Source organism: Haloferax denitrificans ATCC 35960 (genome assembly GCF_000337795.1).
In the GTDB taxonomy this organism is placed as follows: domain Archaea; phylum Halobacteriota; class Halobacteria; order Halobacteriales; family Haloferacaceae; genus Haloferax; species Haloferax denitrificans.
The window spans coordinates 55,681-168,043 of the sequence record NZ_AOLP01000004.1 but is presented as its reverse complement, the minus strand read 5'-3'; the positions used below and the strand labels follow the sequence as shown (position 1 = coordinate 168,043).

The following is a 112,363-nucleotide window of genomic DNA, read 5'->3' as shown; positions in this document are numbered from 1 at the left end:
GAGACGCTCCGTCAGTACGACGTTTCGATTTCCGCGGATTCGACGCCGAAATCGGCCGATTGGGTGTGGGTTCGGTTCGCCGTGACCGCGCTCTTTTTCGGGGCGATTCCGCTCGGCACGGTCGTCGTCTGGCCCGCCGGTTCGGTTCCCTTCCTGCTGGCCGTGTTCGGGCACGCCGCCTTCGTACTGCGGCAAGGCTGGTGACGCCGTGGGTCGTTCAGAGTCGGTCGAGCCGGGGGCGAACTCAGGGGAGAAGCGACAGCAAATCGAGGAGCGCCTGTTTCAACCGCTCGTTCGAGACCGCGTAGCCGACCGCGAACATGAGACTGACCACGCCCCCGGCCGCCACCGACGCGAGGACGCCAGCGTCGGCCGGGCCGAACACGTAGACCACTCCCGCCGCGACGATACCGCTCAGGACGACGAACAGCCAGCTTTGCCGTGGCGTCAACCGACTCGTCTCCATGTCGACTACCCTGTCGGCTGTCACGAACAAAACCGTTGTCACTGAGCGGTCGACGCGGAACCGGACCCTCGCCGTCTCGTGAGTCCCGCCGACTCGCGGCCGGTCATTCGACAACGGTCCCGACTCCCGAGCCCGGTGACACCGACGTCACCTGCTTTCGGTCACGTCGCCGAGAAGGTATATAGATTCGACGCGTAGGTGCGCACGTAATGAAAGTCGGCTCCGAGACGAAGCTCTACAAGGCGGAGCGAACCGACGTCTCCCAGAATCAGGGGAAGTTCCGGACCTACTTCAACTTCCCCGGCCGCGCCCTCCCGGACCACGCGGACCACGGCTACGGCCCGCTCGCGACCATCGTCGAGTCGTTCATGGACCCCGACACGCACATCGCGATGCACCCCCACCGCGACGAGGAGATCATCTCGTGGGTGCCAGCCGGCGTGATGCGCCACGGCGACCAAGACGGCAACGACCTCGTCACCGACGCCGACCACCTGATGGTGATGAACGCGGGCGAGACGTTCTGGCACGAGGAGTTCACCCGCGCGGACGACCCGCCGCTCCGCATGCTCCAGATGTTCGTCCGGCCACACAGCCTCGGGCTGGAGCCGAACGTCCAACACGAACCCATCGACGCCCCCGTCGAGGGCGAGTGGCGGCATCTGTTCGGCCCCGAGGGGTCCGACGCGCCGCTTTTCGTCCGCAACGAAGTGGACCTCTTCGACCTCCGCCTCGACGCCGGGTCGAGCGCCGACCTCCCCGAAATCGAAGGTCGGGACGCGTACTTCTACGTGTTCGACGGCGTCGTCGACGCCGCGGGCACGCGCTTCGGGAAGACCGAAAGCGGCCTGCTCGTCGACGACGCCGGCCTGACGCTCACCGCCGACGAGGACGCCACCGTGGTCGCGTTCCTGATAGACCCCGACGCGCCCGTCACCCGACAGGGGACCATCGGTCGCTGACGCGACATCGCCGCCACCGACACGCCTCCGCCGCCGAACCATCCCGCCGCACCCGCCCATCGTTCAAACAGACACGCCCAACTCGATGCTCACAGACACCGCCGGAATCCACCACGTCACGGGAATCGTCCGCGACGCGCAGGCGAACGTCGACTTCTACGCGACGACGCTCGGCCTGCGCCTCGTCAAGCAGACGGTGAACTTCAACGAGAAATTCACGCGCCACCTGTTTTACGGCGACGAGACCGGGTCGCCCGGGACGGCCCTGACGTTCTTCCCGTACCCCGCCGAGGAGCCGGGACGTCCCGGGACGCCGCAGATTCGGACCGCATCGCTGGTGATTCCGCCCGACGCCGTCGACTACTGGGCCGACCGCCTCGCCGACCACGGCGTCCAAGTCGACGGCCCGTTCGAGCGGTTCGACGAAACGGCCATCCGGTTTTCCGACCCCGACGGGACCGACCTCGAACTCGTCACCGGCGAGTCGTCGGTCGACCCGTGGGGCGACGGTCCGGTCCCCGCCGAGCGCGCGATTCGCGGCATTCACGGGGTCACGCTCCACTCGACGAACCCCTTCGTGACCGCCAGCGTGCTCGACACGCTCGGGTTCGACCTCGTCGCACAGGAGGGCGACCGCGTCCGCTACCGAGCGCCGGGCGACCGGGCGACCGTCGTCGACCTCCTCGACCGGGACGGCGAGTTCGGCCGCGAGGGCGCGGGGAGCATCCACCACGTCGCGGTCCGCGTCGACGACGAATCCCAGTTGTACGAGTGGCACGACCTGTTCCGCGAGCGCGGCTACGACGTGTCGCGGGTGAAAGACAGACACGTGTTTCACTCGCTGTACGTCCGCGAACCGGGCGGCATCCTGTTCGAACTCGCGACCGACGGTCCCGGGCTCACCTTCGACGTGGACGTGGAGACGCTCGGGGAGTCGCTGTACCTGCCGCCGTGGTTGGAGGAGGACCGCGAGATGATAGAGAGCCAACTGCGTCCGCTGGACCTGCCGGCTGGCGTCGAGAGTGGGGACGAGGACGGAGCAAATAGAGACAACGGGTCGAACTGATGTCACCCCGCCCGACTGCGCCCGCGTCCGCGACCGACCCCCACGAGGGACAGGAGATTGCGACGGCCGGCGCGCCGCCGCAGGTCGCCGACGCGGCCGTCGTCATGCTCCACGGTCGCGGGTCGAAAGCGCGGCACGTCCTCACGCTCGTCGACGAGTTCCTCCACCGCGGCGCGATGTACCTCGCGCCGCAGGCCGCCGGGAGTTCGTGGTATCCGGCCCCGGCCGCCAGTCCCATCGAGCGAAACGAACCGTGGCTCACCTCCGCGCTCGGCCGGGTGTCGGCCGCGCTCGACATCGCCGCAGACGCCGGGGTTCCCCCCGAACGAGTCGTCTTCTTCGGGTTCTCGCAGGGCGCGTGCCTCGCCGCCGAGTTCGCGCTTCGAAACCCCCGCCGATACGGCGGCCTCGTTTCCCTCTCGGGGAGTCTTCTCGGACCCGACCTCGGGACTCGAACCGACGGTCGCGTCGGCAACGACGGCGACGACAGCGATGGCGACCACGACGGTCACGTCAGCGACGGCGACCTCGACGGCACACCGGTCTTCTTCGGAGGCGGCCGCGACGACCCCCGCGTCGATGCCGACCGAGTCGAGGCGTCGGCCCGAGCCTTCTCGGCGCTCGGGGCCGACGCGACGAGTCGGCTGTACGAGGGACTTGGCCACGCTATCAACGACGACGAAATCCGGGTTATCGACTCGTTCATCGAGCGACTCGACTGACCGGACAGACGGGTCTCGGGGGGGCGGCGACGAAAAAACGAGCGTGCGTGGTCGCGGTCGAGACGCGACCGGATGCGTGGATTAGACCTCGTCGACGAGCGAGCCGAAGGTGGACTCGGCGTCGGCGGGCACGTCGAAGTCGTGGTAGTGTTCGCCCTTCTCGGTCGAGAGGATGTTGAGGGCGGCGGCCGCGCCGTCGCCGGCGGAGATGACGGCCTGCCACTCCTCGGCGCGGACCATCGCGCCCGTGGCGTAGGCGCCTTCGACGCTCGTCTCCATCGTCACGTCCACGTCGACGAGGTCGTCGTCGAACGCACAGCCGAGCGCCTCGGCGAGGTCGCGGTTCGCGCCCGTGGCGAGCACGACGTAGTCGGCCTCGTACTCGTCGTCGTCGGTCGTGACCACGAACCCGTCGTCGCTGTCGCTCACGTCGGTGACTTCCTCGCCCTGATGGCGTTCCGCGGCGAAGTGGTCGACCTGCGTGCGGAGCGTCTCCATGTAGTCCGTGCCGTCGATGGAGCCGATTCCGGGGTAGTTGAACAGATGCGCCTTGTGCATCCACGTCTTGTCGGTGTCGAAGACCGTCGTGGAGAGACCGTTCTTGGCGGTGAAGAGGGCGGTTGTCAGACCAGCGGGACCGCCGCCGATGACGATTACGTCTGCCATGTCTCATGTACTAGCGCACTCGATAAAGAACCTCGGCAAAGCGGATATTTTGTATTCCTCTGGATTACGTGCGGCCGGGTGGCACGACGCTCGGCGCGCCCCGCGGCGTCGCCTCGCCGCAGTCGATTCCGGATTCCCCTCGCTCTTAGTGTCTCGGTTCGTGTGCCTCGGCGATGGACCGCGACCGACTCCTCGCCGCCGCTCCCCTCCTCGCGGCGGGCATCTGGGGCGGAATGTACGTCGTCAGCAAGTGGGGATTCCGGTCGATTCCGCCGCTGACGCTCGCCTTCCTGCGCGTCGCACTCGGCGCGGGCGTCCTCTACGTCGCCGTGCGAGCGACCACGCCCGCCCGGTCGTTCGACCGAAACGAGTGGCGACGGTTCGCGGCGCTCGCCGTCTGGCTGACCGCGGCGCTTTCGACCCAGTTCGTGGGCACCGACCTGACGAACGCGAGTCAGGGCTCGCTTTTGACCGTCCTGACGCCGGTGTTCATGCTCGCGCTGGGGGTGACGGCGCTCGGCGAACCCCTCACGCGCCGGAAGTCGGTCGGGACGGCGCTGGCGACGCTCGGGACGCTCGTCGTCCTCTCGGGGCAGTACGACGCGGCCGCGCTCGCCGGCGGGAGCGTCTCGGGCGTCGCGTTGCTCCTGTTCTCGTCGCTCTGTTTCGCCGCCTTTTCGGTGTTCGCGAAGCCGCTCATCCGGCGGTACTCGGCGCTCGAAACCGCGACCTACGCGACGGTGCTGTCGGTGCCCCTGTTCGGGGCGCTGGTCCCGGTGGAGTTCTATCTCGACCCGGCGGCGTTCGACTCGATTTCGCCCTCGCTTCCGGTCGTGGGCGCGGTGCTCTACCTCGGTCTCCTGAGCACCGCGGCCGCGTGGTACTGCTGGTACAAAGGCATGGAGTACGCGGACGCGAGCGCCGTCGGCGTCTTCTTTTTCGCCCAGCCGGTCGTCGGCATCCTGCTCGGCGCCGTCGTCTTGAGCGAGCCGGTCGGCCTCGAACTCCTCGGCGGGGGCACTGTTCTCGCTGTCGGCGTCTTCCTCGTGAACGCCGACTGACGTGGTGGGCGTCGTCGCGTTGACCGGGCCCGGAACCGACCGACGTGACGGCGTTCGACGTCTACTCCTCCAGTTTCGACTCGGCGAACGAGACGGCGAACTGGTCGCGCATCTCGCGGCGGAGCATCTCGCTCATCACCTCGTAGACGACCGGCTGTGGATATTCCTCCAGTAGCGAGGCGAGTTCGACGGCGCATTCGGACTTCAGCGCGGCGAATTCGGCGGTCCACGGTGGGTTGCTCATAACCCGGACATTCGCTTCCGAGTAGTTATGAACTTTGATTGAAACAAAGTGGGTTTTCGAGCGCGCCCGGTCGCACCCGGTCGCACCCAATCGCACCGCTCGCCGGGAGATACGTCGGACGTTCGGCAGAAGGGTGCCGGTCAGGCGGGGTGAACCCACCCCACCAGATGCCCTCGGTGGGGCACCCGTTTACGGTAACCTGTGGTGGTCGCGCGGGAAGCGCGTCGTTCGTCTGCGCTACGCGGCGTTACTCGAAGAGTTCGACGGCCTGGTCGTAGCGGGCCGACGGTTCTTCCCAGTCGACGACCTCGAAGAACGCGGAGACGAAGTCGCCGCGGGCCGGGCCGTAGTCGTGGTAGTACGAGTGCTCCCAGACGTCCAGCGCGAGAATCGGGTGAGAGCCCCAGAGCGCGCCCTGGTCGTGCTTGTCGACGACGACGTTCCGAAGCTGGTTCGAGAACGAGTCGTACACCAAGAGCGCCCAGCCGCCGGCCGCGCCGGCCGCCGCTTCGAATTCGCCCTTCCACGCCTCGTAGGAGCCGAAGTCCTCCGCGATGCGCTCTGCGAGCGCGCCCTCGGGCTCGTCGCCGCCTTCCGGCGACATGTTCTGCCAGAACAGGTCGTGCAGAATGTGTCCCGAGCCGTTGTGGGTGACGTTGCGGAGCGCGCCGGCGGACGAGCCGAACTCGCCTGCTTCGCGGTTGTCAGCGAGAGTCTCCTCGGCCGCGTTCCAGCCGTTGACGTAGCCCTGATGGTGGGTGTCGTGATGCCACGTCAGCACCTGCTCGGAGATGTGGGGTTCAAGGGCGTCGTACTCGTACGGGAGGGGGTCAAGTTCGTAGTCTGACATTGGTGTTCGCAGTTAGACCGAGGGACCGAACACATATGTACGTTCGCTGAACGCGATTTACGTAGTGGATATGATATTTCGTGGTCCGGCTCCGTTCACAAATTCACCGACTCACGGAGAGACGGTGCGAACAGACAGTTCCGAGGCGCTCGTCCGGCTCGGAACTGAGGACACACCTCAAAAGCCGGACGACTGCGTGACCCTTCGGGGCTCTTGTTATTGTTTAACAGCCAACAATTTATTATAGTAGACCGTCGTCACGAACTGACGTGATGGGAGACGTACACGATTCGTCAGTACGCGCTGACGAAGCCGAGCCCTCCACCGATACCGAAGCGACCGTCCTCTCCGTATCGGACCTCCACAAGCAGTACGAGGGGAGCGACGGGTCGGTTACGGCGGTCGAGCGAGTCGACTTCGACATCGAGCGAGGCACTGCCGTCGGGCTACTCGGACCCAACGGGGCCGGGAAGACGACCACGATTAAATCGGTACTCGGGCTCATCGTCCCCACGGGCGGTACCGTCCGGGTTCACGGAACCGACATCCACGACGAACCGGAGCGCGCGTATCGACATATCGGGGCGATGTTAGAGGGCGCACGGAACGTCTACTGGCGGCTGACGGTGCGGGAGAACATGCGGTTTTTCGCGGCGCTCGCCGGAGAATCGACGCGGCGAACGGAGCGGCGACAACGGGAGTTACTCGATAAGTTCGGGCTCACGGACAAAGCCGATTCGACCGTCAGAGAACTCTCGCGGGGCGAAAAACAGAAAGTCTCGCTCGCGTGTACGCTCGCGAGGGACGCCGATGTCGTCCTTCTGGACGAGCCGACGCTCGGACTCGACGTCGAGAGTTCGCTCGAACTGCGCGAGGAGCTTCGACGCCTCGTCACGGACCGAGGGACGACGCTCCTCCTGTCGAGCCACGACATGGACGTCATCGAGGACATCTGCGACCGGGTCGTGGTGATGAACGACGGCGAAGTCGTCACCGACCGGAGCGTCTCGAACCTCCTCGACGTGTTCGACATTCAGTCGTATCGAATCGTGGTCGACGGAACGCTCCCACAGGAGATCCGCCGGCGTCTCTCGGCTCAGTTCGACGCGGATTCGTTCGAGACGAGGGGCGGTTCGACCCAGTTTTCGGTCCGCGTCGGCGGCGACGAGTTTTACCGTCTCGTCGACGGCCTGCGCGAGGCCGGGTGCGACGTCGAGTCGTTCACCTCGGTAGAACCCGACCTCGAGGAGGTATTCATCCAACTGACGAACGAGCCTTCCGAGGGCCCGCTCGAGTCCGACCGTTCACAGCGGATGGACACGCAGACATGAGTTCGGAGACAGCGCATTCGACCAGTCCCGGTAGCGAGACCACGCTTGCTGGCTTCGGCCGACTCCTCTGGGAGATCGTCAGAAAGCAGTTCACCGTGATGCTCCGGTACCGAGTGAACTTCGCCATCAACGTGGCGACGATGTACGTGTTCTTCGCCATCGTCTTCTTCGGCGGACAAGCGGTCGTCGGCGGAATCGGCGGGTCTCCACAATCGCTCGATTCGACACTCAATGGCGTCATCGTCGGCTGGTTCCTCTGGACGATGGCACAGGGCGCCTACTCCGGTCTCTCCGGGAACGTCACGCAGGAGTCCCAGTGGGGAACCCTCGAACAGCTGTATATGTCCCCGTTCGGGTTCGGGCGTATCATGCTCCTGAAAGCGGCCTCCAACGTGATTCAGAGCATGGCCATCGGGGGGCTCATCCTCGTTCTCATGCTGGTGACCACGGGCCGAACGCTCTCGGTCGACCTGCTCACTATCGTCCCCGTCGTACTCGCGGCGCTACTTTCGGTCGTCGGAATCGGGTTCGTGTTCGCGGGGCTCGCGCTCATCTACAAGCGAATCGGGGCGGTTTCGAACCTCATGCAGTTCGCGATGGTCGGCCTCGTTGGGGCACCGACGGCGGACGTGCCGCTCCTTCGGTTGCTGCCGCTCGTTCAGGGCTCTGCGCTCCTCCAGCAATCGATGCGCCGGGGGGTTCGGCTGTGGGAGTTCTCGGCCGGGGAACTGTCCGTGCTCCTCGGAGTCGGCGTCGGTTATCTCGTCTGCGGATACGTCGTTTTCAAGTACTGCTCGCGAGTCGCTCGGCGCCGGGGCGTCATGGGACACTACTGAGCGGTCGTCCACCGTTCGGGGTGCCGTCCCGCTCTCCCCAGCGACAGCACGAGCTGAATTTATAACCAATTGCCATTAGATTTATAACAAGTCGGCCAGATATACATTTTGATGTCAGTAGCATTGGACATCAATATTGCACGTACTGTTGACAAATCGCACTACGACGGCCTCTTCGGGTCGATCATCTCAGACAAGTTCGAGATGTCCCACGACAGCACCGGGACGGCGTCGTGCTACCTCCCGTGTCACACGGCCTCGAAGCTCCCCTGCTGCGACACCACCAACTGAGGTGTCTCCGAGCCTTCTCCGCGCCGCTCGACCGCGGAGAGGGACATCGGTTTTTTCCGACGGCCTGCAGATGCTCTCCGATTCACCCCGTAGCGTACCGATTCACACCTACTATGACGACATCGACAGCTGACGAGATGGTGTTCACACAACGACAACGTCGCGAAATCGCCGGTCGCGCCCGGACGCTCCACGAGCGTCTCGACGGGCCACCGAACGACCCCGGTCCCGACCCCGAGATATCTCCGAACGCGGTTCTGGACGAGTGGGAGGGCCTCTTCGCCGACGAGGAACAGTTCGCTGAGCGGCTGGCGGCCGACGGAATCCGGCGGGCGGACGTCGAAACGCAATCCGCGGCCACGTTGTGGCCGAGCGACGAGCCGCTCCCGGCGTGGCTCGAGACGGTCGAAGAGCTAATCGAGTATCTCCGAGCTTCCGACCCGACACGCTACTCAAGCACGCCGGACGATGTTCCGTTCCGTGAGCTTTTGACCGGGTTCAGCGAGTTCGCGCGGAGCCGGCTCGGCACGCTCTCCGTTCCGGACAAGTCGTTGGAACCGTTGGTCGAGGGACTAACCAGGCGGTTTCACGCGCTCTGCGTCCGGCCGCTGTACGTCGAGTTCAAGAGCTTCGTAGAGCACTTCGACCCCGAACTCGCCGCTGCCGACCCCGACGAGTTCGACGACCCACCGACGGAGTACTACGAGGAGTTCATCGACGCGATGTTCGCACACGGGGTGTCCAACCTCTGCGTCGAGTACCCCGTTCTCGCCCGACAAATCGCCGTCATCATCGACAACTGGGGCGACGCGGTCTCCGAACTCTGCCGGCGGATTCGCGACGACACCCCCGCGCTCAGAGAGCGGTTCGGTATCGACGGCTCGGTGACCGCGCTCGAACCGCTCTCGACGGACGCGCACGCGAGGGGCCGAATCCCCGTCCGCGTCTCGTTCGGGTCGGCCGACGTCATCTACAAACCGAGAGGCGTCGGCGGCGGCGTGGCCCTGTACGAGGTGCTCGAACGAGTGAGCGACCACACGTCGGTCGCGACCTTTCGGCCGCCGGAGTACCTTCCCAGAGACGGCTACGGGTGGATGGAACCGATAGCGTACGACGACTTGGCCGACGAGGACGCGGTTCGGCGGTACTACGAGCAGGCGGGCGTCCTCACCTGCGTCGCGTACGCGCTCAACGTGACCGACTGCCAGTACGAGAACCTCCTCGTGGACGGCGAGAGTCCGATGGTCGTTGACGGCGAGACGGTCTTCCACCCCCACGTTGACCCGGCGGCCATGCCGACACCGACGGAAGTGTCCACGGTCGCCCACAGCACGGTACTCGCGACGCTGTTGGCACCGTGGTCGGTCGGCGATCCGCGCACCCCGAGCGACGACGACGCCGGCGTTCCGCACGCCGGGTTCGGTAGTTCGAGCGAACGGGGGTTCAAAGACGTCTCCAAACCCGGTATCGAAGCGGCGAACACGGACGTCATGACGGTAACGGAGGTTCGACCGGAAGTCAACCTGACCACGAACACCGCGAGCACCGCGGAGCGCGACCACCCGCCGGTTTCGTACACCGAGCCGCTCGTCGAGGGGTTTACCGAAGCCTACGACGCCATCCGCTCGTTGCGCGAAGACGGCGCGTTCTTCGGCGACGTGTTGCCTTGCGACCTCGTCGATGGTATCGAAAACCGGTTGGTGTACCGGGCGACGGCCCGGTACGGCTCGATTCTCCGGTCGGCGGCCGCGCGCGACCCGCTTCGAGACGGGGCTCGCCTCTCGGTCGAGTACGAAAAGCTCGCCGTGCCCTTCTTCGACGGCCGAATCGACGCCGACGAGTACTGGCCGCTGTATGCGGCCGAACGGCGGGCGCTCCGCCGCCGTGACTTCCCGCGGTTCGCCTCGTCGCCGACGAGCGGCACGGTCGTCCACGACGGGGACGAACTCCCCGTTGAGGTCGATACCCCCGGGTACGACCGATGCCGACAGCGGGTCGACTCGATGAGCGACGACGACCGCGACCGCCAAGCGTGGCTACTGCAGTACGCCTTCGGGCCGCAGGTTCCGGGTCCGGCACCGGAGCCCGACATATCGGCCGACGCGTTCGATTCGACCGCGAGGGCGTTGTTCGAGGAGGTTCTGGACGCCGGTATCGAGACGCCGGACGGCGACGCCTGGGTATCTATCTCGCCGACGAAGACGGGCATCGACCTCTACCCGACGGACTTCTCGCTGTACCACGGACGCGGCGGCATCGCCCTCGCGGCCGCGGCGCTCTTCGAAACCACGGGCGAGGCGCGCTATCGAACCGTGGCGGAGGAGGTCTTATCGCCCGTGCTCTCCGCCATCGGAGACGGCGGCCCGCCGCCGAACTTGGGCGGGATGCTCGGGGTCGGGTCGGTCGTCTACACGCTCACGGTCGTCTCGGAACTCCTCGACGCCGACGAGTACCGCCGCGCCGCGCGCTCGGCAGCGGAGACCGTCACGGAGTCCCACGTGGCGAACGACGAGACGTTCGACGTGCTGGAGGGTTCCGCCGGGACGCTGCTCGGCCTCCTCGCGTACTACGAGCGGCACGGCGACGAGTCCGTCCTCGACCGAGCGGTCGCGTGCGGGGAGCGCCTCCTCGATGGCCGCGCGCTCGAAAACGGCTACCGAGTGTGGCGGACTGCCGACGACGACCCGCCGCTCACGGGGTTTTCACACGGTGCGTCCGGAATCGGCTACGCGCTCGCTCGACTCGCCGAGGCGACGGGGGACGGGCGGTTCTCGGACGCGGCGCGCGAGGCGCTCGCCTTCGAATCGTCGCTGTACGACCCGAGCCGGAACAACTGGGCGAAATCCCACGATGACCGGAGTTACGACGATAAGTGGTGCCACGGGCGGTCGGGAATGGCGCTCGCCCGGCTCGGCATCGCGGACACGCTCGACGACCGCGACCTCCGCGACACCGCGATTGACGCGCTCTCGGAGACCGCCCGTGCCGAACCGTCGAACATGGACCACCTCTGTTGCGGAAACTTCGGGCGGGTCGAGTCGCTCCTCGTCGGCGCGCGCCGCGGCCCCCTCGACGAGTCGCACGCGACTGAACTGGCCCGTCGGAGCCTCACCCGGAGGGCCGCTCACGGCGAGCTTTCGATGACCGGACACACCGAAACCTTCGCGAACCCGATGTTCTTCCACGGTCTCTCCGGCGTCGTCTACTCGCTGTTACGACTGGACAGCCCCGACCGCCTCCCCTCGGTTCTGCTCTTGGAGTGAGCGGGCCTCCACTCACCCGTCATCGCCGGCCCGAGCGTCGTCGAGTTCGGCCTGCACCGCGCCCCACGACACCGGCGGTTCGAACGCGGCGAGCGTCTCCTCGAACGACTCGATTCGCGCCCCGTACTCGTCGGTCCACGGGGGTCGGGCGAGTTCGTCGAGGCGCTCGCGGAGTCGCTGTACGCGGGCGTCGAGGTCGTCGAGGTCGGCGGCGGCATCGTCGAGACCGTCGGTCTCCGCGTCAGACTCGGGAGCCAGTTCCCGGAGGTCGGCGAGTTCGGCCCGCACGTCCTCGACCAATAGGGCGGAGACGCGGACCCGGAGCGCGGCGTTGCACCACTCGGTCGCGCGGTCGCCGTCAGCGTCCTCGGCGGCGTCGGCGCCGTCGTCGGACCTCTCCGCGTCGGCGACGGCCTCGACCCGGTCGGCGAGTCCGTCGAGCGACTGTTCGAGCGCCGCCACGTCGCCGTCGAGCCCGCGCACGCGAACGTCGTGGTTCGAGAGCCACCGTTCGAACTCCTCGATGTCGAGTTGTATGTCGTCCGCGTGCGCGGTGAGCGCCTGCGACTCGGAGGCGACCTCGCGGAGTCCGAGCACGATGTCGTAGACGGACCGGGGGTCGTCGCGCCAGTCGGAGAGCCCCTGTAGCTCCTCGCCGAGCGACGCGACCCGCTCGCTCGCGTTCGTAACCGTCGCCTCGAACACGTCGAGACGGGACCGCACGGCACCGACGGCCGCGTCGTCGCCGGCGGCCTCGCGGGCGTCGTCGAGGTCGATGGACGCGAGTTCGACGCGCGTCTCCGCGGTCGACAGAATCATCGACGTGTCCGTGACCGCCGAGTCGACGCCGTCGGCCGTCACCGCGCCGTCTTCGGTCACGTGACTGAGCACCGCCCGAACGGTGTCGGGGTCTCGGGACTCGTCCGCGTCCACGACGCGGTCGGCCGCGTCGGATTTCGACAGACCGATGATACGTTCGGAGCCTGTGGTTCCGTCCTTCTGAGCCATCGTCCGTACGTATCTCGGGACCCGTTATATTTTCTGTCGTCTCGATTACGTTCGGGTATATAGTCCTCGGTACTGATGTGTGCGCTAATATCGAACTATTTCGTCTCTTAGTGTTACGTTGAACTCTGATAGAACTAAAGTGGTATTATAAACGCATTTTATTTAAAACCGGGTCTGACCACGTGATGGCGCAAGATTCCAAGAAGTTGGCAGGCAGCGTATCACGTCGGCAGTTCCTCGTCGCGTCGAGTGCGGCGGGCGTCGCGGGGCTCGCGGGTTGTTCGGGACAGTCGAACTCCGAGACCGACGCGCCGGCGACCGAAGACGAGGGGACTGACGCTCCGGAGACCACGACGTCGACCCCCGAGGAGACGAGCGAATCGAGCGCGCCGCAGATGCTCACCGCCGAGGGCTCGTCGACGGTGTATCCCATCGCGAACAAAGGGAGCTCCTACTGGAACTCCAACGCGCCGCCGAGCGACGGCGAGTACTGGGGTTCGAGCGACGAATCTACCGTCCCCGGCTGGGACGAACTCGGCGCACCGGACATGCGCCTGGCCGACTACTTCGCGTCCCTCTACGGCTTCGAGCCGACCGAGACGCAGGCGAACCCCGCGTTCGCAACGTCCATCGGCCTGAGCCACTCCGGGACGGGCTGTAAGTCCGTCCGCGACGGTCTCGTCGACATCGGTAACTCGTCGGGTCCGATTACGGCCGAACTCGGCATCAGCGAAGACGAGCGCGACGCGAACTACGTGGACCACGTCCTCGGCCGCGACGGCCAGCCCGTCGTCGTCTCGAAGGACGTCCACGACGCGGGTGTCACGGAGCTCACCGGCGAGGAAGTCCGCCAAATCTACCAGAACGAGATTACCAACTGGAGCGAAGTCGGCGGTCACGACCAGGAGATCTACGTGGTCGGCCGCGCGGAAGGCTCCGGGACGGACACCTCGTTCCGCCTCAACATGCTCGGGAGCGCCGACGCCTCGATGGAGGGCGTCGACACCCGCAAGGGTCAGAACCAGCAGGTCGCGACCGTCGTCCAGCAGAACGACGGTGCCATCGCGTACATGGCACTCGCGTTCACCGGTCCGGAAGTCATCCCCGTCGGTATCGACTTCGAGGGCACGCTCTACGCGCCGGACAAGAGCGCGGAGCACACTATCTTCGACAGCGACTACCCGCTGAACCGCGACCTCCACCAGTACACGACCATCACGGAGGACACCCCGAGCGGGACGGACATGCGCGAGGCCGCGTTCATGAACATGTTCCTGACCACGTTCGGTCAGAAGCTGTTCGTCGAGGACAACAACTACATCCCACTGCCTGACAAGGACCTTCAGGCCGAGAAGGACAAGCTCCCGAGCCAAGCGTAACGCGACTCGGACGCGGTAGCGGTTCCTGAACCTCGTTCTTTCCATTCATCGACGCTCCAATCATGAACGTACTTCCAAACTCCGACGGTGCCGGCCTCCGAGCGGCGGCTCGGCGAGGGCTCCGGCGCGGTCGCGACTTCGTCGACGAGACGCCGCCGGACGCGCTCGTCACGGTCACGGTCGCGGCGGTGTCGCTCCTCGCGGCGTTCGCGGGCTTTCTGGCCGTCTCGTCGCTGACGGCCGTCCCGTTCGCGGTGTTCCTCGTCGCGACGGGCTACGGCTGGCTCAGACACCAAGAATTGACAGCGCGCGTGCTCACGCTGACGACGACGGTCTCGACCATCCTCGTCCTCGGGCTCATCCTCGTCTTCATCTTCGCGGAGGCGTGGCCGACCGTGCAGTACGCGACCGTGAACGTCTTCGGCATCCCGATTCCGGGCCTGCGGCTCTTCATCGAGACGCGCTGGAGTCCGGTGACGCCGCCGATTCGGTACTCGCTCGTCCCGATGATTCACGGGACGGTGCTCGTCACTATCATCGCGACGGCCGTCGCCGCCCCGCTGGGCGTGGCCGCGGCGCTCTTCCTCAGCGAAATCGCGCCGAAGACCGTCCGCGAGGTCGTCAAGCCGGGCGTCGAGATTCTGGCGGGCATCCCCTCCATCGTCTACGGCTTCATCGGCTTCACCATCCTCAGCCCGTGGGCGGCCGACCAGTTCGACATCGTCGGGCAGGGCACGTACCTCTTCGTCGGTATCGTCGTCGGGCTGATGGCGCTCCCGACGGTCGTCTCGGTCGCCGAAGACGCGCTCAACAGCGTCCCCGAATCGATGAAAAGCGGCTCGCTCGCCCTCGGCACGACCGACTGGCAGACGATGACCTCCATCACCCTGCCGGCGGCCTTTTCGGGCGTCTCGGCCGCGGTCCTCCTCGGCGTGGGCCGCGCCATCGGCGAGACGATGGCCGCGACCGTGATGCTCCGCGGCAGTCCGGGCCTCACGAAGCCGCTGTACAACGTCTTTTACGGTAACGACACGCTCACGTCGCTCATCGCGGCGAACTACGGCGACGCCGACGGCCTCCAGCTCTCCGCGCTGTTCGTCGCGGGCGTCATCCTGTTCGTCACGGTGCTGTTCCTCAGCATCGGGTCGCAGTACATCGAGGCGCGCATGCGCCAGAAGCTCGGAGGTGCCGAATAATGGCGGGCGCGACCGAATCCACGCTCGTCAGCGAAGACACCACCGAGACCGAGGCGGTCGCCGCCGGCGCGGTGGGGCTTGCGGCGGTGCTTTTCGCCCTCTCGCTCGCGGCGATGTTCGAACTCGTGACCATCACCGACCCCATCGCGGGCGTGCCGATGGTCGCGCTCCTCGGCGGGCTGTTAGTCCTCCTCGGCCTCGCCGTCGTCGGCTTCGGCGTCGGCTCTCGACTCGGCTACGTCGCCACCGACCCCAGACCGACCGCCGGACTGGTCGCCTCGGGCGCGTTCGCGCTCGTCTGGTTCGTCGTCGGCGGACTGGTCGCCTCGCAGACGCTCGGGCTCGGGACGGCCGGGTGGGTCGTCGCGTCGCTCGTCACCGGTGGAGCCGCGTTCGCGATGAGCGCGCTCCCCCGCGAAGACATCGGCTCGACGCTCCCCGCGGGCGCGCTCGCCGCGTTCGCCGGCATCGTCTTCCTCACCGGCGTCATCGGCCCGTCGTGGGTGTGGGACCTCGGGTGGGAACAGCAGGCGTCGTTCAACGCCGAGTTCACGATTCCCGTCCTGACGGGATTCTGTTCCCTGCTCGTCGGCTGGGCCGCCGCGAAGGCCTACGGCGGGTTCGGCGCGCGCGGCCGCCACATCGGCGCGTACGTCCTCGTCTATCTGAACGCCCTCTCCATCATCGCGGTGCTGTTCCTCCTCGTCGCGTTCACGGTCCTGAAGGGTCTGCCGGGGCTGTTCAACGGTCTCGCGTTCGGCGCGGGTGCGGGCCCCGAAGTGACGCTCGTCGGCGTGACGTTCTCGCTTCCACTCTCGTGGCCGTTCGTGATGAACGGCGTCGCGCTCCTCAACGACGTGAACGGCGTCCTCCCGGCCATCGCGGGCACGATTTGGCTCGTCATCGGGGCGGTGCTGTTCGCCGTCCCGCTGGGCGTCGGCGCGGCCGTCTTCATCACCGAGTACGCCGACCGCGGGCGCTTCACGCAGGTCGTCGAAGTCGCCACCAACGGCCTGTGGAGCACGCCCAGCATCGTCTTCGGGCTGTTCGGACTGGCGTTCCTCGTCCCCCGGCTCGGCAACCAGAAGTCGCTTCTCGCGGGGATGCTCACGCTCGGCTTCATGCTCCTCCCGCTCGTCGTCATCACGAGCCGGGAGTCGATGCTGGCGGTCCCCGACGAGTACCGCGACGCGAGCGCCGCCCTCGGCGTCACGAAGTGGCAGACGATTCGGAGCATCGTCCTCCCGGCGGCGCTTCCGGGCATCGTCACGGGTATCATCCTCGGCGTCGGCCGCATCGCGGGCGAGACCGCCCCGATTCTCCTGACGATGTCGGGGAGCGTCGCCCCGCCGGGCAGTCAGACGGTCGACGTGGTCGGCGGCTTCCAGTTCTCGCTTGCCCCGCCGTTCGTGACCAACCCCGAACTGATGCGGGCGACGTCGGCGCTTCCCTACCAGCTTTACTCGCTTATCACCGCGGGCGTCGGGCAGTCGTCGAACATCGGCGCTATCGACGAGTTCCGGTGGGCGACGGCGCTCATCCTGCTCGTGGTCGTCTTGGGCTTCTACGCAATCGGCATCGCGACGCGGTACTACTTCCGGAGTAAACTACAGCACGAGTAACCATGAGTGAAACCAGACAGACGGCGGACGACGGACAGACGACGACGGACAGCGAACCCGACGGCGTGAGCGCCGGCACCGACCAGCCGCTCGAAGTCACGAGCGGCGAGACGCGCGAGCGGACCCGCGACGCGTGGGTCGAACACGAGTTCGAGGGCGACGCGAAGCTCTCGGTGTCCGACCTCGACGTGTACTACGGCGACGACCACGCGCTGAAGGGCGTCTCCATGGAGATTCCCGAGAACAGCGTCACGGCGCTCATCGGCCCCTCGGGCTGTGGGAAATCGACGTTCCTCCGGTGTCTCAACCGGATGAACGACCGCATCAAGGCCGCGAGCATCGACGGCTCGGTCCGGCTCGAAGGCGAGGAAATCTACCAGGAGGGCGTCAACCTCGTGGAACTTCGCAAGCGCGTCGGCATGGTGTTCCAGTCGCCGAACCCGTTCCCGAAGAGCATCGCCGACAACATCTCCTACGGGCCGCGGAAGCACGGCGACCTCGACACCGGCCTGCTCGCCAACCTGCTCGGCCGGAGCGACGACGACGCGGTCGACGAACTCGTCGAGCGCTCCCTCCGACAGGCGGCGCTGTGGGACGAGGTGCAGGACCGACTCGACGACAACGCCCTCGGCCTCTCCGGCGGCCAGCAACAGCGGCTCTGCATCGCCCGCGCACTGGCGACCGACCCCGAGGTGCTCCTCATGGACGAGCCGGCGTCGGCGCTCGACCCCATCGCGACCTCGAAAATCGAGGACCTCGTCCACGACCTCGCGGAGGACTACACGGTCGTCATCGTCACCCACAACATGCAGCAGGCGGCGCGCATCTCGGACCAGACGGCGGTGTTCCTCACCGGCGGCGAACTCGTCGAGTACGGCGACACCGACCAGGTGTTCGAGGACCCCCAGAGCCAGCGCGTCGAGGACTACATCAGCGGCAAGTTCGGGTAGTTCGGGTTCGACCCCGACCCGAGCCGGCCCAAGCCGACGCCGACCCGCGCCGAGCGTCCCCGCGCTGACGACGCCGACTTCGACTTCCCGACGTGACGACGGTTCTCGACGACCTGCGGCCGTCGAAGCCGGACAGTCGGCGGCGACGCTCGCTTTTCGTCAGTCGAATCACTCCCTGCGGCGGGGTCGGCGCTATCGCGGAACTGGCACGAAGACAACACGATTTCAGACACCCAACACAATGGAGACACGCAAGATACAGCAGGTCAGCAACGGGACGTTCACGGTCTCGCTCCCCAGAGAGTGGGCGGACGGCGAGGGAATCACCGCCGGCACCGTCGTCAACCTCCACACGCACCTCGACGGGATGCTCGTCATACAGGCACCCGAGTGCGAGGACGACTCGTCGATGCAGTTCACGGTGACCGTCGGCGAACGCGACGCGGACGGCGGGGGCGACGCCCTCGAACAGACGCTCCGGGCGGCGTACGCCGCCGGGTCGAAACAGGTCGTCGTCGAGGCCGACGGGACGTTCGACGCCGCACAGCGACAGGCCGTCAGGCGAGTCGCCCGGAACCTCGTCGGCGTGACCATCACGGAGGAGTCGGACGCGTCGGTCACGGTGCGGAACGTCCTCGACGCGAACGAGGTCTCCATCCGCCAGTCGGTCCGACAGCTCCAGTTCGTCGCCGTCTCGATGCACCGCGACGCGACCGCCGCGCTCACCGGTGCCGCCCCCCTCGACGGTTTCGCGGAGCGCGACGACCGCGCCGACCGACTCTTCGCGATGGTCGACCGGCACTTCACCCGCGGGCTCGACCGCCTCGACGAGGTGGACGCCCTCGGCGAGACGCGCCCGGAGCTGTTCCGCCTCCACACCGCGGCCCGCGAGTTAGAGCGCGTCGCCGACCACGCCGAGCGAATCGCCGCCGTCGCGTCGGCGGTCCCCGACCCGCTTCCCCCGCGGTCGCCGACGAGGTGTCCGAACTCGCCGAGCTCGTCCCCGAGGCGCTCGACGCCGCGGTGCAGGTCGCGCTCGACGGCGAGGACCCCGACGCGGCGCGGGAGGCGCTGACGGCCAGAGACCGGGTCCGCGAGGGCGTCGGGGAGGTCGAGCGACGACTGTTCGAGGAGTCGAACCCGGACGCCGACGTCGATTACCGGTTCGCCCACGCGCTCCACGCGCTCGAACGGACGGCCGAACACGCCGGCAACGTCGCCGAGGTCGGTCTCCGAACGGCGGTCCGTACGCACAGCATGGACGAGCGACCGACCCGCGAGAGCGAAGGCGGGAGCGAGTCCGCGGAGAATACGCAGAGCGCCTGAAACGACCGCTTTGTGGAGTCTGCTCGGTGATGAGCCGACTCCCGACTACCCTACGTTGACCCCGAGTTTCTCGGAAGTCGTGTCATCTGATTGTAGTTCCCCGAGAAATATTAATCGGGAGACATGCACTACAGAGTGTACTGAGCGAGAGGGAAGAGTCGCTTGTGATTCCCGGCCGAATATCCTAATTTTCCCCGTGAACGACGAAGTATATGGTTCGGTCGACATCAAATAGAGAAGATTGCACACCAAATCCGAATTACTATTCGCATATGTTGTAAAACAGGTCGGCGAGACTGCTGTCAAAATCAATGGCAAAGAGTATTGTCTATATAATACAATAATGAGCGAGATGAACCTGATTCTTGATGTCGAACTGCTTGGACGACATGGCATCGGTAAACCGCTCTGTTTCTCTCCCGACTCTCGGAGAAGTACGGTCTCTCAGACGCTGTGTTTCTCGTTGGTATCGACGGCTATCTGGATTGAGCCGTTCGGTTAGGATAACCGGTCGGCTTGCCTACGTCGAGCGAAATCTCATCGAAACGTGGTCCACACCCGCCCCATGCGAGTCGACCGTTACATAATTCTTGGGGTGCGAGGCCACGCGTGTGGCGACGATAGTAAAGTGTGAGAAGTACAATAGTACTGCGTCAAACGACCTGTCGAAATTGCCCCTCGGTTCACGGGTTCGATGCCGAATTCACAGCAAATCATTACAGACCTATGTTTGTAATTAGGTTCCGTCCCGCTCCCGGGCAACCCACAGTCCCAAGCGCAAAAATAGCCCACTATTGTTCACGGTTAGAAAACATCCTCTCGGACCACGGCCCGACTCTCTATCCACCGCCGTTTCAATCACGGATATTATGCATACACTCGCGAGTCTCCGCATCCGTAGTTCTACTTCCCGTACCGAGCGGTGTTAACTAATGGAAAACCCATCAGTCGATCGAGAGTTTATTCTCTACGTCCCTCGCTCCGCTGACGACCAAGCCGACGGTGTCCTCTTCGAGACGCTTTCCGCTCATTCTCGGAGGGGGGCCGAGGACTTCAATCGCACCCAGCGGGCGACCATCGTCGTCGAGGACTGGTGCGGCGACGCCGCGATAGTCATCCGATTGCTCCTGTCTGTCGTATGCGACTCCCTGGTCGCGAATCGCCTGGAGCTTGGACTTCAATTCGTTGCGTTCGGTAATCGTATTCGCAGTCTCCGAGGAGAGCGAGTCGTGGTCGAGAAACTCCGCGACCTCGTCTTTGTCCATATTGGCGAGGATTACCTTCCCGGCCGCTGTCGCGTGCAATGGTCGTATCTCTCCTTCTTGGTCCGGGGTGTCTACATCCGCTGGCACGGCCGTGAACACGTAGAGGCAGTTCCACTCGCTACCCTGTCCCGGAACGACCAAACAGACCTGCTCTCGCATGGTGTTGGCCAGTTCGACCACCCGTGGCCGCGCGACCTCGTATATCCGCTGGCGTCGCCTCGCGTAGACGCCGAAACTCACGAGTTCGAGTCCGATTTCGTACCCCCCGTCACGTCGCATGACGTAGCCCAGCGTTTCGAGCGTCGCAAGGTGCTTGTGGACTGCCGGTTTCGAGAGGTCGAGTGCCCGAGCGATCTCTGTCAACGTCGGCCGGTCGCGACTCCGTATCGTATCGAGGATTCGATGGCTCGTCATCGTCGCCTTGATTCCGTAGTCGTCTGCGGTGGGCATACCCTCCGACACTCGACCGACGTACAAATAAGTTGTTAACGGTTAGTGAACGACTCGCGGCGGCCGGTCACCACTCGGCGACGCTACCGTCTTCGTGACGCCACACGGGGTTGTGCCAGTTGACCGGGCGTTCGGCCTGCTTTCTGATGTACTGTTCGTCCATCTGTATCCCGAGCCCGGGTTCGTCAGGAACCGCGACGTAGCCGTCTTCGTACTCGAACGCGCTCTTGTCTTCGAGATAGTCGAGCACGTCGTTCCGCTGGTTGTAGTGGATGTTGAGGCTCTGTTCTTGGATGAGCGCGTTGGGGGAACAGGTGTCAACTTGGAGGCACGAGGCGAGCGCAATCGGGCCGAGCGGACAGTGTGGTGCGAGCGCGACGTCGTACGCCTCGGCCATCGCCGCGATTTTTTTGACTTCGGTAATGCCGCCCGCGTGGCTGAGGTCCGGCTGAATCAGATCGACCGCGCCGTTTTCGAACACCTGCTTGAAGTCCCAGCGCGAGTACATTCGCTCGCCCGTCGCGATCGGAATCGTCGTGTGCTGTGCGATTTCCGGGAGCACGTCGTTGTGTTCGGGGAGGACGGGCTCTTCGATGAACATCGGCTCGTACGGTTCGAGCGCCTTCGCCAGCCGCTTCGCCATGGGCTTCGAGACGCGCCCGTGGAAGTCGACGCCGATGTCGATTTCTGGGCCAACGGCCTCTCTGACCTCTTCGAGTCGATTGACTGCCGCTTGGACCGACGCGGGCGTGTCAATCCGTTCGAGCTCCGCCGTGGCGTTCATCTTCACGGCGGTCAGTCCGGCCTCGACTTTCAGTTCGGCCTGTTCGGCGACCTCGGAGGGGCGGTCCCCGCCAATCCACTGATAGACGCGCATTCGGTCCCGCGTCGCACCGCCGAGCAGTTCGTGGACCGGTGCTCCGAAGCGTTTCCCTTTGATGTCCCACAGCGCTTGGTCGATGCCCGCGATTGCGCTCATCAACACCGGACCGCCGCGATAGAAGCCACCCCGGTACATCGCTTGCCAGTGGTCTTCTATCGCCGCGGGGTCCGTTCCGAGGATGTAGTTGTCCATCAGTTCCTCGACGGCGGCCCTGACGCTGTGAGCGCGTCCCTCTACGACCGGTTCGCCCCAGCCGACGACGCCGTCGGTCGTCTCCAACTTGAGAAACAGCCATCGCGGTGGCACCTCGAACAGCTCGTACTCCGTAATCTTGGTCATGGATATTCGTTACGCGTACGTTGGGGTGTCTCTCGAAAAATCTTTCTCTCGGACTGTAATCTCGGCCACGACTCCCGAACCCTCGATGTTATACGACTCGTCCGCCATGTGCAACTCGTATGTCGTTAGAAGCGTTCCTCGATGATTTCGAGCGCCGTAACTGGCAACGGGTTTCCGACGGGACGGTCCGCATCGCAGTCATCGGGCTCGGGTGGTGGACCGTCGACCAAGCGATTCCGGCTATCGGCGCGTCGGAGCTGTGCGAGACGACCGTCACCGTCAGTAGTACCTCCGAGAAGGCGAAACGGGTTGCGGCCGGCGTCGAAACGGCGACACACGGTCTCTCGTACGACGAGTTCCACGCCGGCGAAGCCGCCGACGCCTACGACGCGGTATACATCTGCTCGCCCAACGCGCTTCATCTCCCGTACGCGCGGACGGCCGCCGAGTTGGGCAAGGCCGTCCTCTGCGAGAAACCGATCGAAGCGAGTAGTGAACGCGGGCAGGCGATGGTCGATGCGTGCGACGAGGCGGGCGTTCCGCTTATCGTCGGCTACCGGATGCACACCGAACCCGCGATTCGACGCGCGCGAAAGCTGATTCGAGACGGCGTCATCGGCGACCCGGTCCACGCAATCGGGACGAACTCGCAAGCGATGCTCGAACTGATTTCCGACCCGAATCAGTGGCGACTCGACCCCGAACTGGCGGGGCCGGGGGCGACCGTCACCGACATCGGCATCTACCCGCTCAACACCTGTCGGTTCCTGCTCGATTCCGACCCGGTTGCCGCGCAGGCGTTCATGCAATCGTCTCACGACGCGTTCGAACAGGTGCCCGACGAGCACGCCTCGTTCATGGTGGAGTTCGACGACGGAACGTACCTGGCGGCGACCGCCAGTCAAAACGCCCAGGCGACGACCAGCCTCCGCATCGTCGGAACCAAAGGCGAAATTCTCGTCGAGCCTGCCTTCCACATGGAGACCGAGATTCGAGTGACGCGCGGCGACGTTTCGGTCACGCTCGACACCCCGCAGGTCAATCAGATGACCGAGCTGTTCGACTACGCCGCAGACCGCATCTTGACCGACGCGCCAATCGGTCCCGACGGCGAACACGGCGTCCTCGATATGCGACTCATCGAGGCCATCTACGAAGCAGGTGAGTCCGGCCGCGCGGTCACGCTCGACTGAGCCGTCCGCTCGACGGGTCGAGACGGTGTCGCGGGACGGGTCGACCACCGCGTTTAAACCGCTCGTCGGAGAGTAGCTAGTATGAGCCAACACCCAGCACGCCGCATTCGGGAGACTGGCCTCATCGCCATCATCCGCGGAACCGACGCCGACACGGCCATCGAAACCGTCGAAGCGCTCACGCGCGGCGGCGTCTCGACCGTCGAAATCACCGCGAACACGGACGGCGTCCTCGACATGCTCCGCGACGTGTCCGCGTCGTTCACGGCGGACGAGGTCACCATCGGCGCGGGAACCGTCCTCGACAGTGAAACCGCTCGCGCGGCACTGCTCGCAGGTGCGGAGTACTTGGTCACGCCGACGTTCGACGAGGGAGTCATCCGGACCGGTAACAGATACGGTGCCCCTTCGATGGTCGGTATCGCGACACCGACCGAGGCGGTCGACGCCTACGAGGCCGGTGCCGAGATGGTGAAGGTGTTCCCGGCCGGAACGCTCGGCCCCGGGTTCGTCTCCGCACTGGGCGGGCCGCTCGGACACATCCCGACGGTTCCGACGGGTGGCGTGAGCCTCGACAACGTCGGCGAGTTCTTCGATGCCGGAGCGACTGCCGTCGGTGTCGGAAGCGCAATCGTAGACAACGACGCCGTCTCGCGCGGCGATTTTGCGACCATCGAGACCAACGCGCGTTCCTTCGTCGAAGCGGTCGAACGCGCGCGCCGCGACTGACGCACACCCGCCTCTCGGAAGTTCGGAGATGGCCGTCTCAGCGCGGGCCGCGCGGCGAATCCGAAACGGTCGGCGAAGGAGAGAGTTATCGGTCGATTCCGGCGTCGCCTCCTCGGAGGACGCGTTCGACTTCGTCAGGCGTCACGACGGCGAGGTCGCCGTGAATCGTTCGTTTGAGCGCGGCGGTCGCCGCGCCGTAGGCGAGCGCTGTCTCGACTGATTCGCCCGCGATGAGCCGCGACAAGAACGCCCCGACGAACGCGTCGCCGGTCCCGATGGCGTCGACCGTGTCCGTCTCGAAGACCGGTTGCTCGGCCACCGTTCCGTCGTGTCGTGCGAGTGCGCCGTCTTCCCCGCGCGTGACCACGACCGTCTCGAAACCGAAGTCGGCGGCCAACTCCGATGCGAGCGTCGACGCGTCGCCGTCGAGTCCCAGAACGGTGCGGATGTCTCGCTCCGCGGCGACGAGGACGTCGACCTCGGGGAAGAGCGATTCGCACGCGTCGCGTGCGTCGGACGGCGACCAGAGCTTCGACCGGTAGTTGAGGTCGAACGCGGTCGTCGTCCCCGCCTCGGTCGCCGTTTGCAGAAGCTCGCCGGTCGTCTCCCGAAGCGTCTCGGAGAGCGCCGGCGTGATGCCGCTCGTGTAGAACACTGCCGCGTCTTCCACGGCTTCGACAGCGAGTTCGTCCGGCCGCGCGGTCGTGACTGCCGCGTCGGCGCGGTCGTATATGACGTTCGTCGGACGCGGCGAGCGCCCCTGTTCGATGTAGTACGCCCCTTGGCGAGCGTCGTCGTCCCAGCGTACGTACGGCTCGACGCCGTGCGTCCGGAGTTCCGTGGTGACGCGCCGACCGAGCGGCGAGTCCGGAAGCTTCGAGAGCCACGCGGCGGAGCATCCGAGACGGGAGGCGGCGACCGCGACGTTGCTTTCCGCACCGGCGGTCCGGAATTCGAGGGACTGGGCGGTCTCGATTCGCTCGCCCTCCGGCGGGCTCAGCCGAATCATCGTCTCGCCGAACGTGACGAGCTCGGCCGTCATCGACGCCCCCCGGCGGTTTGCGACCGGGTCTCGCGTTCGATGTCGGGGGCATCCAGACCTACAGTTGAGCCGTGCATATGTTCGCACGACTGTCTCTCGCAGTGGTACATAAGTACGGGCGATGGGTCCGAAATTTGTGACGGCAGGCTTGGTGCGACAGGACTCGATTGTCGGGTATCAGCCAGTGCTCAGACACCGAAAGGCACGCCTAAGTAACCTCCCGAGCTGGCGTTCGACCGTCCTGCGATTGATGTGGTCGCTGAGAGTTACAGTACTGAACGAACACGACAAGCCACCGGCGGACGCGCAGACGACTGCTCACCTGTGAGTTGTGGACACGGTCGACCTTCATTTTGAACGTCTGAAATTCAATCAGATGGTTGATAAAATAACGCATCCAAGCAGTTCTTCGCCGACCTCGTCGGTCTCGAAGTGAGGAACCTGAGGAGTGGGGGGAGAGGATGTCGAAGACGGATATATCAACTACCCATGAATGTTTTCAAATCGATACAAACTCGGGTGGTCGGACAGAAAGTGCCGTCGTGACCACCGGACGAGGTTAGCGAAGTTGGTTCAGACGTATCGGGAACTGCATGGGCCGATGCATTGCTCGAACCACTGTCCGAGTTAGACCAACAGCCGCGGGAGTTCGAACGCTGTCCCGCGGTTCTCGATATAGTTGACGAGGAACTATCGACTGACCGGTCGGAGCCCGAACATCTGCACGTCGCAAGAGCGGGTACGGTTCGTGAAGGGTCGGAAGTACGCGAAGTACAATCCACTTTCAGAGGCCCGCAAAGAGTTCGGCCGGGAGGCCAGCAAACCGGACCCACGGGCGTTGTCAGCGTCGCAGGTGCGTCGAATCTACGGCGAGGGAGACGCTACCCGAAGCGAAGTTACTCGTCGTTGCGCTTGCTTGCTGGGAGGTACGGCCCTGGTGCGGTGACGCTGTTGTACGGCGTGGACGTCGTCGCTGACCGGATTGATGCGTTTTCCGACCGTGAGACGTGGGACAGGTACCTGTTCCCGTCCCGCTTATCGTCTATGAAGAAATCATAATAAGTACGATACTTCGATGATTTAAACAGCTAGCTGATACTACTGGCGTGGTTGTTGATGGAGATGCGCCCGCACCAGAGCGTGCCGTACCGAGCCCTGCGAAGGAACTGCCGAGCCCGACAGCGCCGAGTCCCTGAAGCACTCTGCGCCGGGTCGTTGTCCGTTCTCCATCGCCGCGTGGGTCCGCTGTGCGGCTTGAATCACTCGTACTGTCTCGTCACCCGACGCTCCGTCGGGACCACCCCATCATCACGAAATCACATGGTGGATTTTCGGGCAGTTGGCTACTAGTTTATTGACACGACGGGAGTGCCGGATCAGTTTCCGCTTGCGACGCGACCAGTTGACCCGCCCGCTATCGACCGCGCGGGACCGAGTCGGGGGGTCCCGAACCCGTTTCCTCCTCCGCCTCCGTCGGTGGGACGAGATTCGTCAGGGCGCGGTCGCCGAACAGGACGACGAGCGCCGCGCCGACGAGGTTAAACAGGAGGTCGAGCGCGGTGTCGGTTCGGCCGTAGGAGACGAGCACGGGGTTGATACCGAGCGCGTCGGCCCCGCGGTGGATGGCGTACTCGGCGAGTTCCCAAAGCACACCGGCGCAGACGACGACCGCGAGCACACGGGTCGAGGGGTCGCGGCCGCGGCGACGGGAGAGCACGTGAACGACCCCGCCGAGAATCGTCGCGGAGTGGGCGTGAGTCAGGTGGTCCCACCACCACACGTCGTCGTAGGGACCGAGCATCCCGACCGAGTGGGTCAGCATGGCCGACTCGACGTAGACGCGTTGCCACGGGCGGAACTCGACTCCGACCAGTCGCTCGAAGGCGTCGGGGAGGTACGTGCCCGCGAGCGCGAACGCGGCGTTCACCATCGCGGCCGGGTTACGGCGGCGGAGTCCCGTCAGGAACACGGCGACGATTGCGTATCTGATTCCGTCGTCCGGTCGCCGCCGTCGCCCTCCCGCCGAATCGCTCGTCTCGGTCACGGTTGTTCTCATCGGGACTGTCGTCGGCGTCGGGCAAAAGCGTTGACAGCCCAGACGGCGGCCGGCCGCAGACGGAACGCCGGTCGGCCGCAGACGGAACGCCAGTCAGCCGCAGACGGAACGCCAGTCAGCCGCAGATGGAACGCCGGTCGGACGTAGACGAGATGCCGGTCTCAGACGACGGACGAGAGCGCGTCCATCACGCGGTCGACCTTCTCCACGTCGGCGTTGTAGCCCATGTGGCCGACGCGCAGGATATCGTCGGCGAGGTCGGCGAGCCCGGTGGCGAGGACGATGTCGTGGTCGGCTTCGAGTTCCGATTGGACGCGTTTCGCCTCGCCGGGGAGGTGGAACGCCGTCACCGTCGGGGCGCTCCGGTCGGCGTCGGGGTAGCGGTCGAGACCGAGGTCGGCCCCGCGCTCGCGGCAGTGCGCGGCGGCCGCCTCGTGGCGCTCGTAGACGGCGTCGAGTCCCTCTTCGAGGAGCATCGACAGCGACTCGTCGAGGGCGGCGACGTTCGCGCCGAGGTGGGTGTACGGGAAGCCCTCGCTCGTGTCGCGCCACGGGAGGAGGTTCGTGTAGAGGGAGTCGGGGTCGCGCTCCTCGACGACCTCCCACGCGCGGTCGCTGACGGCGGCCGTCGTCAGCCCCGGCGGCGAGCTAAACGCCTTCTGGGACGCGCCGAGGTTGATGTCGATGTGCTCGCTCGGGACGGGCGTCCCGCCGAGCGAGGAGACGGCGTCGACGATAGTCAGCACGCCGTGGTCGTGGCAGAGTTCGAGCACCGGCGCGATGTCGTTGAGCGTGCCCGTCGGCGTCTCGCAGTGGACCATCGTGGCGACGTCGAACTCGCCGTCGTCGAGCGCGGCTTCGACGCCGGCCACGTCGAGCGGGTCGGTGTAGTCGGCACCGACGAGCGTCGGCTCGCCGCCGTAGCTCTCGACGAAGTCGGCGAAGCCGTCGCCGTAGAGGCCGTTCGAGACGCAGAGCACGTCGTCGCCGGGGGCGACCGTGGAGGCGATGGCGGCTTCGAGGCCGAGGATTCCCTCGCCGCCCATGACGACCACGTCGTCGTCGGTGTCGTAGACGCGCCCGAGTTTCTCGCAGACCCCGTCGTAGGTGTCGAAGAAGGACTGCTCGATGTCTGGGTTCGGCATCGGGTCGCTCAGTCGGTCGCGGACCCGCGGCGGGACGGCCGTGGGGCCGGGTGTCATCAGCATGGATTGCCGTTGCGAACAGAGCGTCTTAGCAGTACGGCATCCGCGGCCGAGGGGTGCGACCGTCCGCGCCGGCGGCGGACGGGAAGGCACAAAAGCGCCCTCGCCGTCAGCCACGTGTATGGGCAAACTCTCACCTGCGGACCTCGACCGCTACGTCTTCTCGCGGACGGGGGCACCCAACGACGACCTGCTCGTCGGGGCCGGCTACGGCGAGGACGCCGCCGCCGTCGCCACCGGCGAGGGGACGATGGTCGTCAGCACCGACCCCATCTCGCTCGCCGCCGAGCGCATCGGCACGCTCGGCGTCGCCATCGCCAGCAACGACGTGGCCGCCTGCGGGGGCGTCCCCGAGTGGCTCGTGAGCACCGTCCTTCTCCCCGAACCGGACGTGGACCTCCTCGACGACATCACCGCACAGCTCGACTCGGAGGCCAGCAGACTCGGTATCAGCATCATCGGCGGCCACACCGAAACGGTCGCCGGGCTCTCGCGGCCGCTCCTTTCTCTCACCTGCATGGGACCGACCGACCGGTACGTCCCGACGAGCGGCGCGGAACCCGGCGACGCGGTGATTCTCACCAAAGGAGCCGGCGTCGAGGGCACCGCGGTCCTCGCCACCGACTTCCGCGCCGACCTCGACGCGGCGGGCGTCGACGCCGAGACGGTCGACCGCGCCGCGGGCTTCTTCGACGACATCAGCGTCCTCCCCGAGTCGGCGGTGCTCGCGCCGGTCGCGACCGCGATGCACGACCCGACCGAGGGCGGCGTCCTCAACGGACTGGTCGAACTCGCCTGCGCCTCCGAGGTCCGCATCGAGGTCGACGGCGACGACGTGCCCGTCCGCCCCGAGACGCGGGCGCTCTGCGACGCGATGGGCGTCGACCCGATGCGGATTCTCGGCTCCGGCGCGCTCCTCGCGGCGGTCCCCGAGGACGAGGCCGACGACGCGCTCGACGCGCTCGACGCCGAGGGTATCGAGGCGACGGTCGTCGGAACCGTCGAAGCGGCGGGAGACGGAACGAACGCGAGCGGTGGCGCGGATTCGAGCGCGCCGGCCCCGGGCGTCGTCTACGACGGAACCCACCACGCCGACGGCGTCGAAGACGACATGTACGACCTCTGGAACTGAGCGAGACGCGAGTCGCCGAACGGTGCCGGCGGCGACCCGGCCGAACCCAATACAACTTTGACTACTGAAAACGCACTTGTTGACATGACTGCCGAACACCCGTCTCGACTCGCGAGCGACCCGACGGACGCGCCGTCCGCGACGCGGACCGCGGTGGCGAGATGAGAGGCGTCGTCGTCGCCGGCACGGCCTCCGGCGTCGGGAAGACGGTCACGACGCTCGCGGTGTGCCGCGCGCTCGAACGCGAGGGGTACGAGGTCCAACCCGCCAAGGCCGGCCCCGACTTCATCGACCCCTCGCACCACGCCGCAGTCGTCGGGAAACCGTCGCGGAGTCTCGACCCGTGGCTCGAAGGCGACGACGGCATGCGCCGGACCTACGCCCGCGGCGAGGGCGACATCTGCGTCGTCGAGGGCATGATGGGCCTGTACGACGGCGACACCTCGACCGCGCGCGTCGCCGCCCTCCTCGACCTCCCCGTCGTCCTCGTCGCGGACGCGAGAGCCGGGATGCAAAGCGTCGCGGCGACGGCCTACGGCTTTCGGACCTACGCGGACCGGATGGGCATCGACGCCGACGTGGCCGGCGTCATCGCCTCCCGCGCCCACGGCGGCCGCCACGCCGAGGGCATCCGCGACGCGCTCCCCGAGGAACTGCCGTATCTCGGTCGAATCCCGCCGAGCGACGACCTCGAAATCCCCGAGCGCCACCTCGGCCTCCACCTCGGCGACGAGGCCCCCCTGTCCGACGAGGCGCTCGACGCCGCGGCCGACGGGATTCGCGCCGACGCGCTCGCGGAAGTGGCACGGGAACCCGACTGGGACGCCGAGGCGTTCGACGCGGGCATTCGAGCCGAGCCAGCCCAAGCTACGGATTCGGGCGGTCCGACGGTCGCCGTCGCCCGCGACGAGGCGTTCTGTTTCGTCTACCCCTCGACGCTGGAGCGGTTGGAGACGCTCGGGACCGTCTCGTACTTCTCGCCGGTCGCCGGCGACGGCCTCCCGGACTGCGACGGCGTCTACCTCCCCGGCGGCTACCCCGAGCGGTTCGCCGCGGACCTCGCGTCGTCGCCGACGCTCTCCGCGCTCGCCGACCGCGCGGCCGACGGCCTCCCGGTGTTCGGCGAGTGCGGCGGCCTCATGGCGCTCGCCGAGTCGCTGACGACGACCGACGGCGACACCCACGCGATGGCGGGTGTCCTCCCCGCCGACGTGACGATGCAAGAGCGCTATCAGGCGCTCGACCACGTCGAACTCAGCGCGACCGACGGGACGCTGACAGCCGACGCGGGCGAGACGCTCCGCGGCCACGAGTTCCACTACTCGTCGGCGGACCCGGCGACGGACGCCCGGTTCGCCTTCGACGTGGAGCGCGGGACCGGCATCGACGGCCGCGAGGGTCTCACCGAGTACCGAACCCTCGGCACCTACGCCCACGTCCACCCCGAGAGCGGGGCGTTCGACCGCTTCGTCTCGCGGCTGACTGACTGAGCGCGACGAGGGCGCGAGGACGCAAAGCCACAAGAGCGCGCAAGCGGCGAACTCCTATATACGAAGCCGCGACAAGCACCGACCGACGACAGACCAACGCGGGGCGGAACGGACCGGTGCGGTCCGCGCCGACCCGACTGCGACACCGACTTCGAACCCACTACGATGACCGACGAACCCGACGGAACCCACGAGACAGGCGACGAGACCACCCCCGACTCGGTCCGGTCGAACACACCGGGTCGCGGCGTCCGCCCCGAAGCGGCCGCCATCGAACCCGCCGCGCCCGACGACTTCGGCCTCGTGCAGGTGTGGTGGGGCGACGGCAAGGGGAAGACCACGGCCGCGATGGGCATGGGCTTCCGCGCCGCCGGCCACGGCTACCGCGTCCATATGCTCCAGTTCCTGAAGGGCGGCGCGGACTCCGTCGAGGCCGTCCGCGGGGAGTACAACGCCATCGCGGCGATGCCCGGGTTCTCCTTCGAGAACCTCGGTCACTACGGCTGGGCCGGGATGGCCGACGGGAGCGACGACGCCGACCACGAGGCGCAGGTCGCCGCCGGCCTCGACCGGGCGCGCGAACTCGTCGACGCCGCGTCCGACGCCGACCTCTCGGAACCGCTCGACCTCGACGGCCCGCCGGAGGACGGCGTCCACCTCCTCATCATCGACGAACTCCTCTACGCGGTGGCGATGGGACTGCTCGACGAGGCCGACGTGCTCGACCTCGTGGAGCGAAAGCCCGAGAACCTCGAACTCGTGTTGACCGGGAGCCACGACGAACCGACCTACATCTACGACGCCGCGGACCTCGTGACCAACGTCCGAAAAGAGAAACACCCCATCGACGCCGGCCAGCGCGCGAGAAAAGGGACCGAGTACTGAACGCCGATTCGGTGCCGGATCAGCGCCGACCGAGCACCGACTGGGCGGTGAGACAGCGCCGATTCAGAGCCGCCGGGCGATGTCCAGCGCCTCGTCGGTCGGTACCGGTTCGTCAAGCGACCGGAGCGTCTCGACGAGCGCTGCGACCTTCGTTTCGTCGGGGTCGTCGCCGACCCGCTCCAAGAGCCGTCGGGCCGCGCCGGTCCCGCTCTGCGGGCCGAAGTAGAGCGTTCGCGACCCACCGAAGACGGCCGGGTCGAACGGCTCGAACGTCGCCGGGTCGTCGAGCATCGCCGCCGTGTGGAGCCCGGACTCGTGAGAGAACACGTCCGCGCCGAGCACCGATTTCTCCGCCGGCACCGACTCCCCGAGCGCCGTCAGCACGTCGTTCGCCCGGGGGATGAGCGTCGAGGGGTCGAGCGCGGGGCGGTTCACGGCCCGGCTCGTCTCGGCCGCGACGACGAACTCCTCGACGGGGACGTTGCCGGCGCGCTCGCCGATACCGGCGACCGATACGTCCACCTTCTGCACGTCGTGAGCGACCGCGGTGAGCGCGTTGGCCGTGGCGACGCCGAGGTCGTCGTGGAAGTGGACCCCGAGGCGGGTCGGGTCGGCGTCGAGGTCGTGGAGGAACGACGACACCTCGAACGGCGTCTTCGAGCCCACGGTGTCCGCGATAGTGAGGTACGTCGCGTCTATCGAGCCGAACAGGTCGCCGAGGAACGCGGGGTTGGTCCGGAAGCCGTCCATCGCGGTGAAGTGGACCTCAAGCCCGGTCTCGATCGCGGCATCGACCGTCTCGCAGACGAGCGAGCGCAGTTCGTCCTCGTCTTTCCCGAGCAGTCCGGTCCGCTGGCGCTCGCTGGTCGGCGCGAACACGTCGATGACGTCGACGCCGGCGTCGACCGCGGCCTCGACGTCCTTGGGAACGGCGCGGGCGATGCCCGTGAGCTTCGTCTCCACGTCGACGGCGTCACAGACCTCGCCGGTCTGTGCGCCCGCAATCGGGAAGCCGACCTGCACGTAGTCGACGCCGAGGTCGTCGAGGGCGCGGACGGCCGCGACTTTCTGGCCCGTCGTGTAGGACGCGCCGGGGCGCTGTTCGCCCTCGCGGCAGGTCACGTCGAGGAGGACCGGCTCCGCGGCCGCCATTCAGACCCCTCCCACGCGCCGGAGCGCGTCGATGTCGGCGTCGTCGTAGCCGAGCGACGAGAGAATCGCCTCGGTGTGTTCGCCGAGCTTCGGCGGGTCGGTCGATTCGGGTCGGCCGAAGCCGCTGGCGACGACCGGGAACCGCGGGACGCTGACGGACCGCGACGTTCCCTCGGCGGTCTCGACCTCGGTGAAGAAGTCGGTCGCCCGCAGGTGGGGGTCGGCGGCGACCTCGTCCATCGAGTTCACCTTGGCGACGGGGACGCCGACCTCGCGCAGGCCGGCGACGAGGTCGGCCGCGGGAAGCGTCTCGCACTCGGCGCGGAGCAGGTCCATGAGTTCGTCGAGGTTCTCCCGGCGGTCCGGGAGCGTGTTGAACCGCTCGTCCTCGTGGAGGTCGAGACCGAGCGCCTCGCAGAGCGCCGTCCATTGACGCTCGCCGGAGGGACCGATGAACACCCACTCGTCGTCGGCCGTCTCGAACACGTCGTAGGGTGCCCAGTTGGGGTGCGACGCGCCCATCGGCCCCGGCACGTCGTCGTAGGCTTCGGTGTACGCGAGCCAGTAGCCCATCATCGAGACGGTGGACTCGAACAGCGGCGCGGTCACCTTCGACCCCTCGCCGGTCCGGTCGCGTCGGTACAGCGCCCCGAGGACGGCTATCGCGCCGTAGAACGACGCGGCCATATCGGCGATGCTCGTGCCCGACCGGACCGGGGGCATCCCCTCGTGACCGGTGACGCTCATCAGCCCCGACAGCGCCTCGGCGATGGGGTCGAGCGCGGGGTACGACTCGTAGGGACCGGGGTTGAATCCCTTGATGGAGCAGTAGACGAGGTCCGGATGCGTCTCTTTCAACTGCTCGTAGCCGATGCCCAGTCGCTCGGCGGTGCCCGGCGCGTAGTTCTCGACGACCACGTCGGTCTCGTCGAGCAGGTCGAAGAACGCGTCGAGCGCCGCGTCGGACTTGAGGTCGAGCGTGATGCTCCGCTTGTCCCGGTTGACGTAGTTGAACGAGCTGTTTCCGACCGGCGACGACCCGCGGATGAGGTCGCCGCCCTTCGGGTGTTCGACCTTGATGACGTCCGCGCCGAGGTCGGCGAGGAGCATCGAACAGAACGGCCCGGCGATGATGTGACCGAGTTCGAGCACGCGCACGCCGTCGAGCGGGAGCCCGGACGTCGCCGACGCGGTCGCAGAGCCGGTCGCGTCCGCGGTAGTCTCGGCACTTTCGGCGCTCTTGGCGCGCTCGGCGCTGTCGCCGCTCATGGAGTGACGCCCCCGGCCCCCGCGGGCGACGACGAGCGCTCGCCGGCCCGCTCGGAGCCGAAGAGAATCGTCTCGCCGTCCTCGCCGAAGACGAACGCGTCGGCGAGGTCGAACGACACGTCGAGTCGGTCGCCCGCGACCGCGTCGTCGACGGCGTCGCTCACCACGTCGAAGGGGGTGCCGTCTTCGAGGCGGCCGTGGACCACGGACTCGGTCCCGAGGGTTTCGACGACTTCCACGTCGACAGAGAGCCGACACGCCCCGGCGGAGCCCACGTCGAGATACTGCGGCCTGATGCCGAGTCTGACGCGACCGGCGGGCGAGACGTCGACGCCGGCAGGGAGCGAAAGCGCGAACCCGGGGCCGACGAGTGCGGTCCCGCCGTCTCGCTCCTCGACCGCGCAGTCGACGACGTTGGTCGAGGGCATGCCGATGAACTGCGCGACGTACTCCGAGTTCGGGTAGTCGAACAGCTGTTTCGGCGGGTCGACCTGCGCGAGTTCGCCGTCGCGCAGGAGGACCACCTGGTCGCTCATCGTCATCGCCTCGGTCTGGTCGTGGGTGACGTAGACGACGGTGGTGTCGAGTTCCTGGTGGAGCCGCTGAATCTCGACGCGGAGGTCGGACTTGAGCTTCGCGTCGAGGTCGGACATCGGCTCGTCCAGAAGCAGCACGTCGGGGTCCTGCACGAACGCGCCGCCGAGGGCGACGCGCTGTTGTTGGCCGCCGGAGAGTTCGGCGGGCATCTTCTCCAACTGCGCTTCGATTTGGAGGACTTCGGCGGCCTCGTCGATGCGCTCGTCGCGTTCTGCCTTCGGGACGCCGTGAATCTTCAGGCCGTAGCCGATGTTCTCGCGGACGGACATGTGCGGGTAGAGCGCGATGGACTGGAACACCATCGAGACGTTGCGCTCCTGCGGCGGGAGGTCGGTCACGTCCTCGTCGCCGAACGAGACGGTGCCCGAGGTGGGCGTCTCCAGTCCGGCCAACATGCGCAGGGTCGTCGTCTTTCCACAACCCGAGGGGCCGACGAAGGTCGTAAACGAGCCTTCGGGGATGTCGAGGCTGAGGTCGTCGACGGCGACGTGCGTGTTTCCGAGGGTGCGAAACTCCTTTCTGACGGTGTCGAGGTGGATGCTGGTTGCCATTATTCGAGGCCTCCAACGCTGAAGCCCTGGAGGAGGTATCGTTGCAGGAACAGTGCGATGAGGAACGGCGGAATCGAGATGAGAAGCGAGACGGCCATCGTCTCGCCCCAGCCGATGCTGACGCGGTCCAAGAACAGCGACGCGCCGACGGTGATGGTGTACATCTCGTCGCGGCTCATCACGACGCGCGCCATGGTGAAGTCGTTCCACGCGACGGCGAACGCGAAGATGGCCGCGGAGATGTAGCCGGGTCGGGCCACCGGCAGGACCACGTCTCTGACGGTGCGCCAGCGGCTCGCGCCGCGGACCCACGCGGACTCTTCGAGCGCGATGGGGACGGTCTGGAAGTACTGCCACATCAGCCAGATGCAGAACGGCGCGGAGATGGCCGTCAGCGCGAGGGTGAGTGCGAAGTGGCTGTTGAGGAGGCCGAGCGTCGAGAAGACGACGTACAGCGGGATAGCGAGGACGATGGGACTGAACATGTACGAGAACAGCACCGCCCGCGCCGCCAGCGACTTCCCGGTGAAGTCGAAGCGCGTCAGGCCGTAGCCCGCCGCGACCGCGATAGTCGTCGAGAGGACGGTCGACCCGAGGGTGACCACGAGACTGTTGACGAAGTACCGGACCGTGTCGGTCGACCCGAGGAGGACGAGGAAGTTCCGGAGCGACGGCTCGGTGGGCAACAGGTTCACCCGCCCGCCGGCGAACGTCGTCGCCGGCGACTGGATGGCGATGACCACCATCACGTACACCGGGATGATGGTGAACACCGAGATGAGAAGCGCCGTCAGGTAGACGGCGATTCGCTGGAGGCGTTTCTGGGTGTCGTGGGAGACGAGGCCGCGACCGGAAGACGTCGCCATCTCACGCCACCTCCTTTTCCGGGGCGAACGCCCGGAAGTAGACCACCGCGACGCCGGCGAGGAGGAAGAACATGACGCCGGCGAGCGCCGTCGCCATGCCGAAGTTCACCTCGCTGAACGCGAGTTGGTAGACGCGAATCGGGAGCGTCGTCGTCTGCTGGAGCGGGCCGCCCCGCGTCGAGAGGTAGATGATGTCGAACTTGTTGAACATCCAGATGCCCCTGACGAGGAGGATGATGAGAATCGCGCCGCGGAGGTGCGGGAAGGTGATGTCGCGGAACGCCTGCCACGTCGTCGCGCCCTCGACCCTCGCCCGCTCGTAGAGGTCGGGGTCGATGGCCTGCAATCGGGCGAGCAGGATGAAGAAGGCGAAGCTGGCGAACTTCCAGACGCTCGTGATGACGACCGCCGGCATGGCGAACTCCAAGGTCGAGAAGAACGCGATGGGCTTGTCGATGAGCCCGGCGTCGACGAGGAACTGGTTCAGAATCCCGATGTTGGGGTCGAGGATGAACTTCCACATGAAGATGACAACGAGCGTCGGCAGGAGGTACGGGAAAATCATCAGCGTCCGCAGGGCGTCGCCGCCGCGGATGCGCTGATTGATGACGAGCGCGAGGCCCAGCCCGATGACGAGGCTCAGCCCCGTCGTCGCCACCGCGTAGACGACGCTGTTCCAGAGGAAGCCCCAGAACGCGCCGTTGCCGAGGAGTTCGGCGTAGTTGCCGAGGCCGACGAACTCGGGGTTCCGCACGGGCGACGCGAACAGGCTCATCCCGAGCGCGTAAACGATGGGGATGACCCAGACCACGACGAAGAACGCGAGCATCGGCACGAAACACGCCGCCAACAGGAGCGTCGTGCCGTCCACGTCGCGCTCTCGGAGGGCCGACCCGGCGGCCGCCAACCGCGATTTGAGGGCCGTACTCATTGCAACCCGCGGAGCTTGTCGGCCAGCCAGTCGACCGTCTCGTCGGGCGTGAGCCCGCCGACGAGAAGCTGGTCCGCGGCCTGTCCGAAGAGCTGTTCGCTGTAGGCGTCGGCCGCGACGATATTCGGCGCGCCGTCGTCACCCGTCGCGAGGACGCTCGTGAAGGCGTCCCAGTTGTCGCGGACGAGGTTCATCACGTCGGGGTGCTGTTGGATGACCTCGTTTTCGGTCACCTCGGGCGCGTCGAGTTGCTCCCGCGTCGGCGGGAACTGGAACAGCGGCGCGGAGAGCACGAAGTCGAAGAAGCGCGACGAACTCGTGAAGAAGTCCACGAACGCCTGTGCGCCCTCGGTGTTCTGGCCGTCGTTGCGGACGAGGTGGCCCTCCATGTACGACCACCACTTGTCCTGTGCGGCCCCGCTCGGCACGGGGAACGGCATCGGACTGAGGTTCTCGACGAGGTCGGGGCGGTTGGCCTGAATCGTGAGGATGGGGAGGCCGCCGACGCTGGCGATGGCCGCGGCGTTCTCCTGTTGGAGCGCGCCGATGGCGTCGCCCCACGCCCACCCAGAGCCGTTCGGCGAGTACTCGGCCATCGACTGGACCCACTCGAACGTCTCGACGGCCGCCTGTCGGTTGTCGTCGTTGTCGAGTCTGACCTCGATGCCGTCGGAGGGACCGCCGTAAATCTCCACGTCGTTCTGCCAGAGGTACTGCGTCATCTGGGTGTCGGCGTTGTTCGTCTGCCCCGACTGGATGACGTAGCCCTCCATCGACTCGTTGGCCGACACCTCACCGGCGGCCTCGACCCACTCGCTCCACGACGCGGGCATCTCCGAGTACACGTCGTTTCGGTACCACCCCATGAGCGGTTCGACCATCGCGGCCGCGAAGTACGACTCGCCGCCGACGTTGACCGGGTCGGGCAGGTCGTTATCTTGGACGGCCCCCGTGACCGGCGCGAGGACGCCGTCGCGCTGGAGCCGATACGCGTCGGTCGAGGTGTCGAAAAGCAGGTCCGGCGGGTTGCCCGCGGCGACCATCTTCTGCATCTCGGCGTCCGAGGACGTCCCCTTGGCCGTGTAAATCATCTCGACCGTGTGGTCGGTCTCCTCCTCGAACTCGGCGATAATCTCGTCCATCACGTCCTTCGAGTCGCCGCGGTCCGAGAGGTATCGAATCGGCTCGTTGGAGCCGCCGCCACCACCGCCACCGAGACAGCCCGCCGTCGTCACCGCCGCCGCGCTCCCGACCGCCGCGAGGAACGTCCGGCGCGACGACCCGCGCGTTTGCCGCCCGTCTCCACCACGAGAGTGATTCCCATCTATCATGGTAATTGCAAACAATACGTACACCGGTAGAGGCCACGTCAGTAGTGCCTACCCCTGTTGGCTCTTTATATTGGTTTCCGCGAAAATGGTGACGTGTTTCAGGTGTCTTAGGCGCTTAAAACCCGACCCGCGGCGTGCGCGGAGAGCCGACCCGGTCGGTATCGGAGTCGGTCGCGGTCAAGTGCTATCGGGGTTCGCGGGCGTCGTCGCGTCGGCGAGCGCGTCGCTGAGGAGTTTCTTTTCGGCCCGGCGGAGGTGTTCCAACACGGTCGGCCTGCTCACCTCGAACGCCGCCGCGATTTCCTCGACCGTGACGCCCCGCGGCCAGTCGTAGTAGCCGCGTTCGAGCGCGTAGCCGACGACCTCGGCCTGCCGCTTCGAGAGCCGCGTGGACGGACCGACGAAGGGTTTCAGCCGCCGGAGTTCGACGGTGCCGAGCGACCGGAGCCCGGAGATGATGGCCTTGAGGTCGGCCCGCCGAAACACGACCACGTCGAAGACGCGCGAGCGCCCGTAGAACTGGCTCATCCGCTGGAGCATCCCGTGGTTCTCGCGGATGACAGGGAGCGCGCCGGAGGACCGCTTGGTGATGAGCAGTTGGTCGTCGCCGACGAGTTCGAGGTCGCGGACGACCTCGCTGGCGGCGAGTCGGTCGGCCATCTCGTCGCGGTGCTCCCCGGCGTCGACGACGAAGCGGATGTCGGTCTCGCCGAGCACCTCGCAGTTCGTCACGACGACCGGTCCGTCGACGAGGTCGCTCACGTGCGACAACACGTAGTCTTCGTTCAGTTCGAGGAGGATGGTCGCGCGGAGCATCGCTATCGGAACCTCCGGCTGTCGGGGCTGGACGGGCGTCCGAGACGGTCCTGTTCGACCACGGCTACTGCGCCGATACGTCGCCCGCGGGTAATAGCTGTATCCCGAGGCGGGCGGGTGCTCGCTCACGCATCCCGAGGCGGGCGGTCGCTACCGACTCGCTCCAGTTACTCCTCGTCGGGCGACACCGTGATGACGGGGACCGGAGCGCTCCGGACCGTCTCCTCGGCGACGCTCCCGAGGAGGATGCGGTCGACGCCGCTCCGCCCGGTCGTCCCCATGACGACCGCGTGGATGTCGTTGTCCGCGACGTACTCTCGAATCGCCGCGCTCGGCGAGCCGTGCTCGATGGTCTCGGCGAGCTTCGTGACGCCGTGTTCGTTCGCCTCCTCGACGACCTGCGAAATCGCCTCGTTCGCGCCGCGTTCGCTCTCCTCGCCGGAGAGCATCGACCGCACGTCGAACCCGAGCGCGGAGTCGTCGACGACCGAGAGGACGTGGACCGTCGCGTCGAGTTCGGCGGCGAGTTCGAGCCCGTGGCTCGTCGCCCGCCTCGCGGAGCGACTGCCGTCGGTCGGGATGAGGACGCGCTCGTAGGGGAACGTCAGCTCCTCGTCGGGCTTCATGCGGGCGGTGAGCACCGGCCGGTCCGACAGGCGGACGACCTTCTCCGTGACGCTCCCGCGAAGCTGTCGGGAGATGCCCTCCCGCCCGTGGGTCGGCATCACGATGAGGTCGTAGTCGTACTCCTCGGCGTACTGGACGATGGTCGGCGCGGGGTTGCCCTGCACCACGTCCGTCGAGTAGTCGACGCCGAGGTTCTTGAGCGTCTCCGCCGCCTCCTCGACGACGCTCTCGCCCTCGCGTTCGAGCGCGTCGACCACGTCGTTGTCGACGACGGTGACGCTGTCGCGGGTCGTGTCGGCGACGAAGAGCAGTCGAATCTCCGCGTCGTCCCAGTGGGCGAGTTCGCTGGCGTGGTGGAGGACCGCGCTCGACGACGTGCTCTCGTCGACCGGCAGGAGGATGCGCTCGTACATGGCTTATCATACACCCGGTCGCCGGTAAGTCCTTTCGCCGGACGGCGTTCGCGGACCGCCCGCCGCTGGCGTCACGACCCCCGGCGCGCCACACAGTTATCAGACAGCAGTCACAACGGGACGACCATGGCACCGACAGACGAGTCGTCCCGCGGCGGCGAAACGCGGCCGCGACGCCGCCGCCGGAACCGACGCCGACAGCGCGGCGACGACGGCGAGGGTGGCATTGACGCGTGGCTCGACGCGACGGTCTACTTCGGACTCGGACAGCACCTGCTCCTCGCGCTTCCGATGCTCTGGGTCGCCTTCATGACCGTCTCGACGCCCGTTGCGGTCACGACCGCGGCCGTCGTCTCGCTGTCTGCCGCCTGCCTCGCCATCGGCGCGCTCCGGTTGGGCGCCGTCTCCGTCGGTGCGCCGTGGCACCGCATCGAGGACAGCGAACTCGGTCTCGGCCCCGACGCGGGCTACGGGGCCCTCGTCCGACGGGCGGCCTACCTGAACGCGACGCTCGGCCTCGGGACGTTCCTCGGCGCGCGGGCCGACCTCGTCGGCGCGGGACTCGCCGGCTCTGTCGTCGTCGCCGGCGGCGTCGCGCTCTGTGCGATGCTCGCGCTCCCACGACTGCGGGCCGCGCCGGCCCGCACGTCGGCCGCGGCCGCCGGTGCCTACTACGCCGTCTCGCTCCTCGTCGTGGCCGCGTTCCCCGGCGCGGTCGACCTGTTTTCCCTCGCGCCGTCGGTCGCGCTCTGCGTGCTCGCGGTCGCGGCCGCCTGCGCGTTCGACGTGGTGACCGGCCGAGACCGTCGCTGACGGCCTCTCGGCTTCGCGGTCGTCTCGCCGCCGTCCGCGGGCATCAAGTTTTCAACCCTCGCGCACCGACTCGTCGGGCATGACACCGATTCCGCGAACGGAACGCCCGCCCGAGGTGCCGCGACGTGGCTGACGCCGCGCTCGCCGACGACCCCGTGGCGGCGCTCCGCACGGCGGCCGAAACCCTCCGCGACCGACGCGAGGCGGTCGACGAAATCGGCCGCGAGGAGCTTCGAACGCTCGCGTCGGCCGTCCGCGACGTGACCGGGATTCTCGACCGATACGAGGAGCGCGCGACCGACGACCTCGAAGGCTACGTCGCGTTCCGCGAGGCGCTGTCGGACCGGCTGGAGGAGGTCCCCGCGGACGTGCGCCACAGCGACGCCTTCATCGACGCCAACGAGTCGCTCACGACCGGCATCACCTCGTCGCTGTCGGCGTCGGACTTCGAGCAGGCCAGACGCGAGTTGGCCCCCGCCCGCGAGGAGGCGGCGCTCCTCGGCGAACTGGACGAGGCGAGAGACGACTACCGGAGCGCCCGCCGGCGGCTCCGGGAGCGCGCGGACGAACTCGACGAAGAAATCGACCGTCTCGAACGCGTGCGGGAACTCGGCGAGGCCGACATCGACGCGCCGGTGGACGAACTCCGCGACCCCATCGAGCGGTACGACGACGCCGTGACCGAGGCGTTCGACCGGTTCCGCGCCGAGTCGTCGGCCCGCGAACTGCTCGGGTGGCTGGCGGCCGCCGAGTCGTACCCGCTGGTCGAGACGCCCAGTCCCCCCGAGCGACTGCGCGAGTACCTCGAAACCGCCGCCATCGGCGACGAGCCGATTCCGACGCTCGTCGAGTACGCCGGCTACTCGCGGTCGAAGCTCGACCACTACGTCGAGGACCCCAAGCGGTTCTCCGCGGCCGTCGGGACGAACAAACGGTTTCTGGAGACGCTCGACGCCGACTCGCTGACCGTGTCGTGGCCGCCGGCGTCCGCCTCGGAACTCCGCTGGCGGACGAAGGAACTCGTCGCCGTCGTGAGTCGATTCGCCGACGCCGAGACGGTCGCCCGCGCCCGGGAAGTCCACGAACTGACGTACGAGGAGTCCTACGACCGCCTCCGCGACGCCGCGGTCGCCCGCGCGGAACTCACCGAAGACCAGCGCGACCGCCTCCGGCGTGGCGTCGTCGCAGACGAGCTGGCCGCCGCCCGCGAGGAGCGCGAGCGGGTCGAAGACTGCCTCGACGCGAACCCGCCGCTGGACGAGTAGGGGCCGACGAACCCCCGAGCCGGGGAAAAAGCACTTACCCGACTCGGCGGAACGCCCGATAATGCGTCTCCGGAAACTCGCTTTCCTCCTCGCGGTGGTCGGTCTCGTCTGCCTCCCCGCACCGGTGTACCTGCCCGCGCTCGCGGACGCGACGTCGCCACCGCCGAAAGTCTCGAATTCGTACCGGGCCGAGCCGGTGTCGCTGGCGAACCACTCGGACGTCGAGACCATCGTGCGCCGTCACGGCCGGTCGGTCTCGATTTCGGTGCATCAGGTGAGCCACCGGTACTCGGCCGACGAGTACCGCGCGCCGAACGAGACCCGCGAGACGCTGGAGACGGCGATGCGGAACGGGACCGCCCGGACGACGGCGGCGGGCGCGCAAGCCGACCTCCGCGCGATAGCGCGGAACAACACGTACGTCCACGACGCCTACGCCGAGCGCGAGCAGTACTACCGGTTCAGCGTGCGAGAGAACGGCTCGGTCGTCACCGCTCGAAACGCCACGCTCGGGCGTGTTGCGAACACCACCGTCGAACGGAGCGCGTACAGCTACGCGAACCTCTCGCCGGCGGCCAGAGAGACGGTCGACGGCGTCCTCCGGAACTCCTCGGACGGCGACTTCGGCTACCGACCGCGGGTGAACGACGCCTTCGTGGACCGCCTCCCGGCGCTCGTCGAGAAGGAGGGGACGCTCTACAGCATCACCGCCTACGCGCACGTCGACGACTTCGGCTTCGGGGCCGCGCTCGTCGTCGGCCTCGGCGTCGCGGGCGTCGGCGCGGTCCTGCTTCTCGTCGGAGGAGCGGTGTACGCTATCGCGTGGTGGCGCGAGTAGCGGGAGAAAAAACGCACCGAGCCGCGAGACGGCGGCTCAGTTCAGTTCAGGTCGGCTCGGTTCAGTTCGCGTCGAGGATTTCGACGTCGAAGACGAGCGTCTCGCCGGCGAGTTCGTGGTTGAAGTCGATGCGGACCACGTCGTCGTCGGCGTGGACGATTTCGCCGAGGCCGCCCTGCTGGGTCTGGACGTACAGGCCTTCCTCGGGCTCGTCGCCGAGCACCTCGCGGAGCTGTTCGGTCTCGTGCTCGCGGACGAGGTCCTCGTCGTGCTCGCCGTAGGCCTTCTCCGGCGGGATTTCGATGCTCTCTTCGTCGCCGACGGACATGCCGACGAGCGCCTCGTCGAGCCCCTCGATGACGGTTCCCGCGCCGACTTCGACCGCGAGCGGCTCGTAGTCGCGGTCGCCCTGCGCCTCGGAGAGTCCTTCGGCGTCGGCCACGTCCTGACGCGACGTGTCGAAGACCGTGCCGTCGGGGAGCTTTCCAACGTATTCGAGCGAAACGGAGTCGCCGGTTTCAATCGTCATACCGCGTACTCTCTGCCGGAGACGGATAAGTGGCCGTACTGCCGGCGAGTATATAATTCAGTTGTCAGAACGAGGCGCGCTCGTACTCTCGGCGCGCCGCGAGCGGAGCCTCAGAACAGTCGCCAGACGAGCGACCGGAGTTTGTAGCTCAGCGACCCGCGCTGGTAGCCGTTCCACCCGCTCATGCCGCCCGCGAGCGTCACCGCGTCGTACCCCTCCTCGCGGAGGAGCCCCGTCGCCCGCTTTGCGACGATACCCATCTTACAGACGACGACCACGTCGCGGTCCCGCGGAATCTCGTCCAGCCGACGCCGAAGCGAGGCGTCGTCGCCCGACCGGAGGTCGTCGTAGACGGGGACGTTGCGGCTCCCGTCGGGTCCGTTCGCGTCGCTCACGTGACTCCCGTCGATTGCGCCGCGCTGGTAGTTCGACGCCGGTCTGATGTCGAGGATGAACAGGTCGTCGCCGTCGTCGAGGCGGGCGGCGAGTTCGTCGGGGCGAATCGAGGGCACAGGTCTCTCCACGTCGCTGGCGCGGAAAGCGCTGGTGCTTCGGCGGCCCGGCGCTCCGCCGTCGGTTCCGCGTGAGCGTTCGACGCCGTCCCGTCCGCCGAGACCGACGCCGTAGCTTGAACACGGCGGTCCGCGTAGCGCCCGTATGGAGTGGGACGAACGCTACCGGACCGGAACGTACCCGACCGACCCGGAGCCGTCGCCGGTGCTCCGGGCGTACCTCGACGAACTTCCCGACGGCCGCGCGCTCGACGTGGCGGCCGGAAACGGCCGTAACGCGCTGTTTCTCGCCGCGAACGGCTACCAGGTGGACGCCCTCGACCAGTCGAGCGAGGGGCTGAGCATCATCGACGAGCGCGCGCAGTCCCGCGGGTTCGCCGACCGCGTGGAGACGATTCGGGCCGACGCGACGACCCACGACTTCCCCGAGTCGACGTACGACCTCGTCACCATCAGCTACTTCCGGACGCTGGACCGCCTCGCCGACGTCAAGGCGGCGCTGAAGCCCGGCGGCGTGCTGTTCTACCAGCACCACCTGCGGGCCGACCCGCCGGCGACGGTGGGGCCGAGCACCGACAGATACCGCTTCGACTCGAACGAACTGCTCCGCGCCTGTCTCGACCTCACGGTGCTCTACTACGACGAATCGACCGAATCGCGCGACGACCGGCAGTCCGCGACGGCGACGATTATCGCGCGGAACACGCGGGGCGGGGCACAGTCGTATCCGCGGCGCAGGCTGACGGGACGGGACGTGTGACGGCACGACGTGGCTGTCCCGCCTGTTCGACCCGGCGCTCGGCCGCGAGTTTCCCAGTTAGTTCTCTAACCTGAGAAACACATATGACACGTCGAACTCGAACGAATCGTATGTCAACGGATTGGTTCACTCAGTCGGGGGCGACGGGGGCGGTGACCGTCCAGAAACGCGACGGCGCGTGGTTTCTCCAGTCGCCCGAAACCGATTCCGACGTGAAATGCATCTTCGATGACGGCGACGAACCCGCGGATTCGTCGGGACCGACGCGAGTGAGTATCACCGTCTCGAACTACATGGCGGGGCGCGGCAGTGACGTGGACTACCTCTTCGCCTCGGTCGGAGCGGACCAGTCGGGTTCGGGTTCCGACGGCCCCGAGTCGGCGGCCGAATCGGCGACCGAACCGGCGTCGGCATTGGAATCAGAGGCGGCGTCCAACGACGCGGGGAGCGCGGAGTCGACGCGAACGCTCTCGGAACTCACCGGGAGCGGGGCGTACGTGACCGTGGAGGCGACGGTCGAGTCGGTCGACTGGGTGGACAAAAACGACCCCGGCACGCCGGACATCCTCGGCCACCTCACGGACGAGAGCGCGCCGGACGGCGTCGTGTTCGTCGTCCCCGACGGCGTGAGCCACCCGTACCTCGGCGAGGGCGCGCGGTTCGAGTTCGCAGGGGCGAAAGACCACCACTACCGCGCGAAAGACCAGGTGCAGTTGCTGATAACGGACGCGACGCGGTTCACACAGCGCGCTCCGCCGGACGACGACCGCGACGCCCGCGGGTCGGGACGCGGGAGGACGCCGAGCGACCGCGAGCGCCTCGGGGCGCTTCGAGACATCGCCGAGAGCGCCATCGGCGACGAGACGTTCGTGGAGTCCCAGTCGAGCGACGACTCGCTCGTCGGCGCGGCGAAGCGCCGAGCGCGAAAGCAACAGCGCGACCCGGCGATAGACCCGCGGATGCAGGCGTTCGACGACGAGGGAAAAGACGAAGACGCGTCGTCGGACCGGGACGACGACTGAGCGACGGGTCCGGCGAATCGCGTGACGCACGGCCGACGACCGTTCGAGCGGTTCACAAATTGTACAAATTGTGAACTGTGTGGCCCGAAGTGGCGACCGACGTTACTCCGTCTTTTCGTCCTCGCGGTCCCGGCGGGCCGCGTCGGCGTCGCGGTCGGCGGGGTCGCCGTAGCCGCCGCCGCCCGGCGTCCGAACCGTGACGGTCGTGCCGGCGGGCACGTCGCGGGTCGTCTTCGACGGGACCGCCTCGCCGTCCACGAGGTTCTGTCCGGTCGCCCCGTCCTCGCCGCCGGCGATGCCGCGGGGGGCGACCCGGCGGCGCTCGGTGAGAAGCGAGACGGTCGCGTCGGCCTCGACCGTGACCGACCGGACGATGCCGAGGCCGCCGCGGAACTCGCCGCGGCCGCCGCTTCCCTCGCGGAGGCCGTACGCCTCGACGAAAAGCGGGTACTCGGCTTCCAGCGCCTCGACCGGCGTGTTGAGCGTGTTGGTCATCCCGACCTGCACGCCGTCCATGCCGTCGCCGCCGGCGCGGCCGCCGAACCCGCCGCCGATGGTCTCGTAGTAGGTGAAGCCGTCCGAACCGCCGGCGCGACTGCCGATGGTCAGGTTGTTCATCGTCCCCTGTCCCTGCGCGGGGACGCGCTCGGGGGCGGCGTCGGCGAGCGCCGAGAAGACCACGTCGGTCACGCGCTGGCTGGTCTCGACGTTGCCGCCGACGACCGCCGCGGGGGCGTCGGGGTTGAGAAGCGACCCCTCGGGAACCTCGACCGAGATAGGGTCGTAACAGCCCTGATTCGGCGGTATCTCGGGGTCAGTGACGCATCGAACGACGAAGTACACCGCGCTTTTCGCGACCGCGAGCGGGGCGTTGACGTTGCCGGCGACCTGGTCGGCCGTGCCGTCGAAGTCGAAGGCGACGGCGTCGCCGTCGACCGTCGCGGTCACCTCGATGGGGATGTCCTCGTCGGTCACGCCGTCGCCTTCGAGCACGTCGCGGGCGCGGTACTCGCCGTCGGGCAGGTCGCGCAGTTCCGCGGTGACGCGGTTCCGGGAGTAGTCCATCACGGCGTCGAACGCCGCGAGGACGCGGGACCGGCCGTGTTCCGCGACGAGGTCGGCCAGTCGCTCCTCGGCGCGCTCGTTCGCCGCGAGTTGCGCGCGGATGTCGGCGCGGCGCTCGCCGGGGTTTCGGACGTTGGCCAAGAGGAGCGACAGCACGTCGTCGTTGGTCTCGCCGCCGGCGACGAGTCTGACCGGCGGGAGTCGGAGCCCCTCCTGATAGATTTCGCGCGCGCCGGCGGGCATACTGCCGGGCGTCATCCCGCCCACGTCGGCGTGGTGCGCCCGCGAGACGGCGTAGCCGAGCACCTCGCCGTCGACCGAAAGCGGCGACACCATCGTCACGTCGGGGAGGTGCGTGCCGCCCTCGAAGGGGTCGTTGAGGACGAACACGTCGCCCGGTTCCGGGTCGTAGTCGAGGACCGTGTCAACGGCCTCGGGCATCGCGCCGAGGTGGACCGGGATGTGTTCGGCCTGCGCGACGAGGCGGCCGTCGGCGTCGAACAGCGCCGTCGAGCAGTCGCGGCGCTCCTTGATGTTCGGCGAGTACGACGAGGTGATGAGCACCTGTCCCATCTCCTCGGCGACGCTCTCGAACTGGTTGCGCATGATTTCGAGCGTCACGGGGTCGACCTCGCGGTCGCTCATTCGCCGTCACCCCCGCTGGTGAGGACGAGCGTCCCGTCGGCCCCGACCGTCCCGCCCCACGCCGGGGGCACGACGACGGTGCTCTCGTGCTGTTCGAGGATGGCCGGCCCCTCGACGGTCGTCCCCGTGCCGAGGCCGTCGCGGTCGTAGACCGGCGTCTCGCGGAACGCGCCGTCGAAGAAGGCCTCGCGGGTGTCTTTGCGGGCGTCGCCGCCGCCGCGGTAGGTCACGTCGAGGGAGTCGCGTTCGACCACGGCGGTCGCCCGGACGTTGACGAGTTCGACCGGGTCGTCGAGGCGGTAGCCGTAGGCGCTCTCGTGGGCCTCGTGGAACCGCGCTTCGACCGCCGCGGCGTCGAACGTCTCGCCGACGGGCACGGTCAGTTCGAAGCTCTGGCCGACGTACCGGAGGTCGGCGGCGCGCCGGACCGCGGCGTCGTCTGGGTCGGTCACGTCGTCGAGCGTGTCGGCTTCGAGGTCGGCGTAGGCGGAGTCGACCGCCGCGGCGTCGAGGCCGGACAGGGGTTGACGGAGCGTCCGCACCGAGTCGTGTTTCTGGTCGGCCGCGAGCAGGCCGTACGCCGAGAGGACGCCGCAGGCCCGCGGGACCACCACGGTCTCGATGTCGAGGCTCTCGGCGAGCGCGGCGGCGTGCATCGGGCCGGCACCGCCGAAGGCGACGAGACCGAACTGCCGCGGGTCGTGGCCGCGCTCGACCGTCACGGCGCGAATCGCCCGCGTCATGTTGGCGTTGGCGACGCGGTAGACGCCGCGGGCGGCCGCGAGCGCGTCGTCCAGTCCGGCCTCGTCGGCGAGGCCGGCGAGCGCGTCGCGGGCGGCGTCAACGTCGAGGGAGAGTTCGCCGCCGAGGGCGGAACTGCCGCCGATGTAGCCGAGGACGACGTTCGCGTCCGTCACGGTCGGCTCGGTGCCGCCGCGGCCGTAGCAGGCCGGGCCGGGGTTCGCGCCCGACGAGCGCGGCCCGACCCGGAGCGCGTTGCCCGAGTCGACCCACGCGATAGAGCCGCCGCCCGCGCCGACGGTGTTCACGTCCACCATCGGCGTCTTGATTGGCCTGCCGTTGATTTCGGCGTCGGTGGTCCGCTCGACCTCGTCGTCGCGGACGAGGCTCACGTCGCTGGAGGTGCCGCCCATGTCGAAGGTGACGAGGCCGGCGAGGTCGTCGCCGGAGTCGGTGGCGGTCTCCGCCGCGCCGACGACGCCCGCGGCCGGCCCGGACATCGTGGTCGTCACGGCGTGTTCGCGCACGGTCGAAGCCGGAGCGATGCCGCTGTTGGCCTGCATTATCTTCGGGACCGGGACGCCGAGGTCGGCCGCGCGGGATTCGAGGCGGCCGAGGTAGCTGTCGATGGCCGGCGTCACGTAGGCGTCGACCGCGGTGGTCGAGGTGCGCTCGAACTCGCGGAACTCGGCGAGCACCTCGTGGGAGGCGGAGACGGGCGCGTCGAGTTCCTCTCGGAGCACGTCGGCGACGACGCGCTCGTTTTCGGGGTGCTGGTAGGCGTGCAGGAGCGAGACGGCGACGCTCTCCGCGCCGGCGTCGCGGATGTCGTCGGCGAGCGCGCGGACCTCGGACTCGTCGACTTCGGTCTGGATGCCGTCGACCGTCGCCCGCTCCGTCACCTCGAAGCGGCGGCGGCGCGGGACGAGCGGGGCGGGCTTGTCGGCGGTCACGTCGTAGAGGTCGGGACGGGCCTGTCGTCCGATTTCGAGCACGTCGCGGAACCCCTCGGTGGTGACGAGCGCGGTCGTCGCGCCGTCGTCTTCGAGGAGCGCGTTGACCGAGACGGTCATCGCGTGGGTGAACGCGTCGACCTCGGCCGGGTCGATGCCGGCGTCGTCGCAGGCCTTCTCGATGCCGCGGACGACGCCGACGCTCTGGTCGTCCGTGCTCGGGACTTTCGCGGTGACGAGGCGGCCCTCGGGAGTCAGAAGCGCCACGTCGGTGAAGGTGCCGCCGACGTCGACGCCGATTCGCGTCTCTGTGTCCATCAGAACACCCCCATATCGGCGGCGACCGTATAGAGCGTTCGGAGGCCGAGCCAGACGACGACGAGCGTCACCAGCCCGCCGACGACGTTCTGGAGCGTGGAGTTGGCGTACGACCCGAGGATGTCGCGGTCGTTCATCACGTAGATGAGGAAGACGGCGACGATAGGCAGGAGAACGCCGTTTGCGACCTGCGCGAAGACGATGGCCTGCACGGGGCTGTAGCCGACCGCGGAGAAGACGATGCCGACGAGCAGAATCGAGCCCCAGACGGCGCGGAACTTCGTGGACTGGAGGTCGGTGTCCCAGCCGAGCGCCCCCGCCGTCGCGTACGCGCCGGCCAGCGGGGCGGTCGTCGCGCTGGTGAAGCCCGCGGCGAACAGCCCGATGCCGAAGAACACCTTCGCCTGCGTGCCGACGAGGGGTTCGAGCTGTTCGGCCATCGTGCTGACGTTCTGGATGTTCGTCCCGACGGGGAACGCCGCCGCGGCGGTGACGAGAATCGAGATGGTGATGAAACCGCCGAGGACGATAGACAGAATCGTGTCGGCCCGCGACTCGTTCAACTCCTCGGGGCCGGCCCACCGCTCTTGGACGCTCCCGGCGTGGAGAAAGAGGTTGTAGCCGACGACGGTCGTCCCGATGAGGCCGGTGATGAGGAACGCCGACCCCTGCGGGACGCTCGGGACGAACCCGCGGGCGAGCGCGCCGAGGTCGGGACCGATGAGGATGGCGTCGACGAGGAAGGAGACGGCCATGATGGAGACGAGGCCGACGAGCGCCTTCTCGATGAGTTTGTACTTGCCGGACCACAGGAGGACGCCGGCGACGAGGCCCATCGCGGGCCCCCAGAGGTTGGCGCTGATGCCGGTCAGGCCCTCCAGTCCAGCCGCGCCGCCGAGGATGTTCCCGGTCTCGTAGGCGGCCGTGCCGATGCCGATGGCGCTCACGACGAGGGCGATACTGAGTCCCGACAGCGCGGGGCTGTCGAACTGTTCGCGGAGCGCCTCGCCGAGCCCCTCGCGGGAGACGAGGCCGAGGCGGGCGCTCATCTCCTGAAGCACGATAGTGGCGACTATCGAGAAGGCGATGGTCCAGACGAGCGCGTAGCCGAATCGCGCGCCCGTCACGCTCGCGGTCGTGACCGTTCCGGGGCCGATGAACGCGGCGGCGACCATCGCGCCCGGGCCGATGGATTTCAGACGTTGGATGAAGTTCATGGTTCTCCCTGTGAGGTGGATTGACGTATCAAACTCTGATTGATAAATCCCGGTTGAGAACGCCGTGTACGGCGGGAAGAGCGCGTGTGAACGAGTATGAACGAGTATGAAATCAGCGGGAGCTGTGGACCCGAGGCCGGTTCGAGCGACCAGCGAGCGGTTCGGGTCCGCGCCGGGCGCGACCCTCACCGGACCTCGGTGAGAAGCACCTTCGAGACGCCCTCTTCGACCTCGATGTCGAACGGCGACTGCTCGGTGCTCAGCGCGATGAACCGCGACATGAACCACTTGACGGACTCGGTGGGGAAGACGACGTGGAATGTGTCGCCCTCGGAGGCGCGGACCGTGAGAAAGCCGCAGAACGACAGCCAGTCGAGGAGTTCGCCCAGCGACTCGAACCGGTCGCGGTACTCGTGGGCGTGGAACGCCGCGACCCGGTCGACGGCGTCGAGGAACGCGGGGTCCGGGTCGCCGTCGTCGCCCTCGACGTAGTCGAGAAACGTGTGCAGGAAGTCCACGTCGAGGAGGACGTGCTCGCCGCTCGACAGCATCTGGTGGTAGGCTTCGAGGTTCGGCCCGGCGTCGGTCGTCGCCGCCTCGAAGTTGGCCGCGTAGAAGACGAGCGCCTCGCGGACGAGCTCGCTCTGGGCCTTGTCGGTCCGGCCGGCGAGCCCGTCGAGCGCCGACTGGGCGTCCTCGTCGAGCGACACCGTGATGCGATTCGTGACCATGAGACCCTAACTCTCGGTGGCGTTCTTAAGCGATGTGTAGACGACCGCCGCGAGCCGAACGAGAGTGACGAACCGGGAGGAGTCGCCAAAAGAGTGTGAAAATTTTAGAAATTGTACGGGATGGCGCGGGTGTCAGTCGTCGCTCCGCTGTCGCCGGGCGGGCGGTCCCGCGGCCGTCGCCGACTCGGTGAAGACGAACCGCGCGCCGCCGGTCGAACCGCGTGTCGCGGTCGGCGTCCAGTCGTGGGCGGCCGCGATTCGCTTGACGATGGCGAGGCCGAGACCGCCGCCGCGGCGCTCGCTCACGTCGGCTTCGAAGCACTCCGCGGGCGAGCGGTCGGCCGGGAAGCCGTCGCCGTCGTCCTCGACGAAAAAGCCGTTTCGCGTCCGGCCGACGGTCACCGTCACCTCGGGTCCGCCGTGGGCGACGGCGTTCTCGAACAGGTTTTCGAGGAGCTGTCGGAGCCGACTCTCGTCGGCCGCTATCGTCCGCGACGCGCCGCCGGCCGCCCGGTCGAACCGGAGTTCGGCGTCGTCGGTCGGAACGGTCTCCCACGCCCGCTCGGCCGCGCGCCGGAAGTCGAGCGGCTCCGTCTCGGCGACCGTCTCGCCCTGCGTGGCGAGCGTCGTCAGGTCCGAGAGCAACTCCTCGACGCGGTCGAGGCTCCGGCCGAGCTTTCGGAGGTCCTCGGCGTCCGCGTCGTCGGGCGATTCGGCGACGATGTCGAAGTAGCCCTTGGCGGTCGTCAGCGGCGTCCGGAGGTCGTGGGAGACGACCCGCGTGAACTCGCTGAGGCGCTCGTTCTGCCGTTCGAGCAGGCGCTGGCGGGCGTTGCGTTCCGTCACCTCGCGCTGGAAGCCGATGTAGTTCGCGACGCGCCCGTCGTCGCCGTGGACCGGCGTTATCTCGCAGTGGTTCCAAAACGGCGTCCCGTCGCGGCGGTAGTTGAGGAGTTCGATACTGCACGGCTCCTCGTCGGCGATGGCCTCGCGGAACCGCTCGCACTCTGCCTCGTCGGTGTCCGGCCCCTGCAGGACGCGGTGGTTCTCACCGAGAATCTCGTCGGTGTCGTAGCCGGTGAGCTCCTCGAAGGCGGCGTTCGCGTAGACGATGGGGCAGTCGTCCTCGCTCGGCCCCGTGATGGTGATGCCGACCGAAGCCTCGTCGATGGCGCGGCGCATCAGTGACAGTTCGGCCTCTTGGGCCAGTCGCTCGGAGATGTCTCGGAGGATGCCCGTCGTGCCGACGACCTCGCAGGCGTCGTCGTGGAGGAGCGTGAGATGACACTCCATGGGCACGCGGTCGCGGCCGTCGCCGTCCGCCGCGAGGAGTTGCGTCTCGAAGGTGAGCCGGTCGGTCTCCGCGCCGTCGCCGAGCGACGCCCGGAGCGACTCGTAGGTCTCGTAGTCCGCGTCGGGGAGGTACGACGAGAGGTGCGACCCGAGGACGCGGTCGCGGTCGTGGCCGACGAGCTCGACGAAGGCGTCGTTGACGTACTCGAAGCGGTCGTCGGCGTCGAGGGAGTAGACCGGGTCGCCCGCGGCGCGGATGATGTGCTCGTCGCGCGCGAGTTCGTCCCGTCGGGCCTGCTCGCCGGAGATGTCCCGGAGGATGCCGACCGAGCCGCGGAACTCCTCGCCCTCGTAGGGGAGATACCCCATGTGGTCGCGGCACGGAACCGCCTCGCCGTCGGCGGTCCGGAGTGTGATTTCGAACTGAGTCGTGTCCGGGCCGCTCGACGAGAGAACCCCACCGAGTTCGCTGGCCGCCTTCTGCACGTCCGCGTCGTCCTTCACGAGTTCGGGGCCGTTCCCGAGAATCTTGTCGACCGCGTAGCCCGAGAGGTCCGCGAAGGCGTCGTTGATGTAGGTGAAGCGGCCGCGCTCGTCGACGACGTACACCGGATAGCCGAGCGCTTCGAGAACGGTCTCGTAGCGCTCCGCCCGGCGGGTCGCCCGGTGTTCAGAGACGCTGTTTTCGATGCGATTGACGAGCAGTTCGTACTGCTCGGAGGAGGGCTGTTTCTGGAGGTAGTCGGTGACGCCCGCCGAGATTGCGTCGCTCGCGACTTCCTCACTTCCCTTGCCGGTAAAGAGGATGAAGGGAAGCGAACCGTGTTCCTCGCGGACCGTTTCGAGGAGTTCGACACCGGTCATCGCCGGCATGTCGTAGTCGCTGACGACGCAGTCGACCTCGGAATCACGAACGATATCGAGCACGGCCGTCGGGTCCGAGCAGGTCGTCACCTCGAACGAAGAGAGTTTTCGAAGGTACGTCTCGCCGAGATCCAAGAGCGCCGTATCGTCGTCGACGTAGACAATATGAGGGGATTCCGAGGTCGTCATCGATAGTTACCAGATAGTAACTCACGCGGCGGTACATAAGTTCGACCTCTATCGTTAGGGACTGAGAATCAGCGCCCTCAATGTCGAATTTAATAACGGAGAACGACGATGCGACGGCGGCGACCGAGTTCGACCGCCGGTCGCCCGGGCGTCAGAACTCGCCGGCGACGATGTCGGCGACGCGGTCGCGGTCGAACAGCCGTTCGCCCTCGGGAATCTCGGGGTACGACTCGCCGTCGCCGTAGCCGGGCCACGCGCCGAACCGCTCGGGGAAGAGCTGTTTGGCGGTCATCTCCAGCTGGAACAGGTTCATAATCGGTCCCTGCATCCCGTTTCCGGACGGGTAGTACCGACCGTCACGGAACGCGGGCACCTCGTCAGCGAGGGGGTCCGAAAGCACCTCCTCGCGGTTCGAGCGGAACGAGTCACCGAGCGCGGTCCCCCAGTACCGGAAGACGACGTCGGGCGCGGTCTCGACCATCGCCTCGTAATCGTACGAACCGTCCGACCCGGTCTGGGCGTCGGCCGCCGCGAAGGCGTTCTGCATCCCGAACGGGCGGAGATGCGCCCAGAGGTAGCCGTCCCCCGTGAAGTCGTAGGGCCAGAACGTCCCGCCCGTGTAGGCGACGACCGCGAGCGACGGCCGCTCTGACGCCGGTGGGAGGTCGGCCTGTATCCGGGCGACGAGGTCGTCCCGGAGCGACTTGAACGCCCGGTAGCGTTCCTCCTCCCGGAACACCGCCGCGATGTGACCGAGGTACTCCCAGAGCGTGTAGTAGTCGTAGCGGTCGCGGCAGGGCTCGGGCGGGTCGGCGTTCGTCCGGCTGTAGTAGTTGCCGAACCACGGCCCCACGTCGCTGGCGATTGACGCCACCTCGTCTTCGGTCCAGTCGAACGAGGGGCTCCGGAGGAGACACGGGTCGAGGAAGTGAACGTCGCTGTCCAGTTCGTAGAACAGCTCCCTGTCGAGGGCGTTCGGGTTCGACGCCGGCGTGACGCGGCCGAGGTCCTCCCACTCGAACTCCACGCCGTCGAGGGCGTCGTAGTAGTAGTCGACCGTGTTACCGAACAGTTCCTTGTCGTAGCCGATGCCGGTGATGGCGTCGCCGTGGCCGAAGGCGACCGCGGCGTCGGCCGAGACCGGGTAGTAGGTCAGGGCGCTCGTCGGCACGGCGTCGAACTCGACTTCGCCGACCGGGGCCATCGACACCGAGTACGAGCTATCGTCCGCCTCGGCTTCGGTCGTGGACTCCGGTTCGTCGGTCGGCGTCGTCCCCGTCGCGTCTCCCGACTCGTCCGCGGTCGCTGTCGCCGTCGCGTCCGCCGAATCGCCCGCGCACCCGGCGACCAGCCCGCTTGTGACGACCGCGCTTCCGTACGTGAGATACTGCCGCCGCGTCGGTTCGGAACGGTGACTATCGTCTTCTGCCATATTTTTAGGCTAACCTAAACCCATAAAGTTGCTTCGGACGGTCAGCTGTCACGGGGTTTCGCCCGGGACGACCCGAAAACGACACTTCCGTCCAACGCGAACCCTCGGAGCATGACGCAGGACGGGCGCGCCGAGGAGTTGGAGCCGGCGAAGCGACGCATCATGGAGGCGACCTACAGGGCGCTCCGAAAACACGGCTACGGCAACCTGACGACGCAGGACATCGCCGACGAGTTCGAGAACAGCAAGGCGCTCCTGTACTACCACTACGACGGGAAAGACGAGCTACTGGTCGACTTCCTCGACTACGTCCTCGCGGAGTTCCTCGACGGCCTCCCGCGGGGGGACCGCACGCCCAGAGAGGAACTCGAAACGCTGGTCGACGCGCTCCTCCCCGAGACGCTCTCCGAGGAGGCCTACCGGCTCCAGCTGTCGATGTTCGAACTTCGGATGAACGCCCGGCACGACGAGGCCTACCGCGAGGAGTACCGCCACATCGACGACGAACTCACGGCGCACCTCCGGGACATTCTCGTCCGCGGAATCGAAGCCGGCGAGTTCGCGGCAATCGACCCCGACGCCGAAGCCGAGTTGTTCCTCTCGATTCTGACCGGGGCGCGCGCCCGCCGGGTGACGGTGTTCGAGCCCGACGAGCCAATCGGGTCGCTCCGGGCGGCCATCGACTCGCACATCGACCGTATCTCGGCGTAAACGGGCGGGGGTCCGCCCGAACACCTGAATCCTTATTCGCCCGGCGTCCGTCGGTTCCGCCCATGATACCGCGACCGTCGACCTTCTCCATCGTCGCCCGCGACCCCGAACAGGACGCCGTCGGCGTGGCCGTCCAGTCGAAGTTCGTAAGCGTCGGCTCCGTCGTCCCGTTCGTCAGCGCCGACGCCGGCGCAATCGCCACCCAGAGCTTCGCAAACGTCACCTACGGCCCCGACGGATTGGACCTCCTGCGCGAGGGGCGCTCGGCCGAGGAAGTCATCGCGGAACTGACCGACGCCGACGACGAGGCTCCGAGCAGGCAGGTCGGCGTCGTCGGGGCCGACGGGAGCGTCGCGGCGTTCACCGGCGACGAGTGTTTCGACGTGGCCGGCGACATCCAGGGCGAGCACTACACCGTACAGGGGAACATCCTCGAAAACGAGGCGACGCTCGACGCGATGGCCAAGGCGTTCGAGACGACCGACGGCGGGCTTCCGGAACGCCTGCTTTCGGCGCTCCACGCCGGCAACGACGCCGGCAGCGACAAGCGCGGCGAGCAGTCCGCGGCGATGTATATCGCCAAGCCCGAGGGGGGCTACGACGGCGGCAACGACCGCTGGGTCGACGTGCGCGTCGACGACCACGACCGCCCGATAGCCGAACTCGAACGCGTGTTCAAACTGTACGACATCACGCTGTTGGAGCGCGAAGCGCCCGCAGAAACTCGGTCGCTGTCCGGCGAGACGGCCGAGGCGGTGCTCGAAACGCTGTCGAACCTCGGCTTCTACGACGGGACGCCGAGCGGCGAGTTCGACGACGAGGCCGCGGCGGCGCTCGAATCGTTCCGGGGCGTGAACAACTTCGAGAACCACTCGCTTTCGGTCCTCGAAGACGCCATCGCCCGCGGCTGGGACGACGTTGATGGCGGGGAGACAGCGGGCGAGGGCGAGACGGCGGGAGAAGGCGACGCGTCGGCCGAGCTCGACGGAGAAGCGCGGCTCATCGAAGCGATTTGGCGGGGCCTCAGCAGGCTCGATAGGAAGTAGTCGGGAAAACCAGTCTCGTCGTTCGGCGTGTTCGTTCGTTCGTCGAAGCGCGCCGGGTGCGGTGGTGTTGGTGGGTCACCGCGGCGCACCGACAGGGCCGCGCGGGGGGAAGGACGGTCCCGCTCAGCCGAGGAGGTACTTGAGCGCGGGGCGCTGTTGGACGAACTCCGTCTTCTCGATGATGGCGTCGAGGCCGAGGATGCGGCCCGCCGCGAGCGTCCCGACGATGGCGAACATCATCAGCCCGAACAGGTCGCCGTTGACCACGCCGTGGGCCCAGTCGGCGTTCCCGAGGTAGAAGAACACCATCAGGACGCCGCCGAAGAAGGCGGCGAGCCGGACGAGTGCACCCACGAGGAGTCCGAGACCGATGAGCATCTCACCCCACGGAATCATGAAGTTCGTGAAGTCGAGGAGCCACGGGGTCGCGGCGGCCCACGCGAAGAAGCCCTGTAGGGGCGAGGCGGCGGGAGCGTTCGCGAGGTAGCCCGCGGCGCTGAACGGCTCGCCGACGATCTTCGTCACGCCGGCGTGGAAGAACCAGTAGCCGGTGATGAGGCGAGTCAGCACGAGCACGTAGCCCGTGACGCCCTGCGAGTAGTCGAAGTCCATTCTGTTCCCCAGCATCTCGATTTGTGAGTTAGCGGCCATTGTCTTTCACCTAACAAATGAACGGACGACCGCCGAGAGCATATAAAGGGAGCGTGGTTTCCGAATCTAAGGAATCGAGAACGACCGAAAGAGAGCGCCTGACGCTCAGCGCCGGGCGATGAGGTCGCGCGAGATGTCGGCGCGCTCGTAGACGGCTCCGTCGTGTGCATCGGCGAACGCCTCGGCGTCGCCGTCGTCGGAAAACGGGACGAAGTCGTGGCCCATCGACCCGTTAATGTCGGTGCCGACGACGTAGACGAGGTCGTCCATCGGCGCGAACGCGTCGGCGTCGAGGTGCGCGGAGATGAACGTCTTCCCGCCGTCGTCGTACAGGTCGTACTCGACAGCGCTGTAGTCCGTGAGGTAGCCGCCGGCGCGATTCCACCCGTCGTCCTCGCGGTCGAGCGCGTAGGAGAACGTCTCCCAGGCGCTACAGAACCGCGCCGGGTTGTCGTGGCCCTCGGGGCTGTGGTCGGCGTAGAACAGTTGCCCGGCGGGGCCGGGGTGCTGGTCGATGACCATCCCGCAGGCGTCGCACTGCTCGCCGCCGGTCAGTGCGAGTGCCTCGGGAGCGTCGCCGCCGCCGTCGGTTCCGACGCCACCCAGACACCCTGCCGTGGCGGCGACGCCCGCGGCACCGACCGCGGACAACACGGTTCGACGAGCGACGGTCCGGTCGCAGTCGTGGCACATACGCCAAGCTACTCGGGGGGCGCTCAAATGGTGATTGGTGCGGAACGCGAACCGAGCGCCGCACCGTGCGGCCGAGTCGTCAGCTGTCTGCCGAATCGAGGGCGCGCGTGACTCGGCTCGGCACGGCCGATATCGAGGCCGCGCCCTCGGCGACAGGAATCGTGTGCGTCAGTCGTCGGTCCCCGCCGACCCGGTCGCCGCCAGCCCCTCCGACTGCGTCACGAACTCGAACCGCGCGCCGCCCTCGGCCGACTCGGAGAGCGAGACGGACCAGCCGTGGGCGTCGGCGATGTCGTCGACGATTGCGAGACCGAATCCGGTGCCCCGCGCCGTCGTGGTGTAGCCGTGGTCGAACACCCGCTCGCGGATGTTCTCGGGGATGCCGACGCCGTTGTCCGCGACGTAGAACCCGGTGCGGTCGTCAAGCGTACCGACGCGAACAGTGAGCGGTTCGTCGGGCGGTGTGTCGCGCTCCGCGGGGTCGTCGGGGGTATCCCGGCGGCTCGTCGAGCCGTGCTCGACGGCGTCGTCGGATGGAATCCGACTGCCCGCCGAACCGTGTTCGGCGGCGTCACCGGACGCAGTCTGGTTGCCTGTGGAACCGTGTTCCACAGCATTCCGAAACAGGTTCTCGAAGAGCCTGAGCAGGCGGCCGTCGTCGCCGTCGACGGTGAACAGTTCCTCGCGGACGAGCGTCGCGTCGCCGGTGTCGACGAACCGCCACGCGTGGTCGACGACGCGGGCGAGGTCGACGGGCGTGGCGTCGACGACGGGCGTCCGCTGGCGGGCGAGGTCGAGGACCTCCTCGACCAGTTCGGACATCCGGTCGACCGCGTTGGCGGCGCGTTCGAGGTGCGCCCGCTCGCCCGACTCCATCCCGAGGTCGAGATAGCCGGTGGCTATCGCGAGCGGGTTGCGGAGGTCGTGGGCGACGATGGAGACGAAGTCGTCGAGCCGCTCGTTGGCCGCCGCGAGGTCGGCCTCGCGGTTGCGAAGCTCCTGTTCGCGGACGGTCCCCGAGAGCGCGGAGGTGACCGTCGACCCGAGGAGTTCGAGCAGGTCCTCGTCGACGTCGAGGAACGCGTCGGGGGTCGAGGCGACGAGGAGACCGTGGCTCCCGAGCGGGACGCGCAGGACCGACGCCGCGTCGGAGTCGGGGGACAGAAGCCGGTCGTCGACCGCCGCCGCGTCGACTCGGGTGACGGCCTCGGACTCGAAGCCGCTCGGAGACGCCTCGATTCGCGCCCCCGAGTCGAACTGGCCCGCGTTCGAAGCGGCCGGCGACAGGCCACCGCGGTCGTTGGCGAGCCAGACGGTGGCGTCGGCGTCGGGCACGAGTTCGGGGACGACCTCGACCGCGAGCGCCGCGACCTCCTCGACGCTCTCGGTCAGGATGAAGTCCTGCGTGACCGCTTGCAGGGACCGGAGGCCGGCTTCGAGCCGCGCGCGGTTCGTGACGTCGATGGCGACGCCGAGGAGTTCCGACACCTCGCCGTCGTCGTCGAAGACGGGGCGGTACCAGGCGTCGTACACCGCGCCGCGGTACTCGATTCTGGCGTCGACCGCCTCGCCCGACAGGCCCCGCTCGATGGCGTCTGTGACCGCGGGGGTGTCGTCGTACAGGTCGAAGGCGGAGCGGCCGACCACTTCGCCGGGTTCGCGGTCGAGCGACTCCAGCCCGGCCCCTTCGGACATGGTGAACACGCCCTCGGCGTCGAACGCCGAGAGGATGACCGGCAGGTTCTGCAACACCGTTTCGAGGCGTTGATTGGTCGATTCGAGGGCGTGGAGGTGGCGCTTTCGCGTCGTCACGTCGCGGAAGTAGACCGACAGCCCCGACGGCGAGGGGTACGCGCGGACCTCGAACCAGCCGTCGTACGGTTCGGAGTACGTCTCGAACGTCACCGACTCCTGGGTCCGCATCGCCTCGTGGTACCTCTCGTACAGTTCGGTGCCGTCGGGCGACGGGACCAGGTCCCAGATGCGCTCGCCGAGGTCGGGCTCTCTGACCTCGCCGAAGACGTCTCGCGCGCGGTCGTTGAGGTAGACGAAGCGCCAGTCGGCGTCGAGCGCGAAGAAGGCGTCCGTCATGCGTTCGAGCAGTTCGCCTCGCTGGGTGGTGGCCGTCTCGCGGTCGGTCACGTCACGCGGGATGCCGACGACGCCGGTCACCCGCTCGCCGCCGCCGACCGGCGAAAGCGAGAGTTCGAACAGCCGCGAGACGCCGTCGGCGTCGACGAACCGAACGTCGAGGCGCTCGGTGACGCCCTTCGAGAGGACCCGCGAGACGGCGTCGCGGTAGCGCTCGTACTCGTCGGCGGGGAACAGCCCGGCGTCGACGAGCGACTCGAACCGCTCGCCTCGGAGCGACTCGAACCGCTCGCCTCGGAGCGACTCGGACGCGCGCCCCGTTATCGCCTCGATTCGGGGGTTCACGTACTCCACACGTCGGTTCTCGTCGAGGACGAACGCGCCGTCTTCCATCGCCTCGACGATGACGCGGTAGCTTCTGGTTTCGGGGGAGCGGTCGTCGGCGTCCCGCTCGAAGAGCGCCCGGACCGATTCGACGAGGGCCGCGTGGGAGTCGTCGGCTTCGTCGCAGACCAAGTAGTCGTCGACGCCGAGCGAGACGGCGCGGGCGGCGAGCGCCTCGTCGCCGGCGGCGGCGTAGACGACCACCGGAGCCCCGGCGCGAGCGTCGGCGGCGGCGGTGACGAGCGCGTCGAGGTCGAGTCCGTCGGGGAGGTCCGCGGCGGCGACGAGACAGGAGACGGCGCGGTCGGCGAGTGCCGAGCGCGCGGCCGCGGCGCTCCCGGCGCGCTCGACCGGGCGCTCGAAGGCGTCCCGAAGCGCCGAGACGGCCGAATCGGAGACAGCGCCGTCGGCCGCGACGTAGAGAATCGCGCCGACGGAGGTGCTCCCGGAACTCGGGGGAAACATGTTAGATACGAGATATTCAGAGAGCCAATAATCTTGCGGGCGAGCGGGCGGACCGCCAGATGAGACGGCGATAGGAGAGACGGCGAGGGGAGGAGACGGCCGTCGAGTCGCCGGGTCGCCGGGGTCGTCGGTCGCCGAATCGCTGGGGTCGCGGTCGCCGGGTCACCGAATCGCCGAATTGCCGAGTCGCTGACGGCGACTACCCCTGTCCGACCATCCGCTCTTCGTCGTCCCACTCGCGCTTGCGGAGTTCGTACTTCTGAATCTTGCCCGTCGCCGTCTTGGGAATCTCCTCGACGAACTCGAACTCGCGGATGGCCTTGTAGCCGGCGAGGCGGTCGCGGGTGTACTCGGTCAGTTCCTCGGCGGTGACGCCGGGGTTCTCGACGTCGCCGTTCGCGGGGACGACGAACGCCTTCGGCGTCTCGCCCCACTTCTCGGACGGCGCGGGGATGACCGCCACGTCGCCGACGGCGTCGTGGTCGAACAGCGCGTCCTCCAGTTCGACCGAGGAGATGTTCTCGCCGCCGGAGATGATGATGTCCTTCTTGCGGTCCTGAATCGCTATCATGCCGTCCTCGTTGACGACCGCGAGGTCGCCGGTGTGGTACCAGCCTTCGAGGCGGTCGTTGAAGGCGTCGTGCGTCTCGTCGGGCTTGTTCCAGTACTTCTCCATCACCTGATTGCCGCGGACGACCACCTCGCCGATGGTGGCGTCGTCGCGCGGGACCCGCTCGCCGTCGTCGTCGACGACGCGCAGGTCGGTCCCGAGCGGGGCGACGCCCTGCCGCTGTTTGAGCGAGAAGCGCAGGCCGCCCTCGTCGGGGATGAGGCGGTTCGCGTCCGAGGTGGCGATGAGCGGGCCGGTCTCGGTCGCGCCGTACAGCTGGGTGAACTCCCAGCCGAACTCGGACTCGGTGTGGCGAATCGTCGCGCTCGGGGCGGCGCTCCCGGCGGCGGTCACGCGGACCGGGTTGTCGCCGGCGTACGCGGGGTCGTGCTCCTCGGCGTACTCGCGCAGGATGGACAGCACCGTCGGCGCACAGCAGAAGAAGGACACGTCCTCGGTGGCGATGGCGTCGAACACCTGCTCGGCGTCGACCCCGCGGGTGCAGACGTGTTTCGCGCCGCGGCCGGTGACGGCGTAGATGTGGCCCCAGCCGTTGACGTGGAACATCGGGAGCGTCCAGAGGTAGACGTCGTCGTCGGCGATGTGGTGGTGAATCGTCACCAGTTGGGCGTGGAGCGACTCGGTGCGGTGGGTGCGACAGACGCCCTTCGGGTCGCCGGTCGTCCCCGACGTGTAGTTGATGGTGATGAGTTCGTCCTCGGACATCTCGGGGCGCTCGTAGTCGTCGGCGTCGGCCTCGTCGAGGAACGCCTCGAAGTCGAGCCAGTCGCCGTCGACGGCGGCGGGGTCGTTCGTCACGAACACCTCGGCGGGCACGTCGTCGCGGACGGCCTCGATTTTCCCCGCGTACTGGTAGTCGGCGTAGACCACGCTCGCGCCGGAGTCCGAAAGCAGGTACTCGTAGTCCTCGGTCGTGAGTCGGTAGTTCAGCGGGACGTGGAGCGCGCCGCACTGCATCGCGCCGAAGGCCGCTTCGAGGTGGTAGTGCGTGTTGGGGTCGAGCACCGCGACCCGGTCGCCCTTCTCGACGCCGCGCGATTGCAACGCCGCCGAAAACCTGTCCACCCGCTCGCCGAACTCCGCGTAGGTAAATCGCTCACCGTCGACGCCGACGACAGCCTCGTAATCGCCGTAGTACGTCCGGGCCCGGTCGAGGAAGTCCGTCACGAGTAACTGTTTTTTCATTCGTGATAGACCGGGCGGGCGAGCGAACTAAACGCACCACTTCCGGCAACATTTCACACGTCCGACGTAACCGCCTCAGTATGACGGGGAAGGTCGTCGGGAGGGGCGGAGCCTCAGACCGGCGGGGTGCGGCCGCGCCCACTCGACGCCGAAACGAACACCTTTGAACCGCGCGGCCCTGACTCCCGGCAGATGACGACGCCGACCCTCCTCGTCGCGGGGACCGCGAGCCACGTGGGCAAAAGCACCGTCGCGGCCGGGCTCTGTCGCCTGTTCGCCGACCGCGGCCTCTCGGTCGCGCCGTTCAAGGCCCAGAACATGAGCAACAACGCCCGCGCGGTGGCGACCGCCGACGGCGACGGCTTCGGCGAAATCGGCGTCTCGCAGTACGTGCAGGCCCGCGCCGCGCGGGTCGCGCCGACGACCGACCACAACCCGGTCCTGCTCAAGCCCCACGGCGACGGGGCGTCGCAACTGGTCGTCCACGGCCGGGCGGTCGGCGTCAACGCCGCGAGCGACTACTACGCGACCCACTGGGAGGACGCCCGCAAGGCGGCGGTCGAATCGCACCGCCGGCTGGCGGCCGCGGCGGACGTGGTCGTCGCCGAGGGGGCCGGCTCCATCGCCGAGATAAACCTCCACGACCGCGACTTGGCGAACATCGAGACCGCCCGCTTCGCCGACGCCGACGTCCTCCTCGCGGCCGACATCGAGCGCGGCGGCGTCTTCGCCAGCCTGCTGGGGACGCTCGAACTCCTCCCCGAGGACGTGCGCGACCGCGTCGTCGGCGCGGTCATCACGAAGTTCCGCGGCGACCCGAGCCTCCTCGAACCGGGGCTCGACGAAATCGAGGAGCGGACGGGCGTGCCCGTCCTCGGCGTCCTCCCCTACGACGACCCCGGCCTCCCGGAGGAAGACAGCCTCGCGCTCCCCGCGGAAGGCGAGCGCGCCACCGTCGGCGACGACGACGGCGTCGCGGCCGAACGCGCGGTCACCATCGGCGTGCCGCGACTCCCGCGCATCTCGAACGCGACGGACTTCGGCCCGCTGGCTGAGACGCCGGGCGTCCGGGTCGCGTACCTCCCGCTCGACGCAACGCTCGATGGCATCGACGGGGTGGTCCTCCCCGGAAGCAAGAACACGGTCGACGACCTGCTCGCGCTCCGCGACGCCGGTTTCGGCGACGAGCTCGCCGCCTTCGACGGCCCGGTCGTCGGTATCTGCGGCGGCTACCAACTGCTTGGCGAGACCATCGAGAACGCCGACATCGAGGGTTCGGGAGACGACGAGACGGTCGACGGACTCGGTCTCCTGCCGATAGTCACGCGGTTCTCCCGCGACAAGCGAGTCGAACCCGTCTCCGTCGAGTTCGACGGCGCGGGGCCGCTTTCCGGCGCGACGGGGACCGTCGACGGCTACGAGATACACATGGGTGACAGCCGCATCGTCGGCGACGCGACGCCGCTTTCGGGCGACGGCGCGGCGCTCGGGAGCGTCGCGGGGACGTACATCCACGACCTGTTCGCCAACGACGCGCCGCGGAACGCGTTCGTGAACGCCGTGTACGAGTCGGCCGGGCGCGACCGACCGTCGGCGGGAGCGACAGGAGCCGAAACAAGCGGGACGGCGGGAGCGGCAGAAACCGACGCGGACGCCGGCGCGTCGGGCGACCCCTACGACCGCGCCGCCGCGCTCGTCGCCGACAACCTCGACGTGGCGGCGCTCTGCGACGTGCTCGGGGTGGCGTAGCGGGGGATCGAGGCGACCCGACGGACCGGCCGGTGACACGCGCGTAACCACCTGACACCGCCGTCAGCGAGCGTTTAACACCCGATAGGCGCTACACATGGTCGTCGGAGCACCCACCGAACTCCACCACACTCACACATGTCTCAACAGAAATCCGACTACGTAGACGACGCCGACATCGACGCCGACCTCGACCAGCTCCCCGACGACGAGGCCGTCGAAGTGACCGTCGAGAACCTCGAAGCGAGCGGGTTCGACGTCGTCGTCGTCGACACGGCCGACGAGGCGCTCGAAACCCTGCAGTCGCACATCCCCGCCGGCGTCTCCGTGATGAACGGCCACTCGACGACCCTCGAAGAAATCGGGTTCGACGACTACCTCGGCGAGGGCGACCACGACTGGGAGAGCCTGCCGGACCAGATTTGGAGCATCGACGACGACGCGGAGCGACAGGCCGCCCGCCGCGAGTCCCAGACCGCCGACTACTTCCTCGGCGGCATCAACGCCATCGCCCAGACGGGCGAACTCGTCGCCGCGGACCTCTCCGGGAGCCGCATCGGCGCGTACCCCTTCGCCGCCAGCAACGTCGTCATCGTCAGCGGTATCAACAAAATCGTGCCGACGCTCGACGACGCGCTGGACCGGCTCGAATCCGTCGCGTACCCGCTCGAAAACGAGCGCGCGAAGGAGGCCTACGGCGTCGAATCCATGATTGCGAAACAGCTCATCTTCCGGCAGGAAGTCGAGGAGGGCCGCACCACCGTCGTCCTCATCCGAGAGCAACTGGGCTACTAACGTCCGGCTCGCCTTCCCCCTCGACACGTTCCCACGCACCTCCGGGGAGCTTCCTGCGCCCGGGCAATCCATCACCACCACCACACCGGGCACCCCACCACAATCCCCCCGGAATCCACCGTTTTGCGGTCCCGCATCGTGAGCCGCGTCTGTTGCCGGCGAAACGCCGGCACAATCGATATGTGGCTCGGGCAGGTGCAGTCAGCGCGTCAGTGGTTCGCTGAAGGGGCACTGGGAAAGACGCTGTCTTGTTCCCTCGTTCGCCGGCACGAAGCGGCTCGAAGGGACAGCTGGACCAATCAAGCCGGCTCGCTGGAAGAGGCAATTCGGACGGCACTGGAGACCGTCCGTGAGACGTTCGAATCCACAACCGATGAGGACACGGCAGACCCGCTCGGGGAAGCACTTACTGACGTCCTTGAAGGACTGCTCATGGATGATGCTGCACCCGTCCAGCGCGGTATCGATGCCCTCAGTGATTTCCACCGCCAGCGTGTCCCGGACGAGCTCTATGCGTCCGAAGACGTTCTGGACCACTACACGAGTGCGTATCTCGTGCTCGCTCGCCATCGCGGTCTGGACGTGACCGTCGAAAACGAATACGTCCCAGCGGAAGTCTACGAAATCGACTGGACCCCGGTCGAACTCCCCGAAGACACACCCAGTGCGTTGCGAGACTGTACGAGGGTGCTGTCGCAGTAGAGTAGCAGTGGACGCTCGGGTCGCTATGTGATGAACCTGTGTGTCCTGTTTGTGTGCCGTATTCAGCACGCTCGCTGAGACCGACTCAAGACCCGAAACCGGTGGCTGAGAGTAATACCACGGTGAAAATCAGGAATGTTCGTCTATCCACTCGCAGAAGGCATCGAAATCGTGTGCTCCGGCACTCTCAGCGATGCTTCGGAGCGTCCCGGTACGTAGCTCGCTATGCAGCGGGACGGTTACCTGTCGGCGGTCTGCTCCGTTCGTCGGATGTTCGTAGTACAGTTGAGCGTGGTCACCAGTCGTTCGTCGCCACTCGAATCCGCCGACGTTGACCAGTGCTTTCACGACCTCCATCCCTGAAAACGTTCGCCGCCCCATCGATTAGTCGAGGACGTCCGGTGGTTCTTGGTCGCCCGTGGTGTTGTCCGCGGGGTCGATTCCCAGCGCACGAAGTTCTTCGTCCGTCGGTTCGCGTCCACGCTTCCCGGTGTGGACTGCGACAGCATCGTCGAGGTTGTCCAGCGCTTCCTCTCTGGACTCTCCCTGCGTGGTCACGCCCGTATCGACGTCCTTCGCGACCCACCAGCCGTCCTCTTGCCAGAGACGAATCTCGCCTTCGTTGGTATCGCCGTTACGAGTCGAACTGGCCATCTTACCTCTAGTTACCGGATGAACTGTATAAGCATTCGGCATACCGCTCTCACGGCGAAAATGAAAACGTGATTTGTTCGGGAACGGGTGAGCGTGATGACCGACTCGCGCCCCCTATTCAGCACGGCCTCAACAAACTGTCAGTGACTGAGGATTTCAACAGAGCCGTTCTCGGGAGTATCACGGCCACTGATATATCGAACCGTAGAAATATTCTTGGGACTGGAGCCGAATCGTGGGGTATGTCGGAACCCGCGCACCTGCTCGATACGTTCGACGAAGAGGACTGCACCTACTGCGACGGCGACCTCGTGACCGGGAGCTACAAAGACAACGACGCCATCGTCTGCGACGACTGCGGGACGCCCGCGGTCCAGCTCTGGTAGGCGACAGAGCGGGCCGAGCGGAGCGGGCGAGCCGACCGCCGGCGTCGAGCGGCGAGAGAGACGGCCGCGGAAAGACCAGTCGCCTCAGTCGCCGGTGACGATGTCGGCGACGCGGTCGCGGTCGAACAGCCGTTCGTCCTCGGGAATCTCGGGATACGCGCCGCCCGCGTACTCCGGCCACGCGCCGAACCGGTCGGGGTAGAGCTGTTTGGCCGTCATCTCCAGCTGGAACAGGTTCATAATCGGCCCCTGCACCGGCGTCCCCGAGGGGTAGACGCGGTCGTTCCGGACCGCGCTGAGTTCGCTCCCGACGGGGTGGTCTTCGAGGCGCTGGCGAATCGACGCCACGTCGTAGTACGAGTCGATACCGTAGCTGTGGAGCAGTACGTCGGGGTCGATTTCGAGCATCGCCTCGAAGTCGTAGGAGGTCTCGAACGTCACGTCGCCGGCGGCGAAGGCGTCGGTGACGCCGAGCGGGCGGATGTGCGAGGTCGCGAAGCCGGGCGCGTCGATTTTCGTCGGGTAGAACGTCTCGTCCATGTAGATGACGACGCCGACGGTCGGCCGCTCCGACTCGGGCGGGAGCTCCGACTGAACGGTGCTAAGGAGGTCGCTGTGGACCGCTTCGAGCGCCGCATAGCGGTCTTCCTCCTGAAACACCTGCCCGACTTTCTCGACGATTTCCCAGAGCGTGTAGTACTCGTAGTCGGCGGCGTACGGCTCGGGCGGCCGGGCGTGCGTGCGGCTGTAGGCGTTGCCGAACCACGGCGCGACCTGCTCGCGGATCTCCTCGACGTCGAACTGGTCCCAGCCGTCGAAGCCGGCCACGAGCGCCGGGTCGACGAGGTGCAGGTCGGAGTCCAGTTCGTAGACGAGCTCCTTGTCGATGTTGACGCTCCCGGACCCCGAGTTGAGTTGCGCGAGGTCGCTCCGGTCGAACGAGACGCCGTCGAGGCGCTCGTAGTAGGCGTCGAGCGTCCGGCCGCCGGCGTCGCTGTCGAAACCGAGGGAGTTCACCGCGTCGCCGTGGCCGAAGGCGACCGCGGCGTCGGCGTAGACGAGGTTGTACACCATCACGTCCTCGGGGACCGATTCGAACGCCACGTCGCCGGCCGGCGACATCGACACCGTGTATCCGGCGGCGTCGCCGTCGGCCGCGGTCTCCGCGTCGGAGGCCGCTTCGGTCGTGGTCGTCGCGGTGGCGTCCGCCGCCTCCGGCGAGGAATCCGCGTCGCTCCGTCCGGCACAGCCGGCCAGCAGGCCGCCCGCGAACAGCGCGCCGCCGCGCTTGAGATACGCGCGCCGCGTGGGGGTCACCCGGTCGGTGAGGTCTTCGCTCATAGTTTTAGGCACCCCTAAACGAATAAATGCGTTTCGAAAGTTTCGGGGAGCCTAAATCGGTACGCATATATGGATTAGGCCGGCCTAAACATACGATGGCAGACAGCGACGAACCGACGCGCAGGAAGTTCTTGACCTACGGTGGCTCGGTCGCGGTCGGCGGACTGCTCGCCGGCTGTACGGGTTCGTCCGAGTCGGACGCGACGGCGACGGACGCGGCCGCGGCGGACGCCACCGCGACCGCCGAGTCGACGGCGACGGGCGAGTCGACCGCGGGGTCCGCGGACGGCGGCGACTCGTACACGGTGTCGATGGCACCGATGGGCGAGGTGACGTTCGAGAGCGTCCCCGAGCGCATCTTCACGCGGCTGACCCACCACGCGGGGATGGCGTTCGCGCTCGGCCACGGCGACGCCGTCAACGCGATGCACGCCCCCGACTACTACGACGCGCTGTGGAATCAGTTCACGCCGCGACTCCCCGGCGTCGAACTCGACTGGAGCGGCCTGTACTCGTCGTGGGAGCCGTCGAAAGAGCGGCTCTACGAACTCGACAGCGACGTGCACCTCGCCGACCCCGCCAGCGTCTCCGCGCTCGGCAGTTGGAGTCAGGCCGACCTCGACGAAATCGAGGAGAACGTCGGCCCGTGGTTCGGCAACACGTTCAGCGCGCGACACCAGGAACCGCCGACCGAATGGGCCGACGCCTACGAGTACTACGGCCTCTGGGAGATATTCGCCAAGGTCGCACAGGTGCTACAGGAGGAAGCGAAGTACGAGGCGCTCGCGGCGGTCCGCGAGGAGTTGCTCGCGACGCTCGCGGCGGACCTCCCCCCGGAGGAGGACCGGCCGACCGCCGTGCTCCTCGGACCGAGCGACCTGGAGTCAATCTACGCCTACAACCTGAGCACGCCGGGCTTCCTGACCGCCCACACCCGCCCGCTGAAGCCGGTCAGCGCGTTCGGCGACGGCGTGGAGTCCGGCTCGACCGTCGACTTCGAGACGCTCCTCGAAGCCGACCCCGACGTGATTCTCACGCTCGGCGGGATGCACCCGAACACGAGCATGCCCGACATCCGGGCGGGCCTCCGCGACGACCCCGTCGGAGCCGAGATTTCGGCCGTGGCGAACGAGCGCGTCTACGCGCAGGCCGGCCGCTATCAGGGACCGATACTCAATCTGTTCCAGTTGGAGATGACCGCGAAACAGCTCTACCCGGACCAGTTCGGTGCGTGGCCCCAGTACAGCGAAGGGCCGTACCCCGAGATTCCCGACGAAGAACAGCTGTTCGACCGGCAACGCGTCGCCGACGTCATCAACGGGAATCTCTGAGGCGGAGGCGGCCGGCAGTGGCCGCGGTCGCCGCAGTACCGACGCGACCGCTCAGTCGGCGAGCCCGGCGTCCGCGACGGCCGCGCGAATCGCGCCGAACCGGACGAGGTCGGCCGCGGTCTCCAGTTCGCCGTCGAGTCGGCGGTCCTCGTCGAGCGGCGGAACCACGGACCGAATCGCGTCGCGGACGGCACCCGTGCCGGTGCCGAGTTCGAGGCCGTCGCCGAGGAACTCCGCGGCCTGCGAGCCACAGAGGAGTTCGACGCCGACGATGGTCGCGACGTTCTCGGCGACCGTGCGGGCGTTGAGGGCGCTCTGGCCGCTCATGCTCACGTGGTCTTCCTGCCCGCCGCTGACGGGCGTCGAATCGATGGATGGGCGACCGAGCGACCGGCACTCGTTGAGGAGCGCCGCGGCGGTGTACTGCGCAATCATGTACCCCGACCGGAGGCCGCTGTGTTCGGTCAGGAACGGCGGGAGATACGACTCCTGTACGTCCGGGTTGAGCATCCGGTCGGTCCGGCGCTCGGAGATGGCCGCGAGTTCGGTCAGCGCGCCGGCGGCGTAGTCGAGGCGGAGCGCCAGCGGTTCGCCGTGGAAGTTGCCCGCGGAGACGACGGCGGCCGCGTCGGTGCCGGGCGCGCGCTCGTCAACCGCGCCCGCCGGGAAGACGAGCGGGTTGTCGGTGACGCTGTTGAGTTCGACCTCGACGGCCTCGCGGAGGTGCGAGACGGCGTCTCTGACCGCGCCGTGGACCTGCGGGAGACAGCGAATCGAGTAGGCGTCCTGCACGCGCTCGCAGTCCTTGTGCGATTCGAGGACGGTCGAGTCGGCGGTGAGGCGGCGAATCTCGGCCGCGCTCTCCCGCTGGCCGGGGTGGGGGCGAATCTCGTGGATGGCGGGGTCGCAGTTCGCCGTGGTGCCCATCGTGACCTCGGTCGTGAGCGCGCCGGCGGCGTCGGCGGCCTCGACGGTTCGCTCGGCGTCGACGACGAACAGCGCCGCGAGGCCGACGGTGAGTTGCGTCCCGTTGATGAGCGCGAGGCCCTCCTTGGAGGCGAGCGTCACCGGCTCCAAGCCGGCGGCGCGCAGGGCCTCGTCGCCCGGCAGTCGCTCGCCGTCGACGCGGGCCTCGCCCTCGCCGATGAGGACGAGCGCCATGTGCGCGAGAGGCGCGAGGTCGCCGCTCGCGCCGAGGCTCCCGCGGGAGCGGACGACCGGCTGGACGCCCTCGTCGAGCATCGAGACGAGCAGGTCGACCACCGATGGTCGGATGCCCGAAAAGCCCTTGGCGAGCGTGTTGGCCCGGCTGACCATCATCGACCGGACCTCCTCGCGGGTGAGTTCGCGGCCCGCGCCGGCGGCGTGGCTCCGGACGAGGTTCGTCTGGAGTCGCTCGATGTCCTCGCGGTCGATGTGGGTCTCCACGAGGTGGCCGAAGCCGGTGTTGACGCCGTACACCGGCTCGCCGGAGTCGAGGACGGACTCGACGCGCTCGCGCGACTCGCGCATCCGCTCGCGCGACTCGGCGGCGAGTTCGACCGGGGCGTCGTGGCGGGCGACGGCGGCCACGTCCTCGGGGGTCAGCGACTCGCCGTCGAGCGTGACCGACTCGGGGAGCGACGCGGCGTCACTCACGGGCGACCACCCCCGATTTCAGCACGGTCGAAACGGGGTTCGTGTCGAACCGATAGGAGAGGTGCGACGCGGTCGGCACGTCGAGCACGACGGCGTCGGCCGGGCTTCCGGCGCGGAGCGTACCCGTGCCGTCGTCGAGGTCGAGCGCGCCCGCGGCGGCGCTCGTGACGCCCCGAATCGCCTCGTGGGGCGTCATTCGCATGCCGACGCTTGCGAGGGTGGCGACGAAGCTCATGCTTCGAGCGAAGCAGTTCGGGTTGAAATCAGTGGCGAGCGCGACCTCGTGGCCCGCGTCGAGGAAGGCGCGGGCGTCGGCGTAGTCGGCTCCGAGACCGAACGCCGTGCCGGGGAGCATGACCGGCGTGACGCCGGCTTCGACGAGTACGTCTCGGCCCTCGTCGTCGGTGTGGAGCAGGTGGTCAGCGCTGGCCGCGCCGACCGCGGCCGCCACGTCGGTGCCGCCGATGGCGGCGAACTCGTCGGCGTGAATCTTCGGCGTGAGACCGTGGTCGCGGCCCGCCTCCAGAATCCGGCGGGACTGCTCGGCGGTGAACACGCCGCGCTCGCAGAACACGTCGCAGAACTCGGCGACGCCCTGCTCGGCGACCGCGGGGAGTTGGTCGGAGACGACCGACTCGGTGTACGCCTCGGCGTCCATCCCGCGCGGGACGGCGTGCGCGCCCATGAACGTCGGAACCACGTCCACCGGGTGGTCAGACCCGGCCGCGTCGATAGCCGAGAGCATCCGCAGTTCGGTCTCGGTGTCGAGGCCGTAGCCGGTCTTCACCTCGACCGTCGTCGTCCCGTGGGCGAGCATCGCATCGAGATGTCCGGTGAGGTTCGCCGCCAACTCCTCGTCGGAGGCCTCGCGGACCGCGTCGACGGTGCGGAGGATGCCGCCGCCGTCGGCGAGAATCTCCTCGTAGGTCGCGCCCCGTAACTTCGCCACGAACTCGTCGGAGCGGTCGCCCGCGAACAGCGCGTGGGTGTGCGGGTCGACGAAGCCCGGCAGGACCGTCTTGCCGGTCGCGTCGATTGCGGTGTCGGCGTCTGCGACCGGGTATTCGGCGAGGACTTCGTCCGTCGGCCCGACGGCGACGACCTCGCCGTCGAGCGCGGCGAACGCGGCGTCTTCGAGGACGACGACGCTGGTTCCCTCGTCGGGGCCGACGACCAGTTCGGCCGCGTCGTGGACGACCGTGAGACCGGGTGAGTCCTGTGGCGTGCGACTCATTCGCCATCACCGACCGCGTCGTGGTCCCGCATCGGGATTCGGACGTTCGACCGGGTCGCCTCGTCCAGCGCGTCCTCGTAGCCGGCGTCGGCGTGGCGGATGACGCCCATGCCGGGGTCGGTCGTGAAGACGGCGCGGGCCTTCTCCGCCGCGAGGTCCGAGCCGTCGAGGACGACGTGGTTGTTCGCGTGCAGGGAGTTGCCGATGCCGACGCCGCCGCCGTCGTGGACGCTCACGATGTCCGCGCCCGCGGCGGTGTTGAGAAGCGCGTTCAGGATGGGCCAGTCGGCGACCGCGTCGGTGCCGTCGCGCATCGCCTCAGTCTCGCGGTACGGGCTGGCGACCGACCCGGCGTCGAGGTGGTCGCGGGTGACGACGACCGGCGCGGAGACCTCGCCCGAGGCGACGAGGTCGTTGATTTTCAGGGCGAAGCGGGCGCGCTCGGTGACCCCCTCGTCGTCGGTGGCGTAGCCGAGCCAGCAGACGCGCGAGGGGAGTCCCTGAAACGACACCTGCTCCTGTGCGAGGTCTATCCAGCGCATGAGCGACTCGTTTTCGGGGAACAGCGCCCGAATCGCCTCGTCGGTGCGGTGGATGTCGGCGGGGTCGCCGGAGAGCGCGGCCCAACGGAACGGCCCGCGCCCGCGGCAGAACATCGGGCGGATGTACGCCGGGACGAACCCGGGGAAGTCGAAGGCGTGTTCCATCCCGCGGTGGTTCTGGACCTGCCCGCGGAGGTTGTTGCCGTACTCGAAGGCGATTGCGCCCGCGTCCTGTAAATCGAGGATGGCCTGCACGTGGCGCTCCATCGTGTCGAGGCTCTCTTCGACGTATTTCTCGGGGTCGTCCTCGCGGAGCCGGTCGGCTTCCTCGACGGTGTAGCCGCTCGGGTAGTAGCCTTCGAGTTCGTCGTGGGCGCTGGTCTGGTCGGTGACCACGTCGGGAATCTCGTCGCGCGCGAGCAGTTCTTCGAGCATGTCCGCGGCGTTCATCTGGACGCCGACGCTGTAAGGCTCGCCCGCTTCGACGGCGGCTTTGGCGTTTTCGAGCGCCTCGTCCAGCGAGTCGGCGAACTCCATCAGGTAGTCCGTCTCGACCCGGCGCTCGATGCGGTCGGCCTGCACCTCGGCGGCGATGCAGACCCCGTGGTTCATCGTCACCGCGAGGGGCTGTGCGCCGCTCATCCCGCCGAGGCCGCCGGTGACGACGAGCTTCCCCCGCAGGTCGGCGTCGTAGTGCTGGCGGGCGAGTTCGGCCAGCGTCTCGTAGGTGCCCTGAATGATGCCCTGCGTGCCGATGTACGCCCACGACCCGGCGGTCATCTGGCCGTACATGATTTTCCCCTCGGCCTCCAGTTCGTGGAAGTGCTCCCAGTCGTCCCAGTGACCGACGAGGTTCGAGTTGGCGATGAGGACCCGCGGGGCGCGCTCGTGGGTCGGGAACCGTCCGACCGGCTTGCCCGACTGGACGAGGAGCGTCTCGTCGTCGGCGAGGTCGCGGAGTTCGGCGAGGATGGCGTCGTAGGCGTCCCACGAGCGGGCGGCGCGACCGGTCCCGCCGTAGACGACGAGGTCCTCGGGGCGCTCTCCCACCTCGGGGTCGAGGTTGTTGTTGAGCATCCGGAGCGCCGCCTCCTGTCGCCACCCCTTACACTCGATGTCCGTCCCGGTGGGCGCGCCCTGATACGCGAGCCACTCGTCGCTCGGGTCGCCGAGTCGGTCCCGCTGTGCCGACGATTGCTGGTCGTTCATACCGGTACCTTCGGGCGGAAGCCGAGTAGCGATTTCCCCACCTCACGGTGGGACATTTATATACGGGTGACGGAACAATCGCGTACTCGTGTACGAGGCGAGCCTTCGGATACGCGACGACAGCGCCTACGCGGCGGCGACCGCCGACAGCGCCGCGACCGTCGAGTTGTGGTGTAACGACCACTGCGATATGCTCAACGTGAGCGGCGGCGTCGGGTCCGACATCCTCGACCGCGTCCGCGACACCGTCGGCGTGGCGGCGTCGGTCGAGCGCGGCGACGAACTCGTCGTCGTCACCGCCGACTGCCTCCGACACCACGAAATCGACCACATCGAGGGCTACGTGCAGAAACACGGTCTCCTCCTCGTGCCGCCGCTTCGCTACCGCGACGGGGCCAAAGTGTGCCGTTTGCTCGCCGTCTCGGCCGACGACCTGACCGCGTGTTTCCGCGACCTCGTGGACAGCGGGTTCGACGTGAGCGTCGAGTCCAAGCGGTCGGTGTCGTTCGCCAGCGGGAGCGGTCCGCTGTTGGCCCCCGCCGACGCGATGCCAGAGCTCACCGGTCGCCAGCGCGAGGCGTTCGAACTGGCGTTTCGCGGCGGTTACTACGAGTTCCCCCGCGGCATCGAGACCGGGACCATCGCCGACGAGATGGGCGTCTCCCGTCGGACCGCCGAGGAACACCTGCGTCGGGCGGAAAGAAAAGTGATGGCGGCCGTCGCCCAGTACGTGCTGTAGGTCGGTCGCCGTCGGGGCCGTCTCGGGCGGCTCAGTCGTCGTCAGCCGCGGCTTTCAGTTCCAGCGTGTAGCCGAACGGGTCGGTGACGTACACCGCGGGCGCGACGCCCGTCGCCCCGAGGGGTTCGAGCTGGCGGTCGATTTCGACGCCCGCGGCTTCGAGGTGGTCGCGGAGTTCGTCGATGTCGTGGGCGAACTCGATGGCGACGTGGTCGAAGGCGGTCTCGGTCGGCGGGTCGAAGTTCTCGGCCGGCCGGAGGTGGATGACGCTCGCCGGGGTGAGCCGAACGGAGAAGAACGGCTTTTCGCCCGATTCGAACAGCTCGCGGTTCTCGATGTCGAAGCCGAGCGCGTCGCGGTAGAACTCGACCGCGGCGTCGAGGCCGTCGGCGGGGATGCGGAGGTTCACGTGGTCGATTGCCGTCGCGTCCATACCCGCACCGACGCGAGCACAGGAGGTAAAAATTCGTGCGGCGGCCATCGAGGACGGAGGGGATTCTGCGGCAGATAAATAAACAGTACTGAGTTTATAATTTCACAAATTTTAAAAATTGTGAAATTTGTAGAAATTCTAATCCAATATTCGTGTTTAGAGCCATTTTTGTGACGGGGTTCGTCCTTACGAGACGGCATAATAAACTCAATATTGTTTATTTCTCCACTCGCCGCGGGCTTCGGGGCCGCGACGCGACGACCGGAACGACGTTCCGGAATCGTAACCCATTGGTAGCAGGTCGGAGTACGCAGGGTGTGAACCAACAGCCGACGTCCGACGAGCGTTTGCTTGCGGGCTACCCGGGTCGGATGTTAGTCACCGTGTCGCTGGCGTGGGCGGTCCTCCAGACGGGCCGGTTTCTCCTGTCGCCGTTGTTGCCGACGATTATCGAGGAGCTACAGATAACGGAGGCGACCGCCGGCATCGCGCTGGCGCTGTTTCAGGGCGTCTACGCCGTCACCCAGTACCCCGGCGGCGAGTACTCCGACCGCTGGACGCGGGCGACGCTCATCGTCCCCGGACTGGGCATCCTCGTCCTCGGCTTCGCCACGTTCGGCCTCGCCGGCGGCCTCGCGGGCTTCGTCGCCGCGGCGGTCATCACGGGACTCGGGAAGGGGCTGTTCGCCATCCCCTCGCGGGCGCTCCTCTCTGACCTGTTCGTCGAACGCCGCGGCCGGGCGCTCGGCCTCTACGCCGCCGGCACCGACCTCGGCGGCCTCGTCTCCTCGGGGCTCGCCATCCTCGCGTTGACCTACGCGACGTGGCGGACGCCGTTTCTCCCGGTCGCCGTCGTCCTCGCGGGCCTCACCGTCCTCTACGCGTTCTGGTCGAGAGAAGGCTACGCCGTGGGGTCGCCCGAACTCCACGTCTCGGGGACGCTCCGTCGCCTCTTCGCCAGCGCGGAACAGCGCCGGACGCTCCTCGCGTTCGGGCTGTTTTACTTCATGGTCGGCGGCGTCATCAACTTCTTTCCGACCTACCTCATCGAGGCGAAGGGGTTCGACCAGCAGTTGGCGAGCGCGACGTTCGCCATCGTCTTCGCCGTCGGCATCACCATCAAGCCCGTCGCCGGCGGCCTGAGCGACCGGTTCCGCCGCGAGTCAATCGCCGTCGTCGGGATGCTCGTGGCCGCCGGCGCGCTCGCCGTCCTCTCGGCCGTGGAGGCGCGCCCGCTCATCTACGTCTCCGTCGTCGCGCTCGCGGCCGGCTACAAGACGGAGTTCCCGCTCGCGGACGCCATCATCATGGACAACGCGCCCGACGCCGACCGCGGGGCCGACCTCGGGGGCGCGCGGGCGCTGTTCCTCGGCGCGAACGCGTTGGGACCGGCGTACGTCGGCATCGTCGCCACCTACGCAAGCTACGTCGCCGCGTTCGCGGGGCTGGCTGTCTGTCTCGTCGTCGCGGCCGGACTCCTCTACTGGGACGCGCGAAAGTAGTGAGAGCAGATAAAAATCGTCGTCTCGGAACGGCGTTCGCGGGTGCCTCTGTTTCGGTCGCGGTCGGTGCGTCGGGTGCGGCGGAAGCGGTATAACGTGAGCCGAGTGCCCGCTCAGCCGTCGAGTTTCGCCTTCGTGTAGGCTTTCAGCCCCCCCTGTTCGACGAGCGACTGGAGGAACTCGGGGAGCGCCTCCGCCTCGTACGTCTCGTCTCGCGTGTGGTTCGTCACGACGCCCGCGTCGAGGTCGACGTGAATCTCGTCGCCGTCCTCGATGGCGTCCGCGCCGGGGCAGATGAGCACCGGCAGGCCGAGGTTGATGGCGTTGCGGAAGAAGATGCGCGCGAACGACTGCGCGACGACCGCCGAGACGCCCGCGCCGACGAGCGACAGCGGCGAGTGCTCCCGCGACGACCCGCTTCCGAAGTTCTCGCCGGCGACGACGAAGTCGCCGGTCTCGACCGACCCGGAGAACTCGGGTCTGAGGTCCTCGAAGGCGTGGCTGGCGAGTTCGTCGGGGTCCGACGAGACGATGAAGCGCGACGGGGTTATCTGGTCGGTGTCGATGTTGTCGCCGAAGACCCACGCGCGACCGGGTTCTGCGGGGTCGGGACGGCCGCCGTCGCCGGCGAACGCGTCAGTCATGGAAGCACCTCCGCGAACACCGTGTCGTCGTAGCGTTTCGTCTCGACCTCGCGGGGGTCGGTGATTTCGCCGTACAGCGCGCTCGCTCCGACGGTCGCCGGACTCGACAGGTAGACCGACGACTCCATCGACCCCTCGCGGCCGGGGAAGTTCCGGTTCGCCGTGGCGAGACAGACGTCGCCGTCGCCGAGGACGCCCTGATGGTAGCCCGCGCAGGGGCCACAGCCGGCGCTCTGGATGACCGCGCCCGCGTCGGTGAGCGTCTGGAAGACGCCCGTCTGGAGCATGTGCTGGTAGACGGACTTCGAGGCGGGGACGACGACCATCCGGACGTTCGGGGCGATGGTCTCGCCCGCGAGGATGTCCGCGACGACCTTGATGTCCTCGTACCGGCCGTTCGTGCAGGTGCCGACGAACAGCTGGTCGATTTCGGTGCCCGCGACCTCGGTCACGTCGACCGCGTTCTCGGGGTTCGACGGCTTCGAGACCTGCGGGGCGAGAGCGGCCGCGTCGTACGTGTGGACCGCCTCGTAGTCGGCGTCGTCGTCGGAGACGAACGCGTCGCCGAGGTCGATTTCGTTCCCGGTCTGGCGTTCGAGGTACGACTCGGTGCGCTCGTCGGGCGCGACGAGTCCCGTCTTGCCGCCCATCTCGATGGCCATGTTCGAGAGGACGAGACGCTCGTGAATCGGGAGCGACTCGATGGTGCTCCCGGCGTACTCGGCGGCCATGTAGGTACAGCCGTCGAAGCCCACGTCGCCGATGAAGCGCAGGATGAGGTCCTTCGCGTAGACGCCGTCCTGGAGGTCGCCGTCGACCTCGAAGCGCAGGGTCTTCGGGACGCGAAACCAGAGTTCGCCCGTCGCGAGCGCGGTCCCGAGGTCGGTCGAGCCGACGCCGGTCCCGAACGCGCCGATGCCGCCGTAGGTCGTCGAGTGGGAGTCCGCGCCGATGACGAGGTCGCCGGGGCCGACGAAGCCCTCCTCGACGAGCACGGCGTGGCAGATGCCGTCGCCCACGTCGAACTGGTGTGCGCCGTGTTCCGCCGCGAACTCGCGGACCGCGTTGTGGTTGTTCGCGGCCTGCACGCCGTCCGCGGGGGCGTGGTGGTCGATGGTGAAGACGGTCCGGTCGGGCGCGAACAGCTCGCCGTCGTCGCCCGTCACCTCGTCGAACGTCTGGAACGCGAGCGGCCCGGTGATGTCGTGGGCCATCGCCACGTCCACGTCGGCCTCGACGTAGTCGCCGGCGCGGGCGTCGGTGCCGGACTTCGCCGAAAGCAGTTTCTCAGCGAGGGTCTTGCCGGACATCTCAGTCCCCCTCCCCGTCGGCCGCGACGGTGTCGAGGACGCCCTCGACGGTGCCGCCCGCGAGGACGTGACTCGTCAGGCCGAGGCCCAGTCGGTCGGACACGTCGTGGGCGGCCGCCTCGATGCGGCCGAAGTCGACGCCGTGGCCGACGCCCATGCGTTCGAGCATCTGGACGAGGTCCTCGGTCGGCGTGTTGCCGACGCCGGACATGTCGCCCGGGAGGACGACGCCGCCGCCGAGCCCGCAGACCGAGGCGTCGAAGCGGTCGACGCCGACGGCCATCGCGGCCAGCGTGTTGGCGAGGCTCATCCCGTTCGTGTCGTGGAGGTGCAGGCCCATGTCGAGGCCGGGATGCGCCTCGAACGCGGCGGTGAACCGCTCCGTGATTTCGACCGGGTTGGCGAGGCCCATCGTCGTCGCCAGCGTCACCTCGTCGACGCCGGAGTCGACGACGCTGTCGACGACCGCGAGGGTCTCCGCGGGGTCGATTGCGCCCTCGTAGGGACAGTAGAAGCTCGTGCCCATCCCGGCTTCGACCTCGATGCCGTGGTCGTGGGCGAGGGCGACGATGTCGTCCATCTCCGCGAGCACCTCCTCGCGGGTGCGATTCTGGTTTTTGCTCGTGTAGGTCTCGCTCACCGTGACGAGCGCGTTCACCTTGTCCACCTCGGCCTCGACGGCGCGCTCCATGCCCCGGAGGTTGGGGACGAGCGCCCGGTAGGTCACGCCGTCGCGGCGGGTGATTCGCTTCGCCACCTCGTCGGCGTCCCGCAGGGTCGGGACGGCCTTCGGGTGGGTGAAAGAGGAGAGCTCGATTTCGTCCACGCCGGTGTCCGAGAGGGCGTCGATTATCTCGACTTTCTCGTCGGTCGGGACGAACTCGTCGAGGCGCTGGAACCCGTCGCGCGGGAGCATCTCGACGACGTGGACGCGCTCGGGAAGCGAGTCGAGGAGGCTCATATCACGTCCTCCGCTTCGAGGTCCGAAAGCACCGACTCGTCGTAGCCGAGGCGGTCGCGGTAGACCGCGTCGTTGTGTTCGCCGAGCGACGGACCGAGGTGGTCGACCCGCCCGGGCGTCTCCGAGAACTTCGGGAAGGCGTTCTGGACGACCGCCTCGCCGAGGTCCGGGTCGTCGACCGTCAGGAACGCCTCGCGCGCCGCGTAGTGCTCGTCGTTGAGGATGTCCTCGACGTTGTAGACGGGCGCGAGCGTCGCGTCGGCCGCCTCGAACGCGTCGAGCACCTCCTCGCGGCTGTGGTCGTCCATCCAGTCTTGGATGATGGCGTCGAGTTCGTCGACGTGCTCCAGTCGGTCCTCGTTGGTCTCGAACCGCGGGTCGTCTTTCAGGTCGGGGCGGTCGATGGCGTCGAACGTGCGCTCGGCGAGCGGTTGGGCGCTCGCGGAGATGGCGACCCAGCGGTCGTCGCCCGTCCGGTAGACGTTCCGCGGGGCCGACGAGGTCGAGCGGTTGCCCGACCGCGACTCGATTTCGCCGAGTTGGTCGTAGCGGAGCGGTTGCGGCCCGAGCAGGCCGAAGATAGGTTCGATGAGGCTCGTGTCGATGTACTGGCCGCCGCCGCCGTGGACGTCGCGGTGGTAGAGCGCGAACATCACCGCGAACGTCGAAAACAGCGCCGCGATGTTGTCGGCGAGGCCGGTCGGCGGGAGCAACGGGGGCGAGTCGGGGAAGCCGTTGAGGTAGGCGAAGCCGGACATCGCCTCCGCGAGCGTCCCGAAGCCGGGGCGCTCGGCGTACGGGCCGGTCTGGCCGAAGCCGGACATCCGGAGCATCACGAGGTCGTCGTTGACCTCGGAGAGTCGCTCCCAGCCGACGTTCCAGCGTTCGAGCGTGCCGGGTCGGAAGTTCTCGATGAGGAGGTCCGCCTCGCCCACGAGGTCCTCGAACACCGCCGCGCCCTCGTCGGTGGAGATGTTCAGGGTGATAGACTGCTTGTTCCGCGAGAGGTACTTGTGCCAGAGGCCGACGCCGTCTTTCTGTGGACCGAAGCGGCGGATGTGGTCGCCGAACGCCGGGTGTTCGATTTTGATGACCGTCGCCCCGAAGTCGGCCAGGAAGCGGCCGACGGTCGGGCCGGATATCATCGACCCGGCTTCGAGGACGACGAGGCCGTCGAGTGGTCCGTTCGTGTCGTTCGTCATGTCGTGTGTGTCTTCTCGTTCTGTGTCGCGTGTGGTGGTCGTCTGGTGGTGCGTGTGGGTGGCCGCGTTCGTGTGCCCGGTCGCGTTCGGCCGGTCAGTCAGCGTTATGGGTCGGCGGCGGGTCGAGTGAGTCGCGTCGGGTCTCCGCCGTCTTCACACCGGCCGGTCGATGTGGGTGCCGTGGCCCTTCGTGCCGACTATCTCCCCGTCGTCGTAGGCGAGTTCGCCCTTCACGACGGTCTGAGTCGGCCAGCCGGTGACGTCTCGGCCCTCGTAGGGGGAGTAGCCGCTGACGCTGTGTAACAGTTCCGGCGTGACCGTCTTCGTCTCGTCGAGGTCGACGACGGCGAGGTCGGCGTCGCTTCCGACCCGGACCGTCCCCTTCTTGGGGTAGAGATTGAACGCCTTCGCCGCGTTGGTGCTCGTGACCTCGACGGCGCGCTCCAGCGAGATGCGGCCCTCGTTGACGCCCTCCGAGAGGATGAGCGGGAGCATCACGGGCGTCGAGGGGAACCCGAGCAGGCTGTCGCGGATGCCGTCGCCGAACTTGTTCTCCGCGAGGTTGGCGCAGTGGTCGGTCCCGATAGTCGAGATGGTGCCGTCGGCGAGGCGCTCCCAGAGCGTCTCTTGGTCGGCTTTCGACCGGACCGGCGGGTTCACCTTCATGCGCTCGTCGCACTCCTCTGTGGTGAGCGCGAGATAGTGGATACACGTCTCGCCCCACGCTTCGTAGCCCGCGTCGTGGAGCGCGGCGAGTTCGTCGGCCGTCCCCCCGGCGGAGATGTGGACCGCGTAGAAGCGGTCGTCGTAGCCGTGGACCTTGGCGAGCGCGGCCCCGGCGACCATGCTCTGGGTCTCGGCGTAGCCGGGGAACTCCTCGACCATCACCTCGTAGCCCTCGTCGGCGTCGGCGTCGGTGTCGTCGGACTCCGAGGTGACGTAGACGTTGCCGCCGGCGAGCGCGTTCGTGATTTCGACGTTCTCGGAGTGGTAGCCGAGCGTCGTCGGCACGTCCTGTTCGGCGAGTTTCCGGACGAACGCGTCGCCGAAGTCGTCGTGCATATCGCAGTCGACGCCGAACTTCTCGCGGGCGGCGTCCTTGTAGTTCATGTACCACTTGAACGTCGTGATGCCGAACTCGTCGATGATGGTCGGAATCTCCTCGACGTGCTCCATCGAGAGCAGGCCGAGCGAGAAGAAGTAATCGTGGTAGTAGTTCGGCTCCGCCTCGTCGAAGTAGCCCGGCATGATGTCCTCGTAGGCCCCGGCCCGGCGGAAGTAGTTCCCGATGGTGGTCACGCCGCCGACGAGGTCGGACTTGGACTCGGACTCGGCGTCCGCCTCCAGTCCGCGGTAGATACCGTGGTGGGTGTGCGGGTCGATTGCGCCCGGGAGCACGTGCTTGCCCGTCGCGTCGATTTCCGTCTCGCCCGAGAGCGTCCCGGGCGCGGCGACGGCGGAGATTGTCTCGCCGTCGGCCGCGACGTCGGCCTCGAACGTGCCGTGTTCGGGCGTGACGACGGTGCCGTTCGAGATGACGAGGTCGTGGTCGTGGGTCATAGCGTCTCGACCCACTCCTCGACCGCCTCGGTCTCCAGCACCTCGGCGTACTTCATCCACAGGTCGAGGAGGCCGATTTTGTGCGACGCCTCGATGCGGTCGAAGATGCACTCCTGCGGCAGGACGACGCTGAGGCCGTTCTGCTTTGCGTCCACCGCGGTGGCGCGGACGCACCCGCTCGTGGAGTTGCCGACGATGATGACCGAGTCGTGGCCCCCGCGGACGAGCCGCGAGAGCAGGTCGGTCCCGTAGAACGCCGACGCGTAGGACTTGTCGACGACGGTGTCGCCCTCCTCGGGCGCGACCGGGTCGACGATGTCGAGGTCGGGGTGGTCGGGGTCGTCGTAGCTCGACGGGACGACCCGCGTGTACGTCACCGGAAGCCCCTGCTCCCGCGCGAAGTCGAGGAACGGGTCGATGTGCTCGATGGCGTCCCACGCGATGTCGCCCATCGCGGTGCGGTACTCCTCGATGGCGTCGAGGATGGGGACGTTCTCGCCGACGATGAGCCGCTGCATGTCGATGACGAGAACCATCGGGTTCTCGCCCATGCCGCGGGACTCCCACGACGAGGCGCCCTCCTTGTCGTAACCAGCCTTCGTGATGACCTGTTTATCCTGTTCGGATAGCAGGTCCTCCCAGATACGGTCTGTCATGACTCGCTTCGCTTGAGATGCGGTGGCATCCGGCATAAAAGTACGGCACGGTCCGCCGGCGTCATGTTACGGAGCGAACACCTCCAGCGTTCGAGCGACCCACTCGCGGTCGACGCCGGCGGGCGCGCGGACGACCGGGAGGTCGACGCCCATCTCGCGGAGTTCGCCGAGTCGCCCCCGCACGTCGTCGGGCGTGCCGACCAGCGCCACGAGGTCGAGGAACTCCGCCGAGAGTTCGCGCGCCCCGGCCTCGGTCGTCGGCGCGGCCCGGACGGCCTCGACCTCGTCGGCGAAGCCGGCCTGCTCGGCCGCGCGGTCGTAGTAGCCCGGCACGTCGCGCAGGTAGTAGGCGACGTGTTCGGCCGCCGCCCGCCGCGCCTCGTCGGGGTCGTCGTGGACGGCCGTGAGGACGTACATCGCCACGTCCACGTCGCTCGCGTCGCGCCCGGCGCGGGCGGCCCCGGTGTCGAGCCATTCCAGCGCCTCCTCGAACTGCGGGCGCGGGTAGAGGTTCGGAAGCCAGCCGTCGGCGACCTGCCCGGTGAGTCGGACGTTCGCCGGGCCGAGCGCGCCGTTGTAGATCGGTATCTCCTCGCGAACGGGGTCGAAGGCGTCCCAGAAGCTCGTGCGCTCGGGGGAGAAGAACTCCCCGTCGAACGAGTCGGCCTCGCCGCGGAGGTAGCGCCGCACGAGTTCGACGTACTCGTGGAGTCGCGACAGCGGGCGGTCGAAGGGGACGCCGTGGAACGCCTCGACGACGCCGGGGTGGGCGACGCCGAGGCCGAGAATCGCGCGGCCGTCGGAGTGGTCGTCGAGGGTCGCCGCGGCCGCCGCGAGCGCCGCGGGCGTCCGCGAGAACACGTTGACGATTCCCGTCGCGAGGCCGATTTCGTCGGTGTGGACGGCCCAGCGTTCGAGTTTGCCGAAGGCGGTCTTGCCCTGTCCCTCGGCGGCCCACGCCGACTCGTAGCCGAGTTCCTCGGCGCGGACGACGAGCGACGGGTCGTCGCGGAGCGCGAACAGGACCGCGGTTCGCTCGCTCATTCCTCCGCCGGGACCGCGGGCGCGTCGTCGGCCGGGACCGGGACGACGCCGTCGACGGCGAGGTCGTTCCAGATGTCGAGGCGCTCGATGAGCCCCCGGCGGACGACGTAGATATCGACGTAGCGAACGTCCGAAAAGTCCGCGCCGTCGTTGTCGACGCCGTAGAGCGACCCGACGCTCACGACGGTGTCGCCCGCCTCCAGCCAGCGGTCGAACTCCTTCGCCGCCCACTCGTACCGCGGTTCGAGGTACGCGAGGAAGTCGTAGGCCGCGGTCGGTCCCTCGAAGGTCGCTCCCGGCAGGGAGATGACGGCGTCCTCGGCGAACAGGTCGCCGACGGTGTTCCTGCGGTCGTCTTCCATGCGGTCGAAGAACTCCTCGACGATGTCTCGTGGCGAGTCCATGAGACATGGGCGTTCTCGACCCACATAGTTTTTCACTCCGACGTTTCGGACTGTCTGTCTTTCCTGAACGTTCGAGTCGGCGCGACGGCGGACGCGGCCGCAGGAGCGACGGGGGGATTGTTCTCACGTGCGCCCACGAAACCGACGGACGCGGCGGGGACGCGGAGGGGCCGCGGTGATGCCGACACCGCCGCCGGAGGCGGTAGTTTTACGATAGAGTCTTCCTAGCAGAGTGCATGGACGAACTAGCCCGGCGGACGCCGAGCGACGGCGTCGCCGAAGTCGTCTCGGTCGACGACATCGAGTGGGACATCGACACGGACGTGCTCGTCGCGGGCGGCGGCGGCACCGGTCTCGTCGCCGCGCTCGCGGCCAGCGAGGACCCCGACGTTCGCGTGACGGTGCTGGAGAAAGCGCCCGAGTGCGGCGGCAACACCTCGCTTTCGACGGGGATGGTCCCGGCGGCGGGGACGCGACTCCAGCGCGAGGCCGGTATCGAGGAGACGCCCGCGGACATGGCCCGCGACATCTTGGAGAAAAACGACTACGAGGCCGACGAGGAGCGCGTCCGGTACCTCTGCGAGGAGAGCGCGAACCTCATCCACTGGCTCGTCGACGACTGGGACATCACGCTCCACATCGTGGACGACTTCAAATATCCCAAACACTCCGAGTACCGGATGCACGCCCCGGAGGGCCGAAACGGCGAGAACCTCGTCGCCGAACTGGTCGAGCGCGTCGAGTCGACGCCGAACATCGAACTCCTGACGAACGCGCCCGTGAAGAAGCTCGTCGCCGGCGACGGCGCGGTTCGGGGCGTCGTCGCCGGCCTCGGCCACGACGAGGCCATCGAGGCCGAGCGGGTCATCCTCGCCACCGACGGCTTCGCCGGCAACCGCGAGATGGTCACCGACTACTGCGAGGCGGACGTCGAGCGGGCGCTATACTTCGGCGCTGACGGCAACACCGGCGACGGCGTCCGCTTCGGCGCGGAACTCGGCGGCGAACTCGCCTGCATGGACGCCTATCAGGGCCACGCCACGGTGGCGAGTCAGACGGGCGTGCTCTCGACCTACGCGGTCACGATGAACGGGGGCATCCTCGTGAACCGAGAGGGCGAGCGGTTCGGCGACGAGTCCGCGGGCTACAGCGAGTTCGCCATCTCGGTGCTCAAACAGCCCGGCGAACAGGCGATTCAGCTGTTCGACGAACGCATCTTCGAGAAGCTCCGCGGGCAGTTCGAGAGCTTCGACGACGCCATCGAGCGGGGGACCTACCACACCGCCGACTCGGTCGCGGCCCTCGCGGAGCGACTCGGTGCCGACGGCGAGGCCGCCGCGGAGACGGTCGCCGACTACAACGAGGCCGCCGCGGCGGGCGAGCCGGACGAGGTCGGTCGCGTCGACGGCGCGAACCCGCTGGAAGCGCCCTTCTACGGGGCCAAAGTCACCGGCGCGCTCTTCCACACGCAGGGCGGCCTCGTCGTCGACGAACACGGGCGCGTCCTCCGCACCGACGGAAGCACGGTCGAGAACCTCTACGCCGGCGGCGGCACCGCCTGCGGCATCAGCGGCCACGGCGCGGGCGGCTATCTCTCCGGCAACGGGCTGACGACCGCCCTCGGTTACGGCCGCCTCGCCGGCATCCACGCCCGCGAGTCGCTCGACTGACGCCGCGGCGGGGTCACGGCCCCGGAGCAGGGCACTCGAAACTACTCGTTTTTCGACGCAGTTCGCCGTCCGGAACCCGATTCGTCGCAGGAATATCCGCAGAACGTGACAACACGAGTACGGGAGGATTTATTACAGTAGGCACTAACCTCGATACCGATTGCCATGGGTAAGACTCTCAAGTCTTCGACGAGCAACAGGCGGCGCTTCCTCAAAGCAACGGGCGCGAGCGTCGCGGCATTGACACTGGCCGGCTGTGCGAGCGACGACGCCGGGAACGGCGGCGGCGATTCGGGCGGTGACTCCGGCGGCGACTCCGGCGGGTCCGGCGGCGACACGGGCACCACGACGGGGACGCCCGAGCAGTCCGTCGACGAGGTCGTCATCGGGTCGAACCACCCGCTTTCGGGGAGTCTCGCCGCGACGGGCGTCGGGATGAGCAACGCCATCAAACTCGCCGCGATGCGGAAAAACGAGGAGGGCGGCATCGAGTCGCTCGACGGCGCGGAAGTGACCGTCATCGAGGGCGACAACCAGGGCGCACAGGAACTCGGCGGACAGGTCAGCGAGGAACTGCTCAGCGAGGGCGCGGACGTCCTCACCGGCTGTTACTCCTCGCCGGTGACGACGGCGGCGACGCAGGTCGCGGAGCGACAGGGCGTCCCGTTCGTCATCTCCATCGCGGCGGCGGACAACATCCTGCAGGGCCGCGACTTCAACTACGTCTACCGGCCGCAACCCCCGGCGCGCCGGCTGGCGAGCGACTACGCGGACCTCGTTCCGACGGTCATCCGCGACGGCGGCGGCACCATCGACACGGCGGGGCTGTTCTACATCAACAACAGCTACGGGCAGGCGATTCGCGACAGCCTCCGCGAGTTCCTCCCCGAGCAGGACGTCGAAATCGTCGAGGAGACGGCCATCGAGTTCGGCGCGTCGAACGCCAACACGCAGGTGTCGCGGCTCCGGAGCGCCGACCCCGACACCATCATCGCCACGACGTACGTCGCCGGCGGCGTCCTGCTCGCACAGGCGTTGCAGGACCAGGACTACCGGCCGCCGTACCTGACCGCCTCGGCGTCCGCGACGTTCACCGACGACGACGCAGTCAGCGACATCGGCGAGTTCGCGAACGGCGTGCTGGACAACAACTACGCGCTGAACCCGACGGTCGACAAGACCGCCGAGGTGCGCTCGCAGTTCCTCGACAACTACGACCAGGAGTTCTCGGCGTCGGTCGGGATGTCCTACACCGCGGCGGAGGTCATCATTCAGGCGGTCGAGGAGGCCGGAAGCGTCGACCCCGACGACATCAACGAGGCGCTCAAGGGCCTCAGCTACGAGGATCACATCTCCGCGATGGGCGCAATCGAGTTCGACGACCAAGGCGAGAACGTCAACGCGCTCGGACCGGTGAACCAGGTCCAGGACCTCTCGGTCAAAGTCGTCTACCCCGAGGAGTACGCGGAGGCCGAACCGCAGGTCTAACCGCTACCCGCCCGCGCCGTCACGTCAACGAACCGTCTCGAACGATAGCCACCTTTTATGGGGGTTGACAACAATTCCCGAGCGTAGAAACCGCATGGGACATCTAGTCACATCGGTCGCGCCCCTGCCGCTACAGGGCGGTGGCCTCGGCCGATTCATCGACCCGTTCGCACAGTTCCTGACCGACATCACCAATCTGGAGCCCGTCCTCCTACAGTTGCTCGCGTTCGGCCTCCTGCTCGGGGGCGTCTACGCGCTGACGGCGCTCGGGCTGACGATGATATTCGGCGTGATGGACGTCATCAACTTCGCCCACGGCATCTTCCTCGTCGTCGGGATGTACTCGGTGTGGTTGGTCTCCGAGACGGCCGGCATCAGCCCGTTCCTCGGGATACCCATCGCCGCCGCGGTGCTGTTCGCCCTCGGGGTGGTGGTCCATATTCTCACGGTCGAGCCCATCATCGAGGCACCCCAGCAGAACCAGCTCATCGCCACGCTGGGCGTTCTCTTCATCATCCAGTCGGCCATCGAAATCCTGTTCACGCCCGACCCCCAGCAGGTCGAACTCTCGCTCGGGTCGGTGCAGGTCGGCGACGTCTTCATCCCGCTCGGGCAGTTCTACGCGCTCGTCATCGCGCTCGGGACGATGCTCGCCGTGCGGGCGTTCCTGAACCGGACCGACCTCGGTCGGAAGATTCGCGGCACCGCCGACAACCGCGACGGCGCGCGCTACGTCGGCATCAACGTCCGCCGCATCAACTACCTCACCTTCGGCATCGGCGCGGCGCTGGCCGGCGTCGCCGGCGGCTCCATCGCGCTGTTCCAGCGGTTCGACCCCTTCACCGGCGAGACGTACCTCATCAACGCCTTCGTCATCGTCATCCTCGGCGGCCTCGGCTCGTTCCCCGGCGCGTTCGTCGGCGGCCTCATCGTCGGGCTGATTCAGGTGTTCGGCGGCTACTACCTCCCCGGGACCACCGCGCAAGTGCTCATCTTCCTGCTTTTCATCGGGACGCTCCTCGTCAAGCCCGAGGGGCTGTTCGGAGGTGCTGAGGCGTGAGCGCAATCGAGTCCGTCCGCGACCGCTACCGGACGTTCGACGACGGGCGGTACGCCCCGTTGGTGAAGGGCGTCGCCCTGTTCGGCCTGCTCGCGGCGCTCCCGACGCTCATCGAAATCGACGTCGCCGGGATGGAACTCGCGGCGACGCTGAGCCTTCGGATGCTCATCCTCACGGTCATCTACGCCTACACGGCGCAGGCGTGGAACATCATGTCCGGCTACACCGGGCAGTTCTCGTTCGGGCACGCGGCGTTCTTCGGCGTCGGCGCGTACGCCACGCAGGCGCTCGTCGTCGACTTCGCGGTGAACCCGTGGATTGGCATGCTCGTCGGCGGCGTGCTCGCGGCGGTGTACGGCCTCGTCATCGGCGCGCTGTCGTTCCGCTTCAACTTACAGGGTCACTACTTCGCGCTGGCGACGCTGGCGTTCGCGGAACTGCTCCGCTTCGTCGTCACCAACATGTCCGAACTCCACGGTGCCAACGGCTACTTCAAACCGTTCCCGCGTGACTACGGCGCGGAGTACGGTCTCGCGGCCTTCCAGTTCCAGAGCGACCTGCCGTACTACTACCTCATCGTCGGCTTCCTGCTCGTCGTGACGCTCGTCTCGTGGGTCATCAAGAACTCGTGGGTCGGGCTGTACTTCTTCGCCATCCGCGAGGACGAGCGGGCCGCCGCCAGCGTCGGCGTGCCGAGCTTCCGGTACAAGCTCATCGGCGTCGCCGTCAGCGCCTTCTTCACCGCCCTCGGCGGTGCCTACTGGTCGATGTACTTCAACACCATCCGCCCCGACACCGTGTTCGCGCTGTTCAAGAACGTCGAACTGCTCCTGCCCGCCGTCGTCGGCGGGCCGGGGACGCTTCTGGGCCCCATCGTCGGCTCGTTCATCGTCACGCCGGTCAGCGAAATCGCGCGGACGACGTTCTCCGACATCAACGGCCTCGACCGCATCATCTACGGCGCGTTCCTCGTGGCCATCGTCATCTACTCGCCGCGCGGCGTGGTGAGCTGGCCGAGTCAGGCGCGCGCCCTCTGGAACCGCGTCCGCGGCGACGAGGAGGTGAGCGAGTGATGTCGGCAGACGAGACGACCGCACCCGACGCCGACCCGGACGCCGACATCGACCGCGACGGCGAGCGGATTCTGTCGGTCGAGGGCGTCGGCAAGCGCTTCTCCGGCCTGCAGGCGCTCGACGACGTGGACATGACCGTCAACCGCGGCGAGATTATCGGCCTCATCGGGCCGAACGGCGCGGGCAAGACCACGCTTTTCAACTGCATCAGCGGGGCGTTCCCGCCGACGAGCGGGACCGTCCGACTCGACGGCGAGGTCATCTCCGGCCTCCCGGCGCACAAAATCGCGCGGGCGGGGCTGGCGCGGACGTTCCAAATCACGCGCCCGCTGGAGGAACTGACCGTCGTCGAGAACGCGATGGTCGGCGCGCACATCCACACGCGCCGCCGGAGCGAGGCGCGCGAAATCGCCATGGAGAACCTCGAATTCGTCGGGCTCGCGGACAAGGCCGAAGAGGAGGCGGGCGAGCTCACCGTGGGCGCACAGAAGCGCCTCGAACTCGCCCGTGCGGTCTCGACGCGCCCGGAAATCCTGCTTCTCGACGAGATTATGGCGGGGCTCACCCCGTCGGAGTCGAAGCAGATGCTCGACCTGTTCCGCCAACTGCGCGAGCGCGGGACGAGCCTCCTCATCATCGAACACGACATGAAAGCCATCATGAACATCTCGGACTACGTGAAAGTGCTGGACCAGGGGAAGGGCATCGCCTTCGGCGCGCCGGAGACGGTGGTCGAAGACGACCGCGTCATCGAGGCCTACATCGGGGGGTTCGACGTCGATGCTTGAACTTCGCGGCGTCCGCGCCGGCTACGACGACATCGAGGTGCTCCACGGCGTCGACATGCGCGTCGACGAGGGAGAAATCGTCGCGCTCATCGGGTCGAACGGCGCGGGCAAGACCACGACGATGCGCACCATCTGCGGCATCCTCTCGCCGAGCCACGGCGAGATTACCTACCGCGACGAGGCGATTCACTCGAAGGCGTCCCACGAAATCGTCGAGCGCGGCATCGTACAGGTCCCCGAGAACCGCGACCTGTTCACCAACATGACCGTCATCGACAACCTGCTTCTCGGCGCGCAGACCGAGGAGGCGAAGGCGAACCGCGAGGAGAACCTCGGCGAGATGCTGGAGCTGTTCCCCCGCCTCGCGGAGCGCAAGAACCAGCGCGCCGGCACCATGTCCGGCGGGGAACAGCAGATGCTGACGCTCGCCCGCGCCCTCATGGGCGAGCCCGACCTGCTCATCCTCGACGAGCCGTCCATCGGGCTCGCGCCGCACCTCGTCCAAGAGGTGTTCGACGTCATCGAGGACATCCACGCGCAGGGCATGACGGTGCTCATGGTCGAACAGAACGTCCAACAGACGCTCAAGCTGGCCGACCGGGGCTACGTCATGGAGAACGGCCGCATCAGCATGACCGCCGACGGCGACCAACTCCTCGAAGACGAGGGCGTCGTCGAGGCGTACCTCGGGGTGTGAGATGACGGACGAAGCGCTCGCGTCGTTCGTTTCCGACCTCGACCGGGCCGACCTCCCCGCGTCGGTCGTCGAGCGCGCGTCCCTCGTCGTCGCCGACACCATCGGCGCGGTGCTGGGCGGCGCGTCGGACCCCGCGGTCGCCGCGTTAGCGCGCCGGTGGGCCGACGAGAACGGCGGCGAATCGACCGTCATGGGGACGGCTGGCGAGCGGACCACCGCGTACCGCGCCGCGTTCGTCAACGCGGCCGCCGGGAGCGTCCTCGAACTCGACGAGGGCCACCGCTTCGCGGCCGGCCACCCGGCGATTCACGTCCTGCCCGCGCTCCTCGCGGACGGCGAGTCCGCCTACCGGAGCGGCGACGAGTTCCTGACGGCGTTCGTCGCCGGCTACGAGGCGGCGGTCCGCGCCGCCGAGGCGGTCGTCCCGCTCGCCGACGGCCTGCACCCCCACGGCGTGTGGGGCGGCGTCGGCACCGCCGCGGCCGTCGCCCGGCTCCGCGGCCTCGACGCCGAGACGACGCTCGACGCGATGCGCATCGCGGCGAACTACGCCCAGCACACCCGGTTCGAGGCGGCCACCGAGGGCGCGACCGTCAGAAACGGCTACGTCGGGATGAGTAACCTCTCGGGCCTGCTCGCGGTCGACCAGGCCGAATCCGGCTTCACCGGCCTCGACGACGGCGTGGCCCGACACCTCGAACCCGTCGCCGCGGACGGTCCCGACCGGAGCGCCCTCGCAGACGGACTCGGCGAGCGCTGGGAAATCGAGCGCGGCTACTTCAAGGTCCACGCGGCCTGCCGCTACACCCACGCCGCCCTCGACGCCGTGGCGCTCCTCGTCGACGAGACGGGCGTCGTCGCGGCCGAGGTCGACTCCGTCACCGTCGAGACGTACCCCGCCGCGGCGGCGCTGTCGGAACCCGCGCCCGCCAACGCCCTGCAGGCGAAGTTCTCGGTTCCCTTCGCCGTCGCGTCGGCGCTGACGACCGGCGAGACCGGCAAGGAGGCGTTCACCGACGAGGCGCTGACGAAGACCGCCCTCGGGTTCGCTCGCCGCGTGGACGTGGTCGCCACCGAGGAGTTCGCGGCCCGCGCCCCCGACGAGCGCGGCGCGCGCGTCACCGTCGAGACGGTCGACGGCGAGCGGTACGCCCGCGAGGTGCGCGCCGCCCGCGGCGGCGAGCGCGACCCCTTCACCGAATCGGAGCTCCGAGCGAAGTTCGACCGACTCGTCGCGCCCGTCATCGGCGACGGCGGCGTCGACGACCTCTGGACCGCGGCGACCGAACCCGCCGCCCCCCGCGTGCTCTGCGCCCTCACCCGGGCCTGAGCGCCCCCGACACTCACCGAGACCATGATTTCACACGAGCCAGTCAGAGACTGGGAACGACAGGTGTACGGCTTTCTGACCGACGAACTCCCCGACGACGTGCGCGCCGACGGCGAGCGAATCGTCGCGGACGTGCTCGCGGCGACCGTCGCCGGAGCGGCCGCCCCGCAACACGCGGGCGTCTTCCGCGACGCGGAACTGGCCGACGGCCCGGCGTCCGTCCTCGGGACCGACCGCCGGGTCGACCCGTCGCAGGCGGCGCTGTTGAACGCGACGGCCGCGATAACACAGGAGATAGAGGAGGGCCACAACCGCGGCGGCCACGTCGGCGCGAGCGTCGTCGCGGGCGCGGTCGGCGTCGCCGAGGCCAACGACGTGGACGGCGAGACGTTCGTGGAGGCCTGCGTCCGCTCGTACGAACTCTGCGCGCGCTTCGAGTACGCCATCTTCGCCATGAAGGCGCGGATGAACGAGGCGATTCCGTGGCTCGTCCGCGACCCGCACTCGACGTGGACGACGCTCGGGCCGGCGCTGACCGCCGCCGTCTGCGCGGGCCAGTCGCCCGACGAGGTGCGCGAGACGGTCCGCACCGCGCTGAACCTCGCGGTCGTCTCCATGCACGACCCCTTCGCGGAGGGCGCGCCGTCGCGGAACGTCACCGCCGGGTTCTCCGCGCAGGCCGGCGTGAGCGCCGCGACGCTGACCGCCGCCGGTCTCCGCGGGTCGCCCGCGGCGATGGAGGCCGTCTACGACCCGTTCGAGACGCTCCTCGCGGACGGCGAGTTCGCCGCGCTGTTCGACTCGCTCGGCGACGACTGGTGGATTACCGAGGCCTACCAGAAGCCGTACCCGTCGTGTCGCTACACCCACGCCCCGCTCGACGCCCTGCGTGACGCCGGCGCGGACGACCTCGCGCCCGACGACGTGGACCGAATCGACGTGTACACCTACCACAACGGCGTCGATATGAGCCACGCGCGGCCCGAGACGCTCACCGCGGCGAAGTTCTCGACGCCGTACGTCCTCGCCCGCTGGGTCGCGGACGGGAGCGTCGAACTCGACGACTTCCTCGACGACGCGCTCGGCGACGAGGCCGTGCAGGGGCTCTCGGAACGCGTCCACCTCCACGTGGACGAGGCGTTCGAGCGGGCGTTCCCCGACGATTGGGGGGCGCGCGTCGAGGTGACCGCCCGCGACGGGAGCCGCTACGTCGGCGAGCGCGAGTACCCCCGCGGCGACTACCGCGACCCGCTGTCGGCGACCGACCTCGACTCGCGCAACCGCGACCTGCTCGCGTTCGGTCTCGGCGACGACGACGCGGACGCGGCGCTCGACGCGCTCTCGTCGGTCGGTTCGAGGCCGGTCCGCGAGACCGTCGCCGCGCTGACTCGGTAGTGAGGCGAACACTCGTTCGGCCTGCCCGAACAAAACGCCAACAATTATTACCTCACTCCCTGATTGCTAACTATGAACACGAACGGGAACGATGCGACGGGAACAATCGGCGCTACGAAAACCTCGTTCGGCATCGTCGAACACATCAGGGACCACGACGCGAGCGGGGTGTCGGAGATAGCGAACGACCTCGGCATCTCGAAGAGCACGGCCCACAACCATCTCAAGACGCTCGCGGAACTCGGCTACGTCGTCAGGCAGGGCGACGAGTACGCGCTGGGCCTGAAGTTCCTCGACCTCGGCGACCACGCCCGGACGCGACACGCGCTGTACCACGCCTCCATCGGCGAGATGGACGACCTCGTCGAGGCGGTCGGCGAGCGCGGACAGGTGATGGTCGAGGAGAACGGCCGCGGCGTCTACATCTATCAGGTGAAGTCCGAACAGGGCCTCCAGACCGACTCGCACATCGGCACGACCGTCGACCTCCACACCACGTCGGTCGGCAAGTCCTATCTCGCCTTCTGCGACGAGGAGCGCCGAAGGGAGATTCTCGACGGCGAACTGACGCGCCTGACGACGAAGACGATAGACGACCGCGACGCCCTCGAAGCCGAGTTGGCGACGATTCGCGAGCGCGGCTACGCCTTCAACGACGAAGAGCGCATCACCGGCATGCGGGCGGTCGGCGCGCCGATTCTCTCCGACGACGAGACCATCCTCGGCGCGATTAGCGTCTCCGGCCCGACCACCCGGATGAAAGGCGAGTGGTACCACACGGAGGTCCCCGAGATGGTGACGCAGGCCGCCCGCGTCATCGGCATCCGCGCGACCTACTCGTAGTCGTCAGTGATGCAGAACAACGGTTCGGCATAGCTGTATTTCGCGGATGTTTGACGCCGGACGGCCCGTTCCCGGAGTCGTTCGGACGCGAGCCGGCAGACACCAAAGGGATTACAGAATTATGTTTGTCACGGATGAGGCGAGCCGACTTCCGCGGCTCGTGACACGGATACGGCAGTCACGCGAGCCGGTCGAGTTCGGCGGTTCCCGTCGACAAACGTATCAGTATAGATAGTTCTAATCTAACCTGATAAGTCATCGTCGGAGAGGGTCACGAGCGCGACGAACTCGATTCGGTGGCCGAGTTCCCCCGTCCGAGATGCGAGCGCGGCGCGGCGGTTCAAAGCGGACGAACGGTGCGTTTTTCGCGCGTTTGACGCGCTATTCGAGCGAAATTTCGGTGTTAGGGGTGACGAGAGAAATCGGTCAGTCGGCTCGCTGTGGACCCGGTTGCCGAGTGTTCGAACTCGAATCGAAGCCATGTGCTCGAACTCAATAACTACCAATATTCGAAAATAACAGCCGAATACTATCGAATCTGAAATATTATTCGGGCGCGATAACGCCGGTGTGTCAGCGCGAACGCCGTCGCTCGGCGAGGGCGCGGTCGCCGGCGTGGCGGTCCGCGTCGTCTCGCGTCGCGTCGTGAGTCACCGCGCGGTGTCGCGTCGGGAGTCGGTTCCCCGACCTCGGAGTCAGTCGGCCATCGGTGCCTGTAACTCGCGTTCGGCCTCCTCGTCGACCTCGACGGGACCCTCGGCGAAGACGACGCCGTGTGCGCCCTCGCGCTCCTTCGCGCTCGCCGCGACGCGGACGAACGAGGCCTTCTCGCGGGCGTCGGCGAGCGTGTGACCGCCGCAGTAGCTCACCCCGGAGCGAATCCCGCCGAGGAACTCCTCGACGAGCGGTTCGACCGGGCCCTTGTAGGGCGTGAGCGCCTCGACGCCCTCGCCGGCGTCCACGTCGCTCTGTTTGTCCTCGCGGTCGTCCGCGGCCTCCGTGGAGGCCATCCCGCGGGAGCGCTTGTACGTCTCGCCGTCGACCTCGACGACCCGGCCCGGTGCCTCGTCGGTCCCGGCGAAGAAGCTCCCCATCATGACGGTGTCCGCGCCGGCCATGAGCGCCTTCGCGGCGTCGCCGGAGGTCCGAATCCCCCCGTCGGCCATGACGTGGATGCCGAGGTCGTGCGCCCGCTCGGCGCACTCCGAGACGGCCGTGAGCTGTGGGTAGCCCGCGCCCGCGACCTCTCGGGTCGTACAGTGCGACCCCGGCCCGACGCCGACTTTCACACAGCCCGCGCCGGCCTCCCAGAGGTCTTCGACGGCCGCCGGCGTGACGACGTTACCCGCGACGATTTCGGGGTCGAACTCGTCTCGAATCCGTTCGACGGCGTCGAGGCACCGCTCCATGTGGCCGTGGGCGATGTCCATCACAACCGCGTCCGCGCCGGCGTCGAGGAGCGCCTCGGTCCGGTCGAGGTAGTCCTCGTTGATGCCGACCGCGCCCGAGACGGTCCCGCCCGCCTCGGCGACGCGGCGGACCTGTTCGGCCTGCTCGTCCACGTCGAGGAAGCGGTGGACGACGCCGAGGCCGCCGAGGCCCGAGAGCGTCGCCGCGAGGTCGGCTTCCGTGACGGTGTCCATGGCCGCGCTGACGAGCGGCGTATCGAGGCGCAAGTCGGGCGTCACGTTGGTCGAGAGGTCCACGTCGCTCCGGCTGTCGACCGGCGAGCGCTGTGGAACCAGCAATACGTCTCCGTAAGAGAGTCCTGTGCGAATCTCCATCGTAACCCTCCACAGCCGAAGGGTGGAACGGTAATAACGCCCACGAACGCGGTTCGCGTCGCCGCGGAACGAAACTATTACACGCTGGCGTTCGTCCGTTCACTAACACACGGCGCCGCGTCGCGTGCGAATCTCCAACCCATCGTAACCCCAACGTATTCGCCGTTCGCGGGCCGTGTGGTTCGAACCGTCCGCGAGCGACCGCGACGCGCGAACGGCGGAGTTCCGGACTCGAATCCGGCTCGGAGTTCGCAAGCGTTTTGTCAGACTGATATTGACAGATAGTTGCCGTACCGACCGTCCCACCTCGAGTCGGTATCGGTAGGTGGATCAGAGGCAACCCACAGCACCACGAGCGGTCCCCGCCTCGATACCGTCCGGACCGAAGAAATTTCTTCCGCGCAGTCCCTTAGGGAGGTATGCAGACTGTCATTCTCGCCGCCGGCCGCGGCACCCGGATGCGTCCGCTCACGGACCGCCGACCGAAGCCGATGCTCCCCGTGGCCGACCGGCCGCTCGTCGCACACACCGCCGACGCGGCCATCGAGGCGGGCGCGACGGACATCACCCTCGTCGTCGGCTACGAGGCCGGAGACGTGCGCGACTACTTCGGCGACGAGCGCGGGGGCGTCCCCGTCGAGTTCGCCGTCCAGTCGGAACAGCGCGGGACGGCCGACGCGGTCCGCGCCGCGGCCCCCCATCTCGACCCCGACGAGCCGTTCGTCGTCCTCAACGGCGACGCGCTGTACGACGTGCCGACGCTGTCGACGCTGTACGAGGGGACGCCCGCCGTCGGGTCGTTCCGCGTCGCCGACCCGAGTTCCTACGGCGTCCTCGACACCGACGACGAGGGGTTCGTCACCGGCGTCGTCGAGAAGCCCGCGGACCCGCCGTCTGACCTCGTCAACGCCGGCGCGTACGTCTTCCCGGCCGAGGCCCACGGCTGGCTCGACGTGGACGAGAGCGACCGCGGCGAACTCGAACTGACCGACGTGCTCGCGGCGACCTGCGAGGCCTACGACGTGCGCGGCGTCGCCTTCGACCGCTGGCTCGACGTGGGGCGGCCGTGGGAGCTCCTCGAAGCCAACGAGTGGAAGCTCGGCGAACTCGAACCGCGAATCGACGGCGACGTGTCCGAGCGCGCCGAACTCGACGGGACGGTCGTCGTCGAGGCGGGCGCGACGGTGCGCTCCGGCGTGGTCATCGAGGGGCCGGTGCTCGTCCGGAGCGGGGCCACCGTCGGCCCGAACGCCTACGTCCGCGGGCACACGCTCGTCGGCGAGCACGCCAAGGTCGGCCACGCCGTCGAGGTGAAAAACAGCGTCCTGATGGAGGGCGCGACGGTCGGCCACCTCTCGTACGTCGGCGACAGCCTCCTCGGCCGCGACGTGAACTTCGGCGCGGGGACCAAAGTGGCGAACCTCCGCCACGACGGCGAACCCGTCCGGCAGATGCTCAAAGGCGAACTCGTCTCGTCGGGTCGCCGGAAGTACGGCGTCATTCTCGGCGACGACGTGAAAACGGGCATCAACGCCTCGCTGAACGCGGGCGTCAGAATCCCGACCGGCGGGACGGTCAAACCCGGCGAGTCCGTCCTCTACGACCGCGTGGACGAGACCGACGCGGGCGACGAAGCGAGCGACCACGGGGCGACGGGCCACGCGGCGACCGACGACGAGGCGACCGCCGGCGAGGACTGACGCGAGGGCCGCCTCGACCCGCGACACGCATCACGTTGGTGACAGTTAACCTACCAAACAGTTATCAGACACAACGGCGAATCGGCACGACAGTACATGGACGTGAGCGAGGGGGAGTCGGCGTCGAGGCGCGTGCTCTACGTCGACGACGACGAGGGGCTGTTAGCGCTGACAAAGCGGTTTCTCGAATCGACGGACGACGAAATCGAGGTCGTGACGACCGACTCGCCGCGGCGGGCGCTGGCACTGCTCGCGTCGGAGTCGTTCGACGCGGTCGTCTCCGACTACCAGATGCCGGAGATGTCCGGACTCGAACTGCTGTCGGTGCTCCGAGAGGAGCGCGGCTCCGACGTGCCGTTCGTCATCTTCACCGGGCGGAGCCGCGAGGAAGTCGCCATCGAGGCGCTGAACCTCGGCGCGGACAGCTATCTCCAGAAGGGCGGCGACCCGACGGCGCAGTACGGCGTCCTCCGGCAGACGCTCGTCCGCATCACGGACCACCGGCGCGCGGAACGGCGACTCCGCGAGCGCGAGGCGTACCTCCGCGTCACCCTCAACTCCATCGCCGAGGGCGTCGTCGCCACCGACGCCGACGGGACGGTCGTCCAACTGAACCGGACCGCCGAGGAGATAACCGGCTACGACGCCGACGCCGCCGTCGGCGAGCCGCTTTCGGACGTGCTCGTCCTCGTCGACGGCGAGACCGGCGAACGCATCGACCCGATGCGCCGCGTCGCCGAGGCGGACGGGCCGGTCGAACTCGCCGCGGGAACGAAACTCGTCACCAGCGACGGCCGCGAGCGCTACATCGAAGACAGCATGTCGCCCATCAGGACCGACGACGGGGCGGTCGAAGGCGTCGTCGCCGTCTTCCGCGACGTGACCGAGGCCTACCGCGAGCGGGAGCGACGCGAGCTCCAACAGCGGGCGCTCGTCGACCTCGCGACCGACGAGGCGGTCATCGGGGGGTCGTTCGAGGACGCACTGCCGCGAATCACGGAGACGATGGCGGCGGTGCTGAACGTCGAGCGGGCGAGCGTCTGGCTGTTCGACGACGCCGAGACGCTCCGCTGTGTCGACCAGTACGACCGGTCGTCGGGCGAGCACAACGCCGGGACGACGCTGACCGCGTCGAACTACCCGTCGTACTTCGAGGCGCTGGCGGCGAACCGGTCGCTCGGCGTCGACGACGTTCGGACCGACCCGGCGACCGCCGAGCTTCGGGACGGCTACCTCGGGCCGAAGGGCATCGCGTCGATGCTCGACGCGACGGTCAGGTCGGGCGGCGAGGTCGTCGGCGTCGTCTGTCACGAACACGTCGGCGAGCCGCGACAGTGGCGGACCGACGAGCGCAGGTTCGCCGCGGAGGTCGCCGACAACGTGGTCATCGCGCTCATGCGGGCGACCGACGTCGAGGCGCTCCCGGCGCGCGCCGACGGGAACGAGACGGGCGATACGGAAGCAAGCGACGCGGAAGCGGACGATACGGGTGCGGGCGACGCGAAAACGGGCGACGCGGCAGGAAACGAGCGGAGAGACGGAACGCGACCGAGCGAGGAGCGACGAGGGAGCCGCGCGGAACCGCGGGCGGAGCAAAGCGAGGAGTGAATCGGTCGGGGCGCGTCGCCGCGGCCGGGGAGTTCAGTCTGGAGTCTACTTTTCGGCCGTTCCGAACCCCATCCGGTCGGTTCTCGCCATCGGATTCGGACACCGAACCCCCGTTCCGAGCCGGGAGTTGAAAAACGGCAGTTCCGCGGGGAATCCGGCGAAATCGGCGCATCACCGTGAAATCTAAAATGCCCGTAGCACCAAAGAACGTGTATGTCGAACAGCAGCCGATTCGTCGTCGCGACGCACGTGTTGACTCACTTGGCGGTGCAGAGCGACGAGCGGCTGTCTTCCGACCGTCTCGCGTGGAGCGTCAACACGAACCCGGTGGTCATCCGTCAGCTCCTGTGTTCGCTCCGCGAGGCGGACCTCGTCGATTCCAAGCGCGGCCCGACCGGCGGCTTCACGCTGTCCCGCGAGCCGGACGCCATCACGCTTCGCGACATCTACGAGGCGGTGGAGGACGCCGAGCCGTTCTGTTTCCACACGAACGAACCGAACGACGAGTGCACCGTCGGCGAACACATCCAGCCGGTGCTCGTCGAACTGCTCGAACCGGCGATTCAGGCGATGCTCGACGAACTCGACTCGGTCACCGTCGCGGACGTCCACGCGGAAATCGTCGAGACGGCGGACGGCGACCCGCTCGAAGCGTAGCGCGGCGCGTCGTAGAGCGCGTTCAGACCGTCGACTGCACCGTCTCGGCCTCGGCCGCGTCCTCGTCGTGTTCAGCGTCGAGCCACTCGGTGGCCCACTCCTGTATCTCGTCGAACACCGGGCACAGCGAGACGCCCTTGTCGGTCAGCGAGTAGTACGTCGCGACCGGCGCGTCCTCCTCCATCCGGCGGTCGACGAAGCCGTGTTCCTGCAGGTCGTCGAGGACGCGAGAGAGCGTCCGCGAGCTCGCGCCGGTCGAGCGCTTCAGCTCGTTGAACCGCTTTTCACCGTCTTGGAGGTCGTGGAGGACGATGAGACGCCACTGTGACCCGATCTGCTTCAGCGAGTCGATGATGGGACAGGGGGCGTCGTCGAGGTTCATATCCGTGGCCATACCACCATATCGGCTCCGTCCCTCTTTAGCGGTTCGGTTAGTACACCTGCTTTCGAAACGTTACCTGATTCGGCTCCGGGCCGACGGACCGACCGGCCGACCAGTCGCCGACCGGAGCGCCGGTCCGCTCAGGCGAGGAGACGCGAGAGGAGGAGGAACACGCGCTTGAGGTTCTTCGAGAGGCTCGTCTGGTTCTCCGAGAACAGCACCACCTCGTCGTCGAGCGCGTGAATCTGCAGGCACCGGCCGCGGTCAGACAGGTCCTTCAGTTCGATGCCCCGGACCGAGTCGAGGGGGACGACGAGATAGCGGTACTCCTCGTCTTGGATGTCGGCGTTACAGTGGTCGCCGTAGACGTGGATGCTCCGCTCCGTGACCGCGAGTTCGTAGCCGATGTAGCTCATCCCGGCGATTTCGGCCCCGGCGCGGCCGCCCTTGACTTTGCCCTTCAGGTGCGAGGCGTCGAGGAGGATTCCGTCAACCATACCGCACGGTTCCGGGCGGGCGTTCCTAAGTATTCGCGCCCGGTTCTCCGAATTGATTCTGCGAGCGGCGCGCCGACGAGGTGAGCCGCGTCAGCGACAGCCTTTCGGTCGGACGGTCATCCGGCGGCGGCCGTCCGCGTCGTCGCCCGAGCCATCGGATTCGATAATCGAGTACGACGAGACGAGGTGGTTGACGATGTAGTCGACCGTCGAGGGGTCGTACGTCCAGAAGCCGGTGAAGCCGAACCCCGGTTCGGGCTCCTCGGCGACGAGCGCGCACTTGTAGTCGCCGACGCCGTTGCCGTCGTAGGCGACGAACCAGGAGCGGCGAATCTCGTCGGTGCGCGCGAGGTGGAGTTGGAACTGGTCCGCCTGCGGGACCTCGCCGTTCGGATAGATGTACGCGTGGACCGAGAGGTCGTCGCGGCCGCCGAGGCGGCGGTACGTGTCGAGTTGCGGGCGGAGGTTCCCGCCGGACTGAAAGCCCGAGTGGAGTTCGCCCGCGCCGACGCGCCACGCGCGGTCTTCGATTTCGCGGGTGGCGTTGAGCATCTGCCGGCGGTCGTAGGAGGTAAACAGCGTCTCGTCGAGATGGTCGAGAATCGGCGCGTACGAGTCGCGTTCGAAGCCCGGTTCGACGTCCTCGGGTCGTCTGAGGAGGTCGTCTATCGAGACGGCCGTGTGGAACGTGTCGCCGGTACCCAACACCGCGTAGTTCGAGGGACCCTCGTCGGAACTCGCAGACTCCACCGAGACGTTTCGGTCCGCGAAGTGCTCGGCGAGTCGCTCGGCGACGCCGGGCGTCGGATTGAACACCGTCAGTGTTCGCTCCGCGGCGGCGACGCCGGAAATGAGTTCGCTGAGAGACATTACCGGTTACACGGAACGCTCCAGCGGGTTATTATTCTTTGCAATAATGTGGTATGAGAGAGCCGGCAATCGGCTCGTGACCCCGAGACTCCGACGAGTAAGGAGGTCGTTACCGAAGGTGTTCAGATTCCTAACTATGCCCCGCGAGCGTGTACATTCAGTATGATTTCCGACGCACCCCACTCTCGGTCGTCCGCGGGGGTCGACGACGAATCCGGGACTGACGCCAGTTCGTGGTTCGCCACCGAGGTGCCCGACATCGTCGAGGGGCTCGCGTCCTCGCAGTCCATCGGTCCCCTCACCGCCGCGACCGCCCGCGAACTCATCGCGGTCGGCCGCGCGAGAGACGCGCTCGCGCTCGTCCTCGGCGAAGTCGACGGGTCGTGGCGGCGGTGAGGGGGCGGTGAGACGGCGCGAGCCACCGAATCGACGGCCGGCGGACTACTTCTCGCGGGAGCTCGTGTCTCTGACGTACAGTTCCACGAGCGAGTCGAGCAGGTGCGGAGCCAGTCGGAACCGAACGTCCACGCTGTTTTGCTCGCGGTCGTACGCGAGCTGTTGGACGTCGATGGCGGCCAGAAGCGTTCGCATCGCGTCGACGACGTAGTTGCTCGACCCCGCCTCGACGCGGAGGCTGTCGCCGAGGTGAATCGAGAGCCCGTCGACGGCCGTCTCGTAGCACGTCTTGCTCGGCGCGTCGACCCGCTGGGTCCGTTCGACCAGTCCGAGGCTCGACAGCGTTTCGAGCCGGCGGTAGATGGTCGATTCGGAGACGTCGCAGGTCTCGGCGAGCTCCTCGGCGGTCATCGGCGCGCGGTTGCACGCCAGCAGTACGTCCCGGGAGACGTCGTCGCCGAGCGCGTCGAGGAGGTCGTCGTCGGACGACTCCGGGGGGATATCGGTCTCGTCCGTCGTCTCGGCGGCGGCGCTCTCGTCGGTCAGCGGTCCGGGAGGCTCGTCCGAGGCCGAGAGAACGTCGTCCACGAGGTCGCGTCGGGTCATCGCGTGTTACCTGACGCGGGCGGGTAATATGTAATCGGTGCCTACAATCGAGATAATCTCTGCTTAGCTCCGAACAGTCTCGAATTCCCGAAAAACAGCGGTCTGAAGGCAAAATCGAACGACTGCGGCGAATTAATGGGTGCGAAACGTCGGCTCGCGGCGGTGAGACCCACCGCGGCGCTCGCCGATGCTCACTCGACGGTGACGCACTTGGCGAGGTTGCGCGGCTTGTCGATGGGTCGTTCGAGCAGGTCCGCCGCGTGGTACGCGACGAGCTGGAGCTGGACGTTGGCGAGGACGCCGGCGATGTCGGGATGGGTGTCCGGAATCCTGAGCACGTGGTCCGCGAACTCGGTCACCTCGCCGGTGCGGTCGCTCGTGATGGCGATGACCGGCGCGCCGCGGGCCTGCACCTCTTTGACGTTGCTCAGCGTCGCCTCGTCCTCGTGGCCGGTGAAGATGGCGAACACGGGCGACAAGGGCGTGACGAGCGCCAGCGGGCCGTGTTTGAGCTCCGAGGCGGCGAAGCCCTCGGCGTGCTCGTAGGATATCTCCTTGAACTTCAGCGCGCCTTCGAGGGCGACGGGGTGGGCGACCCCGCGGCCGATGAAGAAGTACGCGTCGCTCCCCTCGTACTCGATGGCGATTTCGCGGGCCATCGAGGTGTCGAGCACCTCCTGTACGTCGCCGGGGAGCCGCGACAGCGCCTCCATCAGGGTGCGCGCTTCGGGCGACTTCGCGCCGGTCACGTCCTCGACGAGGCGCTCGGTGAGGAGCGTCAGCGCCGTCACCTGCGACGAGAACGTCTTGGTGGCCGCGACGCCGATTTCCGGGCCGGCGCGGATGAGCAGTTCGTCGTCGCACTCGCGGGTTATCGACGAGCCGACGACGTTCGTGACCGCGAGGGTCCGCGCGCCGGCGGCGCGGGCGCGGCGCACCGCGTCGAGGGTGTCGGCGGTCTCCCCCGACTGGCTGACCGCGACGACGAGCGTGTCGGGCGTCACCGGCGGCTTGATGACCGAGTACTCGCCGGCCATGAACGCGTAGGCGGGGATGCCCCGGGAGTTGAGCAACGACGCCGCGTACATCCCGGCGTGGTGCGAGGTGCCCATCGCGAGGAGGTGGACCTGCTTCACGTCGGCGAACGACTCCGGCGGGAACTCCTCTAATTCGACGCCGCCGGCGTGGGTGTTCAGCCGGCTCTGGGTGGTCCGCCGGAGCGCGCCGGGCTGTTCGTGAATCTCCTTGTACATGTAGTGCTCGTAGCCGCCCTTCGTCGCCGTCTCGGGGTCCCACTCGATGTGTTCGACGGGGCGGTCGACCGCGCGGCCGGCCGAGTCCGTGATTTCGTAGCCGTCCGAGCGAGTGACGACGAAGTCGCCGTCGTGGAGGTAGATGACGCGCGCCGTGTGCTGGATGAACGCGGGCACGTCGCTGGCGAGGTAGTACTCGCCGTCGCCGACGCCGAGGACCAACGGCGACCCCGAGCGGGTCGCGAAGATGGCCTCCTCGTCGCCGATGATGGCCGCGAGGGCGTAGCTCCCCGAGAGACTGCCGACCGCGGCGCGGAAGGCCTCCTCGGGGGTCGCGCCGTCGCGGAGGTTCTCCTCGATGAGGTGCGGGACGACCTCGGTGTCGGTCTCGCTACTGAAGACGTGCCCGCGGGCTTCGAGGTCGCTCCGGAGCGACTGGAAGTTCGAGATGATGCCGTTGTGGACGACGGCGATGCGGCCCGACTCGTCGGTGTGGGGGTGCGCGTTGCCGTCGGTGACGCCGCCGTGGGTCGCCCAGCGGGTGTGACCGATGCCGTAGTCGCCGGCGATGGGGTTCTGCTCGACGGCCGCGACGAGTTCGGAGACCTCGCCGACGCGCTTCGTCAGCGAGATGCCCGACCCGTTTTTCACGGCGATACCGGCCGAGTCGTAGCCGCGGTACTCCAGCCGCTGGAGTCCCTCGACGAGCGAATCGACCGAGTTGTCCGCGCCGATGCAGGCGGTGATTCCGCACATCAGTGGGTCACCTCCACGCGCTCGCGGACGTCGCCGTGTAAGACCGTGCCGGCCCCGACGACAGCCTCAGCGCCGACGCGACTGCCCGCCGTGAGCGTCACGTTCGCGCCCACCTCGGCGCGGTCGCCGATGATGCTCCCGAGGCGGCGGTCGGTGTACAGCCGGCCTTCGAGGATGACGTCCGCCCGACCGCCGGGCGAGACGACGCCGTCGCCGACGGTCGCGCCGGGGCCGACGACGGAGTCCCGGAGGACGACGCCCGCGCCGACCCGCGCGTCGGTCGAGAGGATGGAGCGCTCGATGACGCTGTTCGCGCCGACCGAGACGTTGTTCTGGAGGCACGAGCCGGCGCTGATGACCGCGCCCGGTCCCACGTCGCAGTCGTCGCCGACGACCACGTGGTCGCCGACGACCGCGCGCTCGTGGATTCGCGCCGAACCGGCGACGGCCGAGCCGTGTCTGCGCGCGAGGAGCGTTTCGGTCACGGAGAGGAGTCCCCACGGGTGCGAGGGGTCGAGCCAGCCGCCGTTGACGAGGACGGACGTGACGTTCCCGTCGAGGTAGTGAATCACGTCGGGAAGCCGCGTCTCACCGTCGTGCGGTGGGGTGAGCCGGAGCGCCTCGAACACCGCGTCGTCGAAGACGTAGACGCCCGCGTTGACGAGGTAGCCCTCGCTGTCGACGGCGTGTTCGTCGATGTCGGCGATGCGGCCGTTGTCCTCGACGACGACGCCGTACTCCTCGGGCGTGTCCGACTCGGCGACCGCGACGGTGGCCACCGAGTCGGTCGTCGAGAAGCGTTCGAGCACCGTCGTGACGATGTCGGCGTCGATGACGTTGTCGCCGTTGCAGACGACGAACGGGCCGGAGACGAGTTCCTCGGCGAGGAGGAGCGCGTGCCCGCTTCCGAGTCGGGCGTCCTGGTGGACGAACTCGATGTTCGCGTCGGGGTACGTCGCAGAGAGGTGCGACTGGATGCGGTCGGCGCGGTGGCCGACGACGACGACCGCGCGCTCGATGCCCGACTCGAACAGCGCGTCGAGAACGTACTCGACGACCGGCCGGTTGGCGACCGGGAGCATCGGCTTCGGCTGGAAGGTGGTGAGCGGGCGAAGCCGTCGCCCCTCTCCGCCCGCGAGGACGACCGCCTCGGTGATGCGGTCGTTCATTCGCGCCCTCCCGCGAGCGACAGGCGTTCGGAACGTGACCGTGACGGTATGCAAGTCATGAAGGAAACAGGGAGGGCGACGGGGATTGTTATACAGCGCGTTCCCCGAACCGGTCTCGCGTTAGGGTCGCGTGTGAGACTGTTGCAAGCGGAGACCGCAGTCCGAAATCGGCGGAGTAGACGGTTCGGACGCGCCTAATCGGAGGGCGTTCCCCCGACAGTGTCGCGGCGCGGCGAAGCCGCCGCGTCGGTCGCACGGACTGCGAACCGCACCGCGGGGTGAGAACGGACCTCGGTGGAGGAGTCGAGGAGAGTTGACCTCGGTGGAGGAGTCGGGGAGTCGAAGAGAGCAGACGTCGGCGGGCGGAAAGGAGGGGAGAGGAGGGGAGAGGAGGGGAGGGAAGGGAAGGGACCGAGCGCCGCGGCTGTTCGAAAGCGGAGCGAAGTAAAATCCGGGTGCGGTCGTTGGGAATCGGTATCGTCGCGGACGCGTGAGAACCGACCGACTCAGAGGTCGAGGCGGTCCTTGTACGACTCCATCGCGGTGATGGCCATGAGCGTCGCGGTGCTCAACACGGCCCAGCCGGCGGCCGGGACCTGTTCGAGTCCGGGGACGCCGAGCAGTCCGGCGGAGACGGTCGCGGCCACGCCGGCGGCGATAGCGAGGTTCCGCTTCGGCGACGCGGCGAGCGACGCCGACTGCTCGTCGTCGTCCTCGGTGCTGACGATGTCGCCGTCGAGGTACTGGTCGAGCTGTTTCGCGGTGTCGAGAAGCGTGATGTCACCGCGGTTCTTCTCGAAGTCGACGATGCCCGCCGAGTCCATCTTGGGCAGGTGACACTGGTACAGACCGATGTACACGCGCTTTCGCTGACTCGACGACAGCGCCTTGATCTCGATGCCGTTTTCCTTCGCGGCGATGAACTCGGCCATGTCGCCGAGCTTCGCTTCGCCGTCGTTCTCCTTGAGGTACCGGAGCGCGTCGCGCCGGCGTTGGTTCTTCAGAATCTCGAAGACGACGTCCTTCGAGAGCGCTTCGATTTCGGGTTGTTGTTGCTGTTCTGCAAGCGCGTGAGACCCACCAGTCGTCTCCGCGGGCTGTTCATTCGTCGTCTGGTCGACAACGCCGGTATCGGCTTGTAGTGAATCGGTAACCATTGTTCCTTCCTCCCCCACTGTGTGGTCGGGTGCTACCGTGTCACGTGGTCGGTCGAGAGGGAAGACCACGAGACGTTTGCACAGACCACAACCTTTGGATGCGCCCCACCAAGCGCGCCCCAGATACAGAGGGTCAGTGAGCTAATAGGTTAAACAAGGATATATACTTGTCTGACAATCCCACACTCTGATTTCTCCGACTGTTAGGGTTGCAAAATCTGCGAGTAAAGTGACTGTAACAATCTATACTAACTCAGACTTTCAATAGTTCCGATAGTAAGAGAACCCTACCAGAGAGCCGCGAGGGACGCCGTTTTCACCCTCATTTATCTCGATTCTGAGAAAGATATAAAACACGGTTGGCAGTTAGGTTCACGGATACGTCGATTCAGCAGTAGCATCCGTTGAGAATACGCGAGCGCTTCGAAGCGGGTGTTTGCGACGGCCGCGAGGAGACGAATTATTCCGCGATTATTCCACGAGCGCTTCGAAGGCGTCGGCCGAGGTCCCCGCCCGCCGCTCGGAGCGGTACTGCGCGAACACCAACACGAGGAGCGCCGCGGAGACGAACACCGCGACGGCGCTCCACGAGACGAGCGCGAACCCGGGGAGGCCCGCCCACAGGCCGAGAATGAGCGCCCAACTGAGCGCGCCGAGGAGCGCGTAGTACCGGCTCCACGGCTCGCTCGTCTCGGATTGCATCCAGAAGAACCCCCGCTTTGCGACGTTCGAAACGAGCTCGACGGACCGCTCTTCGTCGTCGTAATCGACCAGACCGGCGCTCTCGAGTTTCGGGAGATGCGTCTGGTACAGCGAGATGTACACCCGCTGTCGCTCTTCGTCGGTCACGTCCTCGACCGCCGTTCCGTTCTCCCGCGCGGCGACCATCGCCGCGAGTTCTTTCAGCGAGATCGCCTCGCCCGCCCGATGGAGGAAGTAGAGAATCTGCCTCCGCCGGGAGTTGCTGAGGATTCGGAATAGCTCGTCTTTTGATAGCGTTGTCATCGTCGTGTGCGGGGGTGGTCCCGCACGCGGTGTGAAAGAGGGACCCGACCCGGTTGGGTCGTACTACACCACACCCGACCTTTGTTATCGTGACGTTTCCGGGAGGCACCGAGTCGGTCGCTACCGGATATTAAGTTCATCTTCACGCGATTGTTACCGGGGCGCAGACCGTCAGCGGGAGGGGGTTATCTCGGTCTCAGAGATGATTCCACATCTCAGCAGTTTCGAGAAAAACCCTCGGGGCGAAACGGGAGCAAACTCGCGGCAACGGCGGTAAGGAACCCAATTGTCCAGTATAGAGGTGGCTAACAATACCCGATGACGGCGATACTTAGATTCGAGACTACATGTTCGAACTGACTGGCTTCCAGCGCGACCTGCTGTACGTGATCGCCGGGGCAGAGCGCCCGTCCGGGCAGGAGATTAAAGAGATGATCAGCAAAGACGTCGGGGAGGTGAATCACGGTCGCCTCTACCCGAACCTCGACGCCCTCGTCGAACAGGGGTACGTCAACAAGGGACAACACGACCGTCGAACGAACTTCTACGAGATGTCCGAGAAGGGCCGCGAATCCATCGTCGAACGCCGAGAGTGGGAAGACCGGCGCGTCGAGTTCCTCGGGTAGCATCACTCTGACGGAGAGACGCATCGTCCGTTCGAACACCCCGCGGGCGCGAGTGGGACGCTCGCCCCGGGAAAGCCGAAGGCGAGAACGACTCGTCGCTGGTGGCCGCATCGGTCCCCGCGGTCTCGTTCGGCCCCTCCTCCTTCCGCCGACGATTCGACCCCGAGCGACCGCATCGACGCTGAACCGGAAGCCGACCGCGCTCGGTACCGAGCGCCCCGTCTGGTCCGGCCGGGTTTCGAAGCATGAGCCGACGTGCGGACCGTGGACGGGGGGCGCGACGCACATCGTCGGGGGTCATATCAGATGTCGGTACACTCAAGAGCCGTCAAAAATATCAGATTCAAGATAATCGAGTCGGCGCTCCGAACCCGAGATTAATGCACCCATAAGAAACGGATTAATTCGAGAATAAGCGAGTGCAGTCTTGCGTTTTTGCGCGTTCACTGAACGACGGGAACTCGTCGAGAATTCGAACAGTAACGGCGGCAATAATATCATCGATAGACATTCATGTATTCCTACTAATGTAATTATCGCAACATTTATGGGGATAATCCGCAACCCCTGAGACATGGTAAGAGAACGGTCCACCGGGCAGGACCCAGAGACGACGACTGACGACGACGTCGGTAGACGCAAGTACCTCGCGCTGTGCGGGTCGGTATCGGCCGCCGGTGCGCTCGCGGGGTTCTCTGGGGTCGGCTCGGCGACAGAACAGGCAGACGAGTCAGCCGACGCCGACGGGCACACGCTCGTCGTCGCAGGCACCGGCTCCGTCTCGTCGTTCGAAGTGACGGTCAGCGGGTCCATCTCACCACTCCAGCCGAACGGCGCGCTCAGCACGACCGGGACGGTCGGCCCCGCCGCCGAGGGTACCGTCAGCGACGACTCGCGGCGCTACCAGTTCGCGGGCGACGTCACCAACTTCCAGTCGACAGACGCGGTGTCGGTGTACGTCGACGGCGTCCGCGTCCCCGACGACACCTTCTGAGCGCCGCCGAGCGTCTCGTTGTTTTTATCCGACCGACAGTGGCGACAACGGGAGTGCTACGAGCGCATGTAGCCGCGGAGCCACTCGGGCGTCACGTCGTCGAACGACACGAGTTCCCCACCGTGTTCGGCGACGAACCCGTCGGCGTCGGCGTCTGACGAAAACGGAATCAGGTCCCGTCCCATCCCACCGAGCACCTCGCTTCCGACGACGTAGGCCATCTCGGTGGCGTCGCCGAACGTGTCCGCGGCGGTGTGCGTCGAGATGAACGTGTCGCCGCCCTCGGTCAAGAGCTCGTAGTCGACAGTCGAGTAGTCGGTGACGTACACCGCCGTCGCCTCCCAGCCCTGCTCTCGACGGTCGAAGTGGTACGGAAACAGCCCCATGCCGAGCGTGTGGAACCACGCCGGGTTGTCGCGGCCCTCGGGGGCGTTGTCGCGGTAGAAAATCTGTCCGTTCGGGCCGGCGTGGAGGCCGATGACCATCCCGCCTCGGTCGTCTTCCTTCCCGCCCGAGAGGTCGACCGGGTCGGGCACCTGTTCGCGTCGAGAACCGCCGCCGAGACAGCCCGCGAGGGCCGCGAGCGCACCGAGAGAAACGGCTTTCGTCGCGGCGCGGCGCGTGAGCGCACCCGGCGGGGAGTCGTCCGGCGGAGAGTCGTCGTGCATCGTCGCTCTGCGCGCCGGTCGAGGCGCTCGCTACATAAACGGAGAGGATGTCGGTCGCGTGCGCGAACCGAGACTACCCGGTCGAAGAAAGGAGGAGGCGACGGCGAGCGGTGAGTCAGGCGACGACGCGCGCGCCCTCGACGAGCGAGCGGACGTCCTCGAACAGGCGGTCGGCGTCGCCTTCGTCGCGGGCTTCGGCGGTGATGCGGACCAGCGGTTCGGTCCCGCTGGCGCGGACGAGGAACCAGCCGTCGTCGGTGTCGACGCGGATGCCGTCGATGGTGTCGACCTCGTCGTACGCGGCGTGGATGTCGCGGGCGATGCGGTCCATCGCCTGGTGTTTGTCGTCG

Annotated in this window: 103 protein-coding genes and 5 pseudogenes (2 of these 108 running past the window's edge); 51 read left to right on the top strand and 57 right to left on the bottom strand. The window is 67.5% G+C overall.

The window, feature by feature from the left end:
* Positions 1-204: the 3' end of a hypothetical protein gene (locus C438_RS03640; RefSeq protein ID WP_049917707.1), read on the top strand. The gene continues 486 nt to the left of window position 1, outside the view; 204 of the gene's 690 nt are visible here — the last part of the coding sequence; the start codon falls outside the window, past its left edge; it ends in the stop codon at positions 202-204.
* 40 nt (positions 205-244) lie between these two features.
* Here C438_RS03640 and C438_RS03635 read toward each other — a convergent pair whose 3' ends face one another.
* Entirely contained in the window at positions 245-466 is a 222-nt protein-coding gene (locus C438_RS03635) for a hypothetical protein (protein WP_004967908.1), read from the bottom strand.
* Between the two features lie 209 nt (positions 467-675).
* On the opposite strand from C438_RS03635, the gene C438_RS03630 reads away from it, so the two are divergent.
* From C438_RS03630 to C438_RS03620, 3 genes are all read left to right on the top strand, one after another.
* Positions 676-1,428, top strand: a complete 753-nt coding sequence (locus tag C438_RS03630; RefSeq protein WP_004967907.1) for a pirin family protein — start codon at positions 676-678, stop codon at positions 1,426-1,428.
* Between the two features lie 85 nt (positions 1,429-1,513).
* On the top strand, positions 1,514-2,494 hold the full coding sequence (locus C438_RS03625; RefSeq protein ID WP_004967906.1) for a ring-cleaving dioxygenase: 981 nt from the start codon (positions 1,514-1,516) through the stop codon (positions 2,492-2,494).
* Positions 2,494-3,216 (top strand): alpha/beta hydrolase, encoded by a 723-nt coding sequence (locus C438_RS03620; RefSeq protein ID WP_004967905.1) that lies wholly within the window; start codon positions 2,494-2,496, stop codon positions 3,214-3,216. Before C438_RS03625 ends, C438_RS03620 begins: the two co-directional genes overlap by 1 nt.
* Before the next feature lie 81 nt (positions 3,217-3,297).
* Here C438_RS03620 and C438_RS03615 read toward each other — a convergent pair whose 3' ends face one another.
* On the bottom strand, positions 3,298-3,882 hold the full coding sequence (locus C438_RS03615) for an NAD(P)/FAD-dependent oxidoreductase (RefSeq protein ID WP_004967904.1): 585 nt from the start codon (positions 3,880-3,882) through the stop codon (positions 3,298-3,300).
* A 173-nt stretch (positions 3,883-4,055) separates the two neighbouring features.
* Here C438_RS03615 and C438_RS03610 point away from each other — a divergent pair, with 173 nt between their 5' ends.
* The gene (locus tag C438_RS03610; protein WP_004967903.1) at positions 4,056-4,943 is read left to right on the top strand and encodes a DMT family transporter; all 888 of its coding nucleotides are present in this window, start codon (positions 4,056-4,058) and stop codon (positions 4,941-4,943) included.
* A 61-nt stretch (positions 4,944-5,004) separates the two neighbouring features.
* Here the strand turns inward: C438_RS03610 and C438_RS03605 are convergent, their stop codons facing one another.
* Both C438_RS03605 and sod read right to left on the bottom strand, forming a co-directional pair.
* The gene (locus C438_RS03605) at positions 5,005-5,187 is read right to left on the bottom strand and encodes a hypothetical protein (protein ID WP_004967902.1); all 183 of its coding nucleotides are present in this window, start codon (positions 5,185-5,187) and stop codon (positions 5,005-5,007) included.
* Positions 5,188-5,434: 247 nt separating this feature from the next.
* Positions 5,435-6,037, bottom strand: a complete 603-nt coding sequence (gene sod / locus C438_RS03600; RefSeq protein ID WP_004967901.1) for a superoxide dismutase — start codon at positions 6,035-6,037, stop codon at positions 5,435-5,437.
* A 272-nt stretch (positions 6,038-6,309) separates the two neighbouring features.
* Between sod and C438_RS03595 the strand changes: the two genes are divergently transcribed.
* The 4 genes from C438_RS03595 to C438_RS03580 all read left to right on the top strand — a co-directional run bounded on the left by C438_RS03595 (position 6,310) and on the right by C438_RS03580 (position 11,758).
* Positions 6,310-7,368: an ABC transporter ATP-binding protein gene (locus C438_RS03595; RefSeq protein ID WP_004967900.1), complete on the top strand. Its 1,059-nt coding sequence runs from the start codon at positions 6,310-6,312 to the stop codon at positions 7,366-7,368.
* Positions 7,365-8,204: a hypothetical protein gene (locus tag C438_RS03590; RefSeq protein ID WP_004967899.1), complete on the top strand. Its 840-nt coding sequence runs from the start codon at positions 7,365-7,367 to the stop codon at positions 8,202-8,204. Before C438_RS03595 ends, C438_RS03590 begins: the two co-directional genes overlap by 4 nt.
* Before the next feature lie 111 nt (positions 8,205-8,315).
* Positions 8,316-8,495: a hypothetical protein gene (locus C438_RS03585; protein ID WP_004967898.1), complete on the top strand. Its 180-nt coding sequence runs from the start codon at positions 8,316-8,318 to the stop codon at positions 8,493-8,495.
* A gap of 113 nt (positions 8,496-8,608) precedes the next feature.
* A complete protein-coding gene (locus C438_RS03580; RefSeq protein WP_152421740.1) occupies positions 8,609-11,758 on the top strand; it encodes a type 2 lanthipeptide synthetase LanM family protein in 3,150 nt (1,049 codons plus the stop codon).
* Positions 11,759-11,770: 12 nt separating this feature from the next.
* Here the strand turns inward: C438_RS03580 and C438_RS03575 are convergent, their stop codons facing one another.
* A complete protein-coding gene (locus tag C438_RS03575; protein WP_004967896.1) occupies positions 11,771-12,766 on the bottom strand; it encodes a hypothetical protein in 996 nt (331 codons plus the stop codon).
* A gap of 185 nt (positions 12,767-12,951) precedes the next feature.
* On the opposite strand from C438_RS03575, the gene C438_RS03570 reads away from it, so the two are divergent.
* From C438_RS03570 to C438_RS19925, 6 genes and pseudogenes are all read left to right on the top strand, one after another.
* Positions 12,952-14,145, top strand: coding sequence for a substrate-binding domain-containing protein (locus C438_RS03570; protein WP_004967895.1), 1,194 nt, complete (start codon positions 12,952-12,954; stop codon positions 14,143-14,145).
* Between the two features lie 62 nt (positions 14,146-14,207).
* A complete protein-coding gene (gene pstC / locus C438_RS03565) occupies positions 14,208-15,341 on the top strand; it encodes a phosphate ABC transporter permease subunit PstC (RefSeq protein ID WP_004967894.1) in 1,134 nt (377 codons plus the stop codon).
* The gene (pstA, locus tag C438_RS03560; RefSeq protein WP_004967893.1) at positions 15,341-16,963 is read left to right on the top strand and encodes a phosphate ABC transporter permease PstA; all 1,623 of its coding nucleotides are present in this window, start codon (positions 15,341-15,343) and stop codon (positions 16,961-16,963) included. The genes pstC and pstA overlap by 1 nt, the downstream gene beginning before the upstream one ends.
* A gap of 2 nt (positions 16,964-16,965) precedes the next feature.
* Positions 16,966-17,913 (top strand): phosphate ABC transporter ATP-binding protein PstB, encoded by a 948-nt coding sequence (pstB, locus tag C438_RS03555; protein ID WP_004967892.1) that lies wholly within the window; start codon positions 16,966-16,968, stop codon positions 17,911-17,913.
* Between the two features lie 241 nt (positions 17,914-18,154).
* Positions 18,155-19,239 (top strand): annotated as a pseudogene (locus C438_RS03550) (PhoU domain-containing protein).
* Between the two features lie 286 nt (positions 19,240-19,525).
* Positions 19,526-19,833 (top strand): annotated as a pseudogene (locus C438_RS19925) (IS6 family transposase); the annotation flags it as partial.
* A gap of 350 nt (positions 19,834-20,183) precedes the next feature.
* On the opposite strand, the gene C438_RS03545 reads toward C438_RS19925, so the two are convergent.
* Positions 20,184-20,954, bottom strand: coding sequence for an IclR family transcriptional regulator (locus tag C438_RS03545; RefSeq protein ID WP_004967891.1), 771 nt, complete (start codon positions 20,952-20,954; stop codon positions 20,184-20,186).
* Positions 20,955-21,021: 67 nt separating this feature from the next.
* Positions 21,022-22,176: a galactonate dehydratase gene (gene dgoD / locus C438_RS03540; RefSeq protein WP_004967890.1), complete on the bottom strand. Its 1,155-nt coding sequence runs from the start codon at positions 22,174-22,176 to the stop codon at positions 21,022-21,024.
* A gap of 119 nt (positions 22,177-22,295) precedes the next feature.
* Here dgoD and gfo6 point away from each other — a divergent pair, with 119 nt between their 5' ends.
* Entirely contained in the window at positions 22,296-23,369 is a 1,074-nt protein-coding gene (gene gfo6, locus C438_RS03535; RefSeq protein WP_004967889.1) for a D-xylose 1-dehydrogenase Gfo6, read from the top strand.
* Between the two features lie 81 nt (positions 23,370-23,450).
* A complete protein-coding gene (locus C438_RS03530) occupies positions 23,451-24,098 on the top strand; it encodes a bifunctional 4-hydroxy-2-oxoglutarate aldolase/2-dehydro-3-deoxy-phosphogluconate aldolase (RefSeq protein ID WP_004967888.1) in 648 nt (215 codons plus the stop codon).
* An 85-nt stretch (positions 24,099-24,183) separates the two neighbouring features.
* Here the strand turns inward: C438_RS03530 and kdgK2 are convergent, their stop codons facing one another.
* Positions 24,184-25,140, bottom strand: a complete 957-nt coding sequence (kdgK2, locus tag C438_RS03525; RefSeq protein WP_004967887.1) for a 2-dehydro-3-deoxygalactonokinase KdgK2 — start codon at positions 25,138-25,140, stop codon at positions 24,184-24,186.
* A gap of 208 nt (positions 25,141-25,348) precedes the next feature.
* Positions 25,349-25,531: pseudogene (locus C438_RS19920) on the bottom strand (IS6 family transposase); the annotation flags it as partial.
* Positions 25,532-25,658: 127 nt separating this feature from the next.
* On the opposite strand from C438_RS19920, the pseudogene C438_RS20235 reads away from it, so the two are divergent.
* Positions 25,659-26,063: pseudogene (locus C438_RS20235) on the top strand (site-specific integrase); the annotation flags it as partial.
* A gap of 4 nt (positions 26,064-26,067) precedes the next feature.
* Positions 26,068-26,279 (top strand): annotated as a pseudogene (locus C438_RS20230) (site-specific integrase); the annotation flags it as partial.
* 275 nt (positions 26,280-26,554) lie between these two features.
* On the opposite strand, the gene C438_RS03520 reads toward C438_RS20230, so the two are convergent.
* Both C438_RS03520 and C438_RS03515 read right to left on the bottom strand, forming a co-directional pair.
* The gene (locus tag C438_RS03520; RefSeq protein ID WP_004967886.1) at positions 26,555-27,196 is read right to left on the bottom strand and encodes a hypothetical protein; all 642 of its coding nucleotides are present in this window, start codon (positions 27,194-27,196) and stop codon (positions 26,555-26,557) included.
* Between the two features lie 161 nt (positions 27,197-27,357).
* Entirely contained in the window at positions 27,358-28,404 is a 1,047-nt protein-coding gene (locus C438_RS03515; RefSeq protein WP_004967885.1) for a pyridoxal-phosphate-dependent aminotransferase family protein, read from the bottom strand.
* 118 nt (positions 28,405-28,522) lie between these two features.
* On the opposite strand from C438_RS03515, the gene C438_RS03510 reads away from it, so the two are divergent.
* From C438_RS03510 to C438_RS03500, 3 genes are all read left to right on the top strand, one after another.
* A complete protein-coding gene (locus C438_RS03510) occupies positions 28,523-29,533 on the top strand; it encodes an AIR synthase family protein (protein WP_004967884.1) in 1,011 nt (336 codons plus the stop codon).
* A 161-nt stretch (positions 29,534-29,694) separates the two neighbouring features.
* Entirely contained in the window at positions 29,695-31,023 is a 1,329-nt protein-coding gene (locus tag C438_RS03505) for a cobyrinic acid a,c-diamide synthase (RefSeq protein WP_004967883.1), read from the top strand.
* Positions 31,024-31,188: 165 nt separating this feature from the next.
* The gene (locus C438_RS03500) at positions 31,189-31,908 is read left to right on the top strand and encodes a cob(I)yrinic acid a,c-diamide adenosyltransferase (protein ID WP_004967882.1); all 720 of its coding nucleotides are present in this window, start codon (positions 31,189-31,191) and stop codon (positions 31,906-31,908) included.
* 63 nt (positions 31,909-31,971) lie between these two features.
* Here the strand turns inward: C438_RS03500 and C438_RS03495 are convergent, their stop codons facing one another.
* From C438_RS03495 to C438_RS03460, 8 genes are all read right to left on the bottom strand, one after another.
* Positions 31,972-33,060 (bottom strand): LeuA family protein, encoded by a 1,089-nt coding sequence (locus C438_RS03495; protein ID WP_004967881.1) that lies wholly within the window; start codon positions 33,058-33,060, stop codon positions 31,972-31,974.
* On the bottom strand, positions 33,061-34,329 hold the full coding sequence (locus C438_RS03490; RefSeq protein ID WP_004967880.1) for a CaiB/BaiF CoA transferase family protein: 1,269 nt from the start codon (positions 34,327-34,329) through the stop codon (positions 33,061-33,063).
* Positions 34,326-35,477: an ABC transporter ATP-binding protein gene (locus C438_RS03485; RefSeq protein WP_004967879.1), complete on the bottom strand. Its 1,152-nt coding sequence runs from the start codon at positions 35,475-35,477 to the stop codon at positions 34,326-34,328. The genes C438_RS03490 and C438_RS03485 overlap by 4 nt, the downstream gene beginning before the upstream one ends.
* A complete protein-coding gene (locus tag C438_RS03480; RefSeq protein ID WP_004040845.1) occupies positions 35,477-36,343 on the bottom strand; it encodes a carbohydrate ABC transporter permease in 867 nt (288 codons plus the stop codon). The genes C438_RS03485 and C438_RS03480 overlap by 1 nt, the downstream gene beginning before the upstream one ends.
* Position 36,344: 1 nt before the next feature.
* A complete protein-coding gene (locus C438_RS03475) occupies positions 36,345-37,274 on the bottom strand; it encodes a carbohydrate ABC transporter permease (RefSeq protein ID WP_004967878.1) in 930 nt (309 codons plus the stop codon).
* The gene (locus C438_RS03470; protein WP_004967877.1) at positions 37,271-38,509 is read right to left on the bottom strand and encodes an ABC transporter substrate-binding protein; all 1,239 of its coding nucleotides are present in this window, start codon (positions 38,507-38,509) and stop codon (positions 37,271-37,273) included. The genes C438_RS03475 and C438_RS03470 overlap by 4 nt, the downstream gene beginning before the upstream one ends.
* 273 nt (positions 38,510-38,782) lie before the next feature.
* Positions 38,783-39,421 carry a helix-turn-helix domain-containing protein gene (locus C438_RS03465; RefSeq protein ID WP_004967876.1) on the bottom strand — a complete coding sequence of 213 codons (639 nt, stop codon included), beginning with the start codon at positions 39,419-39,421 and terminating at the stop codon, positions 38,783-38,785.
* 167 nt (positions 39,422-39,588) lie between these two features.
* Positions 39,589-40,461, bottom strand: a complete 873-nt coding sequence (locus tag C438_RS03460) for a universal stress protein (protein ID WP_004967875.1) — start codon at positions 40,459-40,461, stop codon at positions 39,589-39,591.
* A gap of 126 nt (positions 40,462-40,587) precedes the next feature.
* Between C438_RS03460 and C438_RS03455 the strand changes: the two genes are divergently transcribed.
* The 3 genes from C438_RS03455 to C438_RS03445 all read left to right on the top strand — a co-directional run bounded on the left by C438_RS03455 (position 40,588) and on the right by C438_RS03445 (position 43,377).
* Positions 40,588-41,274 carry a hypothetical protein gene (locus C438_RS03455; RefSeq protein WP_004967874.1) on the top strand — a complete coding sequence of 229 codons (687 nt, stop codon included), beginning with the start codon at positions 40,588-40,590 and terminating at the stop codon, positions 41,272-41,274.
* A 125-nt stretch (positions 41,275-41,399) separates the two neighbouring features.
* On the top strand, positions 41,400-42,539 hold the full coding sequence (locus tag C438_RS03450; RefSeq protein WP_004967873.1) for a DUF7118 family protein: 1,140 nt from the start codon (positions 41,400-41,402) through the stop codon (positions 42,537-42,539).
* Between the two features lie 61 nt (positions 42,540-42,600).
* Positions 42,601-43,377: a hypothetical protein gene (locus tag C438_RS03445; protein ID WP_004967872.1), complete on the top strand. Its 777-nt coding sequence runs from the start codon at positions 42,601-42,603 to the stop codon at positions 43,375-43,377.
* Positions 43,378-43,438: 61 nt separating this feature from the next.
* On the opposite strand, the gene C438_RS03440 is transcribed toward C438_RS03445, so the two are convergent.
* Both C438_RS03440 and C438_RS03435 read right to left on the bottom strand, forming a co-directional pair.
* The gene (locus C438_RS03440; protein WP_004967871.1) at positions 43,439-43,906 is read right to left on the bottom strand and encodes an FKBP-type peptidyl-prolyl cis-trans isomerase; all 468 of its coding nucleotides are present in this window, start codon (positions 43,904-43,906) and stop codon (positions 43,439-43,441) included.
* A gap of 110 nt (positions 43,907-44,016) precedes the next feature.
* A complete protein-coding gene (locus tag C438_RS03435; RefSeq protein WP_004967870.1) occupies positions 44,017-44,418 on the bottom strand; it encodes a rhodanese-like domain-containing protein in 402 nt (133 codons plus the stop codon).
* Between the two features lie 145 nt (positions 44,419-44,563).
* Between C438_RS03435 and C438_RS03430 the strand changes: the two genes are divergently transcribed.
* Together C438_RS03430 and C438_RS03425 are read left to right on the top strand one after the other, a co-directional pair.
* Positions 44,564-45,178 (top strand): class I SAM-dependent methyltransferase, encoded by a 615-nt coding sequence (locus C438_RS03430; protein ID WP_004967869.1) that lies wholly within the window; start codon positions 44,564-44,566, stop codon positions 45,176-45,178.
* A gap of 110 nt (positions 45,179-45,288) precedes the next feature.
* Positions 45,289-46,200 carry a hypothetical protein gene (locus C438_RS03425; protein WP_167321090.1) on the top strand — a complete coding sequence of 304 codons (912 nt, stop codon included), beginning with the start codon at positions 45,289-45,291 and terminating at the stop codon, positions 46,198-46,200.
* 102 nt (positions 46,201-46,302) lie between these two features.
* On the opposite strand, the gene C438_RS03420 is transcribed toward C438_RS03425, so the two are convergent.
* The 6 genes from C438_RS03420 to C438_RS03395 all read right to left on the bottom strand — a co-directional run bounded on the left by C438_RS03420 (position 46,303) and on the right by C438_RS03395 (position 55,648).
* Complete coding sequence (locus C438_RS03420) at positions 46,303-47,910, bottom strand: hydantoinase B/oxoprolinase family protein (protein WP_004967867.1); 1,608 nt, start codon at positions 47,908-47,910, stop codon at positions 46,303-46,305.
* Entirely contained in the window at positions 47,907-49,922 is a 2,016-nt protein-coding gene (locus tag C438_RS03415; protein WP_004967866.1) for a hydantoinase/oxoprolinase family protein, read from the bottom strand. Before C438_RS03415 ends, C438_RS03420 begins: the two co-directional genes overlap by 4 nt.
* Positions 49,922-51,139 carry an Nramp family divalent metal transporter gene (locus C438_RS03410; protein WP_004967865.1) on the bottom strand — a complete coding sequence of 406 codons (1,218 nt, stop codon included), beginning with the start codon at positions 51,137-51,139 and terminating at the stop codon, positions 49,922-49,924. The genes C438_RS03415 and C438_RS03410 overlap by 1 nt, the downstream gene beginning before the upstream one ends.
* Positions 51,140-51,324: 185 nt before the next feature.
* A complete protein-coding gene (locus C438_RS03405) occupies positions 51,325-51,870 on the bottom strand; it encodes a ribbon-helix-helix protein, CopG family (RefSeq protein WP_004967864.1) in 546 nt (181 codons plus the stop codon).
* A gap of 132 nt (positions 51,871-52,002) precedes the next feature.
* Positions 52,003-54,216: a PAS domain S-box protein gene (locus C438_RS03400; RefSeq protein ID WP_049917706.1), complete on the bottom strand. Its 2,214-nt coding sequence runs from the start codon at positions 54,214-54,216 to the stop codon at positions 52,003-52,005.
* A 151-nt stretch (positions 54,217-54,367) separates the two neighbouring features.
* Positions 54,368-55,648, bottom strand: coding sequence for an ABC transporter substrate-binding protein (locus C438_RS03395; protein WP_004967862.1), 1,281 nt, complete (start codon positions 55,646-55,648; stop codon positions 54,368-54,370).
* Positions 55,649-55,759: 111 nt separating this feature from the next.
* Here C438_RS03395 and C438_RS03390 point away from each other — a divergent pair, with 111 nt between their 5' ends.
* Together C438_RS03390 and C438_RS03385 are read left to right on the top strand one after the other, a co-directional pair.
* Positions 55,760-56,359, top strand: a complete 600-nt coding sequence (locus C438_RS03390) for a TetR/AcrR family transcriptional regulator (RefSeq protein ID WP_004967861.1) — start codon at positions 55,760-55,762, stop codon at positions 56,357-56,359.
* Positions 56,360-56,421: 62 nt separating this feature from the next.
* Complete coding sequence (locus tag C438_RS03385; RefSeq protein WP_004967860.1) at positions 56,422-57,405, top strand: DUF1028 domain-containing protein; 984 nt, start codon at positions 56,422-56,424, stop codon at positions 57,403-57,405.
* Between the two features lie 123 nt (positions 57,406-57,528).
* Here C438_RS03385 and C438_RS03380 read toward each other — a convergent pair whose 3' ends face one another.
* The 4 genes from C438_RS03380 to C438_RS03365 all read right to left on the bottom strand — a co-directional run bounded on the left by C438_RS03380 (position 57,529) and on the right by C438_RS03365 (position 63,505).
* Positions 57,529-58,017, bottom strand: a complete 489-nt coding sequence (locus tag C438_RS03380) for a DoxX family protein (RefSeq protein WP_004967859.1) — start codon at positions 58,015-58,017, stop codon at positions 57,529-57,531.
* A gap of 144 nt (positions 58,018-58,161) precedes the next feature.
* Entirely contained in the window at positions 58,162-58,749 is a 588-nt protein-coding gene (locus C438_RS03375; protein ID WP_004967858.1) for a nitrous oxide reductase accessory protein NosL, read from the bottom strand.
* Positions 58,750-58,917: 168 nt separating this feature from the next.
* Positions 58,918-61,689 (bottom strand): PAS domain-containing sensor histidine kinase, encoded by a 2,772-nt coding sequence (locus C438_RS03370; RefSeq protein ID WP_004967857.1) that lies wholly within the window; start codon positions 61,687-61,689, stop codon positions 58,918-58,920.
* Between the two features lie 199 nt (positions 61,690-61,888).
* Positions 61,889-63,505 (bottom strand): long-chain-fatty-acid--CoA ligase, encoded by a 1,617-nt coding sequence (locus tag C438_RS03365; RefSeq protein ID WP_004967856.1) that lies wholly within the window; start codon positions 63,503-63,505, stop codon positions 61,889-61,891.
* Positions 63,506-63,697: 192 nt separating this feature from the next.
* Between C438_RS03365 and C438_RS03360 the strand changes: the two genes are divergently transcribed.
* From C438_RS03360 to C438_RS03350, 3 genes are all read left to right on the top strand, one after another.
* Positions 63,698-65,254, top strand: a complete 1,557-nt coding sequence (locus tag C438_RS03360) for a cobyric acid synthase (protein ID WP_004967855.1) — start codon at positions 63,698-63,700, stop codon at positions 65,252-65,254.
* Positions 65,255-65,392: 138 nt separating this feature from the next.
* Entirely contained in the window at positions 65,393-66,049 is a 657-nt protein-coding gene (locus tag C438_RS03355) for a lactate utilization protein (RefSeq protein ID WP_004967854.1), read from the top strand.
* Positions 66,050-66,229: 180 nt separating this feature from the next.
* Positions 66,230-66,751: an Imm49 family immunity protein gene (locus C438_RS03350; protein ID WP_004967853.1), complete on the top strand. Its 522-nt coding sequence runs from the start codon at positions 66,230-66,232 to the stop codon at positions 66,749-66,751.
* 129 nt (positions 66,752-66,880) lie between these two features.
* On the opposite strand, the gene C438_RS03345 is transcribed toward C438_RS03350, so the two are convergent.
* Positions 66,881-67,132 carry a type II toxin-antitoxin system HicA family toxin gene (locus C438_RS03345; RefSeq protein WP_004967852.1) on the bottom strand — a complete coding sequence of 84 codons (252 nt, stop codon included), beginning with the start codon at positions 67,130-67,132 and terminating at the stop codon, positions 66,881-66,883.
* Positions 67,133-67,135: 3 nt separating this feature from the next.
* Positions 67,136-67,405, bottom strand: a complete 270-nt coding sequence (locus C438_RS03340) for a type II toxin-antitoxin system HicB family antitoxin (RefSeq protein WP_004967851.1) — start codon at positions 67,403-67,405, stop codon at positions 67,136-67,138.
* A gap of 242 nt (positions 67,406-67,647) precedes the next feature.
* Here C438_RS03340 and C438_RS19610 point away from each other — a divergent pair, with 242 nt between their 5' ends.
* A complete protein-coding gene (locus C438_RS19610) occupies positions 67,648-67,791 on the top strand; it encodes an HVO_A0556 family zinc finger protein (protein ID WP_004967850.1) in 144 nt (47 codons plus the stop codon).
* Between the two features lie 84 nt (positions 67,792-67,875).
* On the opposite strand, the gene C438_RS03335 is transcribed toward C438_RS19610, so the two are convergent.
* A complete protein-coding gene (locus tag C438_RS03335) occupies positions 67,876-69,132 on the bottom strand; it encodes an ABC transporter substrate-binding protein (protein WP_004967849.1) in 1,257 nt (418 codons plus the stop codon).
* Between the two features lie 95 nt (positions 69,133-69,227).
* Here C438_RS03335 and C438_RS03330 point away from each other — a divergent pair, with 95 nt between their 5' ends.
* Positions 69,228-70,463 carry an ABC transporter substrate-binding protein gene (locus tag C438_RS03330; protein ID WP_004967848.1) on the top strand — a complete coding sequence of 412 codons (1,236 nt, stop codon included), beginning with the start codon at positions 69,228-69,230 and terminating at the stop codon, positions 70,461-70,463.
* Positions 70,464-70,514: 51 nt separating this feature from the next.
* Here C438_RS03330 and hutH read toward each other — a convergent pair whose 3' ends face one another.
* Genes hutH through hutU form a run of 3 tightly spaced genes read right to left on the bottom strand, consistent with a single transcriptional unit; the run spans position 70,515 to position 75,086 of the window.
* A complete protein-coding gene (hutH, locus tag C438_RS03325; protein WP_004967847.1) occupies positions 70,515-72,101 on the bottom strand; it encodes a histidine ammonia-lyase in 1,587 nt (528 codons plus the stop codon).
* A complete protein-coding gene (hutI, locus tag C438_RS03320; protein ID WP_004967846.1) occupies positions 72,094-73,335 on the bottom strand; it encodes an imidazolonepropionase in 1,242 nt (413 codons plus the stop codon). Before hutI ends, hutH begins: the two co-directional genes overlap by 8 nt.
* Positions 73,332-75,086, bottom strand: a complete 1,755-nt coding sequence (hutU, locus tag C438_RS03315; protein WP_004967845.1) for a urocanate hydratase — start codon at positions 75,084-75,086, stop codon at positions 73,332-73,334. The genes hutI and hutU overlap by 4 nt, the downstream gene beginning before the upstream one ends.
* Positions 75,087-75,174: 88 nt before the next feature.
* Between hutU and C438_RS03310 the strand changes: the two genes are divergently transcribed.
* Positions 75,175-75,825 (top strand): helix-turn-helix domain-containing protein, encoded by a 651-nt coding sequence (locus C438_RS03310; protein ID WP_004967844.1) that lies wholly within the window; start codon positions 75,175-75,177, stop codon positions 75,823-75,825.
* 31 nt (positions 75,826-75,856) lie between these two features.
* Here C438_RS03310 and C438_RS03305 read toward each other — a convergent pair whose 3' ends face one another.
* Positions 75,857-76,258: a VOC family protein gene (locus tag C438_RS03305; protein WP_004967843.1), complete on the bottom strand. Its 402-nt coding sequence runs from the start codon at positions 76,256-76,258 to the stop codon at positions 75,857-75,859.
* Between the two features lie 371 nt (positions 76,259-76,629).
* On the opposite strand from C438_RS03305, the gene C438_RS03300 reads away from it, so the two are divergent.
* Positions 76,630-77,760 carry an MFS transporter gene (locus C438_RS03300; RefSeq protein ID WP_004967842.1) on the top strand — a complete coding sequence of 377 codons (1,131 nt, stop codon included), beginning with the start codon at positions 76,630-76,632 and terminating at the stop codon, positions 77,758-77,760.
* 113 nt (positions 77,761-77,873) lie between these two features.
* Here the strand turns inward: C438_RS03300 and C438_RS03295 are convergent, their stop codons facing one another.
* From C438_RS03295 to C438_RS03260, 8 genes are all read right to left on the bottom strand, one after another.
* Entirely contained in the window at positions 77,874-78,404 is a 531-nt protein-coding gene (locus C438_RS03295; protein ID WP_004967841.1) for a 3-isopropylmalate dehydratase small subunit, read from the bottom strand.
* Entirely contained in the window at positions 78,401-79,714 is a 1,314-nt protein-coding gene (locus C438_RS03290; protein WP_004967840.1) for a 3-isopropylmalate dehydratase large subunit, read from the bottom strand. Before C438_RS03290 ends, C438_RS03295 begins: the two co-directional genes overlap by 4 nt.
* Position 79,715: 1 nt before the next feature.
* A complete protein-coding gene (locus C438_RS03285; protein ID WP_004967839.1) occupies positions 79,716-80,675 on the bottom strand; it encodes a hydroxymethylglutaryl-CoA lyase in 960 nt (319 codons plus the stop codon).
* Positions 80,672-81,877 (bottom strand): CaiB/BaiF CoA transferase family protein, encoded by a 1,206-nt coding sequence (locus C438_RS03280; protein ID WP_004967838.1) that lies wholly within the window; start codon positions 81,875-81,877, stop codon positions 80,672-80,674. Before C438_RS03280 ends, C438_RS03285 begins: the two co-directional genes overlap by 4 nt.
* 153 nt (positions 81,878-82,030) lie before the next feature.
* On the bottom strand, positions 82,031-83,437 hold the full coding sequence (locus C438_RS03275) for a dihydroorotase (protein ID WP_004967837.1): 1,407 nt from the start codon (positions 83,435-83,437) through the stop codon (positions 82,031-82,033).
* Positions 83,434-84,093, bottom strand: a complete 660-nt coding sequence (locus C438_RS03270; RefSeq protein WP_004967836.1) for an isochorismatase family protein — start codon at positions 84,091-84,093, stop codon at positions 83,434-83,436. Before C438_RS03270 ends, C438_RS03275 begins: the two co-directional genes overlap by 4 nt.
* A 66-nt stretch (positions 84,094-84,159) precedes the next feature.
* Complete coding sequence (locus C438_RS03265; protein WP_004967835.1) at positions 84,160-85,137, bottom strand: LLM class flavin-dependent oxidoreductase; 978 nt, start codon at positions 85,135-85,137, stop codon at positions 84,160-84,162.
* Positions 85,134-85,541, bottom strand: a complete 408-nt coding sequence (locus tag C438_RS03260; RefSeq protein WP_004967834.1) for a nuclear transport factor 2 family protein — start codon at positions 85,539-85,541, stop codon at positions 85,134-85,136. The genes C438_RS03265 and C438_RS03260 overlap by 4 nt, the downstream gene beginning before the upstream one ends.
* A 236-nt stretch (positions 85,542-85,777) precedes the next feature.
* Here C438_RS03260 and C438_RS03255 point away from each other — a divergent pair, with 236 nt between their 5' ends.
* The 9 genes from C438_RS03255 (at position 85,778) to C438_RS03215 (ending at position 95,885) form a co-directional block, all read left to right on the top strand.
* On the top strand, positions 85,778-87,211 hold the full coding sequence (locus C438_RS03255; protein ID WP_004967833.1) for an FAD-dependent oxidoreductase: 1,434 nt from the start codon (positions 85,778-85,780) through the stop codon (positions 87,209-87,211).
* Between the two features lie 165 nt (positions 87,212-87,376).
* Positions 87,377-88,699: an ABC transporter substrate-binding protein gene (locus C438_RS03250; RefSeq protein ID WP_049917705.1), complete on the top strand. Its 1,323-nt coding sequence runs from the start codon at positions 87,377-87,379 to the stop codon at positions 88,697-88,699.
* 94 nt (positions 88,700-88,793) lie between these two features.
* Positions 88,794-89,759 (top strand): branched-chain amino acid ABC transporter permease, encoded by a 966-nt coding sequence (locus C438_RS03245; RefSeq protein WP_004967831.1) that lies wholly within the window; start codon positions 88,794-88,796, stop codon positions 89,757-89,759.
* Positions 89,756-90,832 carry a branched-chain amino acid ABC transporter permease gene (locus C438_RS03240; RefSeq protein ID WP_004967830.1) on the top strand — a complete coding sequence of 359 codons (1,077 nt, stop codon included), beginning with the start codon at positions 89,756-89,758 and terminating at the stop codon, positions 90,830-90,832. Before C438_RS03245 ends, C438_RS03240 begins: the two co-directional genes overlap by 4 nt.
* The gene (locus C438_RS03235; RefSeq protein WP_004967829.1) at positions 90,832-91,620 is read left to right on the top strand and encodes an ABC transporter ATP-binding protein; all 789 of its coding nucleotides are present in this window, start codon (positions 90,832-90,834) and stop codon (positions 91,618-91,620) included. The genes C438_RS03240 and C438_RS03235 overlap by 1 nt, the downstream gene beginning before the upstream one ends.
* Positions 91,613-92,317 (top strand): ABC transporter ATP-binding protein, encoded by a 705-nt coding sequence (locus C438_RS03230; RefSeq protein WP_004967828.1) that lies wholly within the window; start codon positions 91,613-91,615, stop codon positions 92,315-92,317. Before C438_RS03235 ends, C438_RS03230 begins: the two co-directional genes overlap by 8 nt.
* A gap of 1 nt (position 92,318) precedes the next feature.
* Positions 92,319-93,647: an MmgE/PrpD family protein gene (locus tag C438_RS03225; RefSeq protein ID WP_004967827.1), complete on the top strand. Its 1,329-nt coding sequence runs from the start codon at positions 92,319-92,321 to the stop codon at positions 93,645-93,647.
* A 24-nt stretch (positions 93,648-93,671) separates the two neighbouring features.
* Positions 93,672-95,042, top strand: a complete 1,371-nt coding sequence (locus C438_RS03220; RefSeq protein ID WP_049917704.1) for an MmgE/PrpD family protein — start codon at positions 93,672-93,674, stop codon at positions 95,040-95,042.
* 72 nt (positions 95,043-95,114) lie between these two features.
* Positions 95,115-95,885, top strand: coding sequence for an IclR family transcriptional regulator (locus C438_RS03215; protein WP_004967825.1), 771 nt, complete (start codon positions 95,115-95,117; stop codon positions 95,883-95,885).
* Positions 95,886-96,580: 695 nt separating this feature from the next.
* Here C438_RS03215 and C438_RS03210 read toward each other — a convergent pair.
* On the bottom strand, positions 96,581-97,669 hold the full coding sequence (locus C438_RS03210; RefSeq protein WP_083899937.1) for a guanosine monophosphate reductase: 1,089 nt from the start codon (positions 97,667-97,669) through the stop codon (positions 96,581-96,583).
* A gap of 419 nt (positions 97,670-98,088) precedes the next feature.
* Between C438_RS03210 and glmU the strand changes: the two genes are divergently transcribed.
* The 3 genes from glmU (at position 98,089) to C438_RS03195 (ending at position 101,634) form a co-directional block, all read left to right on the top strand.
* Positions 98,089-99,369 carry a bifunctional sugar-1-phosphate nucleotidylyltransferase/acetyltransferase gene (glmU, locus tag C438_RS03205; protein WP_004967823.1) on the top strand — a complete coding sequence of 427 codons (1,281 nt, stop codon included), beginning with the start codon at positions 98,089-98,091 and terminating at the stop codon, positions 99,367-99,369.
* Between the two features lie 96 nt (positions 99,370-99,465).
* The gene (locus C438_RS03200) at positions 99,466-100,977 is read left to right on the top strand and encodes a response regulator (RefSeq protein ID WP_004967822.1); all 1,512 of its coding nucleotides are present in this window, start codon (positions 99,466-99,468) and stop codon (positions 100,975-100,977) included.
* A gap of 213 nt (positions 100,978-101,190) precedes the next feature.
* Positions 101,191-101,634, top strand: a complete 444-nt coding sequence (locus C438_RS03195; RefSeq protein WP_004967821.1) for an Rrf2 family transcriptional regulator — start codon at positions 101,191-101,193, stop codon at positions 101,632-101,634.
* Between the two features lie 22 nt (positions 101,635-101,656).
* Here the strand turns inward: C438_RS03195 and C438_RS03190 are convergent, their stop codons facing one another.
* The 3 genes from C438_RS03190 to C438_RS03180 all read right to left on the bottom strand — a co-directional run bounded on the left by C438_RS03190 (position 101,657) and on the right by C438_RS03180 (position 103,383).
* Positions 101,657-102,028 (bottom strand): winged helix-turn-helix transcriptional regulator, encoded by a 372-nt coding sequence (locus C438_RS03190; protein ID WP_049917703.1) that lies wholly within the window; start codon positions 102,026-102,028, stop codon positions 101,657-101,659.
* A 128-nt stretch (positions 102,029-102,156) separates the two neighbouring features.
* Complete coding sequence (locus C438_RS03185; protein WP_004967819.1) at positions 102,157-102,513, bottom strand: hypothetical protein; 357 nt, start codon at positions 102,511-102,513, stop codon at positions 102,157-102,159.
* A gap of 90 nt (positions 102,514-102,603) precedes the next feature.
* Positions 102,604-103,383, bottom strand: coding sequence for a DICT sensory domain-containing protein (locus tag C438_RS03180; RefSeq protein ID WP_004967818.1), 780 nt, complete (start codon positions 103,381-103,383; stop codon positions 102,604-102,606).
* A gap of 162 nt (positions 103,384-103,545) precedes the next feature.
* Here C438_RS03180 and C438_RS03175 point away from each other — a divergent pair, with 162 nt between their 5' ends.
* Positions 103,546-103,779: a hypothetical protein gene (locus C438_RS03175; protein ID WP_004967817.1), complete on the top strand. Its 234-nt coding sequence runs from the start codon at positions 103,546-103,548 to the stop codon at positions 103,777-103,779.
* A gap of 45 nt (positions 103,780-103,824) precedes the next feature.
* Here the strand turns inward: C438_RS03175 and C438_RS03170 are convergent, their stop codons facing one another.
* The 5 genes from C438_RS03170 to C438_RS03150 all read right to left on the bottom strand — a co-directional run bounded on the left by C438_RS03170 (position 103,825) and on the right by C438_RS03150 (position 109,725).
* Positions 103,825-104,385, bottom strand: coding sequence for a helix-turn-helix domain-containing protein (locus C438_RS03170; protein ID WP_004967816.1), 561 nt, complete (start codon positions 104,383-104,385; stop codon positions 103,825-103,827).
* Between the two features lie 191 nt (positions 104,386-104,576).
* Entirely contained in the window at positions 104,577-106,394 is a 1,818-nt protein-coding gene (gene glmS / locus C438_RS03165; RefSeq protein ID WP_004967815.1) for a glutamine--fructose-6-phosphate transaminase (isomerizing), read from the bottom strand.
* Entirely contained in the window at positions 106,394-107,563 is a 1,170-nt protein-coding gene (locus C438_RS03160) for a sugar phosphate nucleotidyltransferase (protein ID WP_004967814.1), read from the bottom strand. Before C438_RS03160 ends, glmS begins: the two co-directional genes overlap by 1 nt.
* 506 nt (positions 107,564-108,069) lie before the next feature.
* The gene (locus C438_RS03155; RefSeq protein WP_004967813.1) at positions 108,070-108,720 is read right to left on the bottom strand and encodes a DUF7344 domain-containing protein; all 651 of its coding nucleotides are present in this window, start codon (positions 108,718-108,720) and stop codon (positions 108,070-108,072) included.
* A 471-nt stretch (positions 108,721-109,191) separates the two neighbouring features.
* Positions 109,192-109,725 (bottom strand): DUF7344 domain-containing protein, encoded by a 534-nt coding sequence (locus C438_RS03150; RefSeq protein ID WP_004967810.1) that lies wholly within the window; start codon positions 109,723-109,725, stop codon positions 109,192-109,194.
* A 347-nt stretch (positions 109,726-110,072) separates the two neighbouring features.
* On the opposite strand from C438_RS03150, the gene C438_RS03145 reads away from it, so the two are divergent.
* Together C438_RS03145 and C438_RS03140 are read left to right on the top strand one after the other, a co-directional pair.
* The gene (locus C438_RS03145; protein ID WP_004967808.1) at positions 110,073-110,351 is read left to right on the top strand and encodes a PadR family transcriptional regulator; all 279 of its coding nucleotides are present in this window, start codon (positions 110,073-110,075) and stop codon (positions 110,349-110,351) included.
* Positions 110,352-110,925: 574 nt separating this feature from the next.
* The gene (locus C438_RS03140; protein WP_004967807.1) at positions 110,926-111,345 is read left to right on the top strand and encodes a hypothetical protein; all 420 of its coding nucleotides are present in this window, start codon (positions 110,926-110,928) and stop codon (positions 111,343-111,345) included.
* 56 nt (positions 111,346-111,401) lie between these two features.
* Here C438_RS03140 and C438_RS03135 read toward each other — a convergent pair whose 3' ends face one another.
* Both C438_RS03135 and glmM read right to left on the bottom strand, forming a co-directional pair.
* Complete coding sequence (locus tag C438_RS03135) at positions 111,402-112,013, bottom strand: nitrous oxide reductase accessory protein NosL (RefSeq protein ID WP_004967806.1); 612 nt, start codon at positions 112,011-112,013, stop codon at positions 111,402-111,404.
* 115 nt (positions 112,014-112,128) lie between these two features.
* Positions 112,129-112,363: the end of a phosphoglucosamine mutase gene (gene glmM / locus C438_RS03130; RefSeq protein WP_049917702.1), read on the bottom strand. 1,091 nt of this gene lie beyond the right edge of the window; only the last 235 of its 1,326 coding nucleotides appear in the window; the start codon falls outside the window, past its right edge; it ends in the stop codon at positions 112,129-112,131.

What these genes read in the sequence shown, in the direction of transcription:
- C438_RS03635 (WP_004967908.1), bottom strand. Translation starts at nt 466, where the DNA reads ATGGAGACGAGTCGGTTGACGCCACGGCAAAGCTGGCTGTTCGTCGTC.
- C438_RS03630 (WP_004967907.1), top strand. Translation starts at nt 676, where the DNA reads ATGAAAGTCGGCTCCGAGACGAAGCTCTACAAGGCGGAGCGAACCGAC.
- C438_RS03625 (WP_004967906.1), top strand. Translation starts at nt 1,514, where the DNA reads ATGCTCACAGACACCGCCGGAATCCACCACGTCACGGGAATCGTCCGC.
- C438_RS03620 (WP_004967905.1), top strand. Translation starts at nt 2,494, where the DNA reads ATGTCACCCCGCCCGACTGCGCCCGCGTCCGCGACCGACCCCCACGAG.
- C438_RS03615 (WP_004967904.1), bottom strand. Translation starts at nt 3,882, where the DNA reads ATGGCAGACGTAATCGTCATCGGCGGCGGTCCCGCTGGTCTGACAACC.
- C438_RS03610 (WP_004967903.1), top strand. Translation starts at nt 4,056, where the DNA reads ATGGACCGCGACCGACTCCTCGCCGCCGCTCCCCTCCTCGCGGCGGGC.
- C438_RS03605 (WP_004967902.1), bottom strand. Translation starts at nt 5,187, where the DNA reads ATGAGCAACCCACCGTGGACCGCCGAATTCGCCGCGCTGAAGTCCGAA.
- sod (WP_004967901.1), bottom strand. Translation starts at nt 6,037, where the DNA reads ATGTCAGACTACGAACTTGACCCCCTCCCGTACGAGTACGACGCCCTT.
- C438_RS03595 (WP_004967900.1), top strand. Translation starts at nt 6,310, where the DNA reads ATGGGAGACGTACACGATTCGTCAGTACGCGCTGACGAAGCCGAGCCC.
- C438_RS03590 (WP_004967899.1), top strand. Translation starts at nt 7,365, where the DNA reads ATGAGTTCGGAGACAGCGCATTCGACCAGTCCCGGTAGCGAGACCACG.
- C438_RS03585 (WP_004967898.1), top strand. Translation starts at nt 8,316, where the DNA reads ATGTCAGTAGCATTGGACATCAATATTGCACGTACTGTTGACAAATCG.
- C438_RS03580 (WP_152421740.1), top strand. Translation starts at nt 8,609, where the DNA reads ATGACGACATCGACAGCTGACGAGATGGTGTTCACACAACGACAACGT.
- C438_RS03575 (WP_004967896.1), bottom strand. Translation starts at nt 12,766, where the DNA reads ATGGCTCAGAAGGACGGAACCACAGGCTCCGAACGTATCATCGGTCTG.
- C438_RS03570 (WP_004967895.1), top strand. Translation starts at nt 12,952, where the DNA reads ATGGCGCAAGATTCCAAGAAGTTGGCAGGCAGCGTATCACGTCGGCAG.
- pstC (WP_004967894.1), top strand. Translation starts at nt 14,208, where the DNA reads ATGAACGTACTTCCAAACTCCGACGGTGCCGGCCTCCGAGCGGCGGCT.
- pstA (WP_004967893.1), top strand. Translation starts at nt 15,341, where the DNA reads ATGGCGGGCGCGACCGAATCCACGCTCGTCAGCGAAGACACCACCGAG.
- pstB (WP_004967892.1), top strand. Translation starts at nt 16,966, where the DNA reads ATGAGTGAAACCAGACAGACGGCGGACGACGGACAGACGACGACGGAC.
- C438_RS03545 (WP_004967891.1), bottom strand. Translation starts at nt 20,954, where the DNA reads ATGCCCACCGCAGACGACTACGGAATCAAGGCGACGATGACGAGCCAT.
- dgoD (WP_004967890.1), bottom strand. Translation starts at nt 22,176, where the DNA reads ATGACCAAGATTACGGAGTACGAGCTGTTCGAGGTGCCACCGCGATGG.
- gfo6 (WP_004967889.1), top strand. Translation starts at nt 22,296, where the DNA reads ATGTCGTTAGAAGCGTTCCTCGATGATTTCGAGCGCCGTAACTGGCAA.
- C438_RS03530 (WP_004967888.1), top strand. Translation starts at nt 23,451, where the DNA reads ATGAGCCAACACCCAGCACGCCGCATTCGGGAGACTGGCCTCATCGCC.
- kdgK2 (WP_004967887.1), bottom strand. Translation starts at nt 25,140, where the DNA reads ATGACGGCCGAGCTCGTCACGTTCGGCGAGACGATGATTCGGCTGAGC.
- C438_RS03520 (WP_004967886.1), bottom strand. Translation starts at nt 27,196, where the DNA reads ATGAGAACAACCGTGACCGAGACGAGCGATTCGGCGGGAGGGCGACGG.
- C438_RS03515 (WP_004967885.1), bottom strand. Translation starts at nt 28,404, where the DNA reads ATGCTGATGACACCCGGCCCCACGGCCGTCCCGCCGCGGGTCCGCGAC.
- C438_RS03510 (WP_004967884.1), top strand. Translation starts at nt 28,523, where the DNA reads ATGGGCAAACTCTCACCTGCGGACCTCGACCGCTACGTCTTCTCGCGG.
- C438_RS03505 (WP_004967883.1), top strand. Translation starts at nt 29,695, where the DNA reads ATGAGAGGCGTCGTCGTCGCCGGCACGGCCTCCGGCGTCGGGAAGACG.
- C438_RS03500 (WP_004967882.1), top strand. Translation starts at nt 31,189, where the DNA reads ATGACCGACGAACCCGACGGAACCCACGAGACAGGCGACGAGACCACC.
- C438_RS03495 (WP_004967881.1), bottom strand. Translation starts at nt 33,060, where the DNA reads ATGGCGGCCGCGGAGCCGGTCCTCCTCGACGTGACCTGCCGCGAGGGC.
- C438_RS03490 (WP_004967880.1), bottom strand. Translation starts at nt 34,329, where the DNA reads ATGAGCGGCGACAGCGCCGAGCGCGCCAAGAGCGCCGAAAGTGCCGAG.
- C438_RS03485 (WP_004967879.1), bottom strand. Translation starts at nt 35,477, where the DNA reads ATGGCAACCAGCATCCACCTCGACACCGTCAGAAAGGAGTTTCGCACC.
- C438_RS03480 (WP_004040845.1), bottom strand. Translation starts at nt 36,343, where the DNA reads ATGGCGACGTCTTCCGGTCGCGGCCTCGTCTCCCACGACACCCAGAAA.
- C438_RS03475 (WP_004967878.1), bottom strand. Translation starts at nt 37,274, where the DNA reads ATGAGTACGGCCCTCAAATCGCGGTTGGCGGCCGCCGGGTCGGCCCTC.
- C438_RS03465 (WP_004967876.1), bottom strand. Translation starts at nt 39,421, where the DNA reads ATGCTCCGCGCGACCATCCTCCTCGAACTGAACGAAGACTACGTGTTG.
- C438_RS03460 (WP_004967875.1), bottom strand. Translation starts at nt 40,461, where the DNA reads ATGTACGAGCGCATCCTCCTGCCGGTCGACGAGAGCACGTCGTCGAGC.
- C438_RS03455 (WP_004967874.1), top strand. Translation starts at nt 40,588, where the DNA reads ATGGCACCGACAGACGAGTCGTCCCGCGGCGGCGAAACGCGGCCGCGA.
- C438_RS03445 (WP_004967872.1), top strand. Translation starts at nt 42,601, where the DNA reads ATGCGTCTCCGGAAACTCGCTTTCCTCCTCGCGGTGGTCGGTCTCGTC.
- C438_RS03440 (WP_004967871.1), bottom strand. Translation starts at nt 43,906, where the DNA reads ATGACGATTGAAACCGGCGACTCCGTTTCGCTCGAATACGTTGGAAAG.
- C438_RS03430 (WP_004967869.1), top strand. Translation starts at nt 44,564, where the DNA reads ATGGAGTGGGACGAACGCTACCGGACCGGAACGTACCCGACCGACCCG.
- C438_RS03425 (WP_167321090.1), top strand. Translation starts at nt 45,289, where the DNA reads ATGTCAACGGATTGGTTCACTCAGTCGGGGGCGACGGGGGCGGTGACC.
- C438_RS03420 (WP_004967867.1), bottom strand. Translation starts at nt 47,910, where the DNA reads ATGAGCGACCGCGAGGTCGACCCCGTGACGCTCGAAATCATGCGCAAC.
- C438_RS03415 (WP_004967866.1), bottom strand. Translation starts at nt 49,922, where the DNA reads ATGGACACAGAGACGCGAATCGGCGTCGACGTCGGCGGCACCTTCACC.
- C438_RS03410 (WP_004967865.1), bottom strand. Translation starts at nt 51,139, where the DNA reads ATGAACTTCATCCAACGTCTGAAATCCATCGGCCCGGGCGCGATGGTC.
- C438_RS03405 (WP_004967864.1), bottom strand. Translation starts at nt 51,870, where the DNA reads ATGGTCACGAATCGCATCACGGTGTCGCTCGACGAGGACGCCCAGTCG.
- C438_RS03400 (WP_049917706.1), bottom strand. Translation starts at nt 54,216, where the DNA reads ATGACGACCTCGGAATCCCCTCATATTGTCTACGTCGACGACGATACG.
- C438_RS03395 (WP_004967862.1), bottom strand. Translation starts at nt 55,648, where the DNA reads ATGGCAGAAGACGATAGTCACCGTTCCGAACCGACGCGGCGGCAGTAT.
- C438_RS03390 (WP_004967861.1), top strand. Translation starts at nt 55,760, where the DNA reads ATGACGCAGGACGGGCGCGCCGAGGAGTTGGAGCCGGCGAAGCGACGC.
- C438_RS03385 (WP_004967860.1), top strand. Translation starts at nt 56,422, where the DNA reads ATGATACCGCGACCGTCGACCTTCTCCATCGTCGCCCGCGACCCCGAA.
- C438_RS03380 (WP_004967859.1), bottom strand. Translation starts at nt 58,017, where the DNA reads ATGGACTTCGACTACTCGCAGGGCGTCACGGGCTACGTGCTCGTGCTG.
- C438_RS03375 (WP_004967858.1), bottom strand. Translation starts at nt 58,749, where the DNA reads ATGTGCCACGACTGCGACCGGACCGTCGCTCGTCGAACCGTGTTGTCC.
- C438_RS03370 (WP_004967857.1), bottom strand. Translation starts at nt 61,689, where the DNA reads ATGTTTCCCCCGAGTTCCGGGAGCACCTCCGTCGGCGCGATTCTCTAC.
- C438_RS03365 (WP_004967856.1), bottom strand. Translation starts at nt 63,505, where the DNA reads ATGAAAAAACAGTTACTCGTGACGGACTTCCTCGACCGGGCCCGGACG.
- C438_RS03360 (WP_004967855.1), top strand. Translation starts at nt 63,698, where the DNA reads ATGACGACGCCGACCCTCCTCGTCGCGGGGACCGCGAGCCACGTGGGC.
- C438_RS03355 (WP_004967854.1), top strand. Translation starts at nt 65,393, where the DNA reads ATGTCTCAACAGAAATCCGACTACGTAGACGACGCCGACATCGACGCC.
- C438_RS03350 (WP_004967853.1), top strand. Translation starts at nt 66,230, where the DNA reads ATGTGGCTCGGGCAGGTGCAGTCAGCGCGTCAGTGGTTCGCTGAAGGG.
- C438_RS03345 (WP_004967852.1), bottom strand. Translation starts at nt 67,132, where the DNA reads ATGGGGCGGCGAACGTTTTCAGGGATGGAGGTCGTGAAAGCACTGGTC.
- C438_RS03340 (WP_004967851.1), bottom strand. Translation starts at nt 67,405, where the DNA reads ATGGCCAGTTCGACTCGTAACGGCGATACCAACGAAGGCGAGATTCGT.
- C438_RS19610 (WP_004967850.1), top strand. Translation starts at nt 67,648, where the DNA reads ATGTCGGAACCCGCGCACCTGCTCGATACGTTCGACGAAGAGGACTGC.
- C438_RS03335 (WP_004967849.1), bottom strand. Translation starts at nt 69,132, where the DNA reads ATGAGCGAAGACCTCACCGACCGGGTGACCCCCACGCGGCGCGCGTAT.
- C438_RS03330 (WP_004967848.1), top strand. Translation starts at nt 69,228, where the DNA reads ATGGCAGACAGCGACGAACCGACGCGCAGGAAGTTCTTGACCTACGGT.
- hutI (WP_004967846.1), bottom strand. Translation starts at nt 73,335, where the DNA reads ATGAGTCGCACGCCACAGGACTCACCCGGTCTCACGGTCGTCCACGAC.
- hutU (WP_004967845.1), bottom strand. Translation starts at nt 75,086, where the DNA reads ATGAACGACCAGCAATCGTCGGCACAGCGGGACCGACTCGGCGACCCG.
- C438_RS03305 (WP_004967843.1), bottom strand. Translation starts at nt 76,258, where the DNA reads ATGGACGCGACGGCAATCGACCACGTGAACCTCCGCATCCCCGCCGAC.
- C438_RS03300 (WP_004967842.1), top strand. Translation starts at nt 76,630, where the DNA reads ATGTTAGTCACCGTGTCGCTGGCGTGGGCGGTCCTCCAGACGGGCCGG.
- C438_RS03295 (WP_004967841.1), bottom strand. Translation starts at nt 78,404, where the DNA reads ATGACTGACGCGTTCGCCGGCGACGGCGGCCGTCCCGACCCCGCAGAA.
- C438_RS03290 (WP_004967840.1), bottom strand. Translation starts at nt 79,714, where the DNA reads ATGTCCGGCAAGACCCTCGCTGAGAAACTGCTTTCGGCGAAGTCCGGC.
- C438_RS03285 (WP_004967839.1), bottom strand. Translation starts at nt 80,675, where the DNA reads ATGAGCCTCCTCGACTCGCTTCCCGAGCGCGTCCACGTCGTCGAGATG.
- C438_RS03280 (WP_004967838.1), bottom strand. Translation starts at nt 81,877, where the DNA reads ATGACGAACGACACGAACGGACCACTCGACGGCCTCGTCGTCCTCGAA.
- C438_RS03275 (WP_004967837.1), bottom strand. Translation starts at nt 83,437, where the DNA reads ATGACCCACGACCACGACCTCGTCATCTCGAACGGCACCGTCGTCACG.
- C438_RS03270 (WP_004967836.1), bottom strand. Translation starts at nt 84,093, where the DNA reads ATGACAGACCGTATCTGGGAGGACCTGCTATCCGAACAGGATAAACAG.
- C438_RS03265 (WP_004967835.1), bottom strand. Translation starts at nt 85,137, where the DNA reads ATGAGCGAGCGAACCGCGGTCCTGTTCGCGCTCCGCGACGACCCGTCG.
- C438_RS03260 (WP_004967834.1), bottom strand. Translation starts at nt 85,541, where the DNA reads ATGGACTCGCCACGAGACATCGTCGAGGAGTTCTTCGACCGCATGGAA.
- C438_RS03255 (WP_004967833.1), top strand. Translation starts at nt 85,778, where the DNA reads ATGGACGAACTAGCCCGGCGGACGCCGAGCGACGGCGTCGCCGAAGTC.
- C438_RS03250 (WP_049917705.1), top strand. Translation starts at nt 87,377, where the DNA reads ATGGGTAAGACTCTCAAGTCTTCGACGAGCAACAGGCGGCGCTTCCTC.
- C438_RS03245 (WP_004967831.1), top strand. Translation starts at nt 88,794, where the DNA reads ATGGGACATCTAGTCACATCGGTCGCGCCCCTGCCGCTACAGGGCGGT.
- C438_RS03235 (WP_004967829.1), top strand. Translation starts at nt 90,832, where the DNA reads ATGTCGGCAGACGAGACGACCGCACCCGACGCCGACCCGGACGCCGAC.
- C438_RS03230 (WP_004967828.1), top strand. Translation starts at nt 91,613, where the DNA reads ATGCTTGAACTTCGCGGCGTCCGCGCCGGCTACGACGACATCGAGGTG.
- C438_RS03225 (WP_004967827.1), top strand. Translation starts at nt 92,319, where the DNA reads ATGACGGACGAAGCGCTCGCGTCGTTCGTTTCCGACCTCGACCGGGCC.
- C438_RS03220 (WP_049917704.1), top strand. Translation starts at nt 93,672, where the DNA reads ATGATTTCACACGAGCCAGTCAGAGACTGGGAACGACAGGTGTACGGC.
- C438_RS03215 (WP_004967825.1), top strand. Translation starts at nt 95,115, where the DNA reads ATGAACACGAACGGGAACGATGCGACGGGAACAATCGGCGCTACGAAA.
- C438_RS03210 (WP_083899937.1), bottom strand. Translation starts at nt 97,669, where the DNA reads ATGGAGATTCGCACAGGACTCTCTTACGGAGACGTATTGCTGGTTCCA.
- glmU (WP_004967823.1), top strand. Translation starts at nt 98,089, where the DNA reads ATGCAGACTGTCATTCTCGCCGCCGGCCGCGGCACCCGGATGCGTCCG.
- C438_RS03200 (WP_004967822.1), top strand. Translation starts at nt 99,466, where the DNA reads ATGGACGTGAGCGAGGGGGAGTCGGCGTCGAGGCGCGTGCTCTACGTC.
- C438_RS03195 (WP_004967821.1), top strand. Translation starts at nt 101,191, where the DNA reads ATGTCGAACAGCAGCCGATTCGTCGTCGCGACGCACGTGTTGACTCAC.
- C438_RS03190 (WP_049917703.1), bottom strand. Translation starts at nt 102,028, where the DNA reads ATGGCCACGGATATGAACCTCGACGACGCCCCCTGTCCCATCATCGAC.
- C438_RS03185 (WP_004967819.1), bottom strand. Translation starts at nt 102,513, where the DNA reads ATGGTTGACGGAATCCTCCTCGACGCCTCGCACCTGAAGGGCAAAGTC.
- C438_RS03180 (WP_004967818.1), bottom strand. Translation starts at nt 103,383, where the DNA reads ATGTCTCTCAGCGAACTCATTTCCGGCGTCGCCGCCGCGGAGCGAACA.
- C438_RS03175 (WP_004967817.1), top strand. Translation starts at nt 103,546, where the DNA reads ATGATTTCCGACGCACCCCACTCTCGGTCGTCCGCGGGGGTCGACGAC.
- C438_RS03170 (WP_004967816.1), bottom strand. Translation starts at nt 104,385, where the DNA reads ATGACCCGACGCGACCTCGTGGACGACGTTCTCTCGGCCTCGGACGAG.
- glmS (WP_004967815.1), bottom strand. Translation starts at nt 106,394, where the DNA reads ATGTGCGGAATCACCGCCTGCATCGGCGCGGACAACTCGGTCGATTCG.
- C438_RS03160 (WP_004967814.1), bottom strand. Translation starts at nt 107,563, where the DNA reads ATGAACGACCGCATCACCGAGGCGGTCGTCCTCGCGGGCGGAGAGGGG.
- C438_RS03155 (WP_004967813.1), bottom strand. Translation starts at nt 108,720, where the DNA reads ATGGTTACCGATTCACTACAAGCCGATACCGGCGTTGTCGACCAGACG.
- C438_RS03150 (WP_004967810.1), bottom strand. Translation starts at nt 109,725, where the DNA reads ATGACAACGCTATCAAAAGACGAGCTATTCCGAATCCTCAGCAACTCC.
- C438_RS03145 (WP_004967808.1), top strand. Translation starts at nt 110,073, where the DNA reads ATGTTCGAACTGACTGGCTTCCAGCGCGACCTGCTGTACGTGATCGCC.
- C438_RS03140 (WP_004967807.1), top strand. Translation starts at nt 110,926, where the DNA reads ATGGTAAGAGAACGGTCCACCGGGCAGGACCCAGAGACGACGACTGAC.
- C438_RS03135 (WP_004967806.1), bottom strand. Translation starts at nt 112,013, where the DNA reads ATGCACGACGACTCTCCGCCGGACGACTCCCCGCCGGGTGCGCTCACG.